The sequence below is a fragment of the Pseudoalteromonas xiamenensis genome, assembly GCF_017638925.1.
GTDB lineage: Bacteria > Pseudomonadota > Gammaproteobacteria > Enterobacterales > Alteromonadaceae > Pseudoalteromonas > Pseudoalteromonas xiamenensis.
This window is the reverse complement of the sequence record NZ_CP072133.1, coordinates 2,462,501-2,577,843: the sequence shown is the minus strand read 5'-3', so window position 1 is coordinate 2,577,843 and position 115,343 is coordinate 2,462,501. Positions and strand designations below refer to the sequence as shown.

The 115,343-nt window shown below is 44.3% G+C and carries 85 protein-coding genes, 2 rRNA genes, 15 pseudogenes and 1 riboswitch (2 of these 103 running past the window's edge); of the genes and pseudogenes, 37 read left to right on the top strand and 65 right to left on the bottom strand.

All coding sequences use genetic code 11. The annotated features are described in order from the left end of the window. Together trmH and recG are read left to right on the top strand one after the other, a co-directional pair. A protein-coding gene (trmH, locus tag J5O05_RS12460; protein WP_208842311.1) for a tRNA (guanosine(18)-2'-O)-methyltransferase TrmH crosses the window boundary here: on the top strand, nt 1-502 show its 3' portion. It extends 206 nt beyond the left edge of the window; only the last 502 of its 708 coding nucleotides appear in the window; its start codon lies off the left edge, out of view; the stop codon is at nt 500-502. Next, a pseudogene (gene recG, locus J5O05_RS12455) lies at nt 502-2,587 on the top strand (ATP-dependent DNA helicase RecG). Before trmH ends, recG begins: the two are co-directional and overlap by 1 nt. A 110-nt stretch (nt 2,588-2,697) precedes the next feature. Here recG and J5O05_RS12450 read toward each other — a convergent pair. Both J5O05_RS12450 and J5O05_RS12445 read right to left on the bottom strand, forming a co-directional pair. Continuing rightward, a complete protein-coding gene (locus tag J5O05_RS12450; RefSeq protein WP_208842310.1) occupies nt 2,698-3,843 on the bottom strand; it encodes an OprO/OprP family phosphate-selective porin in 1,146 nt (381 codons plus the stop codon). A gap of 264 nt (nt 3,844-4,107) precedes the next feature. After that, nucleotides 4,108-4,953 (bottom strand): LysR family transcriptional regulator, encoded by an 846-nt coding sequence (locus J5O05_RS12445; protein WP_208842309.1) that lies wholly within the window; start codon nt 4,951-4,953, stop codon nt 4,108-4,110. A 91-nt stretch (nt 4,954-5,044) separates the two neighbouring features. On the opposite strand from J5O05_RS12445, the gene J5O05_RS12440 reads away from it, so the two are divergent. Both J5O05_RS12440 and J5O05_RS12435 read left to right on the top strand, forming a co-directional pair. Next, nucleotides 5,045-5,413, top strand: coding sequence for a MaoP family protein (locus J5O05_RS12440; protein ID WP_208842308.1), 369 nt, complete (start codon nt 5,045-5,047; stop codon nt 5,411-5,413). A 141-nt stretch (nt 5,414-5,554) separates the two neighbouring features. Then, nucleotides 5,555-6,790 (top strand): GGDEF domain-containing response regulator, encoded by a 1,236-nt coding sequence (locus J5O05_RS12435; protein ID WP_208844526.1) that lies wholly within the window; start codon nt 5,555-5,557, stop codon nt 6,788-6,790. A gap of 29 nt (nt 6,791-6,819) precedes the next feature. Here the strand turns inward: J5O05_RS12435 and J5O05_RS12430 are convergent, their stop codons facing one another. Continuing rightward, the gene (locus tag J5O05_RS12430; protein ID WP_208842307.1) at nt 6,820-9,252 is read right to left on the bottom strand and encodes a zinc-dependent metalloprotease; all 2,433 of its coding nucleotides are present in this window, start codon (nt 9,250-9,252) and stop codon (nt 6,820-6,822) included. Between the two features lie 155 nt (nt 9,253-9,407). On the opposite strand from J5O05_RS12430, the gene J5O05_RS12425 reads away from it, so the two are divergent. Further along, on the top strand, nt 9,408-10,376 hold the full coding sequence (locus J5O05_RS12425; RefSeq protein ID WP_208842306.1) for a class 1 fructose-bisphosphatase: 969 nt from the start codon (nt 9,408-9,410) through the stop codon (nt 10,374-10,376). A gap of 65 nt (nt 10,377-10,441) precedes the next feature. Here the strand turns inward: J5O05_RS12425 and can are convergent. The 10 genes and pseudogenes from can to J5O05_RS12375 all read right to left on the bottom strand — a co-directional run bounded on the left by can (nt 10,442) and on the right by J5O05_RS12375 (nt 20,832). Then, nucleotides 10,442-11,099 (bottom strand): annotated as a pseudogene (gene can / locus J5O05_RS12420) (carbonate dehydratase). A 5-nt stretch (nt 11,100-11,104) separates the two neighbouring features. Then, the gene (locus J5O05_RS12415; RefSeq protein WP_208842305.1) at nt 11,105-12,289 is read right to left on the bottom strand and encodes a methyltransferase; all 1,185 of its coding nucleotides are present in this window, start codon (nt 12,287-12,289) and stop codon (nt 11,105-11,107) included. A 47-nt stretch (nt 12,290-12,336) separates the two neighbouring features. Next, a complete protein-coding gene (locus J5O05_RS12410) occupies nt 12,337-13,089 on the bottom strand; it encodes a hypothetical protein (RefSeq protein ID WP_208842304.1) in 753 nt (250 codons plus the stop codon). Then, on the bottom strand, nt 13,086-14,174 hold the full coding sequence (locus tag J5O05_RS12405) for an ABC transporter substrate-binding protein (RefSeq protein ID WP_208842303.1): 1,089 nt from the start codon (nt 14,172-14,174) through the stop codon (nt 13,086-13,088). The genes J5O05_RS12410 and J5O05_RS12405 overlap by 4 nt, the downstream gene beginning before the upstream one ends. A 58-nt stretch (nt 14,175-14,232) precedes the next feature. Then, nucleotides 14,233-15,774, bottom strand: coding sequence for a threonine ammonia-lyase, biosynthetic (gene ilvA, locus J5O05_RS12400; RefSeq protein WP_208842302.1), 1,542 nt, complete (start codon nt 15,772-15,774; stop codon nt 14,233-14,235). Next, on the bottom strand, nt 15,774-17,630 hold the full coding sequence (ilvD, locus tag J5O05_RS12395) for a dihydroxy-acid dehydratase (protein WP_208842301.1): 1,857 nt from the start codon (nt 17,628-17,630) through the stop codon (nt 15,774-15,776). Before ilvD ends, ilvA begins: the two co-directional genes overlap by 1 nt. 104 nt (nt 17,631-17,734) lie before the next feature. Next, complete coding sequence (locus J5O05_RS12390; protein WP_208842300.1) at nt 17,735-18,658, bottom strand: branched-chain amino acid transaminase; 924 nt, start codon at nt 18,656-18,658, stop codon at nt 17,735-17,737. A 27-nt stretch (nt 18,659-18,685) separates the two neighbouring features. Next, a complete protein-coding gene (gene ilvM / locus J5O05_RS12385) occupies nt 18,686-18,934 on the bottom strand; it encodes an acetolactate synthase 2 small subunit (protein ID WP_208842299.1) in 249 nt (82 codons plus the stop codon). Further along, nucleotides 18,931-20,583 carry an acetolactate synthase 2 catalytic subunit gene (gene ilvG / locus J5O05_RS12380; RefSeq protein ID WP_208842298.1) on the bottom strand — a complete coding sequence of 551 codons (1,653 nt, stop codon included), beginning with the start codon at nt 20,581-20,583 and terminating at the stop codon, nt 18,931-18,933. Before ilvG ends, ilvM begins: the two co-directional genes overlap by 4 nt. A 111-nt stretch (nt 20,584-20,694) precedes the next feature. Then, nucleotides 20,695-20,832: a hypothetical protein gene (locus J5O05_RS12375; protein ID WP_208842297.1), complete on the bottom strand. Its 138-nt coding sequence runs from the start codon at nt 20,830-20,832 to the stop codon at nt 20,695-20,697. Nucleotides 20,833-21,111: 279 nt separating this feature from the next. Here J5O05_RS12375 and J5O05_RS12370 point away from each other — a divergent pair, with 279 nt between their 5' ends. The 7 genes and pseudogenes from J5O05_RS12370 (at nt 21,112) to J5O05_RS12340 (ending at nt 28,492) form a co-directional block, all read left to right on the top strand. Continuing rightward, entirely contained in the window at nt 21,112-21,990 is an 879-nt protein-coding gene (locus J5O05_RS12370) for a TraB/GumN family protein (protein ID WP_208842296.1), read from the top strand. 66 nt (nt 21,991-22,056) lie between these two features. Beyond that, the gene (locus tag J5O05_RS12365) at nt 22,057-22,680 is read left to right on the top strand and encodes a hypothetical protein (RefSeq protein ID WP_208842295.1); all 624 of its coding nucleotides are present in this window, start codon (nt 22,057-22,059) and stop codon (nt 22,678-22,680) included. Nucleotides 22,681-22,930: 250 nt separating this feature from the next. Next, nucleotides 22,931-23,110: riboswitch (Lysine riboswitch) on the top strand. A gap of 113 nt (nt 23,111-23,223) precedes the next feature. Continuing rightward, nucleotides 23,224-24,109: pseudogene (gene dapA / locus J5O05_RS12360) on the top strand (4-hydroxy-tetrahydrodipicolinate synthase). 9 nt (nt 24,110-24,118) lie between these two features. Continuing rightward, nucleotides 24,119-24,859 carry a 2,3,4,5-tetrahydropyridine-2,6-dicarboxylate N-succinyltransferase gene (locus J5O05_RS12355; RefSeq protein ID WP_208842294.1) on the top strand — a complete coding sequence of 247 codons (741 nt, stop codon included), beginning with the start codon at nt 24,119-24,121 and terminating at the stop codon, nt 24,857-24,859. Further along, nucleotides 24,859-26,064: a PLP-dependent decarboxylase gene (locus J5O05_RS12350; protein WP_208842293.1), complete on the top strand. Its 1,206-nt coding sequence runs from the start codon at nt 24,859-24,861 to the stop codon at nt 26,062-26,064. The genes J5O05_RS12355 and J5O05_RS12350 overlap by 1 nt, the downstream gene beginning before the upstream one ends. Nucleotides 26,065-26,071: 7 nt before the next feature. Beyond that, nucleotides 26,072-27,187: a succinylglutamate desuccinylase/aspartoacylase family protein gene (locus tag J5O05_RS12345; protein ID WP_208844525.1), complete on the top strand. Its 1,116-nt coding sequence runs from the start codon at nt 26,072-26,074 to the stop codon at nt 27,185-27,187. Between the two features lie 273 nt (nt 27,188-27,460). Continuing rightward, a complete protein-coding gene (locus J5O05_RS12340; protein WP_208842292.1) occupies nt 27,461-28,492 on the top strand; it encodes a phospholipase A in 1,032 nt (343 codons plus the stop codon). A 17-nt stretch (nt 28,493-28,509) separates the two neighbouring features. Here the strand turns inward: J5O05_RS12340 and J5O05_RS12335 are convergent, their stop codons facing one another. After that, a complete protein-coding gene (locus tag J5O05_RS12335; protein WP_244369596.1) occupies nt 28,510-29,400 on the bottom strand; it encodes a LysR substrate-binding domain-containing protein in 891 nt (296 codons plus the stop codon). Between the two features lie 97 nt (nt 29,401-29,497). Between J5O05_RS12335 and J5O05_RS12330 the strand changes: the two genes are divergently transcribed. Next, nucleotides 29,498-29,806 (top strand): hypothetical protein, encoded by a 309-nt coding sequence (locus J5O05_RS12330; RefSeq protein WP_208842291.1) that lies wholly within the window; start codon nt 29,498-29,500, stop codon nt 29,804-29,806. A gap of 180 nt (nt 29,807-29,986) precedes the next feature. Here J5O05_RS12330 and J5O05_RS12325 read toward each other — a convergent pair whose 3' ends face one another. From J5O05_RS12325 to J5O05_RS12310, 4 genes are all read right to left on the bottom strand, one after another. After that, nucleotides 29,987-30,493 carry a hypothetical protein gene (locus J5O05_RS12325; RefSeq protein WP_208842290.1) on the bottom strand — a complete coding sequence of 169 codons (507 nt, stop codon included), beginning with the start codon at nt 30,491-30,493 and terminating at the stop codon, nt 29,987-29,989. A 68-nt stretch (nt 30,494-30,561) separates the two neighbouring features. Beyond that, nucleotides 30,562-31,029, bottom strand: coding sequence for a hypothetical protein (locus J5O05_RS12320; protein WP_208842289.1), 468 nt, complete (start codon nt 31,027-31,029; stop codon nt 30,562-30,564). A gap of 159 nt (nt 31,030-31,188) precedes the next feature. After that, nucleotides 31,189-31,554, bottom strand: a complete 366-nt coding sequence (locus J5O05_RS12315; protein WP_208842288.1) for a nuclear transport factor 2 family protein — start codon at nt 31,552-31,554, stop codon at nt 31,189-31,191. 69 nt (nt 31,555-31,623) lie between these two features. After that, nucleotides 31,624-32,517: a bifunctional GNAT family N-acetyltransferase/hotdog fold thioesterase gene (locus tag J5O05_RS12310; RefSeq protein ID WP_208842287.1), complete on the bottom strand. Its 894-nt coding sequence runs from the start codon at nt 32,515-32,517 to the stop codon at nt 31,624-31,626. 157 nt (nt 32,518-32,674) lie between these two features. Here J5O05_RS12310 and J5O05_RS12305 point away from each other — a divergent pair, with 157 nt between their 5' ends. Further along, on the top strand, nt 32,675-33,364 hold the full coding sequence (locus tag J5O05_RS12305) for a spermidine synthase (RefSeq protein WP_208842286.1): 690 nt from the start codon (nt 32,675-32,677) through the stop codon (nt 33,362-33,364). A 41-nt stretch (nt 33,365-33,405) separates the two neighbouring features. On the opposite strand, the gene dtd is transcribed toward J5O05_RS12305, so the two are convergent. The 3 genes from dtd to J5O05_RS12290 are packed head-to-tail and all read right to left on the bottom strand — an operon-like array spanning nt 33,406 to nt 35,702. Then, the gene (gene dtd / locus J5O05_RS12300) at nt 33,406-33,843 is read right to left on the bottom strand and encodes a D-aminoacyl-tRNA deacylase (protein WP_208842285.1); all 438 of its coding nucleotides are present in this window, start codon (nt 33,841-33,843) and stop codon (nt 33,406-33,408) included. Nucleotides 33,844-33,857: 14 nt separating this feature from the next. Next, entirely contained in the window at nt 33,858-34,799 is a 942-nt protein-coding gene (locus J5O05_RS12295; protein WP_208842284.1) for an alpha/beta fold hydrolase, read from the bottom strand. Between the two features lie 33 nt (nt 34,800-34,832). After that, on the bottom strand, nt 34,833-35,702 hold the full coding sequence (locus tag J5O05_RS12290) for a virulence factor BrkB family protein (protein ID WP_208844523.1): 870 nt from the start codon (nt 35,700-35,702) through the stop codon (nt 34,833-34,835). An 84-nt stretch (nt 35,703-35,786) separates the two neighbouring features. Between J5O05_RS12290 and J5O05_RS12285 the strand changes: the two genes are divergently transcribed. Beyond that, the gene (locus tag J5O05_RS12285) at nt 35,787-36,428 is read left to right on the top strand and encodes a DUF2959 domain-containing protein (RefSeq protein ID WP_208842283.1); all 642 of its coding nucleotides are present in this window, start codon (nt 35,787-35,789) and stop codon (nt 36,426-36,428) included. 102 nt (nt 36,429-36,530) lie between these two features. Here the strand turns inward: J5O05_RS12285 and typA are convergent, their stop codons facing one another. Then, nucleotides 36,531-38,354, bottom strand: a complete 1,824-nt coding sequence (gene typA / locus J5O05_RS12280) for a translational GTPase TypA (RefSeq protein ID WP_208842282.1) — start codon at nt 38,352-38,354, stop codon at nt 36,531-36,533. 443 nt (nt 38,355-38,797) lie between these two features. Here typA and glnA point away from each other — a divergent pair, with 443 nt between their 5' ends. The 5 genes and pseudogenes from glnA to J5O05_RS12255 all read left to right on the top strand — a co-directional run bounded on the left by glnA (nt 38,798) and on the right by J5O05_RS12255 (nt 43,895). Next, nucleotides 38,798-40,204, top strand: a complete 1,407-nt coding sequence (gene glnA / locus J5O05_RS12275; RefSeq protein ID WP_208842281.1) for a glutamate--ammonia ligase — start codon at nt 38,798-38,800, stop codon at nt 40,202-40,204. 156 nt (nt 40,205-40,360) lie between these two features. Then, nucleotides 40,361-40,882: a DUF4124 domain-containing protein gene (locus J5O05_RS12270; RefSeq protein ID WP_208842280.1), complete on the top strand. Its 522-nt coding sequence runs from the start codon at nt 40,361-40,363 to the stop codon at nt 40,880-40,882. A 35-nt stretch (nt 40,883-40,917) separates the two neighbouring features. After that, entirely contained in the window at nt 40,918-41,991 is a 1,074-nt protein-coding gene (glnL, locus tag J5O05_RS12265) for a nitrogen regulation protein NR(II) (protein WP_208842279.1), read from the top strand. Between the two features lie 14 nt (nt 41,992-42,005). Beyond that, nucleotides 42,006-43,404 (top strand): annotated as a pseudogene (gene glnG / locus J5O05_RS12260) (nitrogen regulation protein NR(I)). Between the two features lie 23 nt (nt 43,405-43,427). Continuing rightward, nucleotides 43,428-43,895 (top strand): cyclic nucleotide-binding domain-containing protein, encoded by a 468-nt coding sequence (locus tag J5O05_RS12255; RefSeq protein WP_208842278.1) that lies wholly within the window; start codon nt 43,428-43,430, stop codon nt 43,893-43,895. A gap of 93 nt (nt 43,896-43,988) precedes the next feature. On the opposite strand, the gene J5O05_RS12250 is transcribed toward J5O05_RS12255, so the two are convergent. The 7 genes and pseudogenes from J5O05_RS12250 to J5O05_RS12220 form a co-directional block, all read right to left on the bottom strand. After that, complete coding sequence (locus J5O05_RS12250) at nt 43,989-45,227, bottom strand: cysteine desulfurase-like protein (protein WP_208842277.1); 1,239 nt, start codon at nt 45,225-45,227, stop codon at nt 43,989-43,991. 9 nt (nt 45,228-45,236) lie between these two features. Then, nucleotides 45,237-45,869, bottom strand: a complete 633-nt coding sequence (locus tag J5O05_RS12245; RefSeq protein ID WP_208842276.1) for a 2OG-Fe dioxygenase family protein — start codon at nt 45,867-45,869, stop codon at nt 45,237-45,239. A gap of 198 nt (nt 45,870-46,067) precedes the next feature. Then, nucleotides 46,068-48,666, bottom strand: a pseudogene (gene acnB / locus J5O05_RS12240) (bifunctional aconitate hydratase 2/2-methylisocitrate dehydratase). A 307-nt stretch (nt 48,667-48,973) separates the two neighbouring features. Beyond that, the gene (locus J5O05_RS12235) at nt 48,974-49,378 is read right to left on the bottom strand and encodes a hypothetical protein (protein ID WP_208842275.1); all 405 of its coding nucleotides are present in this window, start codon (nt 49,376-49,378) and stop codon (nt 48,974-48,976) included. Between the two features lie 377 nt (nt 49,379-49,755). Then, entirely contained in the window at nt 49,756-50,793 is a 1,038-nt protein-coding gene (locus tag J5O05_RS12230) for an OmpA family protein (protein ID WP_208842274.1), read from the bottom strand. Nucleotides 50,794-50,913: 120 nt separating this feature from the next. Beyond that, nucleotides 50,914-52,705, bottom strand: a pseudogene (locus J5O05_RS12225) (ABC transporter ATP-binding protein). A gap of 11 nt (nt 52,706-52,716) precedes the next feature. Next, the gene (locus tag J5O05_RS12220) at nt 52,717-54,141 is read right to left on the bottom strand and encodes a protein adenylyltransferase SelO family protein (protein ID WP_244369594.1); all 1,425 of its coding nucleotides are present in this window, start codon (nt 54,139-54,141) and stop codon (nt 52,717-52,719) included. A 107-nt stretch (nt 54,142-54,248) separates the two neighbouring features. Here J5O05_RS12220 and J5O05_RS12215 point away from each other — a divergent pair, with 107 nt between their 5' ends. After that, nucleotides 54,249-55,025 carry a substrate-binding periplasmic protein gene (locus J5O05_RS12215; protein ID WP_208842272.1) on the top strand — a complete coding sequence of 259 codons (777 nt, stop codon included), beginning with the start codon at nt 54,249-54,251 and terminating at the stop codon, nt 55,023-55,025. Nucleotides 55,026-55,081: 56 nt separating this feature from the next. Here J5O05_RS12215 and J5O05_RS12210 read toward each other — a convergent pair whose 3' ends face one another. The 3 genes from J5O05_RS12210 to J5O05_RS22485 form a co-directional block, all read right to left on the bottom strand. Continuing rightward, complete coding sequence (locus J5O05_RS12210) at nt 55,082-55,708, bottom strand: YiaD family glycine zipper/OmpA-like lipoprotein (protein WP_208842271.1); 627 nt, start codon at nt 55,706-55,708, stop codon at nt 55,082-55,084. Between the two features lie 101 nt (nt 55,709-55,809). Then, entirely contained in the window at nt 55,810-56,304 is a 495-nt protein-coding gene (locus tag J5O05_RS22490) for a hypothetical protein (RefSeq protein ID WP_280117646.1), read from the bottom strand. Next, a complete protein-coding gene (locus tag J5O05_RS22485) occupies nt 56,288-56,584 on the bottom strand; it encodes a transporter substrate-binding domain-containing protein (protein ID WP_280117645.1) in 297 nt (98 codons plus the stop codon). The genes J5O05_RS22490 and J5O05_RS22485 overlap by 17 nt, the downstream gene beginning before the upstream one ends. A gap of 170 nt (nt 56,585-56,754) precedes the next feature. Here J5O05_RS22485 and chrA point away from each other — a divergent pair. Further along, a pseudogene (gene chrA / locus J5O05_RS22870) lies at nt 56,755-57,883 on the top strand (chromate efflux transporter). A gap of 52 nt (nt 57,884-57,935) precedes the next feature. Here the strand turns inward: chrA and J5O05_RS12195 are convergent. From J5O05_RS12195 to J5O05_RS12185, 3 genes and pseudogenes are all read right to left on the bottom strand, one after another. Further along, on the bottom strand, nt 57,936-59,117 hold the full coding sequence (locus tag J5O05_RS12195) for a mechanosensitive ion channel family protein (RefSeq protein ID WP_208842270.1): 1,182 nt from the start codon (nt 59,115-59,117) through the stop codon (nt 57,936-57,938). Beyond that, the gene (locus J5O05_RS12190; RefSeq protein WP_208842269.1) at nt 59,114-60,034 is read right to left on the bottom strand and encodes an acetyltransferase; all 921 of its coding nucleotides are present in this window, start codon (nt 60,032-60,034) and stop codon (nt 59,114-59,116) included. The genes J5O05_RS12195 and J5O05_RS12190 overlap by 4 nt, the downstream gene beginning before the upstream one ends. A 1-nt stretch (nt 60,035) precedes the next feature. Then, nucleotides 60,036-60,930: pseudogene (locus J5O05_RS12185) on the bottom strand (acyltransferase). A 239-nt stretch (nt 60,931-61,169) separates the two neighbouring features. Between J5O05_RS12185 and speE the strand changes: the two are divergent. Beyond that, on the top strand, nt 61,170-62,033 hold the full coding sequence (speE, locus tag J5O05_RS12180; protein ID WP_208842268.1) for a polyamine aminopropyltransferase: 864 nt from the start codon (nt 61,170-61,172) through the stop codon (nt 62,031-62,033). Between the two features lie 142 nt (nt 62,034-62,175). Beyond that, nucleotides 62,176-64,939: pseudogene (locus tag J5O05_RS12175) on the top strand (alpha/beta hydrolase family protein). A gap of 106 nt (nt 64,940-65,045) precedes the next feature. Here J5O05_RS12175 and J5O05_RS12170 read toward each other — a convergent pair. The 6 genes and pseudogenes from J5O05_RS12170 to argC all read right to left on the bottom strand — a co-directional run bounded on the left by J5O05_RS12170 (nt 65,046) and on the right by argC (nt 71,400). After that, nucleotides 65,046-65,741, bottom strand: a complete 696-nt coding sequence (locus tag J5O05_RS12170) for a hypothetical protein (RefSeq protein WP_208842267.1) — start codon at nt 65,739-65,741, stop codon at nt 65,046-65,048. A 290-nt stretch (nt 65,742-66,031) separates the two neighbouring features. Then, a pseudogene (gene argH, locus J5O05_RS12165) lies at nt 66,032-67,396 on the bottom strand (argininosuccinate lyase); the annotation flags it as partial. A 68-nt stretch (nt 67,397-67,464) separates the two neighbouring features. Beyond that, nucleotides 67,465-68,670 (bottom strand): argininosuccinate synthase, encoded by a 1,206-nt coding sequence (locus tag J5O05_RS12160; protein ID WP_208842265.1) that lies wholly within the window; start codon nt 68,668-68,670, stop codon nt 67,465-67,467. Between the two features lie 12 nt (nt 68,671-68,682). Then, nucleotides 68,683-69,591: an ornithine carbamoyltransferase gene (locus J5O05_RS12155; RefSeq protein WP_208844522.1), complete on the bottom strand. Its 909-nt coding sequence runs from the start codon at nt 69,589-69,591 to the stop codon at nt 68,683-68,685. Between the two features lie 21 nt (nt 69,592-69,612). Next, nucleotides 69,613-70,386 carry an acetylglutamate kinase gene (gene argB / locus J5O05_RS12150; protein WP_208842264.1) on the bottom strand — a complete coding sequence of 258 codons (774 nt, stop codon included), beginning with the start codon at nt 70,384-70,386 and terminating at the stop codon, nt 69,613-69,615. A gap of 2 nt (nt 70,387-70,388) precedes the next feature. Further along, nucleotides 70,389-71,400, bottom strand: a pseudogene (gene argC / locus J5O05_RS12145) (N-acetyl-gamma-glutamyl-phosphate reductase). A gap of 196 nt (nt 71,401-71,596) precedes the next feature. On the opposite strand from argC, the gene argE reads away from it, so the two are divergent. Together argE and J5O05_RS12135 are read left to right on the top strand one after the other, a co-directional pair. Then, nucleotides 71,597-72,742 carry an acetylornithine deacetylase gene (gene argE, locus J5O05_RS12140; protein WP_208842263.1) on the top strand — a complete coding sequence of 382 codons (1,146 nt, stop codon included), beginning with the start codon at nt 71,597-71,599 and terminating at the stop codon, nt 72,740-72,742. 148 nt (nt 72,743-72,890) lie between these two features. Continuing rightward, nucleotides 72,891-73,571, top strand: a complete 681-nt coding sequence (locus tag J5O05_RS12135; protein WP_208842262.1) for a site-specific integrase — start codon at nt 72,891-72,893, stop codon at nt 73,569-73,571. Between the two features lie 54 nt (nt 73,572-73,625). Here the strand turns inward: J5O05_RS12135 and J5O05_RS12130 are convergent, their stop codons facing one another. Then, nucleotides 73,626-74,234, bottom strand: a complete 609-nt coding sequence (locus J5O05_RS12130) for a LysE/ArgO family amino acid transporter (RefSeq protein WP_208842261.1) — start codon at nt 74,232-74,234, stop codon at nt 73,626-73,628. Between the two features lie 204 nt (nt 74,235-74,438). Between J5O05_RS12130 and J5O05_RS12125 the strand changes: the two genes are divergently transcribed. The 4 genes from J5O05_RS12125 (at nt 74,439) to J5O05_RS12110 (ending at nt 78,595) form a co-directional block, all read left to right on the top strand. After that, nucleotides 74,439-75,275: a LysR family transcriptional regulator ArgP gene (locus tag J5O05_RS12125; RefSeq protein ID WP_208842260.1), complete on the top strand. Its 837-nt coding sequence runs from the start codon at nt 74,439-74,441 to the stop codon at nt 75,273-75,275. Between the two features lie 127 nt (nt 75,276-75,402). Continuing rightward, nucleotides 75,403-76,440, top strand: a complete 1,038-nt coding sequence (locus J5O05_RS12120; RefSeq protein WP_208842259.1) for a sensor histidine kinase — start codon at nt 75,403-75,405, stop codon at nt 76,438-76,440. Continuing rightward, a complete protein-coding gene (locus J5O05_RS12115) occupies nt 76,437-77,141 on the top strand; it encodes a response regulator (RefSeq protein WP_208842258.1) in 705 nt (234 codons plus the stop codon). The genes J5O05_RS12120 and J5O05_RS12115 overlap by 4 nt, the downstream gene beginning before the upstream one ends. Then, a complete protein-coding gene (locus J5O05_RS12110) occupies nt 77,141-78,595 on the top strand; it encodes a TrkH family potassium uptake protein (protein WP_208842257.1) in 1,455 nt (484 codons plus the stop codon). The genes J5O05_RS12115 and J5O05_RS12110 overlap by 1 nt, the downstream gene beginning before the upstream one ends. 31 nt (nt 78,596-78,626) lie before the next feature. Here J5O05_RS12110 and tmpT read toward each other — a convergent pair whose 3' ends face one another. After that, on the bottom strand, nt 78,627-79,256 hold the full coding sequence (tmpT, locus tag J5O05_RS12105; protein WP_208842256.1) for a thiopurine S-methyltransferase: 630 nt from the start codon (nt 79,254-79,256) through the stop codon (nt 78,627-78,629). Between the two features lie 122 nt (nt 79,257-79,378). Between tmpT and J5O05_RS12100 the strand changes: the two genes are divergently transcribed. Beyond that, the gene (locus J5O05_RS12100; protein WP_208842255.1) at nt 79,379-81,616 is read left to right on the top strand and encodes a S46 family peptidase; all 2,238 of its coding nucleotides are present in this window, start codon (nt 79,379-79,381) and stop codon (nt 81,614-81,616) included. Between the two features lie 63 nt (nt 81,617-81,679). On the opposite strand, the gene J5O05_RS12095 is transcribed toward J5O05_RS12100, so the two are convergent. Then, nucleotides 81,680-82,576, bottom strand: coding sequence for a LysR family transcriptional regulator (locus tag J5O05_RS12095; protein ID WP_208842254.1), 897 nt, complete (start codon nt 82,574-82,576; stop codon nt 81,680-81,682). An 85-nt stretch (nt 82,577-82,661) separates the two neighbouring features. On the opposite strand from J5O05_RS12095, the gene J5O05_RS12090 reads away from it, so the two are divergent. After that, nucleotides 82,662-83,183 carry an NADPH-dependent FMN reductase gene (locus J5O05_RS12090; RefSeq protein ID WP_208842253.1) on the top strand — a complete coding sequence of 174 codons (522 nt, stop codon included), beginning with the start codon at nt 82,662-82,664 and terminating at the stop codon, nt 83,181-83,183. Nucleotides 83,184-83,203: 20 nt separating this feature from the next. On the opposite strand, the gene J5O05_RS12085 is transcribed toward J5O05_RS12090, so the two are convergent. Genes J5O05_RS12085 through J5O05_RS12075 form a run of 3 tightly spaced genes read right to left on the bottom strand, consistent with a single transcriptional unit; the run spans nt 83,204 to nt 85,344 of the window. Continuing rightward, on the bottom strand, nt 83,204-83,623 hold the full coding sequence (locus J5O05_RS12085; RefSeq protein WP_208842252.1) for a GNAT family N-acetyltransferase: 420 nt from the start codon (nt 83,621-83,623) through the stop codon (nt 83,204-83,206). A 53-nt stretch (nt 83,624-83,676) separates the two neighbouring features. After that, nucleotides 83,677-84,927 carry a hypothetical protein gene (locus J5O05_RS12080; RefSeq protein ID WP_208842251.1) on the bottom strand — a complete coding sequence of 417 codons (1,251 nt, stop codon included), beginning with the start codon at nt 84,925-84,927 and terminating at the stop codon, nt 83,677-83,679. A gap of 12 nt (nt 84,928-84,939) precedes the next feature. Continuing rightward, nucleotides 84,940-85,344 (bottom strand): type 2 periplasmic-binding domain-containing protein, encoded by a 405-nt coding sequence (locus tag J5O05_RS12075; RefSeq protein WP_208842250.1) that lies wholly within the window; start codon nt 85,342-85,344, stop codon nt 84,940-84,942. Between the two features lie 344 nt (nt 85,345-85,688). Between J5O05_RS12075 and J5O05_RS12070 the strand changes: the two are divergent. Beyond that, nucleotides 85,689-85,950 (top strand): annotated as a pseudogene (locus J5O05_RS12070) (VF530 family protein). 246 nt (nt 85,951-86,196) lie between these two features. On the opposite strand, the gene J5O05_RS12065 reads toward J5O05_RS12070, so the two are convergent. Next, nucleotides 86,197-87,234, bottom strand: coding sequence for a YeiH family protein (locus tag J5O05_RS12065; protein WP_208842249.1), 1,038 nt, complete (start codon nt 87,232-87,234; stop codon nt 86,197-86,199). A 95-nt stretch (nt 87,235-87,329) separates the two neighbouring features. Here J5O05_RS12065 and J5O05_RS12060 point away from each other — a divergent pair, with 95 nt between their 5' ends. Next, nucleotides 87,330-88,187, top strand: a complete 858-nt coding sequence (locus tag J5O05_RS12060) for a LysR family transcriptional regulator (RefSeq protein ID WP_208842248.1) — start codon at nt 87,330-87,332, stop codon at nt 88,185-88,187. 259 nt (nt 88,188-88,446) lie between these two features. Here the strand turns inward: J5O05_RS12060 and J5O05_RS12055 are convergent, their stop codons facing one another. Then, on the bottom strand, nt 88,447-89,391 hold the full coding sequence (locus J5O05_RS12055; protein WP_208842247.1) for a hypothetical protein: 945 nt from the start codon (nt 89,389-89,391) through the stop codon (nt 88,447-88,449). A gap of 131 nt (nt 89,392-89,522) precedes the next feature. Then, on the bottom strand, nt 89,523-90,704 hold the full coding sequence (locus J5O05_RS12050; protein ID WP_208842246.1) for a BaiN/RdsA family NAD(P)/FAD-dependent oxidoreductase: 1,182 nt from the start codon (nt 90,702-90,704) through the stop codon (nt 89,523-89,525). 365 nt (nt 90,705-91,069) lie between these two features. Here J5O05_RS12050 and J5O05_RS12045 point away from each other — a divergent pair, with 365 nt between their 5' ends. Beyond that, complete coding sequence (locus tag J5O05_RS12045; protein ID WP_208842245.1) at nt 91,070-93,151, top strand: S8 family peptidase; 2,082 nt, start codon at nt 91,070-91,072, stop codon at nt 93,149-93,151. Between the two features lie 147 nt (nt 93,152-93,298). Here J5O05_RS12045 and J5O05_RS12040 read toward each other — a convergent pair. From J5O05_RS12040 to prlC, 4 genes and pseudogenes are all read right to left on the bottom strand, one after another. Beyond that, nucleotides 93,299-95,222, bottom strand: a pseudogene (locus J5O05_RS12040) (methyl-accepting chemotaxis protein). Between the two features lie 331 nt (nt 95,223-95,553). After that, nucleotides 95,554-96,309: a class I SAM-dependent methyltransferase gene (locus J5O05_RS12035; RefSeq protein WP_208842244.1), complete on the bottom strand. Its 756-nt coding sequence runs from the start codon at nt 96,307-96,309 to the stop codon at nt 95,554-95,556. Between the two features lie 57 nt (nt 96,310-96,366). Then, nucleotides 96,367-97,528 (bottom strand): annotated as a pseudogene (locus tag J5O05_RS12030) (response regulator). 119 nt (nt 97,529-97,647) lie between these two features. Then, nucleotides 97,648-99,696 carry an oligopeptidase A gene (gene prlC / locus J5O05_RS12025; RefSeq protein WP_208842243.1) on the bottom strand — a complete coding sequence of 683 codons (2,049 nt, stop codon included), beginning with the start codon at nt 99,694-99,696 and terminating at the stop codon, nt 97,648-97,650. A gap of 182 nt (nt 99,697-99,878) precedes the next feature. Between prlC and gorA the strand changes: the two genes are divergently transcribed. Further along, a complete protein-coding gene (gorA, locus tag J5O05_RS12020) occupies nt 99,879-101,240 on the top strand; it encodes a glutathione-disulfide reductase (protein ID WP_208842242.1) in 1,362 nt (453 codons plus the stop codon). A gap of 190 nt (nt 101,241-101,430) precedes the next feature. Here the strand turns inward: gorA and J5O05_RS12015 are convergent, their stop codons facing one another. The 4 genes and pseudogenes from J5O05_RS12015 to panP all read right to left on the bottom strand — a co-directional run bounded on the left by J5O05_RS12015 (nt 101,431) and on the right by panP (nt 105,691). Then, nucleotides 101,431-101,820, bottom strand: coding sequence for a hypothetical protein (locus tag J5O05_RS12015; protein ID WP_208842241.1), 390 nt, complete (start codon nt 101,818-101,820; stop codon nt 101,431-101,433). 368 nt (nt 101,821-102,188) lie between these two features. Next, nucleotides 102,189-102,857 carry a YoaK family protein gene (locus J5O05_RS12010; protein ID WP_208842240.1) on the bottom strand — a complete coding sequence of 223 codons (669 nt, stop codon included), beginning with the start codon at nt 102,855-102,857 and terminating at the stop codon, nt 102,189-102,191. A gap of 6 nt (nt 102,858-102,863) precedes the next feature. After that, nucleotides 102,864-103,940 carry a sensor domain-containing diguanylate cyclase gene (locus J5O05_RS12005; protein ID WP_208842239.1) on the bottom strand — a complete coding sequence of 359 codons (1,077 nt, stop codon included), beginning with the start codon at nt 103,938-103,940 and terminating at the stop codon, nt 102,864-102,866. A 123-nt stretch (nt 103,941-104,063) separates the two neighbouring features. Then, nucleotides 104,064-105,691, bottom strand: a pseudogene (gene panP, locus J5O05_RS12000) (pyridoxal-dependent aspartate 1-decarboxylase PanP). 298 nt (nt 105,692-105,989) lie between these two features. Between panP and J5O05_RS11995 the strand changes: the two are divergent. Further along, entirely contained in the window at nt 105,990-107,912 is a 1,923-nt protein-coding gene (locus tag J5O05_RS11995; protein WP_208842238.1) for an EAL domain-containing protein, read from the top strand. Here the strand turns inward: J5O05_RS11995 and trmB are convergent. The 7 genes from trmB to J5O05_RS11960 form a co-directional block, all read right to left on the bottom strand. Continuing rightward, nucleotides 107,845-108,510 carry a tRNA (guanine(46)-N(7))-methyltransferase TrmB gene (trmB, locus tag J5O05_RS11990; RefSeq protein WP_208842237.1) on the bottom strand — a complete coding sequence of 222 codons (666 nt, stop codon included), beginning with the start codon at nt 108,508-108,510 and terminating at the stop codon, nt 107,845-107,847. The genes J5O05_RS11995 and trmB overlap by 68 nt on opposite strands. Next, nucleotides 108,510-109,283 (bottom strand): ABC transporter permease, encoded by a 774-nt coding sequence (locus tag J5O05_RS11985; RefSeq protein WP_208842236.1) that lies wholly within the window; start codon nt 109,281-109,283, stop codon nt 108,510-108,512. Before J5O05_RS11985 ends, trmB begins: the two co-directional genes overlap by 1 nt. Beyond that, nucleotides 109,283-110,197, bottom strand: a complete 915-nt coding sequence (locus J5O05_RS11980) for an ABC transporter ATP-binding protein (RefSeq protein WP_208842235.1) — start codon at nt 110,195-110,197, stop codon at nt 109,283-109,285. The genes J5O05_RS11985 and J5O05_RS11980 overlap by 1 nt, the downstream gene beginning before the upstream one ends. After that, nucleotides 110,197-110,823, bottom strand: coding sequence for a flavin prenyltransferase UbiX (locus J5O05_RS11975; RefSeq protein WP_208842234.1), 627 nt, complete (start codon nt 110,821-110,823; stop codon nt 110,197-110,199). The genes J5O05_RS11980 and J5O05_RS11975 overlap by 1 nt, the downstream gene beginning before the upstream one ends. Continuing rightward, nucleotides 110,823-112,175, bottom strand: coding sequence for a UDP-N-acetylmuramate:L-alanyl-gamma-D-glutamyl-meso-diaminopimelate ligase (gene mpl, locus J5O05_RS11970; RefSeq protein WP_208842233.1), 1,353 nt, complete (start codon nt 112,173-112,175; stop codon nt 110,823-110,825). Before mpl ends, J5O05_RS11975 begins: the two co-directional genes overlap by 1 nt. Nucleotides 112,176-112,739: 564 nt before the next feature. Beyond that, nucleotides 112,740-112,854 (bottom strand): 5S ribosomal RNA (gene rrf / locus J5O05_RS11965). A gap of 131 nt (nt 112,855-112,985) precedes the next feature. Next, a 23S ribosomal RNA gene (locus J5O05_RS11960) occupies nt 112,986-115,343 on the bottom strand; it runs 528 nt beyond the window's last position.

The following is a 115,343-nucleotide window of genomic DNA, read 5'->3' as shown; positions in this document are numbered from 1 at the left end:
CTGGGTCGAGACCCACATGTACTTTACAATTGATGAAGCAGTTACCGCAATGCGCGAGCGCACGCCTGGGTTGCAAATTTTGGCAACCAACCTCAGTGAACATGCGGTCGATTTTCGTGAAATCGATTACACAAAACCGACCGCCATTATTGTCGGCCAAGAAAAATTGGGGATCACTGAACGTGCGCTCGAATTGGCGGATAAGCACATCGTCGTTCCAATGGAAGGGATGGTGCAATCGCTTAACGTGTCAGTAGCAAGTGCCCTAATACTCTACGAAGCACAGCGCCAGCGTGCTGCTGCCGGCTTGTATGAACGGACGGGTATGCTCGACCAAGAAACGCAGCACAGGTTGCTGTTTGAAGGGTGCCATCCAATAATTGCAAATCGTTGTAAAGCCAAAGGATTGCCTTATCCTCCGCTTGATGACGAGGGAGAGATTGTCGCAGACGAACAATTTTGGCATATTCTAAAGTTCACTCAGCCAAAATCAAAAGCGTAATGAAAACTCTCTCACTGGCCAAATACCCTGTATCCGATTTAAAAGGCGTCGGCCCTAAAGTGGCCGAGCGTCTATCGAAACTGGGCATTGCCAGTGTTCAGGACATGCTGTTCCACTTGCCTCTGCGTTATGAAGACCGCGCACAAACTTATGCTATTGCCTCGTTGATGCCACATACTCATGTTGCCGTCGAGGGGGAGATTGAGCACGCTGAAATTACCTTTGGTAAACGTCGTATGCTTGTTTGTCGAATAAACGATGGCACAGGGCGCCTCACTTTGCGGTTTTTTAACTTTTCCGTCGCGCAAAAAAATGCCATGCAAGTGGGCAAAATAATGCATTGTTTTGGAGAGGTACGACGCGGCAAATTTGGCTTTGAAATTGCGCATCCTGAATATCGTATTCAAGATGAATATCAACAAACCAATGAGAATGATCAAACACTCACGCCAGTTTACCCCACTACAGAAGGGTTAAAGCAACTCAGCATTCGTGCAATTGCGGATCAAGCGATTACACTGTTAGAAAAATACGAGCTAGAAGAGCTCCTGCCAGAACGCTACCGCCCATCCGGTGTAACACTCACCGATGCCGTTCGTACGTTGCATCACCCTCCTCGCGATGTTTCATTGAGTGATTTAGAGACTCGGGCAACACCCTGCACAGCTGCGATTAGCGTTTGAAGAGCTGCTGGCGCAAAACCTCAGCTTGCTGAAACTACGTTCACAAAGCCAGAATGTTCAAGCTGTCACCCTGCCCCAGACCTCGTCGCTTGAGCAGCAGTTCCTCGAGTCATTGCCATTTTCACCTACCAACGCCCAATCACGAGTTGTTGATGAGATTAAACACGATCTGGCTCAGCCTTACCCGATGATGAGACTCGTGCAAGGTGACGTTGGTTCTGGTAAAACATTAGTCGCGGCGTTATCCGCACTGAGTGCCATCAGCGCTGGATTTCAAGTTGCTCTAATGGCGCCCACTGAAATACTGTCTGAACAGCATTCCGCCAATTTTGCTCAATGGTTTACGCCGCTAGGAATAAGCGTCGCATGGCTTGGTGGAAAAACGAAAGGCAAAGAGCGCAATGCCACACTAGAACGGTTAGCGTCAGGCGAAGCACAAATGGTTATTGGCACTCATGCTCTGTTTCAAGACCAAGTGACATTTAAAAACCTAGCACTCATCATTATTGATGAACAACACCGCTTTGGTGTACACCAACGTTTGTCGCTGCGCGAGAAAGGCCGTTTTGGCGACTGCTACCCACACCAGCTTGTGATGACGGCGACGCCAATCCCAAGAACGCTCGCGATGACCGCTTACGCCGATCTCGAAACCTCTATAATTGATGAACTACCGCCTGGTCGTACGCCAATCACCACTGTCGCCGTCCCCGATACTCGACGCCAAGAAGTGATCGAACGAGTCCGAATCGCCTGTACTGAGCAACAACGACAAGTCTATTGGGTCTGCACACTGATTGAAGAATCCGAGGCATTGCAATGCCAAGCCGCGGAAGACGCACAAATTGCACTAAGTGAAGCACTGCCTGAACTACGCGTATCGCTTGTCCATGGAAGAATGAAAGCAGCAGAAAAACAAACCATTATGGCTGAGTTTAAACAAGGTCAAAGCGATGTGTTGGTTGCCACCACCGTGATTGAAGTCGGTGTAGATGTTCCAAATGCGAGTTTAATCATTATTGAAAATCCGGAGAGATTGGGGCTTGCTCAACTCCACCAGTTACGTGGCCGCGTTGGACGAGGAGCGATTGCTTCACACTGCTTACTGCTCTATCACGCACCTTTGTCAGGCACGGCTCAAAAGCGTTTAGGCGTTTTACGCGACAGTAATGATGGGTTTGTTATCGCGGAACGCGACCTTGAGATCCGAGGACCAGGGGAAGTCTTGGGCACAAAACAAACGGGTCTCGCCGAATTCAAAATTGCCGACCTCGCGCGCGATAAACAACTTATCCCGCAAGTACGTGAAGTCGCCAAACGGCTCATGCAGGAACACCCGGAAATTATTGAACCGATTGAGAAACGTTGGATGGGCAATCGGGCGCATTTTGCGATGGCTTAAAATCGTCTTTTACCTACTCAATATACGGGTTCATTCATGACGAATCCATGACCATCAAAAAAAGGAGACCTAAGTCTCCTTTTCCAAAGCTCAGAACGTCAAGTCCTTGCTTACCAAACTACTTGTAAACGCGCACCCACTGACGTTGAATCGTACTTAGCAAACTCGTCGCCATTTGCTGAAACAACGTTGAATTTAGCTAACATGTTTGAATTGATGTAGTAGTTCGCACCAAGCGTGATTGAATCTACTTTGCCACCAAATACGTTTGCATCAGCATCGTTTAGGTCAAGGCTTGAAATACGCGCTGTTAGCTCCCACGCGCCGTTTGCACCAGGCTTATAGCCTTTGAATTTACCGCCTTTTGTCGTGTAATTACGCATTCCACCATCAAGTAGGTAAGACGCTGAAACAAAGTAACCATCAAAACTTGGGTCGCTACCATCCACGCTGTCTACGTCTTCTTTGATGTATTCGCCAAGTAACGTTAGTGAGCCAAATTGCATCACTGACTCTAAACCAAACATGGTATAGCTGTCTGCAGCGATTGAACTGCTATCCACGATACGCGTGTTTGCTTGGTGTGATTCAGGGCGCGCTCGTAAACGAACAGAACCGCCGTCTTCTAACTCAGTTTGCAATGCCGAGAAGCCGAAAGACACCATACGATCTTTTTCTTTGATTGGTGCATATGCAAAACGACCATTGAAGCTAAGTTCTTCGTCTTTGCCATTTGCTGCATTCACGTCTTGACCGTATACACCATAGTTCAGTGACCAGTTATCACCCCACTGCTTTGCCGCGATACCAAAGCCACGACCTTGGTCAAATGGGTCTGTGATCAATGAACGCTCAATGAAAGACACGTCGTTTGAGCTGGTGTTCGCTTCCATACCAAACGCTTGGCGTTGGTTACCAATCTGGATAATGGTATTTTTGAAACCATTGTATGCGATAAATGCGTCTTTTACCGATTCACTCGAAATGTAGTCGTAGTCGAGTTTGTATTCCCACTCTTCGATGTTTGCTTTTAGGGTAATACGTGCGCGACGCATTTCAGTTCCGTTATTTAAATCAATGTCATCACTGTTGAACGCAGTCCCATCCATTTGGATACGGCCACCAACGGCAAAAGTATAACGTCCGTCATCTGACTTAACTTTAAAGCCGCCCTTCGTCGAGATTTCAGCCGCTTGAGTTGAAAACGCAGCCGAGAGAGCCAGTGTTAACGCAGCAAGTTTAAAAGATGTCTTCATTTTTACTGTCCTAAATAACGTAATTATCAGCAGTTTTCACTGCCTCACTTTTAATTCGGGCACAGTTTAGGAAAGGAATATGAACTTTATATTACAGTTGAAATGTTTTTTTCATAAAAAATACATTTTATGGAAATTAAAATGTAATCGAAATGAAATATTCCTATGAAAGGTAAAACTTTAAATTTTATGTTATTGCAGGAGGAAGAGGCATTAACGCATCGCATACCTCTACCTATTTTTGTTTACGCGTAATATTGAGGGTTAGTCATACCGAATAAGCAATTCGACAATTTTTTCAATTTGCTCTTTCTGATCATTGTCGCGGTGATACGCCACGAACACTTCTCGAGAAGTCGGAGGTACTTGTTCAATTCGATGCAGTTGCCCGCTTTCAATGTGCTCTTTAGCTAAAATTTCGGGCACAAAGGCGTTTCCACCACATTGTAAAATAAGATCAAGTGCAATACGGCCAGTACTCGTTCTAAAAAATGGCGGCGTATTACCAGTAAATTGTTTGGCATGCCAAAGTGAAAACGCGGTTCCCCAATCAACATACACATATTGTCTCTCGAAAAATTCGTCTCGAGTAAGACCCGCAAATGTACTCACGGGAATAATCGCCAAATCACTGATGGGTTGAACAAGCAATTCATCTACTTTTGGTGGATCAAACAACACCGCCATGTCGAGCGTTCTTTCGAGCAGCAAACGCGTACTCTCTTGTTGCGCTTTGACCTCGGCAACCAAAGAAACATCCGGCATCGCGGATACAATGTTATTAATGCCAAACTGTAAGAAGGCATCCCATATATTGGGTGTTCCCGCAAGTGACAACTGCTTATGCATATTGTTTGCAAGTGCAACATCCACTTTAGCCCGTTGCATCCCTGTTAGTATCATCTTCGCATGCGGCAATAAACGCTCACCAGGCGCAGTAAGCTGAATATTATTGCGTTGACGAATAAATAGATTTACCCCCAGACTTTGCTCTAATTGACGGATCCTGAAACTCACCGCCGATTGGGTAATGTACAAGTTTTCAGCGGCTCGACCAAAATGACGGGTTCGAACAACCTCAACAAATGTCTTCAATAAATCTATATCCACAAATTTATCCTTTCGATAAAAATATCTTGTTTAAAAAATTCATCGTCGTGGTCCATACTCCAGCCCAGATGGAAGATCAAAGGAATCAGTCATGAACACTAATTTACCTGAATTACGTAACGCTTTTGCAAGCCCAAAACAATTCTATGACGATGCAAATTTTCCTCGTGGTTTTGCACGAAGCGGCCACTTCACAATACTTGAAGCTGAAATCTTAGAAAACCACGGTGTAGTACTAAAAGGGTTATACAATAAAACCTTAGCGCCACAAAATAGTTTTCAAACTCAGTTCACTCAAGTGATGGAAAATACCAGCGAGCCAACGAATGCATTCGAGCGCGCGTGGATTAAATACTTGAAACTGACGACAAGCAAAGCGAAATTCCATACTTTATTTGGTCGTTCTCGCCTTGTCGCGGACAATGCGCCTGCTGCAGTCACCTCTGACGACGACTATTAAACGCAGTATTGCCTAACAGGAAACCAACTCAGTTTGGTTTCCTTGAGTCTCTGTCTCTTCCTTTCCCTGCTTGATTTTCGTTGCTTTTTCGCGGTTTCACTATTAATAATTAATACATCCAATTGAAACACAGTAGTTTGTATTGTGCTAAGAGCCTTAATAATTGAAGATACGCCAACAATAGCAAAAGTACAGAAACATATTGCTATCTCCGTTGGTTATGCCGTAGACATTGCGGCGACACTGGAAGAAGCCAAAGCACTCATCAAACAACATAGTTATTATTGTGCTGTGGTCGATTTTATTCTACCTGACGCGCCCAACGGTGAAGCGATCCCTGTTACCATCAAGGCGGATATTCCCACCATAGTCATGACGGGTAACATTGATGAGTCAACTCGTACGACCGTGGAACGATACCCAATCATCGACTACATCACAAAAGAACATAAACAAGCGTATCACTATTTAAAGAAACAGCTGCAGCGATTGCCCAAGAACAAGCAGATTTCGATTTTAATCGTTGAGGACTCAATTTCTGCCCGCCACTACATCAAAACGTTGTTGGTAAGACAAAAATACCGTGTGTATGAGGCTAACGACGGCGAGCATGCGCTTCAAGTTCTTGCCGAAAACCCTGAAATCAGTGTGATCATCACAGACTTTGAAATGCCAAAGCTTAACGGTGCTGAATTGTGTGTTGAGGTACGGCGAAAACACAATGATGAAGATATTGCTATCATTGGTATTTCGAGTTCTGAGCAAGCGCAGCTCTCGGCACGTTTTATCAAAAGTGGCGCAAATGACTATCTACGCAAGCCCTTCAACAACGAGGAGTTTTATTGCCGTTTGAGTCAAAACGTTGATATGTTAGAAAATATCGCAACGATTCGCCGCCAAGCGAACACCGATTACCGGACTGATTTACCAAATCGTCGTTATTTCTTTGAAGAAGCTAAAAAGCAACTGCGTGTCGATGAAAAAGCACAAAATACGGTTTGTCTCGCCATGCTCGACATAGATCACTTTAAATCCATTAACGACAACCATGGACACGATGCGGGGGACGCGGTGCTTAAAGGCTTTTCTGCTGCGTTAACCAAGTTTTTTCCAAACGACCTCATTGCGCGAATGGGCGGGGAAGAATTTGCAATCAAGTTCACAAAGAATGATAAAGCGGAAGCACAAAAACAGCTTACGTTGTTTATACAATATATTGAGAAAAACAGTCGCTCATTTTCCGAGTACGCAATCCCATTTACGGTTTCAGCGGGATTAACTGATGAAATCAACCATAACCTCGATACGTTACTCAAACATGCCGATGTTCATTTGTATCAAGCGAAAGAAAGCGGACGAAATCGCTTGGTCTCATAGACCAAGCGACAACAGAGAAGATTAGCCGATTAGATAGGCGATCCTGGCGGTAATGGCAATGCTTTGAATCCATCCGCCCATTTACCATGCTCTTGGAACCAACGGATCTGTTCCGCGAGATACACCTTAAAGGTCGCTTTGCCTATTTTGTTACTATCAAATAACGACGCATCCTGTGGTAATTCCGCCAGCTTATGTACAAACCGTTTGAACATAGCTTGTGCTTCTGGTGACACTTTGTCACTCACACTCATTTCCGCAAACTGCTTAGCTGCCAATATTTGAGTACGCTGAGAAAGCAATAACGCCATGCCTGTTTTTTCTTCTGTCTCAAACACTTGCTGATATGTTCTAAATAAAACAGTATCTAAACCTAGGTTTTTCGAGTCTCTCGCTTTTTGCTGAATCAAACGGTTCACGCGCTCAGGATTCAAAAGCAACGTTAATGATTGCGCGGCAGCCACTTCGGGTAATGCCATTGCATCAAATGAAAGTCCTGTGCGTCCGACGACACTCTCCCTTGTTTTGTATTCGCCGTAAGCTTTAGGTGGAACAAGCGCAAGTACAGACTCTGGGATCATCAGCTCTTTCGGTGTCAGCGTTTTTAAAATCGCTTTTAGTGCTGCAAGCTGACGTTCACGTGCAACCACTTGAATACCATGTGGAGTTTGACCTTCCTCACGAACTTCATAACTGTAATCTTCACCACCTATCAACTTCACTGCGGCTTCAACTTGATAGCGGTGGAATAAATACAAAGGAACGAGTCTTTCTTCAAGTTGAGAAAGCGCTTCACCATTTTTTAGATTCTCAATCCCGAATCGACTCAGCGCTTTTTGACGTATTTCGAGTACACGGTTCAGTTCATCGGCAGGGTCGTTACCATTATCCCAAAGGTGCGCCGTTGGGTGACTTCCACCTTGTGCTCTTGCATCGTCATCGGAAATAAACTCTAAACCAAGCGTCTTGTTTTCAGCCAACACCGCTTTTAAAGCATTGTTTTGCGTTGATTGAGTGAAATCACCATAACCGTACTTGATGACTTGCTTATCCCAAATACCAATGCCTTTGTCATAACCTTGCGTGACATCCAGCTCCCCTTTATCACTAATGCTCAAAAGTGGGTGTGGATAATCCATCACTGACGCTCTGTCTTTTACCGACGCTGAAAAGTTATGAGCAATCCCCAACGTGTGCCCGACTTCATGCGCACTGAGTTGGCGAATGCGGTCAAGCGCCATGGCCTGTAAAGTCTCATTTGTTTCATTGCCTGTTTTGAATGGTGCGGCTAATGATTCTGCAATGAGAATATCTTGGCGCACGCGTAACGATCCGAGTGTTACATGCCCTTTCAGAATTTCACCAGTGCGCGGGTCAATAACCGATGAACCATAAGACCAACCTCGTGTTGCGCGGTGTACCCATTGAATGACGTTGTAACGTACATCCATAGGATCCGCACTTTCAGGAAGCATTTTTACTTGGAAAGCATTCTTGTAACCTGCCGCTTCAAACGCGCCATTCCACCAGCTTGCGCCTTCGAGTAGGGCACTTCGAACCGGCTCAGGAACACCTGGATCTAGGTAATAGATAATTGGTTCAACTGCCTCACTGACTGCAGCGGATGGATCTTTTTTCTCAAGACGGTGTCGTGGGATATAGCGTACATACATCGATTGACCAAGAGGCGCAGAATAATCTTTGTGTTCGATGCTCCAGTATCCCGATTGAGGATGGAATTGACGGGGCTGATATTTATCATCCGGTAATTCGATGAGTGAATGATGTTGATGCACAGTAACCGCATACGGGTCGGCACTAACTTGTTTGATGTACTCACCTGGATTACTGCCACCAAACGTCAGTGTTGCTTCGAGCTCCGTATTTTTAACAAAGGCCTTGGTTCTTGGCAAAAAGACGGCGCTGCGTGCGTTGTCTAATGAAAAGTTGCCTTGTTTCGTATCTGCTAGGCGACGAGATACCCCGTGTACGTCAGACATTAGGTATGGCGTGTAATCAATAAGTACACTGTCACTGTCTTCTGCCACGACTTTAAAACCTTGCAATACGCTCGACGCGAACGCTTCTTGCACGCTCTGTTTTTCCGCTGCATTTTCGGCACTTGCACGGTAATAGGTGTTCAGTGCCTTCAACAGTACTTTGTCACCAATTCGCTCAAATTGAGCAACGTAGGTGCCGCCTAGCTGACCTCTGTCAAGGCCAATGTCATTGGAGCCAACACCGTATGGCAGACTGTGTTGCAGTAAAAAAGGTTTATCTAATTTATCCACATCGAGGTAAACATTTGCTGTTTGTGGGTCGACATAGACACTATAAAAACCAGGAAAATGATTAAAAGTCTCAGTAAACGAGTCTATAGACTTAATTGCTGCGTGCGCTTGAGTTATCATAGTCAATAACAAAGCAGAAGTAGCGTGCTTTATAAATTTAGTTTTTGGCATAAGCTTATCTTTGTTAAGTCGGGTTTAAGTAATTGTTTGTACCAGTATATGAAGATGGTATACAAAATACAGCTACTTTAGACGAAAATTCAGCGCAGTCTGTCGACTCTCTCACAATTAATACTCGATAGACGAAACGTTATCAGGATCTGAAAATGCGAAGACTCCCACCGGTGTTGGTAGAAGACGGTTGTTCACGTGAATTGGTTTCTCTTATTCGTACTATTTTGGCGGCATGTAAAGAAATTTCTTTCCGCGTTGGTCAAGGTGCGCTTTCCGGCGTACTCGGCTCTACCTTAGATGAAAACATTCAAGGTGAAACCCAGAAAAAGTTAGATGTACTCTCGAACCAGTTGCTCAAAGATATTCTTTTGGAAAGCGGCTATGTGAAAGCCATTGCATCCGAAGAAGAAGACACAACGGTTGCAGGCAACCCGGATGCAAAATACATCGTAGCATTTGATCCACTCGATGGTTCATCAAACATCGACATCAACTCGCTTGTTGGTACTATCTTCTCAATTATGGAAGTCGATAAAGAATCGGATCCTGCCGATCCGACAATCTTCTTGCAATCGGGTCGCAAGCAAGTTGCTGCGGGTTATGTCCTTTATGGTCCATCAACCATGCTTGCACTTTCTACTGGTAAAGGCACGCGCATTTTTACCCTAGATAAAACGCACGGGAGTTTCCTCCTTACCCACGATTACGCAAAAATCCCAGCCGATACGAATGAGTTTGCGATTAACGCATCAAATCAACGTTTCTGGACAGCCCCCATGCAGCAATATATTGAAGACTTACTTGCGGGCAAAACGGGTCCTCGTGGCAAAAACTTTAACATGCGTTGGATTGCGGCGATGGTGGGTGATGTACATCGTGTATTGTGCCGTGGTGGTTTATTCACATACCCTGAAGACACTAAAGATCCAAACAAACCATACAAACTTCGCTTACTCTATGAAGCAAATCCAATGGCAATGTTGATTGAACAAGCCGGCGGCCTTGCGCATACGGGGCAAGAAAATATTCTCGACATTCAACCGACCGAAATTCATCAACGTGTCGCCGTGATCCTAGGATCGAAAAATGAAGTTGAAGCGTGTTTAGGTTATCACCAATAAACACCACAATAAAAAACGCGACTTAGGTCGCGTTTTTCAATTTAGTTTGTCAACCTAATCAAGGTTTACTGCAGTTGTCTGTCGGCAACCGCAAAAATCGCATCCTGATAACCTGATTGGAGCGTTTCTGGGTCGCTCACCGCGGTGTAGATCTCTTTTAAAAGACCATCTTTTAAGCCATACACGAGTCCCGTGAATAGTCAGATCTTGTCCTCGCTGCCACGCATCTTGAACAAGATTGGTTAAACAGACATTACGTACCTGTTCAATCACGTTTAGCTCACATAATGCGTCGCTTTGCGCTTTAGGGGTCAAATCGGTTAGGACATTTTGATGCTTTTCTTTGACGTCCGCGACATGGCGCAGCCAGTTATCAATTAAACCGAAGCGTGCTTCATCTAATACCGCTTGCACACCACCACAACCATAGTGGCCCACAACAAGAATATGCTTCACTTTGAGTACATCAATTGCAAACTGCATCACCGAAAGACAGTTATGATCGGTATGTACCACAACGTTAGCGACGTTGCGATGTACGAACATTTCACCCGGCATTAGATCGACAATTTCGTTCGCTGGCACACGTGAATCCGAACACCCTATCCATAGATATTCCGGTTTTTGTTGTTTTGATAACTTATCAAAAAATTGTGGATCTTTGCCAAGCGTACGCTCCGCCCACTGTTTATTCTTAGCCAATAAATGGTCTAATTCACACATTGTGCTCACCCTTCTTTTTTTAGCACCCCATTGATGAACACATTCCTCGGTGTAAGTGCTTTATCACAAAACTCAAATACCTCGACATCATACCCAGCTGATTGCAAATATAAAACCCTATCGAGGACCAACCAGATCTCAATCGCTCGCCGAAAGGCATGGCGTACTAGCTCGATTCGCGCCGTTATTTGCTGTTTTTTTACACCTAATGCTAGAAATGCGTCGAAATCGATGTGATCTGGCAAAGCAATATTTTTTTGATTTGCAGCCCAATAACAGAAATCAGAAAACGCACCAGAGAAAATTTGTTTACCTACGGATGGGACGCCCACGTATTCAAGGTGACCCGTAACTTGCTTTCTTAATGCATCAAACCCTAAACGCCATGCAACTTCGCGGTGTCTGACCGCAGTCAACCGACTTGGCGCGGTGACGGTCTCTTGCAGTGCAAGTTTCATATCGTGGTGCGTGAGTTGCGTGCGCGCAGATCTGCCCTCGACACTCATCGGCTCATATTCATTGGGCGTAAACAGGTGATAACAACAAGGTGAAACAATGAGGTTTGTGCAGCGTGCTTGTACTCCTTTGACCAAAAACTCTTGATGTAAACGGCCGCATGCATGAAGCGCAACGGCATGGTCAACTTGTTCAAAACAATCATCAACGGCATCCTTCAGTACGTCCCTACAGATAAATGCCATAGGTAACCCTTGTTTCTTTGCACTAGCACTACCGTCATCACACAGCGCTTGCTGCAACTCGACAGAAATGACCTGTTGCGCGCCTTTAAACGCGAGCATTCGGCCTAAATGCCCTTTGCCTGCGCACCATTCTAGCCATCGACCTTCAATCGGACTTAACGTTTCAACAAACGATTTTAGTTGTTCTAACTTTCGACCTTTGATGCCATTTTCCAGCCAAAAAGGAAACGTCAACGAGGTATGATGTGGTTGTGACAACGCACTTAAACGATGTATTTCAGAAAGATGCGGAATGTAGGGAGCTAACCATTCGAGCAAAGTATCGGGGTCGCTATCGAGTAAATGTACTTGCTCATCCGACAATTGCAAAAGCGCAGGCTTTAACTCTGGCCAAGGAATGTCATCACAGGCGAACGCAACTTGCTGCCAATACGCTTGTGTTTCATGGAGTAATTCATCTAATCGGGAAAAACGCGCGGAAAATGGCATTGTCTTGGCCTACACAAAAGCCGATAGTTTACTAAGCATCCTCAAAACTACAAAGCACTTGAAGGCAAAGTAATAATTTTTGCATCGCAACTATTTTGGCTATTCATGCCATTTTGAATAAAGTCTTTAATCACCCCCTCATGATTCAATGTCACCATTGCTGCATCAAGTTGAGGTAACAAGGATTGATGTTTTCGGTGGACGTAATGATAAACCTCGGTTGCCAACGTCGGCTCAGGTCGATAATAAAAAGTGCGATAATGAGAATTACACATTACGGTACGCGCAATCCAATCTGCGGACAACAACACATCTCCAACCCCAGAGCCAATCGTTTTAAATGCTGATTCATCATTATTGACAGGTAAACACGTCAATCGGTGGGTATCGCAAAACTCCGTTAGTAACTTACTGCCTTTTGGCACAATAAACACCGTATCTTCATCAAAGTTTTGGCACGCTTGCTCTTTTAAGCAGTAGTAACCAACGGTGAGTTCAAGCAAGGGTGTTTGTACTTGAACTAAGTTGGGATAACTTGCCGCCACCGTATCAACCCGTGCCGCTTCAGCATCCAGCTCACCGCTGTTAACCATTAGCATGCCTCGTGAAGAAGGGAGCATGACAAAACGAGGCGTTATGTCGATTCGCGCGTAGAGCGCTTCAAGTAGCTTAATAATAACGTCTTTGGCTTCAGGGGATGCGACGCTTTCAGAAATATTAATGGTATAAGGTGGTTCATCTGCCGCGAACACATGACCGCCAATCACCCCAAGCAGCACACAAATTGCAAACTTTGTCATTGCCGCCTCATTAATTTGTATTTTCGCTGCTTAAAGAAAATCAAGTAGATATACATCGGAATTGAAACAATGGTCAGAACTACGGCGGCAATCAGCATCCATGACCAAACTGGCTTGTCTAACGGTCGAGAGTACAACAAAAATCCAGATAAAGAATGCCCCGAGGTATCACGGTCAAAACCATACAAATCCGCTATCCATTCCCACTTATTTAAGGTCATATTGCCGATTGGCACGCCCGGTACAGAGATATAACTCGAGAGTTTTTCCGCTTCATAAGCAAGTTGTTCCATGGTTTTATCTTTTGCATAACGCGACTGTGTGATAGTCAACGCCTCTTGTAAATTGAGTAATGCATATCGCCACCCTCTCAAACTTGCTTGCAGGAAACGCTCCGCAAGTTCTGGGTTGTTTTTCAGAAGTTGCTCACTGGTAAAGAGAATATCCCCATAAACGTTTAGCCCATAACGTTTAGGGCAAATAAGTCGCACGTCGATACCAAGTTGTGCCATCTGAAAAGGCTCATTGGTTACATAGACCTGCAAGGCATCAACGATGCCACGTTGAAAATCACGAATGGGATGTAAGCCCGCATATAACGCGAGATCTTTAGCCTCTACCCCCGCTCTTTCTAGCATAACCAGAAGCTCCGCGTTTTCGCTACGGCTGATGTGGCTCACTCGCTTATTCACGAAATCTTTCGGGCCATTAATGCCACTTTGTGCTTTGACCATCCAGCAATACGGAGATGACTGTAAAATCGCAGCCATTGCAACAAGCGGCTTACCTTCTAAACGCTGCTGTAAAATACCTGAATGTGTAAGACCAAATTGCGCTCGACCCGACAAAACGCTAAAAAACGTATCTGGATTACTTGGATCCGCAGGAACGATATTGACGTGTAGACCAGCTTCTTTGTAAAAGCCTTTTTCTTTTGCAACGTAATACCCCGCAAATTGGAACTGGTGAGTCCATTTTAACTGTAAGGTAACGTTTTCAATGGCGGAACTTTGAAATGAAAACAGCAGCATTACCCAAATCAGGCCTAATTGGCGAACGAGTGAGGCGCTGCGCGCTGCTATCATGAGTAAGCTCCGTGCTTTTCTATGTGCTAACTATAGAAAAGCACGTTAAATTTTCAAGCTATCCCGCCTTTCGAGCAAGACTTTGTGGTGTTTGTAAATATTGGCGAAAACACGGATTGTCCGTTTCATCTTGATATTGATAACCAAGTCGCGCTAAATGCGCATCAAACTCTTCATACTGCTGAGGCGCGATGTCAAATCCAGCCAAAACATTCCCTTGTGCGGCACCATGATTTCGGTAGTGGAATAACGTGATATTCCAATTACTTCCCAACATTTCTAAAAAGCGCGCTAACGCACCTGGGTATTCAGGAAACTCGAAACGCAACAAACGCTCTTGTAATGCCACAGGCGGTTTGCCGCCGACCATATAACGAATGTGTAGTTTCGCCAGTTCGTTATCGGAAAGATCTTCAAAATGGTATCCGTCTTGAACCAGCCCAGATTTCAACTGCTCAAGCTCGATTTGCCCATTGCGTAAGCCGACACCAACGAATATCTGCGCATCGCCTTCGCCTGCATAACGGTAGTTGAACTCTGTAATGGAACGACCCCCTAATGCCTGACAAAACCGTTTAAAACTTCCTTTCTCTTCTTTGATCGTCACGCCTAACAGTGCTTCGTTTTTCGCCCCTAAAGCTGTTCGCTCCGCAATGTAGCGTAATCGGTCAAAATTCAAGTTTGCACCCGATAACACCGCGGCAAGGTTTAAGCCCCTCACCTGATTCTCTCTACACCATTTTTTTAACCCCGCAGTCGATAATGCGCCTGATGGCTCAGCAATGGCTCGAGTCGCAACAAAAATGTCTTGAACAGCAGCACAAATTTCATCCGCGGTGACGGTGACTACCTCATCGCAAAATTTTTGCGCCAATCGAAATGTCTCTTTTCCGATAAGCTTTACCGCAACCCCATCAGCAAAACTGCCGACGCTGCTGAGTTCAACAGGATGCCCCGCATCTAGCGCGGCTTTTAAACACGCACTGTCTTGCGCTTCTACGCCGATAATTTGAATATCCGGACGAAGCGACTTGATGTACACCGCCATGCCTGCGAGCAGTCCACCGCCGCCAACCGGAATAAAGACGGCATCAAGTTCATCCAACTGCTGCATTAATTCTCGGGCGATAGTGCCTTGTCCAATAATCACGTCTTTGTCATCGAAAGGTGGCACAAACACAGCGCCAGTCTCTTCCGCCAAAGACAGTGCATGGGCATTTGCAGCATCAAAATGATGTCCAAATAACACGACTTCACCACCCAATTTACGCACCGCGTTGACCTTAATTTCAGGCGTTGTGACGGGCATAACAATCGTCGCTTGATGCCCTAAATGTGCAGCAGATAGCGCAACACCTTGTGCATGGTTACCGGCTGACGCAGTGATCACTTTACTGCCCTGCGGAAGCTGTCTAAGTTTATTAAATGCACCTCGCAGTTTAAAAGAATACACTGGTTGCTGATCTTCACGCTTAAGCCAAACCTGATTGCCTAATTGCTCTGATAACGCAGCCATTGCGCTGACTTCGGTGACCTTGGCTAACGGCTCCATATTGGCTTGGATGATAGCCCGAAAATAATCGAGTTCTTGAGCAACCATTAGCTGAGTTCCTCGAGTTTACTTAAATCACGAACAGCCCCTTTGTCTGCACTCGTGGCAAGCAGTGCATAGGCCTTCAAGGCAGGACTTACAGATCGAACGCGATCTAGCGGTTTATACGCCAATTTACCACGCGCTAATTGCTTTTCATGTCGCGCAGCAAGTTCACTGTCCTCTACCAATAAGTGGATACCACGATTTGGAATATCGATTTGAATGCGGTCTCCATTTTCGACCAACGCTATCACACCACCACTTGCGGCCTCCGGTGACGCATGGCCTATCGACAAGCCAGAAGTCCCGCCAGAGAAACGACCATCGGTTAACAGTGCGCAGTATTTATCTAAGCCCATCGACTTGAGGTAACTTGTTGGGTAAAGCATTTCTTGCATGCCAGGACCCCCTTTTGGTCCTTCGTAGCGAATGACTACCACATCCCCTTTTTGGACCTGTCCACCTAAGATGCCCTCAACGGCGTCATCTTGCGATTCAAACACTACAGCCGTTCCGGTGAAGTTCAACATTTCATCCACCACACCTGCACTTTTTACAATACAGCCATCATCCGCTAAATTGCCCTTTAACACGGCCAATCCACCATCTTGGCGGAACGCATGTTCTACACTGCGTATACAACCTTCTTGACGGTCAAGGTCTAGAGATTCCCAGCGATAAGATTGACTCATTGCTTGTGTCGTACGGATCCCAGCAGGTCCCGCACGGTAAAACGTTTGTGCTTTTTCGTTCGATTCATCTGCGGCATCCCAACGGGTTAGCACCTCGCCTAAAGTGCCTCCGGCAACGTGTCCTACTGACAAATCAAGTTTATCTGCGCGAGCTAATTCATTGAGGATTGCCATGATCCCACCAGCGCGATGCACATCTTCAATATGGTATTGCTGCGTAGCTGGTGCTACTTTGCATAAGAAAGGCGTAGCGCGAGATAGACGGTCGATGTCATTCATATCAAATGCGACTTCACCTTCTTGTGCGGCAGCTAGAAGATGTAACACGGTATTTGATGAACCGCCCATCGCAATGTCGAGCGTCATCGCATTCATAAAGGCCGCTTGATTTGCAATGTTACGTGGTAACACCGCCTCATTGTCTTTGCCATAATATTCATCGCAAAGTGCCAAAATACGCTGGCCAGCCGCTACATACAATTGCTTGCGATCCGAGTGCGTTGCCAACGTTGTTCCGTTACCAGGCAAAGCAAGGCCAAGTGCTTCCAATAAGCAGTTCATTGAGTTAGCCGTGAACATTCCTGAACACGAACCACATGTTGGACAGGCTGAACGCTCTACTTGCTCTGAGTCGGCGTCAGATACCGATGGGTCGGCCCCTTTCACCATTGCATCCACTAAATCCAACTTGATATCAATGTCGGCCAAACGCGTTTTACCCGCTTCCATCGGACCACCCGATACGAAAATAACAGGGATATTTAATCTCAGTGCCGCTAACAACATACCTGGGGTAATTTTGTCGCAGTTTGAAATACACACCATTGCATCGGCACAGTGCGCATTGACCATGTATTCGACTGAATCGGCAATTAGGTCGCGCGATGGTAACGAATACAACATACCGCCGTGTCCCATTGCGATACCATCATCAATCGCAATCGTATTAAATTCTCTAGGCACACCACCCGCATCTCGAATGGTTTCTGCCATTAATTCACTCAGCTGATTAAGGTGAACATGGCCCGGTACGAATTGCGTGTATGAATTCACAACGGCGATAATCGGCTTTTGGAAATCCGCATCAGTCATACCTGTTGCACGCCATAGCGCACGAGCGCCTGCACGTTGTCTGCCTTCCGTTGTTGTTTTGCTGCGTAATTTAGCCATGTTCTACCCTTATTTAATTTGCGTGGTTGTCACCACGACTTTCCTCATTCCCAAACTTTCTCAGGCTGACGAGTCGTCAGCCTTACATAAATAGCGCAATGCGCTTATTCGTTAACGTAATCTAACCAACCGTGTTGATCTTCAGAATTACCTTTAACCAAATCGAAGTACGCCTGTTGTAATTCAGCCGTGATAGGACCACGTTTGCCATCGGCAACCGGTAAACCATCTACACTTCTAACTGGAACGACTTCAGCGGCAGTCCCCGTCATGAAGAATTCATCCGCAAGGTAAAGTGCTTCACGCGCAATCGCTTCTTCACGCACTTGGTAACCACGTGATTTCGCTAATTCAATAATAGTGTCACGTGTTAAGCCCGGTAAAATACACGCTGAAGTAGGTGGTGTGTAAAGCACGCCTTTCTTAATAACGAAGAGGTTTTCGCCCGCACCTTCACTCAAACAACCATTCACATCGAGTGCAATACCTTCCTCGTATCCATGACGACGCGCTTCACCTGTGATCAGTTGCGAAGACAGGTAGTTGCCACCTGCTTTTGCGCCTGTTGGCATGGTATTTGGTGCAAGACGATTCCATGAAGACACACAGACATCAACCCCATCTTCAAGACTTCCATCACCTAAATATGCTCCCCATTGCATTGCTGCTACGGTGACATCCGCGTGATGTGAACGTGGGTTAACTCCTAAACCAACGTTGCCTAGAAACGCAAACGGACGAAGGTAGGCATCTTTGAAGCCATTCTTTTTCACTACATCTTTACATGCTTGAATGATGTCTTCTTTTGTGAATGGCAGTTCCATGCGGTAAATTTTGGCTGAATCAAACAGTCGTTGAATGTGATCTTCCAATCTGAAAATCGCAGGTCCTTTTGGCGTATCATACGCACGGATCCCTTCAAAAACCGAGCTGCCGTAGTGAATTGCGTGGCTCAATACGTGAGTCGTCGCTTGCTCATATGGGATCATTTCGCCGTTGTGCCAAATAAAATCTGATGTTTTTGTCATCTGGTAATACCTTGTTTGTAATCTCTGTTATATAGCCTGTTGTTTTAAGGTATGTAGTTGTACATCCTTTACTTCAACCAGTTTACTAAGTTGTGTTGTCAGTAAGTAGATAGGTCTATCACTATCTACTGTCATCTTTACATGGAAAAGATCGTCGTTCGTTGCGCCTTCAAGTTCTAGGTTCGTCAATGCAAAACCACGATGACGCGCCACGCGTAAAAAACGCTCTATTGCGATACTGTGCTTTTTTACTGCAAGGGTCAATTGGTGTTTCATTTCGCGTTCTCCGTCATCATTTCATCGTTTGCAGCCCCAGGTGGTACTAGTGGCCATACGTTCGCTTTATCGTCTATACACACATGAAGTAGATAAGGTCCTTGCGAAGACACCAATGCGTCAATCGCTTGAGCCACCTCATCACCGCGCGTGATGGTTTGCCCAGGGATCCCAAATACAGCCGCTAGTTGAACGAAATCAGGATTGTCCGATAAATTTGTTTCGCTATAGCGACCTTCAAAAAACAGTTGCTGCCACTGTCTAACCATACCCAGTCTTTGGTTATCTAAAATTAAAATCTTTACAGGCAGGTTGTTGCGGCGGATCGTCGCCAATTCCTGAATGTTCATCATGATAGAACCATCACCAGACACGGTAAGGACCAAATTGTCTGGACGAGCGATTTGTGCACCAATTGCAGCCGGTAGCCCAAATCCCATGGTGCCAGCACCACCACTACTTAAATGATTTGATGGATGAGTGAATTTCATGTGTTGGGCAACCCACATTTGATGTTGACCAACATCACAGCACACGACTGCATTGTCTGGAAGTTGCTGACTTAACTGGCTCAACAACTTCGGTGCATAAACCTCTTCGCCAGGAAAGTCATAGCGCCACGCGTGTGTCTTCATCATATCTTGCACATGCTGTTGCCACGCCTCAGATGAGAGCACAGGCTTAAGCGCTGGCAAAGACGCTTTCAAGTCAGCATGCAACATCGCTGCAACGGGTTTACGTTTGCCTATTTCAGCGCGGTCGATATCAAGGTGGATGACCTTGGCCTTCGCAGCAAACTTTGCCAAATTGCCCGTTACACGGTCGTCAAATCGCGCACCGATACACACCAAAAGGTCGCATTGTTGAACCGCTAGATTAGCAGCTTGTCCACCATGCATACCAAGCATTCCCAAATCGTATTCGTAACTTGGCAGTACGCTGCCAAGCGCTTTCAACGTAGACACTGCAGGCATTTTGGAGGCGTTAAGAAATGCCATTAATTCGCTTTGTGCATCTGCGCTTTGTACGCCACCACCCACATAAGCCACTGGACGCTGTGCTTGTGCTAAAAGTTCGTTGGCACGAGTCAATTGCGTCTCACACACTATCGGTTGCTCATCAAACTCTTCTGCTAGCCATGGATGAAAGGGTACTTGTGCCATCTGAATGTCTTTCGGAATATCAACTAAAACGGGACCTGGACGACCACTTTGTGCAACGTGCATTGCTTCTTGTAATACTTGAGCGAGCTCGTCCACATGCTCAACCATGTAACTGTGTTTTGTGCAAGAAAGCGACATACCTAACACGTCTACTTCCTGAAATGCGTCAGAGCCGATAGCAGCCGTGGGCACTTGTCCTGTAATCGCAAGAAGCGGCACCGAATCCATCATAGCATCGGCAAGTGCCGTGATTAGATTTGTCGCGCCAGGACCTGAAGTCGCTAGGCATACACCAAGTTTTCCTGTGCTACGTGCGTATCCAACCGCTGCAAACCCCGCGCCTTGCTCATGACGCGTTAGGTAGTGTTTAACTGGCGCACCGTAGAGAGCGTCGTAAATTGGCATAATTGCACCACCAGGATACCCAAATACCTCTTTAACCCCTTGCCTCGAAAGCAACTCTACTACCAACTGTGCGCCTGTCATTCCTCATCCCCATTCGTAACGTAAAATTAAATTTTGACCCTAAAACGAAGAAGCCCCCCGAACTTTTCAGTGCGGGGGCTTCTCTAAATGCTTTTCAACTTTCTTTAAGCATTAGCCAGCCCCCGCGGTAATAATAATCACCACGTTGATAATCACGACTAGGACTAGCTTTGCTGTTAACATTTTCGTTTCTCTTAAACCGAATTCTTTTAGTCTGGTAGCCACGGCGAATTTACGCTGGCTATCCATCAATCTACCTTTTCTATTAGTACATACGGGGACAGGCTTCGTCAAGCATAAAAACAATGCAAGTTACAAATAAAAACCCGCAGAAAATAAAATTAAAATTCAATAAGCACACATATATTAGATTATAAATTCACCTCGTCTATAAAGCATAACTTCGACACCTCAAAAACACGCTTTCATCGAACGATTAAAACTTTGTTTGAGTAAACATTAAATTTTTGTGATTTACACTGGGAATTGGATATGATCTGGTAACAACTACCTCTCGGACTGACCAATATGTCATTTTTGCGTTTACTACGCCCCATTTTTCTCCTCTGCATTTTTTGCTTTTCGGCTGTCTCTTTTGCTGAACCTGGCCTTTGGCAAATTAAAAAAAACAACCATACATCGTATCTTTTCGGTACGATCCATGTGGGCGATAGTAGTATGTCAGCTTTGCCGGATTCGGTTATTGAGGCATTGGAAAAATCAAACGCCGTGGTAGTTGAACTGGATACAACCACCCTCACCCCCGAATACCTGCAAACTCATATTTACCCGTTAATGACGCTGCCAAATTCCACATCGCTCAGTCAACGCTTAAAACCAGAGCTTTACCAAAAACTTGCAAAAGCATTACTGGAAAATGGTCTGTCGATAACCCAGTTCAAACACATTAAACCTTGGGCCATTTCGATTAACTTAACGGCCATGAGCTATCAACGAGCTGGATACCTTTCAAGTTTTGGAGCAGATATGCAGGTACTTGGTTTTGCAAAGAAAAAGCAGCTTGAGATCATCGAGCTTGAATCGGCTAAAGAGCAATTTGGCTTCTTTGACCAAATAGACCACGATAGCAACTACCTCCTTAGCGAAACACTTAAATCAATGGAAGACGCGGCCACTTACATACACCCTCTTGTCAGTGCGTGGAAAGCGGGCGACATAAACAAACTAACTGACTACTACCACTTGTCTTTTGATGGCTCACCACTCAGTCAAGCTGCGGAGAAAGTGATTCTTAAGGACCGAAATGCTCGTTGGACTACCACGCTTGTTCCGCTACTAGAAGAACGTTCCTTGTTCATCGCCGTTGGTGCGTTGCATCTGCCTACAGAACATGGACTTATCGCACTATTCAAAAAAAATGGCTTCGAAGTAAAAAAAATTAACTAAAGCTTTAAACCTTTTCATTCGTTAGAAACGTCAAATAAGAAAATACAGAACAACAGGACATTGATAATGAAACACACACTCCTTGCTTTAGCATCCGCTTTGGTTATCAGCCAAAGTGTTTTTGCAGATGAACAACGCTCTATTAGTAAAACATTTTCTCAGGGTGCTTCACACGAACTCGCGATTGAATTTCCGGTTGGTCAACTGGATATACAAACAACTGAGGGAGACAACATCGAGATCAACGTAGTACTTAAACCGAAAACAGACGACAGCTGGTTCAGTAAAAACGTTGAGCTAGATAAAATAGAGATTGAATCGAAGCAACGCGGCAGTGAGTTGTATCTCACTATCGATAATGATGAGATTCAACAGGAATGGTCAGTGAAAGTACCAAAATCGATGGCACTTGATATTGAGCTTGGCGTTGGCAATGTCGAAGTAGAATCCCTCGCGAATTCTGCTGACATCGAAGTTGGCGTAGGGAAAGTTCGCATTAATAGCCACGAGAACGATTTTCGTTCAATCGCACTTGAATCCGGAGTGGGTAAATCGCATATCAAGGGCTTCGAAAACAACATTGAGTACACCAAAAATATGGTAAGTTCGGATATGAAGTATCGAGGTCAAGGCCAATACACGATTAAAGTTGAGGTTGGCGTAGGCGACGCAAAGTTTGAAAAAATTTAGAATTTTAACGACTTTTAACCTCATTTAGATTCACTTTATCGAAAAAAACAGCATATCAACGTGCTGTTTTTTGCGTCCCACTCAACCATCACCAAATTACGCCATTCTTGCTATTAAGTTAAAAATATACGCTTGACACCTAGACGGCTAAAATGTTTCAATGCCGCCTCACCCGATTTTTGCTAGGTGTGAACGTTGATTCACAATCTAGACATGTCGAACCATTTTTCCTAAAAAATGGTCGATATTATGGGCTGGAAGAGGAGCGTTATTCAGGTAGTTGACCGGAGGGGAGCAAACCCCATTGAACGTCAACGAGGGGAAATAACGCCGAGAAGTATGTGTGTTTTGCTACCACATATTTCGGACGCTTGGGCTGAATCCCAACGTCTGTCACCAATTTTGGTTTTGGTGGAGAGCTTCTGGTCTTGAAATTATTAGGCCAGATGTGTCTATTTTTTTAAGTCCATTGCTCTTCGAATTTTAATCTGTTCGGAGTCTTGGATCCTGCCAATACACCGAACACTTTTAAGTTCGGTAGAGATGAAAACATCATTCAACTTATCAGACTTTCCGTTATGGACGGCTCTAGTTACGCCTTTTGACACGCAAAATAACGTTGATTTCGATACGTTAGCACGCCTGGTCGAAGAACAAGTCGCGGCCAATAACGGCATTTTACTCCTTGGTTCCACCGGCGAAGGTACTCGCGCTTACGCTTGATGAACAAAAACGTATCGTAGAATTTGTGTGTGATTTATCACCCACAGTGCCTCTTATGGTTGCCGTTGGCGGAATAAATTTACAAGCTCAATTGGATTGGGTTTCGTATTGCAATGATTTGCCAATTCACGCGTTTTTACTTGGTACCCCACTCTACGCAAAGCCGGGGGTGGTGGGTCAAACTCATTGGTTTGATGCACTGTTAAGTGCCACATCCCTGCCTTGTATGTTATACAACGTGCCTGGCCGAAGTGCGGTTGCCATTGCGCCTCAAGTACTTTCTAACCTCCAACACCACGATAATCTGTGGGCATTGAAAGAAGCCTCTGGTGATATCAGTAAATTTGAAGCCTTTCGAAAAGCGGCGCCAAACGTGGCTGTGTACAGTGGCGACGATGGACTGATCCCTTATTTCGCCCAAGCTGGGGCTGCTGGATTAGTGAGCGTGGCTTCTAATGCATGGCCGCAACAAACCGCCGAGTTTGTGCGTCGCTCACTTGCTGGAACATTCCCGAACTTATTCACCACATGGACAGATGCGGTACATAGCCTTTTTGAAGTTGCAAGCCCTGTGCCCGTAAAAGTGCTTATGCACCAACAAGGGCGTTTAGTTACCCCGAATTTGCGTCCACCGTTAACTCATTTAGAACTGAATAACACCGTAGCCCTCAGTGCTGCAAACGATACGATTTTAGCTTGGAATTAAGGTAGTAACATGAGCTGGTTAGATTTATTAAACGATTTAGAACAAGGCAAAGTACGTGCAGCAACTCAAGATGCAAACGGTCAATGGCACGCGAACGTCGAAGTCAAACAAGGCATTCTTGAAGCATTTCGTCATGGCGTAAACACAGAATATCCGGGTGGTTTTGTTGATAAAGATAATTTAGCACCGCGTGGCTTCGCTAGTGAGCAAGGCGTACGTATGGTTCCAGGTGGGAGCAGTGTACGTCGTGGCGCATACGTCGCATCGGGCACCATCATCATGTCACCAGCCTACATCAACATCGGTGCTTATGTGGATTCTGGCACTATGGTTGATAGCCATGCCTTGGTGGGATCATGTGCTCAAATTGGTAAGAATGTCCATCTTAGCGTCGCGGTGCAAGTCGGTGGCGTCTTGGAGCCAGTGGGGGCAAGCCCAGTGGTGGTGGAAGATGGCGCTTTCATCGGTGCAGGCTGTGTATTAGTCGAAGGGGTGGTCGTGAAGAAAAATGCGGTACTCGCGCCTGGCGTACGTTTATCAGCATCAATTCCCGTTTTCGACTGTGTAAATGAACGCATGCTAGATAAAGGCGAAGCGATCCCTGAAAACGCGATAGTGATCCCTGGATCACGTCCAGTATCAAGCGAATGGGGTCAAGCACAGGGGCTTAGCATGTCGTGCGCACTGATTGTTAAATACCGCGATGAACAATCTGATGCATCGTTGTTACTTGAAGAGGTGCTGCGTTAATGACGTTCTTGAGTGCGCCTGTTCGCGAAACGTTAGTCTCTCTGTGCCATGAACAAGAAACACCCTTTTTTGTTTATGATCTGGATAGGCTGAGCCAGCATCTTCAATTGCTGACGAAACAAGACATCGTTAAGTTATGGTATGCCGTTAAAGCGAATCCACTGTCTGAAATCATCAAATGTCTGGATCAAGCGGGGTTTGATTTTGATGTTGCAAGCAGCGGTGAGCTAGAGCAGGTCATTGCACAGGGTGTCGACGCGACTCGCGTACTCAACACGGGACCGGCTAAATCAAAACGCCAAATCCAACACTTTCTTAAACGTGGTGTGACCACGTTTGTTGCTGAAAGTATCAATCAAGTGCGCTGGTTACAAGAAGCAGCTGTTGATCACCATGTGAACTTACGTGTTTTACTGCGTGTTCAGTTACGCTGGCCTGAAGGCGAAAAAAATCCTCTTGGCGGGGATACACTCACCCCTTTTGGTTTGGGTGTTGAAGAATGGCAACATTTGAACCTTAAAGACTACTCTCACTTGAATTTTGTTGGTCTCCATATTTTTCAATGGGGCAACATGCTCTCGACGGATAAACTCGCTTCACTTTGGCAAGCAATGGTGGGGCCATTGCAACAATTGTCACACCGTTTAGGCATGCAACTCGACGTGCTTGATTTGGGCGGCGGATTGGGGATCCCCTATACTTCTGACGCTGAACACCTTGATTGGCAAGTACTCTTAACTGCTCTTGATAACATAAAAGACGCTATTGGTGTTAAAGAGTTATGGATGGAATTGGGTCGCTATGCTGTCGGTGAATGTGGATATTACGCTAACCCTGTGGTTGAGCAAAAAACCAATTACGGCGTAAAACAACTCATCGTCTCTGGCGGTGTAAATCATTTACTGCGCCCAGCAGTGACGGGACAGGCATTTCCGTGCGAACGCCTTCGTCAAGACGATACATCATTCGCCCAATTCGCCATTCATGGACCACTTTGTACTGCACTGGATAGCCTTGGAAGCCATTCGCTTCCTGACAACACTGACGAAACCGATTGGCTTGTTTTCAGCCAATGTGGTGCCTATGGCTTTACCGAAAGCATGCCCTACTTTCTGTGCCATGAGTTGCCCGCTGAATATGTGATTCAGCAAGGAAAGGTGCAGTGTGTTCGTCAGGCTGAGTCAGCCCAATACTATTTGAGATAACGTGCGTATGTTGAATTCGATTACTCAAGAAAACATCAAAGTCGGTGAAATAGCCAATGGTCTTCCTCTGACTATTCCCGTGTATCGACTCAAAGGCTCTGGGGCTGGTCCATCGGTCTATATTCAAGCCAACATGCACGGTGCCGAAGTACAGGGTAATGCGGTGATTTACCAGTTGCTTGAACTGCTAAAGCACACTCCATTGAATGGTGATATTACGCTGGTCCCTTATGCCAACCCTATTGGCTGTAATCAAAAATCCGGGGAGTTTACGCTTGGTCGCTTCGATCCGATCACTGGCACTAATTGGAATCGAATGTACCATGATCACACCGATTTAATTCCAGAATTTGTTGAAGCTCATCAGAATCTTGATGACAGTGCGTTAAAAGCGGCATTTAAATCAACGTTGTTAGAGCAAACCCATGCTTTACTTGATGGCGATGCTTATCGTCTCACAACGGGCAAGCGGATCGCACTCAATCTGCAGGCACTGGCTCACCAAGCTGACTTAGTGTTGGACCTTCATACTGGTCCCATTTCGGCAAAACACCTTTATTGTCCGATGTACGCCAGAGAAAGTGCCCGTTATTTTGATATTCAAAATGTTCTCCTTATCCCTGAAGGATTCGGCGGCGCGATGGATGAAGCCAGCTTCTGTCCGTGGTGGCAATTATCTCAAACGCTCGCTCAACGAAATCGTGAATTCCCAATCATGGTCGAAGCATTTACGGTTGAACTTGGCTCACAAGAGAAGATTGATCTCGAAGAAGCCAAACAAGACGCCAAAAGCATCTTAAACTATTTGAATCACAAGAAGGTGATCGATTCGAATGAGTATCAGCCAAATCAAATGACTCGTTACGCATGTTATTTAAAGGACTACTTGGCTTACTACGCGCCAATGGGTGGCATGGTGGAATACACCGCCCCGCTCGGCGAGCCAATCTCAGCAGGGACCACTATCGCTAAGATCCTGCGTATGGAGCAGTACCTGAGTGAACAGCCGCTTCATGAGATTACCTTACCGGTTGATGCAATTCCGATTCTTCATTTTGCTTCTGCAAGCGTCAATCAGGGTACCGAACTTTATAAATTTTTTACTCATTATTTTGAGCTGTAAACGATTATTGCGTGAGAGTAAGTATCCACTTTCATTAAAAATATTGAAAATGGACTACTTACAAGGTGAGGCGGCATATGCCGCCAGCCTTTTTACCTAGACCTCACCGTTCGGCTACCACTTTCATATTCCTTCGTTCTTCGCACTTGTTGTGCTACTCCACCACATAAAATCGACGTCTTTTTTGTTGTAAACTGCTCAGGATGAGAAATTCAGGAAAACTTCATACGTTATGCGTATACTTTCCCTATAATAATTAAAGGGATCACTTTCATGCGTATCACAACGTGGGTATTTTCGTCATTAGCCACACTGTTCGCTTCAAGCTACACATTCGCCGCCACGGAAACACAACAAGAACCAGATGAAATCGACCTTATTAAACAGTGCGTGTTAAATGAGGTGCTTGCTGGTGATAAAAACCGCACGGTTGGTGAACTGCGAGAGTTTTGTTCACAAATGGATGCCGCGAAGAATGTCAGCCAACTTGATAAACGTGTTGCTCGTGAAAGTGTTGGCGCAAAGAACCGCAATGTTTTAACGCCACATCAACGTAACTATATTTTACCTGTTTCTTATGTTTCTCATCCGAATAGTCGACCGTTTGATGGCTTTTCAGAATTGGCTGAGGAAGGAGAACCGCTCGACCATTTAGAAGTAAAGTATCAATTGTCACTAAAAGTCCCTATTTACACTGGATTCTCAGACAAAGACCAAGCCATTTTTATGGGCTTTACCTTGCAGTCCTTTTGGCAATTCTATAACAAAGAAATTTCCTCACCATTTCGAGAAACCAATTACGAACCCGAACTTTTTTGGATCAACTTCTTAGATGATGAGCATGTTTTGTGGGGTGATGAAATGGCCGTTGCACTGGGTATTTCTCATCAATCAAACGGCCGCAGCCAGCCTAACTCACGTTCTTGGAATCGGGTTTACGCCAACTTCATTTGGGAAAACCGTGGTTTTGTATTCAGCCTAAAACCTTGGTACCGCATTCCGGAAGACAGGAAGGAAGACTCGCTTGAAGCAAAAGGCGATGACAATCCGGATATTCACAAGTACATGGGGTATTTCGAGTTTTCCGGTGCGTATCGCTACGAAGAACATGAATTCAGCTTTATGTTGAGAAACAACTTAAACAACGACAACCGAGGCGCAATCCAACTCGATTGGTCATTTCCAGCTTGGGGGAAATTACGTGGCTACGTTCAATATTTCAACGGCTATGGTGAAAGCATGATTGACTATAACGCGGACATTGAACGCATTGGCGTTGGCATACTACTTACCGATTTACTCTAATCTTTACCCAGTGGGCGCTATGCGCCCATTTGTGCTTTAATCCAACGACAAAAATGGATGACTTTTTGCCATCGGAAATGATTTTCAGGTGCGGCGATAAAGTATTTAAACAAACAGTCCATTTCAAAATCCGTAACAGCTTCAAGTTGACCGAGTTCCAACTGCGGTTCGATTAGTCGTCTTCTGACCATCGCAATCCCTTGTCCAGCTTGCGCCGCTTGAACAACAATAGCCGCATTATCGATGGACAAGAACTCTGGTGCCTCATGCTTTTTAATGTCATGTAAATCGAAGAAACACTGCCAAGCGCGTTCAGCATCTGGACAAATGTCCATAATCAGCTTTTGCTCCAGAATTTGTGCTCGAATGGGTTTGCTTTTATCAACTAGCCCCGGTTTACAAGCCAGTAAAATACTATCCGCAGCAAGCAGTTCAGTGTGTAAATTTGGGTAATTGCCTTCACCAAATCGGATCCCAATATCAGTTTCACCTTCGTCAAAATTAGTGAGCTTGTCACTGGGTTCTAAGCGGATTTTGATATCGGGGTGCTGTTTTTGAAAATCACTTAAACGAGGTAACAACCAGCAGTGAGCAAACGAGCCAAGCACCGACAAATTTAATGTATCAGGTCTAGGGTCTTGTCTGAGTGCTTGTACGCCTTTTGCCAGACTATTCATACCAGTTAGGACATAGGGCAAAAGTTGCTGACCAGAGGGCGTAAGAACCACTTGACGAACCTTACGTTCAAACAACAAGCAATCTAAGTGCTCTTCAAGCAATTTGATCTGCTGACTAACCGCAGCCTGCGTCACATAGAGCTGCTCAGCAGCCGCTTTCAAGCTACCGAGTTCGGCAACATATTTAAAATAAAGCAGACTTTTTAGTGGAGGAAGCTTCATATAACACATTAGTTTTTCTTAACTATGTGTAAATATTACTCGTTTGTCAGCAAAGCGCAACCGAACAATACTAACTCTCGAAAGTTCACTACTCTGGAGAGATAACATGAAAAACATTCTATTAATTAGTTTACTTAGCTTCGCTTTGCCTTCATTAGCAGCATCAAAGATAGCACAAGAGCACATTGATACAGACGAAGGGTTTCCATACAAAAACTTAATTATGAAAGCAGACCGTGTGGAGTTAAGTTACAAAGAGCATGGGGATGAGGTGGAGTGTCGAGTAGCTATCATCACAGCAAACAACACACATCAAGGAACTCCTAAGACAACCAAAGCAAAAAATCTGCGACATAAACCAATGGCAGCCTGCCTGTCACGTGACGAAGCAAAGCAATTTTTAGCTCAACTTTGAAAAGAATTTGGGGGCAACGTTTTTGCGCGCCCCCAATGACTTTGAGACTAGGACACCCGTTCACGTGCGCAATTAGGTCGATTCAAGGATGTGGTCAGATGCGAGGACTGACATGAAGGAATAACCGAGCGCTTCAAATTTATACTGCAACTTTAAGGCATGTTGAGTTAAGTAATTACGCTAAAGCCATGAAACATCTCTTATCCATTTTTGCATATGTGGATACCCCTTCTCTGGATGAGTCATGTCCCATGCACCGAGCAAAGGAAAACCAAAACCTTTTCCGTCGGAAAAGGCGTCGATTAGGTTCTTGCTACCACCTCGATAACCCTCCTCATGAAAGACTAAGTCAAGCGGCAACCCTAAATGCGTCACCGCTGCAACGGCCCACGCTGTTGCCGCCATTTCCTCGCCATGCATTTCTTGTGCTTTACGGCCATTTAGCAAACCATTTTTAAAGATATCCCCTTGTAAAAAGGGACGCGCTTTCGGTTCACATATCGCGATGTGACCTGCTTCATGCAAGATGTCGCCTAGAAACTCTAATTTTTCTAGATCTATCTGAAGCACGCCAAAATGCAAATGCAGCCCTGGTAAAAATGTGTTTTGCTCAATCGTTGTCAGTTCGAATGGCACACCAATCTCAGTCAAAAAATCCATGATCTTTCCAGCAACCGCCTGATCCATTTCATTATTCCTTTCTTACTAACCCTAACATCACGTCATACCTTCTCGCATTGTGTGACATTTTTCAATTAAACAATCGGGTTATCATCGGGTTTCGATGGATCGCGCTCAGATTCTTCTCTACGTTCTTGTGCAATTCGATATTCTTCAGCCAGTGACTCTTGCAATTGAGACATTTTCTCTTGGAATTCCTCTTGAGTCACGGCTCCCTGAGCATAGAGATCCAACAGTTCATCCATTTTCTCGCGAATTTCATTGATCTTTTCTTTGTTGACGCCCAATCGGCCAAACATGACCGCTTCACGCGCTTTTTCCAAAAACGTTTGCGCCGAGGTATAGGGACTTACCTCTTTCATCTGCATTTGTTGACTAAAGTCGGATTGAGCCGATTTCATTTCAGTTGCGGCAATGGCCTGCCCCAATTGAGAACCAAAGTCCGCAAGTGGCATTTCTTTGTCGCCTTTCGGTTGAGTGAGTGTCGGCGTTTTCTCCATTGTAGCGGGTGTTCGCTCGAGCATTCCTTTAAAAAACATCATACAAAACTCCATGTACTTCGTTTAAACAAAATGAACATTTAACTAAGCAGTTTGTATGCCAAAAAGGTAATTATGTAGATTCTATTTGATTGAGGATTCACTTGGGAGATGGGAAAGATGAATTAAAAATAAAGGACTTTTCGCAAGTCCTTTAAAGTATTAGTTAAGTTCCAATTGTTTATTAAACACTTTAAAAATTCCGTGCGTTATAAACGGACCTTCAACAGTGTAAATACATAACATTTCAACACTGCCTTTGCCTTCAGGGAAGTTTCGAACAATATGCTCATGGTCAATAACGACATTCCCATATGTTTCACGGCTTAGCACCGTTGCTTTTAAATCTGGTTCGAGAAAACGTGCGGCTATGTTTGCTTGGATTGCTTCTCGCCCCGTTGCAAGCACCACACCTTCAGTGGACAGTTGCACCGCGTCTTCTGCATAGGTTGCCGCCCATGCCTGTGCGTCTTTTTCGTTATACGCACGTAACTGACGCTCAACAACCTCTATGATTGAATCACTCATGTTGCCCTTCGAGTTGAACAAGAAAATAAAGGGCGAGCGGCACACTCGAGCCACTCCCCCACATACTGACTATCGGACGACAACAAACGTGCCCTCAAATTTAGCAACAAGCACATCACCATCGTAAACGTTTACCGGAACAAGGTATTTTGCTTTTCCTTCGCTTTCAAGTTCCATAAGCTCTCCACGACAATCTGCAATTACTACGGTTGCCGAAGGCGCTGTTGTCAGCGGTTTAAGGTATTTCATATTGGCATCAGCTAGCACAATACTCCCTTCCAGATTTTGCTCACGAAGTGCTAAATAGGTCGCACCCCATCCGGTCAGCGTAGCCATCGAATAAATCGAGCCTGCAAACATCGAATTGTGAAGATTTAGGTTTGCTTTGAGGTCGGCGCGCGTTGAAAACTGCCAATCGGTGTAGCTCTCGACCTTAATCCCCATTGCATCACTGATCGGGATAGATTCGCGCCACGTGTCTTGCAACACTTGAGTCCAGTCAGGGCGACGGAACCAACCTGGTTCACTTGGTTTACGCTTGACCATCTTCCAATGTTGAATTTCATCATAAGCAAGGTGTGCTTTTTCGACGACTTCATAGCCATGACGCTCGTAAAAGTTGAGCGCGCGCTCACGCGCATACAACACTAATTCTTCCGCATTTTGTGACCAGGCGATTTTTTCCATTTCATGTAATAAGCGACTGCCTAAATGTTTGCCTCGATTGCCCTCGGCAACAGCCATATATCGCACTTGCGCCTGTTGCTGGTTATTGAAATGCAAACGCGCAACGCCGAGCACTTCACCTTGGTTATTTTTGATAAAACGATGTTCTGCTTCTTGTTCTAAATCGTCTTGCTCTGAACCACGAGGCTGCGACCATGGCGCTCTAAGTACTTGCCAACGAAGATGATAATAGGCTTGCCAATCCTCACTACTTTGAGGGGTTGTGACTTGAAACATGTCGACTCCTGTTGAATGCCGCAAATTGGATTTCTTTTCAGCCACTCTACAAGAAATTTCGATGTTAAGAAATAAGACCAAAGCGCAATTCGAGCAAACCGCATAAATATCGGTTGAATTTGGCTAAAATCAATTTGTTAGCTATTCTGATGACACTATGCAAGAGTTTTTAACCCCAGATGGGATGATTGCCAATGATTTTGTACGCCAAAGCCATCAGCTTGGGCACCTCCTCTATTGGCATAAACAAGGTAAGATTAGCGTGCAGGTCAGGCAAGACAAAATGCTGCGCTGGCTACTAATTAATGATACGTTACAATCCGTTATTGAAATAAATCATCCAGAACATCTGTTGTTCCCTCACCTGAACATTCTCGCTAACTTATTTGAAAACAGTCCATCCCCTTCGTCCGTGTTGGAGCTGGGCCTTGGCGCCGGAGCCATCCGAGATTATCTAAAATCGCGATACCCCGATGCCTACGTCACCTCTGTTGATAACAATCCAGATATTATCCATTGCTATAAACGTTATTTTGGCGGCGACCCTATGTGTGCACTGAAGTGTGATGATGTAATGCACATTCTTGAACAGCCCAAGAAATACGATTGGATAATTTTGGACTTGTTTAGCGATTTAGATGCACCGCTGTTTTTATTCCAACACAAGTTTTATCACTTACTTCGCGCAGCACTTAACGATGGCGGCACGCTGTACATTAATTTTCTCGCCGAGCATGATTCTCAACTCAAGCAGCTGACACATTTGCTTATCGCGAACTTTGGCAAAAAACCCATCATGCACGCAGTTCCGGACTATGCAAACCACATTATTGCCGTCAGCAAATAGCAGCCAAACGATAAATTAAATCAGTTCAGCCTTTATCCTTTCTAAACCTGGAAATGGAACGTCACCGGTCCATCATTACACAATGAAACTTGCATATCCGCTGCAAACTGCCCGGTTTGAGTGACGAGGCCACTGCTTCGAGCTTTATCAATAAACTCAAGATACAAATCATTCGCTTGTTGAGGTGTACCCGCGCTGGAGAAACTTGGTCTCATACCTTTTTTAGTGTCTGCTGCTAAGGTAAATTGTGACACCACCAGCAACTCACCACCGATATCTTTGAGACTTAAGTTCATTTTTCCTTGTTCGTCTGTAAAAATACGGTAATTGCTTATTTTATGGAGCATTTTATCGACATGTTCACTCATGTCGCTTTTTTCCACACCGAGGAGCAACAAAATTCCTTGGTTTATTTCACCAACAACCTGACCTTCTACTTCTACTTTTGCATGTTTTACACGTTGAATGAGTCCAATCACAGCGCTTTATTCTCTTAATGATCTAGTTTTATTTGCAGCAAATCTGCCGCCCTTAAAATGGCCTCCGAATATACGCTATTTTGAATACTATGCCCAACGCCATCGATGATAAGCATTCTCGCTTTCATACGCTCCGATAATGATAAAACGGGTGAAAACCGACATATTAGGTCATGACGCCCATGAATAAACCACGTGGGAATTGCACGTAAACTTTCCGCCCTGTCGGCAATTTCAGACTCAGCGATGAAGCACCGATGCGTAAAATAATGCAACATGATTTGGGCATAACTGAGTTCTTGGTGTCGTTCGACCAAAGACAGTGTGAATGTTGTCCCTGCATTTAATAACAAGGATTCCCAACTTAACCATTGTTTGGCGGCATGGTATGCAGCGATATCGTCTTTCCCCTGAAGCACAGTATGATACTCCGATAGAAGATGTTCCCACTTTAGTTGGTCAGGATTAAATTGGGAATATGCTTCTGGATAAAACTGCGCACCGGCACCATCTGCACCATAAAGCCATTCATAGTCCGATTCGGTTGCAAGGAAAGTTGCCCAGAGCAACAGGCCTTTGACAGCGTTAGGGTGCGTTATCGCATAAAGTAGGGCAAGCGTTGCACCCCATGAACCACCCGCTAGGAGGATCTTTTCAAGCCCGAGGTGCTGACGTAACATCTCAATATCGTGTACAAGATGTTGAGTCGTATTGTGTTCAATACTGTGAGGTGTTGAGCCTTTGCAGCCTCGTTGGCTGAAGAAAATGACGCGATAGCGGTCTGGATTAAAGAATTGCACCATTGAGGTGCAGCTTCCAAAGCCAGGACCTCCATGGCAAACAAAAACAGGCAAACCGGTTGGATTTCCCCATTCTTCTACAGACATTTGGTGACCATCTCCAACGGCTAGATGGTACTGGCGAAAAGCTTCGGTGTGCTGATAAAATCGTGACATACCTACTCCATCAAGGCATGCCACTCGACAAATTTATTGTTCGACCAATGGGGTTGGACGACGACTACCTTGAAGACATACGGTGAACTCAGCACCGAGTAATACCACAATCCAAGATACATACACCCATACAAACAAAATAGGAACCGTTGCTAAGGCGCCGTAAATCACTTCATAAGAAGGGAAATGGCTGATGTACATCGCAAATCCTTTCTTACACAGTTCGAATAAACAGGCTGCAAACAAGGCTCCCGGCAACGCTGCTTTGAGTGGCACGCGCGTGTTCGGTACTAAAGTATAGAGCATGATGAAGCCAACCATGGAAATTCCGTATGGTAATAACTTTAATAAAAAGCCGCTAAACCCCGGGATCCCCTCATCAGCGAATGACACTAACGAAACAATATACGACGTAACCCCGATACTTGCGCCGAGAAATATGGGGCCAAGCGTCAGCACCATCCAATAGATTGCGAATGAAATAGTCAGTGGCCGCTTGTTCTCTACCCGCCAAATTTTGTTAAGCGTCATGTCCACATTGCGGATCAACAACAGCGCAACACCCGCTAAAAAACTGATCCCAAGTGCAGTCATACGATTGGCATTACCCGTAAAGGCGCTGATGTGTTCTTTGATCACGTCCGTTGACGTTGGGACAAAATTGGTAAAAATAAAATTTTCTATTGCTATTCGAATCGATTCAAATCCCGGAAACGCAGAAAAAATCGCAACACCCACCGCAATGAGAGGTACGAGCGACAACAACGTGACGTACGCCAAATAGCCTGCGTTAACTGTGATTTGATCTTCCATACAACGTTTAAAATAACGTCGCCACCAAGCTGGTTGATGACTCAGAAATACTTTGGCATTAGAAATAAAATCAGCTTGCTCAGAGTGCATAGGCATCATAAATTGAAATTGCTTTTGCACATCATAACAATCAATTACATAATTAACAGCAATTGCGAATTTAAAGGACGCCTGATGAAACGTATATTTATCCCCTTGGCACTCGCTTTCTCTCTGTCGGCTTGCCAAACCGCCTATTACTCCGCCATGGAAAAGGTAGGCGTGCACAAACGCGACATTCTCATAGACCGAGTTGAAAACACCAAAGAATCTCAAGAGGCTTCACAGGAGCAATTTCAATCTGCATTGGAACGGTTAACGCAACTAATCCAATTTGATGGTAAAGAGTTGCAAGCAGTCTATGAACAACTCAACGATGACTATGAGTCCAGTCTAAAGGCCGCTGAAGCCGTCAGCAGTAACATCAATAAGGTGGAAGATGTGGCAACGGCTTTGTTTGAAGAGTGGGAAGACGAGCTACAGCAATACAGTAACCCAAGTTTGAAACGAGAAAGTGAGAAAAAACTCAGCCAAACAAAACGTCAGTTTGAAAAGCTGCTGCGTTCCATGCGCACGAGCGAAAGTAAAATGGATCCCGTTTTGGCCTCTTTAAAAGACAATGTGCTTTATTTAAAACACAATCTGAATGCGCAAGCGGTAGCCGCGATCCGCGGGGAATTTACAAATTTAAAACGCGATATTCAGACCTTGATCACCGACATGAATCGCTCTATTGCTGACTCAAATCGCTTTATCGAACAAATGAATAAAGGATAATGTCAGTATATTAAAGGCACTGATGTAAGCATGCCCTTATAAATGCCGACGAACAGACGTAAAAAAACCCGCCAAAAGCGGGTTTTTTTATTCAGCAATCGATTAGTCTTTCGATTGACGTGAAGCGCGCTTACGCTCGTTTTCTGTCAGTAACTTCTTACGAATACGGATATTCAAAGGTGTTACTTCAACTAGTTCGTCGTCGTCGATGAACTCAAGTGCTTGCTCAAGAGACATGATGATTGGTGGCACAAGGTTTTGTGCTTCATCAGTACCCGCAGCACGAACGTTCGTTAACTGCTTCGCTTTCAACGCGTTAACTGTAAGGTCGTTGTCACGGCTGTGAATACCAATCACCATACCTTCGTATACTTCAACACCGTGACCGATAAATAGACGACCACGCTCTTGAAGGTTGAATAGTGCGTTAGTTAGCGCTTTACCTGCAGCGTTCGCAATTAGAACACCGTTCTTACGTTGACCGATGTTACCGCCTTTGTGCGGGCCGTAATGCGAGAACGTGTGGTAAAGAAGACCAGAACCAGATGTCAACGTCATGAATTCAGTTTGGAAACCGATAAGACCACGGCTAGGCATCATAAAGTCTAAACGTACACGACCTTTACCATCTGGACACATGTCCGTCATTTCAGCTTTACGCAGACCAAGCTGCTCCATTACTGAACCTTGGTGCTCTTCTTCAAGGTCAACCGTTACTGTTTCATATGGCTCTTCAAGCACGCCATCAACAGTGCGTAGAATTACTTCTGGGCGAGAAACGGCAATCTCATAACCTTCACGACGCATGTTTTCAATTAGGATACCTAAGTGAAGTTCACCACGGCCTGAAACACGGAAGCTATCTGGGTTTTCTGTGTCTTCAACGCGAAGTGCAACGTTGTGTACCAGTTCTGCTGTTAAACGCTCACGGATGTTACGTGACGTTACGAACTTACCATCACGGCCAGAGAACGGAGACGTGTTTACTGAGAACGTCATTGTTACTGTTGGCTCGTCAACTGACAGTGGAGGAAGCGCTTCAACGTTGTTTGGACAACAAATCGTATCAGAGATCTTTAATTCACCAAGACCTGTGATTGCAACGATGTCACCCGCTGTTGCAACTTCAACTTCGTGACGGTCAAGACCCATGTAACCTAATACTTGGCCTACTTTACCGTTACGTTTCGTGCCATCAGCACCAATCACAGTCACTTGTTGGTTCACTTTTACAGAACCACGTTTGATACGACCAACACCGATTACACCAACATAAGAGTTGTAATCTAGTTGTGAGATCTGCATTTGGAATGCACCCTCTGGATCTGCATCTGGTGGAGACACACAGTCAACGATTGTTTGGAACATTGGTTCCATGTTGTCTGACGGCTCATCTAGATCAAGCGTAGCCCAACCGTTGATTGCTGATGCGTAGATTACTTTGAAATCTAACTGTTCATCAGTTGCACCTAAGTTATCGAATAGATCGAATACTTGATCCATAACCCAATCAGGGCGAGCACCAGGCTTGTCAACTTTGTTGATAACAACGATTGGTTTCAAACCTTGAGCAAACGCTTTTTGCGTAACGAAACGCGTTTGCGGCATTGGACCTTCCTGAGCATCAACAAGAAGTAGCACAGAGTCAGCCATCGACAGTACGCGCTCTACTTCACCACCGAAGTCGGCGTGTCCCGGTGTGTCTACGATGTTGATACGGTAGTCATTCCACTTGATAGCAGTGTTTTTTGCCAGGATTGTGATCCCACGCTCTTTTTCAAGATCGTTAGAGTCCATGACACGTTCTTCATTGCCGCCACGTTTTTGTAGCGTGCCTGATTGCTCAAGTAGCTTGTCAACCAATGTTGTTTTACCGTGGTCAACGTGCGCGATAATCGCGATATTTCTTAACTTTTCGATGCTCATATTCTTACTCAGAGAAGTTTTAATCTCAGTGATCCTAGTCGATCCGCGCAAAATTGCGCGCCTGAGATGCCCAATATGGTTATAAAAGGTCGCGTATTATCCCCTATAACGCGAATGGATGAAAGTTTATGCAAGATTATTTTTATATGACACGCCAATTCCTTCGGAAATAGTGTGCCAAAAATGCGCTTTTTCATTGCTGAATTTGAAAAGTTAACTACGCTTGTGAAGCACCTTTTATAGGTCAGAAAACGCATCCATTGTTGCACCAAAAAATCGCACAATCGCACCATATTGGTGCGTTTTGTCTTTATTGTATTCTTAAATTTAAAATAAATACTTATTAATCATAGCATTACAACCTTGGCATAAAAAAAGCTTACTAGTTGGCAAATGCAGTACAAAATGCAGCAAAAATTAACCCCATTCCAATCGGAGGACACATGTCACAATCGGTTTTAGATTTTATGAAAGAGCATGACGTTAAGTTTGTTGACTTACGTTTCACTGATACAAAAGGTAAAGAACAACACGTATCTATCCCACATCATCAAGCCGACGAAGCATTTTTCGAAGATGGCAAGATGTTTGATGGCTCTTCAATCGCTGGTTGGAAACACATTAACGAATCAGACATGGTTCTTATGCCTGATCAAGCTTCAGTAAAACTAGACCCGTTCTCTGAAGAAACAACAATGATCGTACGTTGTGACGTTTTAGAGCCTGCAACAATGCAAGGTTATGAGCGTGACCCACGTTCAGTTGCTAAACGCGCAGAAGAATTTATGCGTTCGACAGGCATTGCTGACACGGTTCTTTTTGGTCCAGAGCCAGAGTTCTTCCTGTTTGACGACGTAAAATACAAAACTGACATGTCTGGTTCAATGTACAAAATTGATGCAAAAGAAGCAGCGTGGAACTCTGACCGTGATTACGAAGAAGGCAACACAGGTCACCGTCCAGGTGTTAAAGGTGGTTACTTCCCAGTTTCACCTGTTGACTCATCACAAGATTGGCGTTCAGCAACGTGTCTTGTTCTTGAAGAAATGGGTCACGTAGTTGAAGCGCACCACCACGAAGTAGCAACAGCGGGTCAAAACGAAATCGCTTGTCGTTTCAATACTATGGTATTGAAAGCGGACGAAATTCAAGAAATGAAATACGTTATTCACAACATGGCTCACTTATATGGCAAAACAGCGACGTTCATGCCTAAACCAATCGTTGGTGATAACGGTTCAGGTATGCACTGTCACCAATCACTAGCAAAAGATGGCAAAAACCTATTTGCTGGCGACAAGTACGGTGGTCTTTCTGAAACTGCACTTTACTACATCGGCGGTATCATCAAGCATGCTAAAGCAATCAACGCATTCACAAACCCTGCGACTAACTCATACAAGCGTTTAGTACCTGGTTTCGAAGCGCCTGTAATGCTTGCTTACTCTGCACGTAACCGCTCCGCATCTATCCGTATTCCAGTTGTTCCATCTGAGAAAGGTCGTCGTATCGAAGTACGTTTCCCAGATCCAGCGGCTAACCCATACCTAGCATTCGCAGCTCAGCTAATGGCTGGTCTTGACGGTATCCGCAACAAGATTCACCCTGGCGATGCAATGGACAAAGATTTGTATGATCTACCTGCAGAAGAAGCAGCTGAGATCCCAACTGTTGCAGCATCACTACAAGAAGCACTTTCTTGCCTAGACGCAGACCGTGAATTCTTAACTCAAGGTGGTGTATTCACTGACGACCTAATCGACGCGTACATCGGTCTTAAGTCGAAAGAAGTGGAAAAACTGAACATGACGACTCACCCTGTTGAGTTCGAAATGTACTACAGCGTATAACCTCCATCATACGTTGTAGTGTTGTGCCGCTCATTATTTGAGTGCACTCACTCTTAAATCATATGTGTTCTCAAGCCCGCTTTTTGCGGGCTTTTTTATGGTAATTTGAGTCGTTCTAGACTACAGTTAACGATGCAATGTTAATCTAGGGATATTATGGACTTACGATGGTTTTTAGTGCTGTTATTGTGTGCTTCAAGCGCAGCACTGGCAGCAACTTCGAAAAAAATTTATCGCTGGAAAGATGAGAATGGGAATTGGGTGTTTTCTGATGTGCCACGAAAAGGCGCTGAAGAAATTCGCCTTCAGCATAATTCGCTGAACATGCCGCAAGAAGACATCAGTGTTCTTGACGTTGTCGAACCTCCAAAAGCGATAAATTACAGTGTTGCTATTACCTCACCCACGAACGAACAGACGATCCGTGAAAACACCGGTTCGTTGTACGTCACAGGAAGGATTGAACCTCGTTTTATGCCAAACATGCAGGTACAACTGTTTCTAAATGGGCAAGCCGCATCCGAAAAACAAAACAGCGCCGCGTTTGCCTTGCGTGACATTCCTCGTGGTGAGCATTCTTTGCAAATCAAACTTTACGACGAAACAGGCAAGATGATAGCAGTCAGCAAGCCATCAGTGTTCTTTTTACATCGTGCAACCAGCATTAAAAAATCCTAAAATAATACTGCACCACATTGGTGCATGGATGACCCATGATTGATCACACCTCTCCTTCTAAGCTCCAATCGATATGGCAAAATCTCTCTACCGCGGTGTTATTACTTGATAAAGAGATGCAAATCGTCGAAGCAAATAACAGTGCGAGCGAGCTATTTGGCCTAGGCCTAAAACGCCTTATCAACCAGCCCATCCCTTCGCTTTTTCATCACCACAATTTAGATTTGGAACGTATAGCTCATTATGCCCTTGATGATGGGGTAGATTGTCAGCAGCATAGAGTTGACGTGGTGTTCGTCGATTCTCGACACGCAACTTTGGCGGTTTACGCAAGCCGAGTTGCGCTCGACTCACAACGGTATATTTTATTGGAATGCCGCCGAACTGATGATGAAATTCGCTACGATCAGGCCTCCCAACAACATCATCAATATCAAGCTGCTCGTAATCTGATCAGAGGTCTCGCGCATGAAATTAAAAATCCTTTAGGTGGGATCCGCGGAGCGGCGCAATTATTGCAGTACGAGGTTGATCAGCAAGAACGAGAAGAATGCGCTGCACTTATCATTGAACAAGCCGACCGTTTAAGTGAATTGGTAGATAGATTACTTGGGCCAAATCAACGCCCAAAAACTGCACCGTGCAACATTCACCAAACTTTGGAGTCGGTTATTAAATTAAGTGCTTTTGATAATGCGACCCCTATCAAAGTGGTAAAAGATTATGATCCGAGCATTCCTGATATCGTGATTGATGCAGCTAAGATTCAGCAAGTGTTACTCAACATCATGAGAAACGCGCAACAGGCACTCCACGACACAGAAGACGCGACGATTACAATCAAAACGCGTATCAAACATCGCTTGAGACGAGGCGATCGGATGATGAAAAAAGCGCTTCTGATCCGAATTACTGATAATGGTCCAGGGATAGCGCAAGAATTAAAAGAAACGCTATTTTATCCCATGATCACCAACAAAGATGGGGGATCCGGACTTGGCTTATCGATTGCTCAAACACTCATTGAACAACACAATGGCATGATTGATTGCGATAGTTGGCCTGGATACACCGAATTTAATATTTATTTGCCATTTGACAACCAGTAAGGCAGGAGCAAACGATGAAATCAGTGTGGCTTGTAGACGATGATGCCTCCATTCGCTTTGTCCTTGATAAGGCGCTAACGCGCGCAGGATTTGAAACCGAAACCTTTGCCAACGCGCAGGACGTCTTAACGGCGCTAACCTATGGTCAGCCAGCCGTTCTCGTTTCTGATGTACGTATGCCTGGTATCGATGGGATGGCGCTCCTTGAAAGCATTCACTCTGATTATCCTCAACTACCCGTGATCATTATTACGGCTCACTCGGACCTTGATTCCGCCGTCAATGCCTTTCAAAAAGGGGCCTTTGAATACTTAGCAAAACCCTTTGATCTAGAGGAGGCAGTAAGCCTTGTCGAGCGAGCCTATCGTGCGTCAAATGAAAGTAAAAAAACGAAACGCAAAGTAGAACCGCAGTCACGCTCAGAAATCATTGGCGAAGCACCTGCGATGCAAGAGGTTTTCCGTGCAATAGGTAAACTGTCGGCTTCGAGCATGAGCGTACTTATAAATGGCGAATCAGGTACTGGTAAAGAGTTAGTGGCCAGTGCCCTTCATAACCACAGTCCGCGAAAAGAAAATCCATTTATCGCGCTCAATATGGCTGCTATTCCAAAGGATCTTGTGGAGTCTGAGCTTTTCGGTCATGAAAAAGGCGCCTTTACTGGTGCGGATACGATGCGTCGAGGCCGTTTTGAGCAAGCCGATGGTGGCACGCTGTTCCTCGACGAAATCGGCGATATGCCACTTGATGTTCAAACTCGTTTACTTCGCGTACTCGCTGATGGTGAATTTTATCGTGTAGGTGGTCACAACAGTGTTCGCGTCAACGTTCGAATTATCGCGGCGACGCACCAAAATCTTGAAGACCGCGTTAAAAAAGGTCAGTTTCGTGAAGATTTATTTCACCGTCTCAATGTCGTGCGTTTGCGTTTACCACCATTACGTGAACGCACCGAGGATATTCCAAAATTAGCGGCGCACTTTCTAGCCACCAGTGCCAAAGAGCTGCAAGTTGAAACGAAAGTACTGAACAAAGAGGCGCTTAAAGTACTGCAAGCGTATCATTGGCCTGGTAACGTCAGACAGCTCGAAAATACCTGCCGTTGGCTTACTGTGATGGCGCCTGGCGAATTAGTGAAGCCCACCAGACTTACCAGAAGAATTACTGTCGAGTGAAATTGAAGAAAGCGAAATTCAAGGAGATTGGCTCGATGGATTCCAACATTGGTTAACCGCTGAATTAAAGCAAGGCAAAGATCATATTTGGCCAGCCATTCAAGATGAACTTGAAACTCGCCTTATCAAAACGGCACTTCAAGCCTGCGGGGGGCATAAGCAAGAAGCCGCCTTAAAAATCGGCTGGGGTCGCAATACGTTGACCCGAAAGCTGAAAGAGCGCAATATTCACGATTAATTGCAGTTTAGCTTTTTGGTGATATGCGCTTACTTGAACACATTCCACTCATTAAACAGCTCGAGATTGTAAATCGGCTCGAGTTTTTTAAAGAGTTTACGGTGGCCGAACGACAGGTTTTACTAGAATCGTTTGGCTGCCTGTACCTCATCAATGCTCACCGTCACGCTTTTAAGCGTTTTGAACGAGACGACAAACTTTACATCGTATTGAGTGGTGAGCTGAGTATTTACAGCAAATCTGAACATGATGAATTAGGTCGCATAAAACCGGGTGAATTTGTTGGCGAAGGTGCGTTTATTAGTCATAGAGAGCGTTCAACCAATGCTATTGCCCTCGTCGATACTATCGTCCTTGCGATTACAGCAGAAGCATTAACTCGCCTACCCAACGTCGTACGTGAAAAAATCAAAGACCAATTAATTATTGGTATGAGTTTGCGAATAGCCAAACTCAATGCTCATATAGAACAAGAAGATAAATCGCATTGAATTGAGGAAGGTGATTAAATAACGTAATAGAGACTATGTTACATTCACCATCATTGAAAAAAGCGACTAACAGAGAGTTAGTCGCCTAGCAAATTATTTGAGGAGCCATGCTTCTAGCTTAGCGAAGAGTAACTCTAACTCTTCAATCGTGTTGTAGTGCATACAACCAATACGCACCACACCACCTTTGTCCATCACGCCAAGTTGTTCACATAAACCTTGCGCATAGAAGTTACCATCCCAAACGCAGATGTGGTGTTCACCCAAAAACTCCGAGACTTTTCGCGGTTCAATTCCATCGAACGTTAACGCAAATGTTGGTGTACGCTCTGCGAGTCGAGTTAGGTCATTAATACCGTACAACGTGATCATCGGAAAATCAGCAAGACGCCTAATGACATAATCACTCAATGCCATTTCATGCGCTTTGGTTTTAGCAAATGCATTCGCCAAGCGCTCACGGCGAGTCGCAGTCTTAGGCAGTTCACTTAGGCTTGCAATATAGTCAATCGCGGCAATCACACCAGCTAGGCCTTCAAAGCTCTGCGTACCGGTTTCCCAACGGCCAGGAATAACGTCTTTCGCTGGTTCCACTTTATATGGTGTGAACCCTTCTAAATGTTCACGCTTACCGTACACAATACCAACATGCGGGCCAAAGAACTTATACGCTGAGCACGCTAAGAAATCGCAGTTGAGCGCCTGCACGTCAATCAGCTCATGCGGCGCGTAGTGAACGGCATCCACGTATACCAACGCACCAACTTGGTGCGCCATCTCTACGATGCGTTTAATGTCGTTGATTGAGTCCGTCGTGTTTGACGCATATGTCACCGCAACCAGCTTGGTATTCGTGCTTAGCAGGCTCGCGTAATGCTCTAGATCTAAGGTGCAATCAGCTTCGTTAATACGCACAGCGTGTACTTTTGCACCTTTGTCTTCAGCGGCTTGACGCCAAGAAGACACGTTCGAATAGTGATCTGCATTGGTGACAATCACTTCGTCACCTGCTTGCCACTCACGCGAAATCGCACGGCTAAAGCTAAACGTGAGGCTCGTCATGTTCGCCCCAAACACGATTTGCGATTTGCTCGGTGCATTGAGTAAATCTGCAACCGCTTGACGCGCGTCATCCATCAACGACACGGTTTTGTGACTTGAGAAAAACGCCCCTCCGAGGTTTGAATTAAAGTAACCAAGGTAAGCGGACATAGCGCTTAATACCGACTGAGGGACTTGCGAGCCGCCTGGGCCATCCAAGAAAATCGGTGCAGTGCCATTAATTGATTGCATTAACGCAGGAAATTGACGACGAATTGATTGTAGTTCCATGATGCTCACTTATGCCGTAAACACAAAACAGTCTAGGTATCCGATTTCATCGGCCTTGATTTTATTCATTGGTGTTGCGTTGTGCCAAACTTGGCGGTCGTTGACGAGTGCAAACAAACCATCTTTGATCTCCATCTTGAAACATGGATCTGCATCTTTCGTTTCATAGACAAGTAATTCGCCGCCTTGAATATTTTCATGAGACACGCCACACACACAAACATGGTCAAATCCATCTTGGTGGATCCCTTCAGGCGCGGGAGGCGTATCACTTTCGATCGCTAGCATTCTAAATTGGTGTACTTCAATGTCCGACTCTTTATCTATGCCGGTCATTTCTTGGAACTGAGAAATGAGGTGTTTAAAGCCTTCTGTTTCAAGCAAACTTTGTTCTAAGTTCTCATACACTCGTTCAACATTACCTTGGAAGGTATTAATTGAATCATCTTGAACAAACGCTTTAGTAGGTTGAAGTTTAATCGCCCCATCAATCAATTTGATAACGGAATAACGGCGTTTACGAAACGCGCCATCGGCATAAGGATTATCAGGCAAGGCATTGAATGAAGGTTTCACTTCATCAACGTGTGATTGTCCGATAAAACGCAATTGCAATAAATTCTGGTTGTTGTTGGTAGTCATCAGCTACTTCGCCTATTGATGATAAACTGATGCGGATCATATGCTATTAAGATGGAAATTTTTGGTTTGTTTTAACTTTAAAATAGGAAAGTTAGGAATGAATAAATCAATAAATAAAAATAAAATGCATTTTCTATTTGATTTTTTAGAATAAAAAAAGGCCAGCTTAAGACTGGCCTTTTTCAACTATTGGTACATTTAAACCGCTTGTTGGATGATCACAGTATCCGCTTTTTTCGTGTACTGTGGCATCTTATGGAAGTTCAAGTAACGGTATGTATCAGATGCCGTTGCATTGATCTTCTCTGCGTACTCTTGGTACTCAGCAGGTGTAGGTAGTTTACCAATGATAGCTGCTACCGCTGCAAGTTCAGCAGACGCTAGGAACACGTTCGCACCTGTACCTAAACGGTTCGGGAAGTTACGTGTTGATGTAGAAACCACTGTCGCTTTGTCTGCTACGCGTGCTTGGTTACCCATACACAGTGAACATCCTGGTGTTTCGATACGTGCACCAACGCGGCCGTAAATACCGTAGTAACCTTCGTCCGTTAACTGGTCGCGGTCCATCTTCGTTGGAGGTGCAATCCACATACGCGTAGGAAGCTGACCTTTGAAGTTGTTTAACAACTTACCAGCTGCACGGAAGTGACCGATGTTCGTCATACAAGAACCGATAAATACTTCATCGATTTTCTCGCCTTGAACGTCAGAAAGAAGACGTGCGTCGTCTGGATCGTTTGGTGCACAAAGTACTGGCTCTGTGATTTCTGCAAGATCGATGTCGATGATGTGCGCGTATTCTGCATCCGCATCCGCTTCCATCAACTCAGGATTTGCTAACCACTCTTGCATCTTACCGATACGACGCTCGATAGTACGTACATCACCGTAACCTTCAGAGATCATCCACTTAAGCATAACGATGTTAGAGTTTAAGTATTCTGCGATTGACTCACGAGAAAGCTTAACTGTACAGCCTGCTGCTGAACGCTCTGCTGAAGCGTCAGATAGTTCGAACGCTTGCTCAACCGTTAGGTGCTCAACACCTTCGATTTCAAGGATACGACCAGAGAATTCGTTTACTTTACCTTTCTTCTCAACCGTCAATAGACCTTGTTTGATTGCGTAGTAAGGGATAGCGTGTACTAGGTCACGTAGTGTGATACCTGGTTGCATTTCACCTTTGAAGCGAACAAGAATTGACTCAGGCATATCTAGTGGCATAACACCCGTTGCTGCTGCGAATGCTACTGCACCAGAACCCGCTGGGAATGAAATACCAAGTGGGAAACGGGTATGCGAGTCACCACCAGTACCTACTGTATCTGGAAGCAACATACGGTTTAGCCATGAGTGGATAACACCGTCACCTGGACGAAGTGATACACCGCCACGGTTCATGATGAAATCAGGCAGAGTGTGGTGCGTTTCAACGTCGATTGGTTTTGGATACGCTGACGTGTGGCAGAAAGACTGCATTGTTAGGTCTGCGGAGAAACCTAAACACGCTAGATCTTTAAGCTCGTCACGCGTCATAGGACCCGTCGTATCTTGTGAACCTACCGTCGTCATTTTTGGTTCGCAGTATTGGCCTGGGCGAACACCCGCTACGTTACATGCACGGCCAACCATCTTCTGTGCAAGCGTAAAGCCTTTGCCAGAATCAACCGGAGCTGATGGCTTACGGAAAATCGTTTCAGCAGGTAGACCTAGTGATGCACGCGCTTTGTCAGTTAAACCACGACCGATGATCAGTGGAATACGACCACCAGCACGTACTTCATCAAGAATTACGTCTGATTTTAATGAGAACGTCGTAATAACTTCGTCAGTACCGTGACGCTTAACCACACCTTCAAATGGGTAGATGTCGATTTGGTCGCCCATGTTTAGGTCGTCAACTGGTAACTCGATTGGTAGTGCGCCTGAGTCTTCCATTGTGTTGAAGAAAATCGGAGCAATTTTGCCACCAAGACACACACCACCAACGCGCTTGTTTGGTACGAATGGGATGTCATCACCCATGAACCAAAGTACCGAGTTAGTTGCTGATTTACGAGAAGAACCCGTACCAACAACGTCACCTACGTACGCAAGTGGTAAACCTTTCGCTTTTAATTCTTCTAGTTGAGAAATAGGACCGATTTCGCCTGCTTTCTCTGGCACGATACCATCACGCTCGTTTTTAAGCATAGCAAGTGCGTGTAGTGGAATATCAGGACGTGACCATGCATCTGGTGCTGGTGAAAGGTCGTCTGTGTTTGTCTCGCCAGTTACTTTGAATACAGTAACCGAGATTTTTTCAGCAACGTTTGGTCTTTCTAAGAACCAATCTGCGTTTGCCCACGATTCAACCACTTTTTGCGCATTTGCATTACCCGCTTTTGCTTTTTCTTCTACGTCGTAGAACGCATCAAACATAAGTAATGTATGTGACAGACCTTTTGCAACAACAGGCGCAAGCGCTTCGTCGTCAAGTAAGTCGATCATAGGCGCAATGTTGTAACCGCCAAGCATAGTGCCTAGCAATTCTGCTGCGTACTCTTTAGAGATAAGTGGAGAGACTCGCTTCGCCTTTTGCCACTGCAGCTAAGAAACCTGCTTTGATGTAAGCAGCGTCATCTACACCTGGTGGTACGCGATTTACAAGAAGATCAAGGATGAACTCTTCTTCACCTGTTGGTGGATTTTTTAATAATTCAACTAAATCTGCTGTTTGTTGAGCGTCTAGAGGCTTAGGCACGATGCCTTGAGCTGCACGCTCTTCAACGTGTTTACGGTATTCTTGAAGCACAATATTGCCCTCTTGGTGACGTGAAGTGCAGGAAAGCGCGATGTGTAACTCGGTATCCCTACACCTAGAATATATCGCTATAGATTATAAGGCCTTTAAGTATAGATGAAAATGACACAACGGCGAGTAAACCTTATAGTGACTATAAATTTGATGAATAGTTAAATAATTTTCCACCGTTAATGTGAATAATACCTATTTCCTTTATGTTTAGCGTGCGTTGAGTGCTGCTGTCGATGGCATTTTGTAATTCCATGGGACGTCTGGACAAAGATAGACACGCTACAAATACCCTTCTTAAATTCCTTTATTTCGTGACAGCCCCCGACTGAGTGTAAGGACAATTTAAAGCCAGCGAAGTAGCTTGCTCTCTCAGCACGGTATCGTTTAACAGCGTTATGGTAGCGAGCGTCTTTTCAATTTGTGTTTTCAAGGTGTACTTGAATAGCAAACTGTCTTTGTTTGCACTTAAATAGCAATAGTCAGCAACAAGTCCTGTATATAAAGCTATTAGTATTCCTGGATGCCTTACTTCTGCAGAGTCTAACATTTTGACAAACCCAACGCGCTGCTCAGCAAAACCCAACTGCGCACGCTCCACTAAATTGATGAGTATCGCGAATAAAGCACCCAATAAAATGACCAGAAATGTTGAAACTAACAGCCCTTTTTTCATTCGTAAAACTCGTGGTACAGGTTGGATACGATTCACTCTTATGCTCCTTGCGCGGCGATGAAACGGGTTTTTATTTAAGAACTACAAGTCAACATCAGCAGTGCAAAAATTTAACTGATTTGTGCTTTAAAAACCACCATCTCCAAATTATAGGGTCTGGGGTAGAACAAAACTTCATGACAAGAATTAGCTAAAAACGTGTGTAACTGAGAAGGAAAAATTTGAGGGGTCGTAAGCACAATCAATTTGCGGAACATAAACATCAGCAGAGTTAAAGTGTATATCTGCGGATAATGTGAAAAAGCTTCCTATCAAGACCTCCGCCCACAGAAATAGAAAAGGCTTCCAAAACCGCGACTAATGGCATTTCTGGAAACCTTTTTTGTACACTAAACGTTAATTGATACTAACGCTTATTTACGTTGTACTTTCACTTTTTCTGTTGATGTAACTTGCGCTTCTACACGGCGGTTTTCAGCATGCGCTGCACGCGTATTCGCTGTGTTTTTCAAACGCTCTTCACCGTAACCTACTGTACTGATACGAGACTCAGCAACACCTAGTTTAACAAGTTGTTTTGCTACGGCATCTGCACGCTTTTTAGACAACCACTGGTTGTACTGAGCAGCACCGACCGCTGAAGCGTGACCTTCAAGCACAACAGTCGCATCGCTGTGTTCTGCCATAAATTCTGCTACAGCTTTAATGTCAGAAAAATACTGTTCCGTTACTTTTGACGCATCGTGAGGGAAACGTACCAATAAATTCACAGAAACTTGCTCGTCACGGTATAACGTACAGCCCTTGCTATCAACCGCGTCCGTCATCGGAGTATTTGCGCATTGGTCGTCGGCATCCATTACACCGTCTTGATCCGCATCTGCTGGCGCTGCAACTGGTGCTGCAGGCGCTGGCGCTGCTTCAACTTTCTCTGCGCTTGACGATGAACCAAATAGGTAGCTCACACCAAGTTTTGCATTGTAATCTGAATAACCACGGTCGATACCTTGGTAAGCAAGCGCTTCAAGGTTTACAGACCAGTTGTCTTTATTCAGTAGCTGATAACCCGCACCTAAGTTCGCAAATGTCATGCTTTCAAATGCATCGATCGATTTAATACCGAAGATACCGTAAAGTGGGCCACCGTTGATGTGGTATAAACCGTCAATACCAAAACGGCTACCAGATAGACTGTCTGTACGCGCGCCAGATAGGTCAAAATCCATATCCGCGTATTCTAAACGTGCAGCCCAGTACTTATCGAATTTATAACCTAATTCAACACCCCAAGATGTTGATTTGTCGACATTTACACTAGCTGCATCGCGAATGTTTTGCCATTCTGATTTGTAGTAATCACCGAAAACGCCTAAAAATACGCCTTCGTCGTCCTGTGCGTGTGCCGCTCCTGCAGCAACTAGTAGCGCGATGCTCAATGCTTTTAATTTCATGTTTCTTCCCGTCTTTACGCTTGGCGAACGTATTCGCACCTATTGATGACCACAATCATAGTAGTCAATTTATTAATTAATACTTAACGTGCTCAAAAATTATTAAGTAAATTTAGATCATTATAGCTGATGTCCAAACAAAGTTTGATATAAACCCTTCTCTTCTAATAAAGAAATATGATCTCCAGCCTGACTTACCAGACCATCATCTAGTACATAAATGACATCCGCTTGACGAATCGCACTTAAACGATGCGCAATGATTAAGGTTGTACGACCTTGCAGAAAATGAGCTAAGTTGCGATGAATTTTGGCTTCCGTTTCAACATCAAGTGCGGACGTAGCCTCATCGAGTATCACCACTTTGGGATCAGCCAACACCATTCGCGCTATGGCGAGCCGCTGCCGCTGACCACCAGATAAGCGCACACCATTGCGCCCAACCAAAACGTCTAATTGGCCTTCTATCGATTCAACCGTCGTTTTTAACTCAGCAATTTCCAATGCTTGCCAAAATTGTTCTTCGGTAAACGCTTTACCCATCGACAAATTGTCACGAATAGATGCGTTGAATAAGATAGGTTGTTGCAGCACAGTAGCAACATGCTCACGGATTAAGTCATACCCGACCGATTCAACGGCCGTATCATTGATAAAAATAGCTCCAGATTGTTTCTCATAGAGACCGAGTAACAACTGCACGAGTGTCGATTTACCACCACCTGAAACAGCAACTACAGCCGCTTTTTTTCCTCGAGGAATAGTTAAAGACACATCTTGTAAAATGGGTTGCTCCGGCTTATAAGCAAAATTGACATGCTCAAATCGGATCTCAATATTTTGAGCTGATTTAAACGGATCGACGCTTGATTCGAATTGTGATTCGGTCTCATAGGCAAAAACATCGTTCAGTCTTTTAAGTGCTGCACTTGCGCTATAATAGGCGTACTGAATACCGAGTAACTCTTGGACTGGCCCCATCATAAACCACAAGTAACCAAAAACGGCAAACATCTGTCCGATTGAAAGGTCTGAAAACACCACCATTAGCATGGCAACCGCTCGAAACACTTCAAACCCAAGTAAAAACACTGTAAAACTCAATCGGTTTACAGCGTCTGTTTTCCATTGAGCGTTGACCGACTGGGTTTTCAAATGCACCGGCTGCGTCTCTGACTTGGGAGAAGTAGTTTTGTTCTCTGCGACAGGCTTTTAATTGCGTAATAGCATCCAGCGTTTCAACTAAAGCAGTCTGAAATGCTTCGAAGGCAGCATTCTCATCTCGTTTGAGAGTTTTTACGTGTTTACCAAAACGACGAGAAAAGAAAATTACCGCAGGGTTTAAAAACAGAATAATGGCACCAAGTACAGGATGTATCCAAAGCAACACCGCCGCCGTGCCAACGACCGTTAAAATACCTAACAGAAATCGCGACAGCGTTTGACTAATAAACTTATCAATTGTTTCGACATCCGTGATACAGCGAGAACTGATAGCCGCACCACCTTCGGTCTCAAACGTTTTTAGATTCACCAATGGCAAGTGCTTGAGCAATCTCACACGAATAGACAAACTAATGTCTTTACCAATGATGGTGAACTGTCTCGATTGCCAAACACCTAAACCCAAGGCACACAGCCGCATGAACATCACGGAGAATAAAATACATAGCACATATCCGATTGGTCCATGCCATTGCTCAGGAAGAAGCTTATTTAACCAATCAATTGCTGTGCCTGGCTTGTTTAACAACACCTCATCAACCAACAGCGGCATCATCATTGGAATTGGCACACTCACAAGCGTCGCGAAAATAGCAATAACGTGCGCCAAGATGAGTGTTTTTTTATGTTCTAATACTTGTTTAAACAAGGCCTTAAAAGAAAGAGAAGGCACATTAGTGGGTTTCATATCAAGCTCGCCTAAGTGCCACAGAAAGTACGATAGCCAACACCACCGTCTGGCGCTGGTTGAACATATTGCTCGGGAACATTGTCGTAATCATAAGGAGTGGAAAGCGCGACCATCCAATCCGTGACAAACGTTTTATCACCTTGTTTGGTTGTTGAAATTGCATGCTCCACCAAGTGATTGCGAGGGATCAACGCAGGATTCATTTGCAGCATCAATGGCAACGCATACGCTTTATCTACACAACGTGCCCATTTCGCCTGCCAGTCACTCAAAAGTTCGGGCAATTCATAAGGCGTAAACGTCCCCTTCGTCAAACTCATTGTTAGCGCTGCAAAGGTGTTGGTGTAATCGGCTTTCGTTTTTGTTAGTAGCGCTTTAAATTCTTCCACCAACGTTTGATGTTCAACCTTCGTGTTATTCAAACCCAGTTTGTCGAACCAAAGTTGATCGTAGCCCTCATTAAAGACAACAGCAAATGCAGAAAGCGCCTCCGATAGCTTGCTCACCGCAACTTGCTCATCCGCAAAAAGCGGTATTAACGATTCAGCGAGTCGAGCACAATTCCAATTGGCAATGTTTGCTTGCTGACCAAAGGCGTAACGCCCTTGCTTATCAATTGAGCTAAATACGGTATCTAGGCTGTAATTTTCCATCATGGCACATGGGCCATAATCGATTGTTTGACCACTCACGAGTGCATTATCCGTATTCATCACACCATGCACGAAACCGATACGCAACCATTGCAGGATTAACCGAGCTTGCTGTTGACAAACCGCAACTAAAAATTCAATCACACGGGCTTCACCGGTTGATTTGATGTCGCCATAATGCCTCGAAATTGCCAACTCCATTAAGGTGTTTAGTTTTTCAATATCGTGCTGCATTGCGACATATTGAAAACTCCCTATTCGAATGTGGCTATCCGCAATCCGCACACTAAGGCCGCCGGCTTCTCGCTGTTGGCGATACACCTCATGATGAGTGTCTAAAACGCCCAAGCAATGTGTGGTTGGCACACCTAAATGCCACATCGCATCACTCATGATAAATTCTCGAATGGCGGGACCCATCGCACTTAATCCATCACCTCCACGAGAAAATCGGCTTGGCCCACTTCCCTTGGTTTGCACATCCACTCCACCATCAACAGTCGCTAATTGAGCAACTAAATGGGCACGACCATCACCAAGTGACGGGTTAAAGTGGCCAAATTGATGCCCACAATAAGCGAGGGAGACAGAAGGCCCGCTCGATGACTGGTTTTGTCCTGAGAATAACGCCAATGAAGACGGCAAATCTAACGGCCATCGATAATGATTTGCTACGCGGTCATTCCAAAGCAACATAGTACTTTGTGTGAATGCGTAACGCGACGTTGGCACGGCGAACTCATCGCCTAAAACAGTATATCTGAAGGGTTGGAAATCCACGCTAAGCCTCATCGTTGGGCGAAATTGAGTCGACCGATTAAATTTTCACAAAAAGGGACGATATTGCACTATATTCAAAAGCATGCCTTTTAAATTGATGCGATAACATGGTCCGTTCATTTTTTGCTTTGCTGTGTTCTTTATTTAGTATCGCAAGCTTTGCCCAACATGTGAACATCGCAACGGGTCATTGGCCGCCATTTATGGATGAAAACGACCCAGATAAAGGCTGTGTCGCCAAACTACTACGTGATGCGTTGAAATTGGAAAACATTGATGTACGTTTTGAATTCATGCCATGGCAACGCGCTTATATCGAAGGTCAAAAGCCACGTTATGCGGGAACTGCCTACTGGTATTTCAGCGAAGAGCGAGCGAACACGTACCTCTATTCAAAGTACCCCATTACGTATGAAGTCAATTTGTTTTACCACCTTAAAGACAACCCGATGACGGCAAAAAACTTCAGTGATTTGGAAGGGAAAATCTTGGTGTTAACGAAGGGGTTAACGTATCCAAAAAATCTTCTAGAAATCATAGCTCAAAAGAAAATTAGCGTGATTGAAACAACCTATACAACACAAAACTTACCTCTCGTGCTTGCCAAACGCGGCGACGTGGCTATTTTGAATACCCACACAGCGGACGCCTACTTACAAACACTATCGGATGAAGAGCGCAACCAAGTCGTCGCCCACACAACACCAGCCTTCACGATGTCTGGATACATGTTGTTTAACCATAAAAATAAAGACATTGCTGAAAAATTCGATAGAGCAATGGAGCTGTTGTTTGAAAACACGGCGTATTTGGAAGAGTATCAAAAACGCTGCCCTCCCCTCCCATCATCACCGCCACAAAAACAAGAAGCGAGCGTGTTGTAAGATAAACGCGTTTAAAGTGTTAGACGGCGACGAATGCGCCGCCTAACTGTTCGGAATTATTTTTGATTTGGGATGATTTGGATTTCCACGCGACGGTTCATCGCTTTACCCTGCTCCGTTTGATTGCTCGCAACAGGTTGTGACTCGCCCATACCTTGAGTTTGTAAACGTACCGCAGCTACTTGATTAGCGACGAGATAATTGCGCACGCTCATCGCTCGTTGCTCAGAAAGACGTTGATTGTAATCACTCGCACCGGTTGAATCAGTGTGTCCAATAATCGTGAGCCACGTTTTGTCGTATTTATTCATCACCTTCGCGACACCATTTAATGTGTTGTAAAATTCAGGCGATATTGACGCTTGGTTTGATGCAAACGTAATATTGGATGGCATGACCAACGTCATATTGTTCCCTTCACGGACGACGTCAACCCCCGTACCTTCCAGCTCTCGACGAAATTCGGCTTCCTGTTTATCCATATAGTCACCGATAGCCGCACCCGCAATCGCTCCAATGGCCGCGCCAATGAAAATGCGTTTATCTTTATGATTGCCTGTCGCTTTACCAAGTACAGCACCAGTTGCGGCACCAATTGCCGCGCCTTGCCCCGTATTTGTCATTTGACAACCTGACAGAGCAATTGCCGCAGCAAGGGAAATAATGAGTGGTTTCATTTTCATAACCAATCCTTTATGAAGGTTTCTATCGCTCTATTTTGGCAAACAAAACTGAATAAAACATGAAAGCAATCTTAGGAAATGAACGAACTGCCCTAATTTCGCTAAATCTTAGGAATGATCTCAAGCGGGATCGCGGGTAACTGATAAGTTGCAACAAGCTGTGAGAGTTGATTTGAAAGCGCCAGAGACATCATACCATCTCGAACATGCTGTCCAGCATATGAATGAGCAAACTTGAGGCTCATCGCCATATTGCCATAAATATTCTGCGTATAACGAAAGTTCACTTTTTTCAGTTGATGGCTCGGTTGATTCAAAATACTCATGGAATGGTCGGCGGTTTCCTCAACTGCAATGACCAAATCGACCCTGTTCTTTAATAGCAGATCGATGGCGACTTTCTCGGTATTGACCGAGACTTTATTCAGCTCCCTGTCCTCATCAAATCGAGGGAAGAAGACCCCCCCGCGCATAACCGCGATACGTTTGTTATACAAATCGTCGTATTTTTCGACGACAAGTTCTGAATCAGCACGCTTGTAGAAAACATAAGAGGACTGTAAAACCATGTAAGGAGGTTCAACGAATGACATCATTTTTTGTCTTTCTTTGGTGTTGATGAGTTCCACCCATAATGTCAATCTCACCTTGAGACAACATTCTTACACAACGAGAAAAAGGACAGGCGATCGGTTGAATGTCGTATTCTGCCGATTGGGGTAATGCATAGAGAATATCAAGAATTAGGCCCTGAATATTACCATCATCATCGATACGACTGTACGGTGGCGCGTGATCAACCCCGACCAAAATCGTTGATTTGGCAAAACTTGGCGCGATGAAGAGCAATAAACTTAGCAACACAATTCTTGGCATAGAACCACAGTACTCACTTTAAGGTGGTTAGCATAAGTGTAGTTGTATGACAGTAGAAAACGCGAATTTTCGTGCCTCGTGACGGCTCTTACTTTATTGGCGATTACCAGTCATAATTTGGACATTCTATTGCCATAAACTTAACGGTCAACCAAAAGTTTGAGTCAAAAATGTTAGTACATATTTTTTATCAGTTTTTTTTATTAGGTTGCACAAGTTTCGGTGGGCCAATCGCGCACATCGGCTATTTTCGACGTCATTTTGTCGAGCATTTAGGCTGGATTAAACCAGAACGATTTGCAAATATGATCACCTTGTCGCAAGTGCTTCCAGGTCCAGGGTCCAGTCAAGTTGGGTTTGCGATTGGGCTTGAGAAAGCTGGTTGGTTAGGCGGGCTTGCCGCATTTGTCGGTTTCACTCTGCCATCTTTTTTGATTATGTTAATGCTGGCGTTCGGTGCTTCAACCCTGCAATCCAGTCTAGATGGCGCGATAAGTGGGCTGAAACTCTTTGCGGTGGTCATTGTTGCTGATGCTGTTTTCAGTATGGCAAGGAGCTTTTGTAAAACAACGCCGTTAAAAGTAATCGCCACCTTGGTTGCCGTTTTCCTTTATTATCTCCCAACCCTCAACACCCAATTACTCGTACTCGGTTTTGCTTTTTTAATTGGTTGTGTTGCTCCGCTGAGTCCCCATCCCAGAAGCGCCAAGTAAATCATTAAACCGCTTTGCTTGGCTGCCATTTTCTGTGGTCATCATTGGATTTGTACTGTGTCTGAGCGTATTCAATGACTCGCTTTTTGCGCCATTCTATCAAGCTGGAAGCTTAGTATTTGGCGGCGGGCACGTCGTACTGCCGCTGTTACAAGCTAACCTACCAAACATTAGCGATGAAACATTCCTAACGGCTTATGCAGCCGCACAAGCCGTGCCGGGTCCTATGTTTACAATCGCAAGCTATCTAGGTGCATTTTGGGATGGTTCTCCAGATATTCTAAATGCGCTAATCGCCACCTTGGCGATATTCTTACCTGGCTTACTATTAATCGGGGCATTTTTGAATCATTGGCAAACAGTGCAAAACTTACCGCGTTTCGCACACATCATTGCAGCATTGAACGCTGCCGTTGTTGGTATTTTATTCGCGGCATGGTTAAACCCCATCATTCCAAGCGCCGTCCATGAGGTATGGCAGTGGCCCGTCATCGTGTTAGGGTATTTCACTCTTTCAAAGTTTAAGCCGCCTATCTGGGTTTTGTTAATCGCGTTTGCAGGCATTGGCCTGATAGCGGCGCAATAAAAATGTGGCCTCGGCCACATTTTATCAAAAACACAATTCAACATCCTAGCGTTTAAGGCTGCATAATCCCTGTGATGCTTTGGTAAGGACGTAAACCAAATCGAGGGAGTTGTGCTAGTAGGTAATCATAAAGATCGGCCTGCAGATGCTCGTAAAAAACCCAAGATGTGTTACGGCTAAAACAGTAAATCTCGATAGGCAAACCATGATTTAACGTTTGCAGCTCACGCACCATAGCTAGGCAGTCTTTGCTTACGTCTGGATGCTGATTGATATAGGCTTCGGCATAACGACGGAAGATGGCAACGTTGGTACCATCTTGCCACAATGACGCTTCCATTTCTTTAAGCAGTGGCTCTTGTTTTAGATCCGTCGTTTGCTCCCCTGTTAACTGAGTCACAGAGTGAAGATCTAAATAGAGTGCTCGCGTAATTCGCCGCCCAGCCGATTCTTGCATGGCTCGCCAATTTTTGAATGACCCAGCAATTAAAGCGTACGTTGGAATTGTCGTAACCGTGTTGTCCCAGTTGCGCACTCGCACGGTATTTAGGCCCAAATCAATCACTTCACCATTTGCACCGTACGTGTCCATTTGGATCCAATCACCCATAGTGACGAGTCGATTGGCCGCAATTTGAATACTCGCCACAAACCCTAAAATGGTGTCTTTGAAGACAAGTAATGTAACCGCCGCAATAGCGCCAAATCCAGACAGAATATACGTTGGTGATTTGTCTAAGATAATACTGACAACCAATATCAAACAAACGATAAACGTAACGAGTTTTGCAACTTGCACTATCCCTTGGATTGGCACTTCTTTGGCGAAACTAAACTGGTTGTATATCCCATGAGCCAGCCCGATGATACTGCTCATTAAAAAACCAGACATGATGACCAAAAAAACCTGACCACCAGTACGGCATAGTTCCATACCCCAATCCGGCAACACGAGAATTTGCTCGAAACTGGCCAAAAACGCCACGATGGTAATTAGCATGGCAAGACGACGATTTGCTTTGTTGAGCTGGCCGCTTAAATGCCCAATTCGAGAGGGAGACAACCGCGTCATCAATGATTGGATACTTGGCAGCATCAAGCGTCGAGTAAACCCATACAGCACCATTAACAGTACAACACCAACACCATTTGAAATTAAGGCGCTGATCAATTCTCCTTGAGGGAAACTATCAAACCAAGGTTGAAGCGCGGCTTGCAACGAAGTAGACATCATAAAGAATTGATTTCCTCATGGAGCGTAATCGATTTGAATTGTAATGTTGGTTCATAGCTGCCGATCCGATCGTCCTTTCCCTGCCAAAGACGATTCACGTATTGCTGGAATTCTACGCGATACGTCTTGTCTTCTTGATAATTCCCCAAAGGCACAGTACTCATCGCATTCACTTCAATATCCACATATATCCCTTTTAAACGACCCTGCATAAAGCTTCGGCAAATATGAATATCAGGTGTGTCATAAACCAACGTGGTGTTTAGAACCGCATCCAATTGCTCAGCAAGCACCTCTAGAGCAAATGCAGTACCGCCGGCCTTCGGCTTCAATAAATGACGAAACGGGCTCTGTTGTTTTGCTTGCTTTTGCTTGGTAAAACGTGTGCCTTCGACAAAATTAATAATCGTCGTGGGGTAATCTCGAAAAGCTCGACAACTCGCTTTCGTGCGCGCCACGTCCATCCCTTTTAACTTGGGATTTTTGGCAATTTGTGCTTTGGTCGCTCGTTTCATAAAAGGCATACCTAAAGCCCACGCACCCGAGCCAATAATTGGCACATATTTTAACTCATCTTTTAAGAAAAACTTTGGTGCAGGTAATCGGTTAAGCGCACTTAATACAACAATATCCAGCCAACTTAAATGGTTTGAAATAAGTAAGTACCAACCTTCATCCGAGATTTCTCCCGACACATTGAGCTGAACTTGCTCACACCCTATCTGCAAGGAAATGGCGTTACCACGACACCAATTACGGTAACTCCAGTTAAGCAAAAGCGTGATTAGTTGCGCTGGGAAGATAAGTTTAATAACGCCCAAACATAAAATCAGCAGACCCCACAAAAGCGTGTTGGCCAATAAAAAGGTCGTAGCTATCAGACCAACAAACCAATTAGGTAAGACTCGTTTTAACATTCTACACCCTCTCAACATGTTCAGAACGGCTGTGAAGCTCAACCAATTGTTGGTCTTTTTGTTGCCAAACTCGGTTGAGTTCCGCCTGAAACTTTACCCTAAATTCATTGTCGCTTGAATAATCACCGCACCAATTATCCCCAGCAGGCATGACCTCTAACTGAACATCGATTTGAGGTACGTGCCCTGACACAAAATCAATAAATGTAGGACGGCCTTTAGGATAGTGTATAGTCACATTCACCACCTTCTTAATTTGTTCACCCATCGCTTCCATCACAAAGGCAACCCCACCTGCTTTGGGTTTTAGTAAATGCTGAAATGGGCTGTTCTGTCTCGCATGTTTTTGTTCCGTATAGCGAGTCCCTTCAACAAAATTAACGATGCTGACCGGCATAGTTTTAAATTTCTCGCATGCCTTTTTCGTGGTCTCTAAATCTTTGCCTTTTAGTTTTGGGTTTTTCTTTATTTGGCTTTTGGAGCTTCGAGCCATAAATGGAAAATCCAGAGCTCCACCAAGCAAGACCCAACAACGGCACATAAATAAGCTCTTTTTTCAAAAAGAAATTAAGAAATGGAATACGACGATGCAAAACTCGCTGCAACACGAGAATATCAACCCAACTTTGGTGATTGGCAATAACGAGATACCAATCTTTGTATTTGAGTTCTGGCACCGTACTTACGTTAAATTGAGTCGGGATAAGAAGCGATTGATTAAGGTTGTTACACGCAACCCAAAAGCTGGCGCAAGACTTGGCTATCGCACTCACCATGGTTTGCCATGGTTTGATAGGAATGAGCTTTAAGAAGCCACATAGGAAAATGGGAATACACCAAACTACGGTATTCACAAAATACAACACCAATCCCAACACTGCGCGAATAAACGACATTGATTCTCCTTTTTTTACCAAGCGGATGCGACCAATCACATTTCGTTCACTATATTATCATTAAACTCAATAAGAAAACGTCACCTATCTGTGGATATAACCTAAAATCCGAGGTCTAAGCACTTTGCGCTTTGGCGTCCACCGAGACAAATTGCCCTTGCTTGGCTAAAATTGATTGAGTCTCATCGCCTCTGGCTGGCACAATTTCCCATTATTCTTTATTTAGTGTGATTGACGACATGGCAAACTTAGAAGCAAACCGTTGGTTTACTGAAATCAGTGACAGAGATGGCAGTGCATTTTCACTGCGTGTTAAACGTAAATTAGACGAGAAACAATCTCCATTTCAACTTGTTGAAATGTTTGAAACAACTGACTTTGGCAACTTAATGATTATCGATGGTTGCACGATGGTCAGTACCCGCGAAAACTTTTTCTATCACGAAATGATGAGTCACCCTGCGCTTTTCTCGCACCCAGCGCCTAAAAATGTCGTGATCATTGGCGGCGGTGACTGTGGCACATTACGTGAAGTTCTGAAGCACCCTGGTGTCGAAACGGTAACGCAAATTGACATCGATGAAGTTGTTACTGAGATGTCACTCAAGTACTTTCCTGAGTTGTGTGAGTCGAACAACGATCCGCGCGCAACAGTGATGTTTGATGATGGCATCAAGTACATGAAAGAAGCTGCGCCTGAATCAATCGATGTGGTGATTGTCGATGGTACCGATCCGGTAGGACCAGGTGAAGGTTTGTTTAACCACGCGTTTTACAAAAGCTGTTTAGCTGCGCTTCGCCCTGGTGGCATCATGATCCAGCAAAGTGAATCGCCATTGATGCACATGCCTCTTCTATGTGAAATGCGTGATGCAATGCTTGAGGTTGGTTTTGCTGATCTTATCACGATGCCTTTCCCACAACCTATTTATCCAAGTGGCCTGTGGTCTGCAACAATGGCTCGCAAAGGCGAAGCCTTTAATGGCTTCCGTGAAGCAGAAGTCAACGCTGCAACGTTCCAAACCGAATACTATAATTCGGGTATTCACAAAGGTGCACTTGCAACACCAAACTTTATGAAACGTGCATTTGAGAAGAAATAAGCACGCTTAAACAACTCATTCGGCCGCCATTGCGGCCGTTTTTATTTATCAGCCCGAATAATCGGAGACTTATCGCAAGGAAATTTGCGCTCAGATTGGTTCATGCTAAAAATAATGTTCAAATAAATAAAAGAATCACGCAATGAAAGTTACCCACTCACTTCTGTTTGCGACATTGCTCAGCACACCAACACTTAGCTTTGCCAGCAAGCCTTTGTCTTTCAAAGACGTTTTTGATTTCAAACAAACCAATAATACCCTGCTTTCAGATGATGGTCAGTTGCTCGTAACCAGTGCAAAGCCCTATCGCGGCGACCCGACAGGTTTGGTTTATCAATTAGATACCAATGCGTTACTTGCTTCTGTACCACTAGGTTCTAAACCTGTTATCAATAAGTCTGCAACTTGGGTCGCATTTACACAAGAAGCCGACTTACTCAAAACAGAAACAACGAAAAAAGCCGATCGAAAAAAACTTAAAAAGAATTTAGTGCTAGTGAACGCAAAAACGGGTGAACAAAGCGAGTTCACTGACGTGAAAGATTACCAATTGTCTGATGATGGGCTTCTGGTTGGCATATCGTAAAGACGTTGAAAAGAAGAAAGAAACTGCTAAAGAAGCGTCTCAAGAACGCGACAAAGACGACAATGCAATCAAAGCCGATAAAAAAGACACGTTGCTGCCGTTAATACTGGTTAGCCTCAGTGACCTAAAAGAAGTCACTTTTGATTCAGTGAACAGTTATGCGGTTTCGAACTTTGGCTTAATTTGGCAAGTCGGTTCTGATGATGGCAAAGACAACCGAATTAGCTTTCGCAATTTCCAAGAAAATGAGGCGGTGAATCTACTGAGCGAACCGGGTATTACCGTATCAACCTTTAGTTGGCATCCAACTAAGGCGCTGGTTGCATTTAGTGAGGGTAACTATGTAAACGAGGACAGCCGCCGTCGCGACTACCACATTCGATTATGGGACGCGGATAAAACGCAATTAAGTACAATACCAAACCAAGATGGCTGGTTCAGCGCCAAAACGGCAAAACTTCAGTGGTCTGAAAAAGGCGAGCGTTTATATTTTGGTAATAGCCCGTTTTTAGCCGCTAAAGCACCCGAACTAAAATATAAGGACACAAACTCCCTTACCGACTTTGACACGATTCGTGCCCAAAAAGGGCTTAAAGTGTGGCATCCAAACGATGCTGAAATAAAGCCGCGTGAAATCAATCAATGGAATAAAGAAAACAAGCATAAGCAATATCAAGCGGTTTATCATCTTGCGAGTGACAAAGTCGTTCAGCTCACCACGCCGAGTTTGCCAAATCTTACGCTAAACACGGAAGCAACGACCCTACTAGCCAATGATGACTCTGCATACCTTAGTCAAATTACCTACAATGGTTTTTACAGCGACTACTACAGCCTCGATATTTCAACAGGCAAAAGTCAGATGGTCGTCAAGAAAAGCCGTTTTGTGCCCAGCGTTTCCCCTGCCGGTCACTTTGCCGTTTATTTTAATGAAGGTGAATATTGGTTCAAAGATTTACCTTCGCAACAAGTAAAACCACTCACTCGGGCCGTTCAAAATGCACTTTTTGCAGATGATGAACACGACTATCCGAGCGAGCAGCCTGGCCAAGGTATTGCGGGTTGGAATCTCGATGAAAGCCAAGTTTTGGTGTACAGCAAATATGATATTTGGTCATTTGACACTAAAACGCTCCTTGCGACACCACTGACGCAAGGTAAACCAACTGACACCATGTACCGAGTGGTGAAGTTGGATAAACAGTGGCAAGGCTATTCTTCAACCGATACATTACTCTTACAAACCTACAATCTAAAAACGAAAGAAAGCGGCATTGCAACGCTCAATCTTGAAACCAAAAAAGTGACGCAAGTCCTTGATGGAGAAGCTCGATTTGATTTGATTGCCAAAGCAAAGCAATACGATAAGCTCATCTTCACCAAACAAAGCTACCAAGAATTTCCCGATCTTTGGCAAACCACATCGACATTTAAAAAGTCACAGAAAGTAACGGCGCTCAATCCACAACTGAATGATTTCGCTTGGGGTGAAAAGCCTGAATTAGTTCAATATAAAGGATATGATGGTGAAGACTTACAAGGCGTATTAATTAAACCAGCAGGGTATCAAGCAGGCCAGAAAGTCCCAGTCGTCATTTACTTCTACCGTTATATGACGCAGCGTCGTTATGACTTTCCTAAAATGGAGCTGAATCATCGACCTAATTTGCCCATGTTCACCTCTAATGGCTACGCGGTATTCCTACCGGATATTCGTTTTGAAATTGGTCACCCGGGCAAATCTGCAACAAAAACGATGATGAATGCGGCACAAAAACTGATCGATATTGGTGTTGCTGATCCGAACAATATCGGCTTGCAAGGTCACTCTTGGGCCGGTTATCAAAGTGCTTTCATGATCACCCAGACAAATATGTTTAAAGCCGTAGTTTCTGGTGCGCCTGTATCTAATATGACTTCGGCCTACAGCGGCATTCGTTTAGGCTCGGGTCTTGCGCGTCAATTCCAGTATGAAACAGGCCAAAGCCGCATAGGTAAAGCGCTTTATGAAGCACCAGAACTATACATTGAAAACTCCCCTGTCTTTTTCGCTGACAAAGTAGAAACGCCTATTTTGATCATGTTTGGCAATAAAGATGACGCAGTGCCATACAATGAGGGCGTACAGTACTATCTAGCGCTTCGAAGAGCTGGTAAAGACGCTATCTTCTTAGAATACGAAGATGAACCACATCATTTGAAAAAGTTTCCAAATCAGGTCGATTTCTCGATTCGAATGATGGAATATTTTGATCATCACCTAAAAGGCAAACCAGCACCTGAATGGATGCAAAAAGGGATCCCTTTTATTGAAGAGTAATTTCGACTTTTGGTGCTCGCATCTTTTTCTAAAGTCAGGCATCTACTTAAACAGAAATGAAAAAGGAGCTTAATGCTCCTTTTTCTCGAATAGCTCTTACTACGATTTATTTGGCACTTAGCTCTATTGGGCTTGGCTTTGAACCACGATAAAAAAGTCGCCCTATTTGCAAAATATCACGATTCAAGATTAGAACAGTAATCATCATCAAATCGACTAGAGTTCCTCCATAACCAAATATATCCCACAATATCCAAGGTGACCTATTGTTATATATATCAACATCAATATGCATGCTTAAATAAAGCAAGGTGCTAATACTCAATCCACCAAAAACATAATATGATGCTGTATTAAAAGGTAATTTGGCTACTTTTAATGAAATGAAGATGAGCATAATGGTAACCAGATCGAAAATAGCCCAGTTGAGATAAGCATTTGGTTGAACCGTAAGTGAAGCTAAATCATCAGAAATAAAATAGGAAAGGAAAACATAAAATGAGGTAACTATTGTTGGCATCAATTTATGCTTGGTAGTGAAGTGCATCAATACATTTATTAGGAAAGCCATGAGAAATCCCCAAACGATCAATGCACCTAATGTAAGTCCAAATATATCTCGTAGTAACACTCTTATACTTTTTCTTTTTGTTCGAGACTCAGGAGTGATGCGTGGGCCAGCACCAGAAACCATTGCCAACATTTCACTTGTAAAATCCACCTTACCAGACAAAACAGGTGATTGACCAGCGAATTTAGTCGAACGATTTTTTAGTGCCATCTTTTTGATCATATTTAACATTTTGTTTTCCCTCAGAGAGTAAAGTTCTTCTTATTCGTCACAATCCCCTAAAAAATTGGGGTATTGCAAAAATGTGAGGGATCAATATCAAGTACTATGCCAGATCTTCGATACATAGATTTTTTTGTTAAAATTTGATTAACAAACAAGCTAAAAGCAAGAAAAAACCACCGCTTGGGTGGTTTATTATACTGATTACTCAAAAATTGTACTGGTACTTACGGCGTACAGGTAAGTCATCGTTTAGACCACCGAGTCAATTTTTTGGCAAATAGGTAAATGTTTGATTACTTTGTATTCTCTGCGGCAATTGCAGCTTTTACTTGCGGCAATGAGGTGCCTCCGAGTGCCTTACGGGCGGCAATACATGCATCAATTTCAAGCACTGGATAGACATCGTCGGTAATAACATCACAAACCGCTTGGAACTGAGACAAACTGAGTTCTTCCAAGTTTTTACCTTCACTAATCGCCAACTGCACCAACTGCCCCACAATATGGTGACCTTGTCGGAACGGGATCCCTTTAGCGACCAAATAATCAGCCAACTCAGTCGCATTTGCATGCCCACCTTTTGCTGCGGCTAAGGTTCTTTCGCTATTTACTTTTACACCGTTGATACACGCTTGCGCCATATGAAGACACGCAAGCCAAGTCGCTAACGCGTCAAAGAGCCCTTCTTTATCTTCTTGCATATCTTTGTTATATGCCAACGGCAGTGCTTTCACCGTCATACACATGGCGCTTAGTGCACCAAACACCCGTCCCGTTTTGCCACGGATGAGTTCAAGTGCATCGGGATTCTTTTTCTGTGGCATCAACGACGAACCAGACGTCACGGAATCCGACAATTCAATAAATCCAGCTTCACCACTGTTATAAAAAATCATGTCTTCGGCTAATCGCGATAAATGCAGCATCGAAATTGACGCGGTGCTGAGTAGTTCTAGCACAAAGTCTCTATCTGATACTGCATCAAGACTGTTTCTCGTTGCACTATCAAAACCGAGTTCTTTTGCAAGCGCGGTACGGTCAATCGCATACGCAGTCCCAGCCAGCGCACCACTACCAAGAGGACACTGATTGAGACGGGCTAAAGCATCACTTAAACGCCCAGAGTCACGGTTCAGCATTTCAACATAGGCCATACACCAATGACTAAATAAGACAGGCTGAGCACGTTGCAAATGTGTGTAACCCGGAAGTATTGTTCCAAGTTCTTTCTCTGCCAAAATCAAAAAAGCCTGCTTGAGATCCGCTAAGGCCTCTAAAATAATCTGCGCCGTTTTGCGGCTCCAAAGACGAAAATCCGTCGCAACTTGGTCATTGCGGCTGCGACCTGTGTGCAGTTTTTTACCCAAGTCACCTACTTTTTCAATTAACTTACTTTCAACGTACGAATGAATGTCTTCATCACCGGCCGTAGCAATCGACTCAGGATCCGCTTGAACCTCAACTAATAACTCATCCAATGCCGTCGTTAACGTTTGCAATTCCGCAGTTGTTAGTACGCCAACACTGGCTATCGCTTTTGCCCAAGCTTTAGAACCAATAATGTCTTGTTCTGCTAATTGGTAATCGAAAGGTAATGAATCATTGAACTGTTTGAATGCCGAATCTGGCCCCTCAGAAAAACGGCCGCCCCACAATGCCATAGTTATCTCCTAGAATACGAATGGGAAGGCAAGGTAGATAACCTTGCCTTCGAGAACTGCACGTTGATTTATTTTGCTTTGTTAAGTGCGGCAATACGGCTTGATAAAGAGTAAAGACGAATAAACCCTTCTGCATGAGCTTGGTTATAAACGTCATCTTCACCAAAAGTGGCGAAATCTTCACTGTACAGGCTATTTGGTGAACGTTTCTGAACAGGCATCACTTGACCTTTATACAGTTTTAGCACCACTTCACCAGTTGCGTATTCTGAAAGCGCTTCCGCCCCACCTAAAACCGACGCTTTTAGTGGGGTAAACCAACGACCATCGTAAACGAGATGTGCAAACTCATTACCAAGTAACTCTTTCCACTTACGACTCGTTTTATCCAACACCAATTCATCAATGGCCTGCAATGCAGCAACCATAACGGTGCCGCCAGGTGTTTCATAACAGCCACGAGATTTCATACCAACAAGTCGGTTTTCAACGATATCGATACGACCTACGCCATGAGGTGCCGCTATCTCATTTAATTTCACCAGACACTCGTAAGGTGAGTAACGCTCACCATTTACCGCCACGATTTGACCTTTTTCTACTTGCACTGAGACGTATTCGGCTTTATCTGGTGCTTGTTCCGGTGATGCTGTAATAGTCCACACTTGCTCACTTGGCTCATTCCAAGGGTTTTCAAGCTCTCCGCCTTCCGTTGAAATGTGCCATGCGTTTGCATCTCGGCTGTAAATTTTCTTGAGGGATGCAGAACACGGAATATTTCGTTCATCTAAGTAATTAAGCAGTGACTCACGACTGGTTAGGTCCCATTCGCGCCATGGTGCAATGACTTTTAAATCCGGCGCAAGTGCGGCGAAACACGATTCAAAACGAACTTGGTCATTCCCTTTACCTGTACAGCCATGCGCTAAGGCATCTGCGCCCACTTTACGTGCTATTTCAACCTGCGCTTTGGCAATAATAGGGCGTGCCATTGATGTACCTAGTAAATAGGTACCTTCGTAAATACAACCGGTTTTTAATGTTGGGTAAATGTAATCCGCTACAAACTCTTCTTTCAAATCAACAATGTGACATTCAGATGCCCCTGACGCAATCGCTTTAGCTTCTACGCCCTCAAGTTCCGCGTCACCTTGGCCTACATCAGCCACAAAACACACGACTTCACAGCCGTAGTTTTCTTTTAACCATGGCACAATCGCCGAAGTATCCAGACCGCCAGAATAAGCCAATACTACTTTCTTAATTTCGCTCATTGTTCATAATCCTTAGAGATAACTTGGGTTCAACAAACTGACGAGAAGCGCATTTTGCGCGTGCATGCGGTTTTCAGCTTGCTGCATAATTCTTGATTTCGGACCATCCATCACTTCAGAAGTAATTTCATACTCTCGATGTGCAGGTTGGCAATGTAAAACAGTTGATGCCCCAGTTTTTTCAACAAGCTCTTGGTTGATTTGATAAGGCATGTAAGTATCAACAACTTCTTTAAGTGGCGTTTTATCACCCATTGACACCCACGTATCAGCATAGAGCACATTTGCGCCAACTGCCGCTTCAATACGATCACTAATTGACACGGAAGCGCCATTCGCCGCGGCGAGTTGCTCAGCTTGTTTGAGAATTTGCGCGTCCGGTGAATGCCCTTTTGGACACACCGCAACGAAATCTGTACCGAGGGTAGCTGCCAGCAACATCAATGAGTGTGCGACATTATTTCCCTCTCCTAAGTAAGCGAGTTTCAGCTCTTTCACGTCACCATACACTTCTTGCAGCGTCATGAAATCAGCCAATGCCTGACATGGGTGATATAAATCACACAAACTATTTACGACTGGCACACTGGCATTCTCAGCCATGCAAGTTAATGTGTCGTGACGCATCACGCGTGCAACAATCGCGTCTGCCCAAGTGGAAATATTTAGGGCGAAATCTTTGACTGATTCACGGCTACCCATTGCGCCATTTTGTTGGTCTAAGTAGACAGCATGACCACCTAACTTATTGATACCAATATCAAATGAAACGCGTGTGCGTAAGCTTGGCTTTTCAAAAAGGGTAACGATTGATTTCCCTGCCAACGCTTGAGCGTAATCAGCAGGGTTTTGTTTCATTTTGATCGCAAGATCGAGTAGTTGCTTGAGTCTCTGCTTTTTTAAACTCAAGGCCGTGAATATAGTGCTGCATTATGGATTCCTCTAAGGCGTAATTTTGGTACCTACGTGTTCGCCGGCTAAAAGCGCGGTAAGGTTTTCTGGCTTTTGCCAGCTAGAGATATACACGCCTCGTCGTAATTGTTCGGCGGCAGTTAGGCTCGTTTTCACTTTCACCTCCATTCCACCCACAATTACCTCTTCTTCGATTAGTTTCGCGATTTGATCGGCATTTAATTCATGAAGTGGTTGCTTATTTGCATCAAGCACAGCTTCCACATCGGTCATAAAGATAATTTCCGCTTTAAGGTGCGCAGCAATCGCGGCGGCCGCTTCGTCAGCATTAACGTTATACAGGGACCCGTCTTCACCTAGACCAATTGAACTCACGATCGGTGTAAAACCTGCGTTCAACATAGCTGGGATAACCCCATCGTGAGTGCCATCACACTCGCCAACCTGGGCTAACACTTTCAATTTTTGTTTGACCAAAATGCCGGCTTCGAACAACGACAAACCGATCGGTTTCATGCCACTGACTAATGCCGCCCCCATTAATTGTTTGTTCGCCGTACCGGCGAGCGCACCGACGATATAAGGCATTTGTTCGCGAGGCGAAATACGAAGACCTTGATGTTTTGCCGTGGCAAAACCTGCATCTTTAAGCCAACTGTCCACTAACGCTCCGCCACCATGTACGACCACAAAATGAAAGGCCGTTTGCGCTTTCATTACATCGAACAATGCGTTGGATGCTTCTTCAGAATTTAATACTGCGCCACCGAGTTTAATTACCCAAATTGGTTTTGACGTACTCATGACTAAGCTCCCTTTAAACCCAATTCTGACGGCCAGTGACTCGCAATATTCATACACTGCAGCGCTTGCCCTGCAGCACCTTTTAGTAAATTATCAATCGCAGCAACGACGATCAGCTGTTGGCCTTGTTGTTGCCAGCCAATATCGACAAATGGTTGATTCGCAACACCTTTAATCGAAGGCATCACTTTGCCTTTCAAACGAATTAAAGGCTCATCGGCAAGCACTTGATAAGCCGCTTCGACTTGCGCAGCCGTCACGTCAGGCTTCAGCGTCACGTAAATCGTTTCAAGAATGCCACGCGCAAAATTACCTAAATGAGGTGTAAAAAGGACATCGTGCCCCAGATATTGGCTAATTTCTGGTGTATGGCGATGATTAAAGAGCCCCATAGGGTGCTAAGGACACCTCACAAAAATGCGTATTAATTGCCGCTTTGCGACCTGCGCCTGTTACGCCAGAAACCGCATTAATGATGATCGGCAGGTCAGCAACCAATCCAGCTTCTTTCAAAGGCTTTAACGCATTTAACGCTGCCGTTGGATAGCAACCTGCAACTGCAACCAATTCCGCATCAGCAATAGCGTCTGTGTACCACTCAGCAAGACCGTATTGAGCTTTCTCTAACCATTCAGGATAAGGATGGGCAAAACCATAATAACGGTCGTAGTCACTTGTTTCATGGAGTCGATAACCGCCTGACAAATCGAATACTTTTTTGCCTAGCGCAAGAAATTGAGGAGCAAGCTCAACACTTACATGATGATCTGTGCAAAGACATACGTAATCGGCGTGTGCACCTATCGCCTTGAAGGCAGCGTCAGTCAGTGGCTCCAGCGAAATATCCAACAGTCCAACATGCTCAGGATAAAGATCACTTAATTGCTTGCCTTTATCTTGGCTGCCTTCTGATACATAAACACCCACAATATTAAGGTGCGGATGCTTTGCAACCAAACTCGCCAATTCAACACCGCTATACCCACTCGCGCCAACAATAGCCACGTTTTTCATCTTCTGCTTTACTCGCCTTATGAACTTGCTACAGTAATCAAACCACCTAGTACCCTATCAAATGATAGACGATGATAGTGCACTTGGAATATTTACACTCATTTAGACTATTTATGCTAAAAAAGTGAATTGATATTCATGCTAAACACATTTACAGTGTGATGCAATACGCCAGTCAAAATATTTTGAGATTTTTATGTCCACACCAAACTTTTTATCGATGTATCAACAGCTCATTGCCAGCCCGTCGGTGAGTGCGCTTGACCCTCAACTTAACCTGACAAACAAACCGGTCATCGACTTATTAGCAAGTTGGTGTGAGACGCTCGGGTTTACGGTTGAGATCACCGAGCTTGAAAGTGCACCGGGTAAATTCAATCTCGTTGCAAAACGAGGAGAAGGCCAAGGTGGTTTGATGTTAGCGGGTCACACTGACACCGTGCCATTCGACGATAGTCGCTGGAGCAAAGATCCATTCAAACTGACGGAACAAGACAACAAGTTATACGGACTTGGTTCTATCGATATGAAAGGTTTCTTTGCGTTTGTACTAGAAGCTCTTAAAGAATTGGACGAACTGCCACAACAACAACCTATTCTTATTCTTGCTACCGCTGATGAAGAAACAACGATGGCTGGTGCAATTGAAATTGCGAAGAAAAGTACCATTAAACCGGCTCGCTGTGTGATAGGTGAACCAACTGATATGGTGCCGGTGTTTACGCATAAAGGTCATATGTCTACCGCGATTCGTGTTATTGGTCGCTCAGGGCATAGTTCCGATCCAGCACGTGGATTGAATGCTATTGAGGTAATGAATTTAGTTATTTCAAAACTATTGCATTTGCGTGACGAATTAAAGAATAAATATTCAACACCACACTTTGCGATCCCCTACCCTACACTCAATTTGGGGCATATTCATGGTGGCGACAACGCAAACCGTATTTGTGGTTGCTGTGAGTTGCATATTGATATGCGACCCCTTCCAGGCTTCAGCATAAAAGAGTTACAGGCATTACTTATCGATGCAATAACACCGATAAATACTCAGTATCCAAACGCAGTGGAAGTTATCGACTTACATGACCCCATTCCAGCATTTAGCGGTAATACCGACAGCGCTCTGGTCAAACTCGCAGAGAAAATATCTGGCGAAGCGGCTGTAGCCGTAAATTACTGTACTGAAGCGCCATTTATTCAACAACTTGGATGCGAAACCATCGTAATGGATTCCGGTTCAATTAATCAGGCGCATCAACCCGATGAATACCTAGCAATGGATAAAATCAAACCATCTCAGGCAATTATTACGCAACTGATTAAAGCTAGCTGCTATTAACATCAAAAGAGCTGCATATTGGCTTCGTACCAATATGCAGCTCTCCCCATTCATAAACTCTTCTTTCACTGGCTATTTTTTGCTTTCGTGGGCTTCGGGAAAGCCGCTAAACTAGCGGCGTATTTTCAGTGTTCTAGGTTTTCATTGCATGAATTCTCATTTAGGTCGCCGAGCGTTTTCCCCGATGGAACTGCATGCACTGTTTCATGGCTACATATACAGCGACGAAAAACAAAAAAGAGAACAGCCTAAGCACTGGCATTTTTGGCTCCCTCTGTTTGCCTATTATACGGGGGCATACAGTGACGAAATTGGTCACCTCACGTTAGACAATTTGGTCACAAAAGATGGGGTAGAAGGTTTCGAGTTTGGAACAAATGAGAAAATCTTGCCGCGATTTATTCCCATCCACAGTGCGCTATGGCAAGCCGGACTGGAAGAATACCTCGAATTTTTGAGCACCCACCATCACGAACGCATCATGTTTGATTTGCCAAGCAAAGTGAATCGTTACAGCGAGAAAGTTCGCATTTGGTTTTCTGGTGAAGGCGAGCGCCTTGGTTATCTACAAAAATGTGGTTTGCCCAATGTTGATCAAAATGGGCTAAAAACCGCCATCAGCAGTCTGCGTTTGAATTTCGAACAGCAACTACGCATCCACGCTGTCCAAGCAAATCAAAAACCATCGTTTTTTTACCTACTTGGGTTAAAAAATGACGAACAGGAAATGGAGCCACAACCACTTGCTTTACAACAAGTTATTGAACCTTTGCGAAACATTAACTCGAAAGCACACTGGCAACGTTTTTTACAACGGCACTCAACCTAACAAAAAGTAAAGCGATGTCTTAAACACCGCTCCACGCTATAAGTGAATGCCTACTTAGTTTGCTTGCGTAAAGTGCAGCAATGAAAGCGCAATACTCCACATCATAATACATACTAATACGTCTAAGACTTTCCACGCTTTTGGATTTCTAAATACCGGCGCTAATTGTTTTGCACCAAATCCAAGTAACATAAACCAAGCAATCGAGGCGCTAATACAGCCCAGAACAAACCATAGTTTTTGCTGATCAGCAAATTTACCAGCCACTCCACCTAAAATAACCACGGTGTCCAAATACGCATGAGGATTAAGCAAACTTACGGCCATCGCCGTTAAAATAGCGCGTTTTCGCGTCGCAACTGAACGAGCCTCACTCTCCAATTGCTTACTGGACAACGCAGATTTGAGTGACATCGCCCCATACACACTCAAAAAGGCAATCCCCGCCCAAGTCGTGATTTGCAATAGCCATTCGCTTTGTTGAATAAGCGCTCCTACGCCTAAAACGCCCAATGACACCAAAAACATATCGCACAGCGACACGGTCAAAATAACGGGTAGAGTGAACTTTCCACTCAAGCTCTGCGATATGACAAAGGCGTTTTGCGCACCGATTGCCGCTATTAAACCTAAACTCAGAAAGAACCCTTCAAACCACACCATTACATCCCCCAAACCTATCCACAACCCTCAATTTGCTCTCACTTCACGAGGCAATTGAAAGTAAACCCGACATTGTGAAGCAGTGTAACAATGCGCATTTTTTAAATATAATTAAACAAATTTAAATATCATTAGATATATTAATAACCATGCTGGCAAACAAACAATTACAAGCTTTCTCTGCTGTTGCGAAACTACAAAATTTTGAACTTCGTCGCGCGTCATTTACACATTACCCAGTCAGCCGTGTCACAACGGATCCGTCATTTAGAAGAGTATGTTGGGCAAACGCTCATCGTGCGTACAACGCCTCTTCGCTTGACTGAAGCTGGCTTCAAAGTGTTGCAACACGTGCAAAAGTTGGAGCTTCTTGAGAACCAACTTGAGCGAGATTTAAACTTTGAACATAAAAGTGGACCAATCAACTTTACGATTGGCGTCAATGCGGATTCGTTGTCAACGTGGTTTTGGCAAGCACTTGAGCCGCTGCTAAAAACGTATCATTACACCTTCGATTTGGTTAAAGCAGATCAAGACCAAACCATCAATTTGATGAAACAAGGGTTAACTCAGGCCGTTGTTACGACACACCCTACACCGCTGCAAGGTGCAAAGTCTGTATATTTAGGCAAGATGATTTATTTGTTAGTTGCCAGCCCCGCGTTTATTGAACAGTTTTTCCAAAAAGGGGTGACCAAGCAAACGCTCAAAGTAGCTCCGACTGCAATTTATGACCGAGATGACGATCTAACCTTTGATTTTATGGAGAAATATTTCGACATTAGCCAAGAACACGTGCCCTATCATACGTTTCCTTCCGTTGAATCGTTTGAACGTCTGGTGTTGGCTGATGCAGGCTATGCGTTGATCCCGGAATTGCAAGCTGCACGTTATTTAGCGTCTGGTGAACTCATTTCCCTTGCCCCAGAGAAAACCATGCCCGTGCCTTTTTATCTGCACCATTGGCAATTAAATAATGATGAACTGAATCATGTGATCGAAACGATCACGCATGCGGGGCGGCGACTACTGATTTCCTAACCCAACTAACAGCGAGCATTGACGCCATTTGCCAATTTTATCGAAAATTTAGCAGCGTCTAGACTCGGTTGATTTTAACATTGTCGCTATAGTGTAGTTAGATAAGAAAAAAATCAGCGATTTATTTATGTTCGAAACGCTACTTGCGCCTCGCAGTACTAAGCAAAGTTACGCCATGTCAGCAGGCATTGTGCTGATTTTTTCTGTTGTGGCCATTTCCCTTGAAGCCCTATTTTTACCTAAAACGGGTGTCTTGCTTATTCTGCAAATGGCGGTGATTATTGTCTCAATCACTGCAAACCGCGTTTCTGCGGTGATTGCGAGTATTATTTGCGCGTTAGTATTTAACTACTTCGCGACAGAGCCTTTATATTCTCTGCACATGGCGGATATTGAGGACATCTTAAACACATTGATTTTCTTAACGATTGCATTAACCACCAGTGCATTTGCCGACCATTATCGCGAACAAAGTGAAGCGCTCAAACAAGCGGAAATCCGCTCCGGTATCTTACTGAGCGTGTCACACGATTTGCGCACACCACTGGCGACCATTATTGGTTCCTTATCAACCTTTAAAGAATACCAAAATAAGATTGATAAACAGCAACAGGCCGAATTAATAGACGATGCGTTAGATGAAAGCCATCGACTGCACCACTACGTAGAAAACCTTTTACAAGCGACAAAATTGAGCCATAAGGCCATTTCCTTAACGGTCAGCCCTCAATCCGTTTGGCCAATACTAGAGCGAGTTGCCCAACGACTCAATACACCCCGGATTGCACTATCTAAACTCGGTGCACTTAAGCCGGTAGAGATCCAAGACAGCTTACTTGAGCAAGCCGTCTATAACTTGGTCGATAATGCCTTAAAGTATTCACCGAAAGACAGTAAAGTAACGATTGAAGCACAAAGCACAGATAAATCGACAGAAATTAATATCATCGATTTGGGCGCTGGGATAGCTAAAGACAAACAGCAAAAAGTTTTTGAGCTGTTTTACACCACCCGTTCTGGTGATTCAGGGGAAGGTGGCTCTGGGATTGGTCTTAACGTTGCGAAAGGCATAGTAGAAGCACATGGTGGTACCTTGCAGGTAGTAGAAAGTCAACGCGGCTGTACGATGCAAATCGTGCTGCCTACAATGGAGCGTAACGCATGAACAAGAAAATATTAGTCATTGATGACGAACCAAAAATTAGAAGCTTTATCCGAATTTCTTTGCACGCGGAAGGCTTCACTTGCGTTGAAGCAACTACCGCCAAAGAGGGCCTGCAAATGTTCAATGATGAGAAGCCGCACCTCATCATTCTCGATTTGGGCCTGCCGGATCAAGATGGTTATCAAGTGCTTCGTGAACTTCGACAAAGCAGCCGTGTTCCAGTTCTAGTCTTAACAGCACGCGATGAAGAGGCTCAGAAAATTAAGCTATTGGAAGGTGGCGCGAACGATTACTTGAGCAAACCTTTTGGTGTAAAAGAGCTTGTCGCTCGCATTAAAGTACTGCTTCGAGATATTAACTACCAACCGACTCCGTCTATGCTGCATTTTGAAGGGATCAGCATTGATACACAGGATCAAAAAGTAACAATTGATGGCGTAACAACCAGTTTGACGAAAAAAGAATTCGCCTTGTTGATCCGCTTAGCACAAGCACCGAATCAATTATTAACTCAAAATCAGTTACTAAGCGAAATTTGGGGTCAAAGCCACACTGAAGACTCTCATTATTTGCGTGTGCTCATTACGCAATTGCGTAAAAAGTTAGATGACGATGCAGATGCACCTCGATTTATTAAAACCGAACCGGGAATTGGCTATCGGTTTGTTTGCCAAGCGTTGACGCCACAAAGCGAGGCTTAATGCTTCACACCAAAATCACGCTACGATTATTGGCGATGCCCATTTTATGGATGGGAGTCGTCCAATTTATCTTCGCGATGCTTTCAATGATGGTTTTCGTCGATGACGTGATTGGGGCATTTTTAATGCCATCGTTATCTATGCTGATTATAGGTGGCTTAATTTTCTATAACTATCGAGGGCTTGATTTATCCAAAGCGAACTTTCGTGATGCGTTAATTTACGCTTGTGTAACTTGGTTGGTCGCGGGCATTTTGGGTGCCTTTCCTATCATGTTAGTCACCGAAATCAGTTTTACCGACGCGGTTTTTGAATCCATTAGCGCCTTGACTACGACGGGTGCCACGGTACTGTCCGGCCTTGATGAAATGCCTCAAACGTTTTTATTGTATAGGCAATTTCTTCAGTGGATGGGCGGTTTAGGTATTGTTATTTTCGTTGTCGCGATTTTGCCGATGCTTAACGTCGGGGGAATGAAGCTTTTAAAAGCAGAAACCCCAGGCCCGATGAAAGACGACAAACTTTCACCGCGTGTCGCACACACTGCACACTATTTATGGAGTGTGTATATCGTTATCACCATTGCCTGCGCAATAGCGTATTACCTTGGTGGTATGACCGCCTTCGATGCAATCGCCCATAGTTTAACTACGGTTTCTACGGGCGGTTTTTCAACTCACGATGCCAGCATGTGGCACTACGAAAGCCATTTACTGCTTTGGATTTCTAATGTTTTTATGCTCATTGGTGCTATCAATTTTGGTCTGCATTTTCGTGTGGTATATCAACGAAATTTGCGTGGCTATATTCGCGATGAAGAAACCAAAATATTTTTATTGATTGTCTTATTTTTATCCATTGTACTCGCTATCTTTTTGGTGAAAAAAGACGTTTACAGTTCCTCACTTGAATCCTTTAGCTTTTCAGCGTTCCACGTTATTTCGTTTATTACCAGTACAGGCTTTGGTGCGGCAGGTTTTACTGATTGGCCGGTTGCCGCGGGATTTTTCCTCATTTTCGCGGGTTACTTGGGCGGCTGTGCGGGGTCAACGGCGGGCGGCAATAAAATCATTCGCAATATTATTACCGCGAAGGTGATCAATAAGAACCTCAAGCAATTGGTCCACCCTCGGGCGATTATTACCATTAAATATCAAGGCAATGCGGTCACAGAAGATGTTCGCTACGCCGTCATGGCGTTCATGTCTTTCGCTGCAGCTTCCAGTTTAATTTTGACGATGATGTTGATGGCAACTGGCTTGGATTTTTGGAGTGCATTTTCCGCTGTCGCCGCATGCGTTAACGTGTTGGGTCCGGGTTTTGGTCAAGTGGGTGCCAATTTCGAGCCGGTGTCGGACTTAGGCACTTGGTTCTTATCTGGGGCTATGTTGCTCGGCCGCTTGGAGTATTTTACCGTCTTTGTGCTTTTCTCTCGTACGTTCTGGCGCAGCTAGCTGACGTAGAACTGCGCAAGTTACAGGTCGCCTAACGAAGTGACCATGCTGTTTCTAACGCGTCGAATCCTCGGATCCCCCCCTTAACCGGTTTACTCTCCAAGCGGTGTATCGCAAACGCGTTCGCATAATAACGCTCCACAAGCTGCGCAGAAATGGAAAACGGCGGTCCTGCAAAACGCGATTGTTCGTATTCGAACGTGATAAGGAGTTGCTTTGCTTGTTGTGTTACGTGCAGCAGATGTTCACAGTAAATCGTTCGCATGGAATCAGGTAATGCCACCAGCGCGGCGCGATCATAGACCACATCAATGTGTCCCACGTGTTCTCGGGTCAACTTGAAGAAATCCCCGACGTACACCACTACATGTGGCGCACTAAATCGAATGAGTTCACCAACCGCAGTCACTTCGGGTGTTTCACCCAGCTCGTCGAACAATTGGCGAACTGCCTCTTCGTTTAATTCAACACCCACAACATTCTGTTGTTTTTTCAATAACCAAGCAATGTCACGTGTTTTTCCGCACAACGGAACAAACACCGTTTGAGAGGGCTGCAGATTTAGTACATTAAAATGTTTTTCAAGCAATTGATTTACTTCGCCTTCGTGAAAACCAATTTCGCCTTTTGCCCACTTTTGATGCCAAAAATTCGCTTCCATCACGTCCTCCAACCATTTCTGTCCAAACCATACACCGATTTTGGGGATTGATCGAATCTAGTTGTACCGACGACTGAGGTATGGATAATCAACGAAAAGAATAAATTCAAACAAGGTAATGTATGAAATATACACTGATAGGCTTAGCGGTCGCGGCTATTTTTAGTCAACACGTTCTCGCCGATGAAGGGCAATGGCAACCACATCAACTTCCTCAACTCCAAAAACAACTAACAGAAAAAGGCATTGAGATTTCGGGTGAACAGTTGGCGGATTTAAATCAGTATCCAATGAATGCCATCGTCAGCCTAGGCTATTGCTCTGCCTCATTCGTGTCGCCGAAAGGGCTTGTTGTGACCAACCACCACTGTGCGTATGGCATGATCCAAAACAATTCAACCAAAGACAATAATCTGATTGAGAAAGGCTTCTTAGCAAAAAGTTTAGACAAAGAACTGCCAGCAGGTCCTCAAGAGCGTCTTTATATTACTGAATCGGTTACCGATGTGACTGCACAGGTATCAGGCAATTTGGCCGCCGAACTCACGGGAGCAGCGCGTTTTGACGCGATTGAAGCAAACCGTAAAGCGCTTATCAAAGAATGTGAAACCGATGAAAACTACCGCTGCTCAGTTGTCAGCTTCCACCATGGTATGGAATATTTTTTAATTAAGCAGTTGATGATCCAAGACGTCCGCTTAGTGTACGCGCCACCAGAATCCGTAGGCAACTACGGTGGTGATATCGACAATTTTGAATATCCACGCCACACAGGTGATTACTCGTTTATTCGCGCCTATGTCGGAAAAGACGGTAAGCCTGCACCTTATTCCGAAGACAACGTACCTTACGAACCAAAAAGCTTCTTAAAAATTAATGCGGATGGTATAAAAAAGGGTGACGGCATTTTACTCGCGGGCTATCCAGGTCGCACAAGCCGTTACCGCCTAGCAAATGAGATCCAGTTTGCAGCAGACTGGCAGTACCCAGCGATGGTAAAAACGTACACACAAATCATCAATACCATTGATGCGTTGAGTGCTGAAAACCCAGACATCAAGGTAAAATACGCTTCTCGGGTTAAGAGCTATAACAACCGCATGAAGAAACTCCAAGGCCTGTTAGATGGCTTTAAAGTCACCGATATTCATGCCATTAAACAAGCTCAAGAAGACGCGCTATTAGCTTGGATTGCGGCGAACCCTGAACACCAACACTTCAAAACTGCCATCGATGGGTTACGCGTTCAGCTAGAAAAAGAACATGCCTTTACGCGCCAAAATTACTATTTTGCTTTTGCAAGAAGCAGCGATCTCCTTACAACGGCAATGCGTTTATATCGTCTGTCTGTTGAAAACCAAAAACCAGATAGCGAACGCAAAATTGGCTATCAAGAACGTGATTTAAAGATGTTCGCGGCGCGTTTAACGCGTATGGATAAAAGTTTCCATCCAACCATGGACGTAACGATGTGGGCGGAACAGTTAGCTGAATATCTAGCTCAACCAGAACAGACGCGTGTCGCCGCGCTTGATAATGCGCTCGAGCTCGAAGCCAATCAATCAAAAGAGGCACTGATTACAAAACTGTCTCCAATGTACGGTAAAACCTCGTTGACGACGAATGAAGGTCGTTTAGCGTGGATGGAAAAAACACCGGAAGAATTCCAGAGCAGTGACGATCCGTTTATCAAAGTCGCCGTCGCTCTTTTTGACACTTCCATGCAATTGGAAAAACAGGAAAAAGATTTGGAAGGCGCCATGTCTGTTGTTCGTCCAGCATACATGAACGCCATCATTGCGTATAACAAATCGCAAGGTAAGCCAGTGTACCCTGACGCCAACAGCACATTACGTATCACGTACGGTTCGGTAGATGGCTATGAAGCAAAAGATGGCGTGTACAAAACCCCATTTACTTCCGTTCGCGGATTAATTGCGAAAAAAGGTCCATTCCCTTTCAATGCGCCTGAGGACATTGTTAGTGCGTATCAAGAAGGTAAAACAGCGGGTTACTTCTACAATACATTAGAGCGTCCAGCAGCACAGTCGTTTGCTTGTAAGATTTTCGGATGCGAAGTGGCGAAGCCTACACAGTTCAATTCCGTTCCAGTAAACTTTTTATCAAGTGCGGATACAACAGGCGGTAATTCCGGCTCTGCGGTTATGAATGGTAAAGGTGAGTTAGTGGGTCTTAACTTCGACTCTACTTACGAATCAATCACGAAGGATTGGTACTTCAATCCAGAGATCACGCGTGCTATTCACGTAGACATCCGTTATGTCTTGTGGCTAATGGAACACGTTCATGGCGCACAAAATTTATTGAGTGAAATGGACATCGTTCACGACGCGAAATAACTCCTGATAAAAACCAACCCTTTTTTAAAGGGTTGGTTTTTATGTATGTGTTATAAATAGCGCTTAAGTGAGTTCTTCACTTAACATATCAATGAAGCGTCTTACTTTGGCCGACAGATGTTTACGGCTAGGATACAACGCATAAACTGAGACTTCTGGTCGTTCAAAGTCCTCAAACAGAATTTCAAGTTCGCCTTTTTCTAACGCCTCTTTGAGATAAAATTTGGGGAGCCGAGAGATACCAAGCCCCGAACGCACCATTTGTGTTTCCATCTGACCGTTGTTACAGCGAATTTTTTGTTTCACAGTTACATCAAACATCTCACCGTTTTTATGCGTAAACAACCATCGCCCAGGCGTCTTTAAATTGCTGTAACAAATGCAGTGATGCTGAGGCAATTCTCGCGGGTGGTACGGCCGTCCAAATCGTTCTATATAGCCTTTTGAAGCTACGGTAATAATTTCCGTGGCATATATCTTTTTACAAATTAAGCTCGATTCCGGCAGTTGTGCGGTCGCTCGAATGGCCAAATCATAACCTTCTGCAATCAAGTCGATGTGTTTATCACTTAAATCTAACTCTAAGCTGACATTCGGGTACTTATGTAAATAGTTGGCGAGAATAGGTTCAAGGTGTGAATGTGCCAAACCAATTGGACAACTTATTTTCAACTCACCTTTAGGCATTTGATCTTCTTGATTGACTAGATTCAATGCGTTTTCTGCATCTTGCATTAACAACAGGCATTGCTGATAAAACGCTTCACCTTCCGGCGTCAATGCCAAAGTACGGGTGGTTCTGTTCATCAATCTGACGCCCAAACGCCCTTCCAGCTTATTGATGGTTTTACTTACGTGTGAACTAGAATGGCCCAACACTTCGGCAGCAGCACCAAAACCTCGGCTTTTAACAACTTGAACAAAAACCGGAATACCTTCAAACAGATTATTAATAGTCATATGGAAATAGTGAGTTAACTTTTACCCTATTAATAACTATTAAACACCAATGTAGACTGTATTCCAACAACTTGAGGAGAACACCATGAACGTATTAACTTTTGCCGCATCCAGTAGTCGTCAATCTATCAACAAACAACTTGCAACGTACGTTGCGTCGCTGATCCCGAATGCCAATGTGAATGTCGTGGATCTAAACGATTTTGAAATGCCAATTTACAGTTCAGACCGCGAAACTGAATCAGGGATCCCTGAACAAGCCCAGCGCTTTTTCAATATAATTGGCGAAGCAGATGTCATTGTGGTGTCGTTCGCTGAACACAACGGCTCGTATACCGCAGCGTACAAAAACATTTTTGATTGGGCATCACGCATCAACCAAAAAGTATATCAAAACAAGAAAATGGTTTTGTTATCGACATCACCAGGCCCAGGTGGCGCAAAAAGCGTTTTAGCCCAAGCCGTTGGTTCTGCACCTTTCTTTGCCGCTGACGTCAAAGCGTCTTACTCACTGCCAAGTTTCTACGACAACTTTGATGTCGAAAAAGGCGTAGTAAGAAATGAGACCATTAAAGAAGAGCTTAGCGCGCTGGTTAGTAGCCTTTAACGCCACGCAAAGAGGCTCGTTTAGGGGACTAACGTTTTCGTCATGAAATATTTTTGTCCATTGAGTGGGTATCGCGTTTGAACCCACTCAACATGATAACCATGTCGCTCATAAAACGGTTTTGCCTGAAACTCGAGCGTATCCAGTAGTGCAAACCGACATCCTCGTGCAATAGCTTCATTTTCAACAACTTGGAGTAATTCCGAGCCAATTCCCTGTCCACGTAAACGATCACTCACCCAGAGTCGTTCAATGTGCAACCAGTTACCAAAAGTCATTCCTGACAATCCGGCAATAATTTGCTCCTGTTCATCGCGTAACGTAGCTGAGATGGCTTCTTTGACGGTTACGTCCCAATGAGCACGATTAAAGGCAATAAGTTGCTGACTTAGAAAGGAGGCAACCTCATCGCTGTGATGTTCTAAAGTAACTTTTTTCATAGGATAAAACTGAGAAAAGGGAGTACCTGAATTGTACTCCCTGAACAAGCAAGTTAGAAAACAAAGTCTACGCCCACACTCAACAACTTTGCGTCGTTGTGGTAACTAAAGTCATACCATGGAGAGCGGTCGCCTTGATCTTTGAAATCATCCAATTGCAGTTTCAGTGAAGCATTTGGGTGGAAGTTGTACCGAATACCAACGGTTATCATACGATGTTCTTCCGCGTCTCCTGTCCCAAAACCATCAAAATCCTTTTTAATCTTACCTGCCGCCTTTGTGTAGCCAATATAAGGCTGCCATGTGTCATGGTTATAGATTGCTGTGATTAGATAAGTAGGAAATTCAAAGGAATACGCGTCGTCGTATTTTACCAAGTTGTAATCAAAGAGAAGCGTGGCGAAATCGAAATTAAAACTACCACTCAACCCTAAGAATTCGAGATCAAACTTCGTCACGTCCCACGAGCCTGAACGAATGGGCGTACCATCTTCGTTTCGCGAACGCTCAATCACTTTATCTGGAATGCCGTCACCATCGGTGTCAATTTCGTCGCGGAAGAAAACATCCGCGAACGTTTCATATTGTGTCGTGAAATAGGAAAAACGAAGATCAATCCAATCATTAGATGCATTTAGATTTACCCCCAAAATATCACTCCACGTGACGTCTGCCGTGCCTGAGATATAAGTACCTTCTGGAGGGAAATAGTACCCACCGCGATTTCGCCAGTAGTCATGTGAACGAATGTCCTCACGTTCTTCACGTCCTGCGAACATACTAACGGTTGCCGTCCAATCACTCCAATTCATTTGGTGCGCAACGGTCAGACCGTTAAATTGAGTGATCTCCCACCAGTATAAGTTTGCTGGCGGTCGGATCCATGGATACGCGTAGCCCACTTCCATGTACTCAGAAAAGTAATACATCGGTAAGTTTCGTCGCCCAGCCATGACATACCAATCGTCATTAATATTGTAAGTGAGGTACAGCCAATCAATATCAGGTTTAAAATCATCGGCACCCTTGGCTACAAGCTGCCCAGTAAATACCAAACCATCCGTTACATCCATACGGGCCTGCAGCGCTATCATGGTTTCGGGTTTTAATTTAAAGTCTTCGGTGTAAAAAGCGTAATCGTAAAAGTCGACAGGGAATTCGATTTCGCCACTGGGGTCCTCTTCTCCACTAATAACCTTACCGCCGACAATTGAACCATAACCACTAAACTGTATTTCGGCCTTTGCCGCGACAGTGAAAAAGCCAAGTAATACGCAGAAAAATAAACTCAACTTCGTTTTCATTGGTTGTTTCTCCTAATACTTCTTGATGACTTTAACCGCATCGCTTACCGCAGATGCGTCAACATAGCCAATTGTGCTCGGATTTGAAGACACCAACTTCATCATTTCATCTTGTGTGACTTCTTTTGGTGGCGTTCCTTTACCCGTAAAAACCAATTTAGACCAATACGCTTTTAACTGCGCATCGCTTTTTTCAAGTGCAGTTTGATTGAAGTACGTTCTACCATCGCCCCCTTCTTCTAAATTAAGTGGAATGGCCTCAGAGCCGTCAGGAAAGGTTTTTTTCTTGCCAAGATAGAGATTTTTTAAGTCAGAATCGCTGAAGGTATTGCTATTGGATGGATGAACTATAATTGCCACTTCTGCAATCGTAGTTGCAGAAAATAAAATTGTAGCGGCAAAGAGTAAGCGTTTCATGGAATTACTCCTTATGTTGATTACCTTTATAAGCGTAGTTCAATCGAAGGAAAAACCACCAATTTAAAATAAATTTAATAAACTCATCCCAAACTATTCAAAATCGGAACAAATTATCTCTTTCAAAAGTAGTGACTTAAATGTTTCAAAAAAGAGTAATACAAGCGAAACATGGTATTGAGATAGTACTCGCGTTGACATACTCCCCATTTGTTTACATAGTAACTTAACAATTTGTAGAGCTCTTCTTGAGGCTCTTTTTTTTATGTCGTGATCCCACCCCATTTGCTAACATAGCACTTTATTTACAACGCCCTTTTTTGTGGTCAAACAGGTGTACACAAGTGGATAAACAACCGAACAACCCATTGCATGGTCTTACACTCGAAAAAATTCTGACATCCTTGGTCGAACATTATCAATGGTCTGGGTTGTACGAGCGCATCAACCTCAACTGCTTTTACAACGATCCATCCATTAAATCATCACTGAAATTTTTGCGTAAAACACAATGGAACTCGTGACAAAGTTGAAGCTCTCTACATTGAAACATTCGCTAATAAACCAAGCTCTATTTGGGATAATGTGACGCTTAAAAAAGGGTGATTAAGCACTCGTAGAACAGGGATAGTATTGCTCAACTAGGTTAAAGGGAATTTATGATATTAAGTGAAGCGCAGTGAATATTGTTACGAACCGAACGCGACGTCATGCGCAATTATGTTGGAGTAAACAAACTGAGGTGAGCTTCGGTCGGCGCGACGCTGGCTCATAGTGGTTTACAATTGCAAATAGAACCGTCGATTTTGGTCAGTCATAACTGATCATAGACACGGACTCAATGTATGTGCCTTATCTATGGGCAAACTGTACAAGTACGAGTCCTCCACACAGTAAAACGCCATATAACACGGCGGCAAGTAAAAAAGGTTTTTTACCGACTTGGCAGACAGCGCGAAGGTTGGTTCTCAGCCCCAAAGCCACCATCGCCATCGTCAGCAATATTTGATCAACCATTAACAACCACGAACGAAGCAAATCGGACAAAAAATCCAGAGAATTGACCGCGCATACCGCAATGAACACAAAAGCAAACCAAGGAATGACCACTTTTTTCGTTTCATCCCCAGTGCTACGTCCTACGATACTTGAAAGCACCATTAGTACGGGCGCCAGCAACATAACACGTACCATTTTTTCGACTACCGCCATATCTGCAACATGTTCGTTAATTGAAGAACCAATAGCCACCACCTGTGCAACTTCGTGTACGGTTGCACCGACAAATAGTGAGAATTGAGCGTCCGTTAACGGCAGTGCATGATAGATTGCGGGGTAAGCAAACAAACTAAGTGTTCCAAATGTTACCACCGTCGCTATTGCTACCGACACTTTATGTGGCGCACCTTTAACAACGGGTTCCGTTGCCAAAATAGCAGCTGCACCGCAAATGGCACTGCCCGCACCTATCAACAACGACGTTTGCACATCGAGTCCCAGCGCTTTTCGCCCAATGAGCATCGCAAGACAAAGAATACTGACGACCACCACAACATCGATGACCACGCCAACGACCCCGACATCCGCAATATCCGAAAACGTAAGGCGCAATCCAAAGAGCACCACGCCCAAACGCAGTAGCGGGCCTTTGGCAAAATCCACACCGTCCAAAACAGGGGGGGATAGCGTGTGAAGGAGTGTATTACCAATCATTGCACCAAGCCCAATACCTAACGTAAGAGAACCAAGTCCCAACGACGTAAAGGGTTTAGTGCTCCCCAGCCACTGTGAGATAAGTGCCAACACCAACACGATCACGACTCCTTTAAGCTTGTACAGGGCCAATTCATTACGGGTGGGTTGAGCTAGTTTGTCGAGGAGCCTGGGCATGGGAAACTCAGCGGTAATTAAAACTTGCAATCACTTTAAAAAATGACGCAACATAACTCCAATACATTAATTTCATCATTCCATTACTATTAGTTATGCAATTAAACCTACATCTACTGCGCCTGTATTTTGAGGTAGTTCAAAACAATAGTTTCACTAAAGCTGCCACCCTATTGTGCATAAGCCAGCCTGCAGTTTCAAAAGCGGTCAAAGAACTGGAACATTTGCTCGGGACAACACTCATTGACCGAACGAATCGAAGTGGCACTATCGTGCTAACCGAAAGTGGTGAATTACTTTATCAACATGCCAGGGGCATATTCGCAATTGAGAAGTCCGCACTAAAAGACATGGATGCCCTTAAGCAATTAGGTAAAGGGACGCTAACACTCGGGGCAAGCACTACCGTTGCTGGGTATTGGTTGATCCCCTATCTCGCCAAATTTAAACAACAATATCCAAATATCCACATCAATATGGTGGTGCATAATACACATGACATTGAAGAGGCTATGCTAGATGGCCAATTCGATTTGGCGCTGGTTGAAGGAAAACCGGAGCGTGACACGCTGACGGTCACAACGTGGCAGGAAGAGAGCATGGGACTGTGGATTAAAAGCAACACGACGTTTTCTCCCACACAATGTACGTGGTTACTTCGCGAACAGGGTTCGGGTACGCGCGACGTCACAGAACAGTTTATTCAATCTCAGCAATGGCAAATTCAGTCTACCATTGAGCTTGGCAGTAATGAGGCTATTGCTCAAGCGGTTTCATTTGGTTTGGGGGCGGCGTATTTACCTAATGTTGTTTGTAAAGAACTTGCAGAACTCGGTCGTATTCAACCAGTCACGACATTGAATGCAAGCACGCGTTCGTTATACCTACTAGAGCTTCCTCTGCGCCCACTATCGGCTGCCGCAACCGCATTCAAAATGATCTTATTTAGTTAAACTGGAGCGAATGGCGCTGCCATCAGCATCTAACGTACTTTTTGACTAAATACACTTTACTTCGCCCTTCAGCATGTAAGCTGAAGGGCGAAGTAATAAAACAACAAGAGCGGATGTTATCGCGATTTTGTTCGTTATGACCAGAGATAATTCTCGCGAACAGAATTTTTGGCTGTATGCTGCTATACAGCGCTCTGGCTACATACCATATATTAAATTGCAGCGAACAAAGCTTCTTCGTAATTCACCGTTGATAGTGTTATTTTTCTAGTGTTTTAAATTCAAACGCAGTTCTAAAATCTTTAGTAATATGCTCAACCCATTTTTTATAGCTTGCCATTTCTCTACTGCCAAACCTTTCCTTTTTGAAGCGAGATTCAATCATTAGATTGACCGACATATAGGATGTATTGCTAAAGTTACCATCCATTATATTAAATGTGTTTTCAGGTGGAAAATGGCTTACGTTATGATCGATATCAATAGAAAACTGCAATTCAACGAAAGGGTTATCGATAAATAAAATATTCTCTTTTACTTTCACTTTAGTATCTGGAGGTAGAGTTAACCCTTCTGTCATTGAATGATTTTCATCAAATTTAAATGAAGTAAGATCCAATATTTTGTCAAATTCGTTTTTTGCTATGAAAGTATTTTTACCTGCATATTCAGCAGAGGTATTAAAGGAATACTTCTCACTTCCTCTGAAAGTTTTCTTATTTTTAAAAATTTCCCAATCAGGGTTTTTAGATAACATTTCACCAATGATACCTATGTGTAAAAACTTAGATATATCTTTAATTGCTGAATTAAGCTCTTCTCTAGACTCAATACTAAATGAGAAAAAGTTTTCATCTTTCATGTTCTTTTCATTTAAGGAACCTAATTTAAAATATTTATCTAGGTTCACTTCTTTTGATATTTCTTCTCTATGAAAAACAAAAAATGAAGATTTTTTATGACTCAATGAATGAATATCAGCAATCATATTATAAATAGATAGCTCTACTGTCATAGATTCTGTTTTAACTTCATCTTTCAATGCAAGAATAGTATTCAAGAAAAACATTAAAAATGCGGCACATAGAGCTGTAAATGAGAACACAATATCTTTTGCGTTTAAGTTATTTCCAACAATCGTGAAACCCAATAGCACCAACGCTATTAAGGTGAACATTAAAACAAAAATAAACGATGTACTCATGGGCTTTCTCTTATTTTATATTGCACTTCCAATATGCAGAATGAAGTTAATTTCTAATACTAGTAAAATTTATAAGTCCCAATACTGTTCGCACAATTCCAAATTTATTCGTTGTAATTTTATCTAGTCAGTTAACAATACTGCCCGCAGCACCAACCACTGCTCCATGCATATTGGAAATTATACCCACCTAACCAACCAGTTACGTCGGTGACTTCACCAATAAAATAGAGTCCTGAGGCTTTTTTTGCTTCAAAGGTTTTGCTCGAAAGCTCATCGACATCGACGCCACCAAGCGTCACTTCTGCAGTGCGATAGCCTTCTGTACCATTTGGTTTAATTTGCCACTGATGAATTGTTTGGGCAATTTGCGCCAACTCAGCATGATTGAGTTGATTTAGCGCTTTGTCGGGGATTTCCTGTTGCTCTGTCAGAATTTCCACGAATCGCTTTGGTAGTAACGTCGCAAGTGCATTTTTGAGTGATTTTTGCGGGCTTTGCTCTCGCCACGTCGCTATCAACGCTTCAATGGAATTATCGGGCAGTAGATTGATGGTGACCGCCTGTCCCGCTTGCCAAAAACTGGAAATTTGCAAAATGGCCGGACCCGATAAGCCTCTGTGCGTGAATAAAATATTTTCACGGAAAGACACGCCCGATTCACTGCTGACGAGACTGTCGATACTCACCCCTGACAATCCTTCAAACCGTTGTTTATCATGGTCATGAAGTGTGAGAGGGACCAAAGCAGCTGTTGTGGGGTGTACTTTTAAACCAAACTGTTGGGCGATTTGATAGCCAATGGGTGTTGCCCCAAGCTTTGGCATCGTTAGACCACCAGCCGCAACCACAAGAGAAGCACAACTGATTTCCCCTTCAGACGTTTTAAGCGTGTAACCTTCGTCAGTTTTACTTACTGACAGCACTTCTCGTCTCAAAAGCAATTCAACGCCCGCCCACTCACATTCAGTCAGCAAAATATCCACGATGTCTTGCGCGCTGTTGTCACAAAACAATTGACCCAACGTTTTATGGTGGTAGGCAAGTCCATGTCGGTCAACCAATTCAATAAAATCATGCTGGGTATAACGACTTAGGCAACTTTTAACGAAGTGGGGATTTTGGCACAAGTAGTTAGCAGGACTAGCGTTTTCGTTAGTGAAATTACAACGACCACCACCACTGATGAGTATTTTACGCCCTGCTTTCTTCCCCATATCCACTACCGCTACACGTCTTCCACGATAGCCAGCTTGTGCTGCACACATTAATCCTGCGGCGCCTGCGCCAAGAACCACAACATCAAAATTCAATTTATTGACCTACATCTAGTTACTTTTAATACCAGCGTAGTATAACAGAGTCTAAAGTATTTCTTTATCGACTGTTTTGTTTACATCCATTCACAAACTGAGCAAAACATAACCTATCGAATTTTATATTCCAACATAGATTAATTTAACATTATTTTAATAATTATAAGATAAGCTAACCCTCCCTTTTTCATTAAACCCAAAAAAACCTGAAAATTTAGACATTTAGAAGTCTTCTTATACTCATTTATATATGACTAATAACTAATCTTTCCTTGGTTAAATTTAACACTGAATTTACTTTGTTTACCTTCTTGCAGGGTTTGACCCTGATAGAAGTACAAAACAACAATCTAGGGAAAATTATGATAACAGCAAAACAACTTAAGCTTGGCGCACTCAGCCTTGCTATTGCAGCAACATTCCAAGCGCCAGCGATTGCGGCAACAATGACAGTGAACGACATTGCAGCAAAAGTGGCCGCTCAACCAACTCGCGGTACTCAATTCATCATTAAGTACAAATCAGCAAAAGCGGGTGATTTCTCAACGCAAAATGCGGCTGACATGAATGCACGTGCAAAGCAATTCATCGACGGTTTCGCAAGCTCAAAAGCACACGCTAAAGCGAAATATGTGCGCTCAATGGCGTTACAAAATCACCACGTGGTACAAGCGGGTAAAAAATTAAGTCCAGAAGAAGCGCAAGCATTTATGGATGAAATGGTTGCTACAGGTAACGTTGAGTACATTGAAATTGACCAAATGCTTAAGCCTTTCGCTACGCCAAACGATCCACGTTACAGCGACCAATGGCATTACCATGAAGCAACGGGTGGTTTGAATCTGCCTTCTGCATGGGATAAATCAACTGGTGCGGGCGTCGTTGTTGCGGTTCTCGATACAGGTTACCGTCCTCATGCGGACTTAAACGCAAACATTCTGCCGGGTTACGACATGATCTCGGACACCTTCGTTGCAAACGATGGCGGCGGCCGTGATAGCGATGCAAAAGATCCGGGCGATGCTATAGCTAAAAACGAATGTGGTGATGTTCACGATGCACAAGATTCAAGCTGGCACGGAACACACGTAGCAGGCACTATTGCAGCCGTTACAAACAACAACGAAGGTGTTGCGGGTGTTGCTTATGACGCGAAAGTAGTCCCAGTACGTGTACTTGGTAAATGTGGTGGTTTAACGTCAGATATCGCGGACGGTATTGTTTGGGCTTCAGGTGGTTCAGTGTCAGGCGTACCTGCTAACGCAAACCCAGCAAGCGTAATCAACATGAGTCTTGGTGGTAGCGGTGCATGTAGTTCTGCAACTCAATCTGCAATTAACACAGCACGTGCAAACGGTACTGTTATTGTTATTGCTGCGGGTAACGACAACGACAACGCGAACAATTACAACCCAGGTAACTGTAGTGGCGTTGTGAACGTTGCGTCAGTTGGCCGCAACGGTGGTCGTGCGTACTATTCGAACTACGGCACATCTATTGACGTAGCAGCTCCAGGTGGCGCACAAAGCTTTGCAAATGATCCACAAGGTATCCTATCTACACACAATGGCGGTTCATCAAGCCCGTCAACGGATACATACCATTACATGCAAGGTACTTCTATGGCGGCACCGCACGTTGCGGGAGTAGCTGCGCTTATCAAACAAGCTAAACCATCTGCAACGCCAGATGAAATTGAAAGCATCTTGAAAACAACAACGCGCTCTTTCCCTGCAACATGCAACAACTGTGGTACGGGTATTGTTGATGCAAATGCTGCGGTACTTAAAGCCATTGGTGGCCCAATCACGAATGAACTGCAAGATGGTGTGGCGGCGACTAACCTATCTGGTTCTAAAGGCAGCCAAACTAAATATACTTACAACGTAGTTTCTGGTGCGTCAAAAGTAACGTTTACGATGAGCGGTGGTACAGGTGATGCGGATATGTACGTGCGTGCAGGTACTGAGCCTACTACGTCAGTCTTTGACTGCCGTCCATACGAAACAGGCAACAACGAAGTATGTACAATCAATAACCCAACATCTGGTACTTACCATGTTATGTTGAACGGTTATGCGGCATACAATGGTGTAAGTTTACTTGCTCAAACAACAGGTGGCACAACAACGACACCAACAGGTAGCGAAAGCACAGTAACTGACATTTCAGCTTCATCTGGTACATGGAAATACTACACAGTAGATGTTCCTGCGGGCATGAGTTCACTGACGGTAACGACTTCTGGTGGTTCTGGTGACGCGGATATGTACGTAAAATTTGGCGCACAACCAACAACCTCTAGCTTCGATTGTCGTCCATATGAAAACGGCAATGCTGAAACCTGTAATATCACAAGCCCAAGCGCTGGTACTTATTACATTGGTTTAAATGCTTATAAGACTTTCTCTGGTGTAACACTTAACGTGAAATATGTCCCTTAAGTGACGTTCAATCTATTTGACTAAACTCACGGTTTGACGGTGCCTAGCATTCACAAACAGAGTCTTAGTTAGCGTAGATGAACACTACACCCCCAGTGAAACAAAGGTCAGCATGTGCTGACCTTTTTTCTTTATACTTGCCGAGCTTTAAAGTCCCAAGCTAACTCGTATTTTTTCCATCTGTTGATGAAGTCGTGCTTGGATATCCGTCACTTGAGCATTCGAGCTATCAACCTGACGTTTCATATTTAGCATCGATTCGCTGAATGAACTGAGTAAGCTATTTTGTTGATCCGCTAAGCCTTTGGCACTGTCGGCAACTCTATTCGCTTGTTGTGCTCGCTCCGCGACCGCTGAGGAATTCGCCCTAAGCTCTTTTGCATGAGCGGTTTGCATTTCGGCGTCTGACGCCAAAGCGGAAATTTCATTCGAGACTTTACTGGAGTTCTCACTGAGGATTTGCAATTGCTGGTTAATATCCGCCAGTGAATTCTGTGTTTGTTGCGCCAATTTTCTCACTTCGTCCGCAACGACCGCAAAACCACGCCCATGCTCACCTGCTCTCGCCGATTCGATTGCGGCATTCAGTGCCAGTAGATTTGTTTGCTCCGCAATGGTTCGGATCATCTCAATGACTTTACCAACATCGGAAACGCCCACCAGCAACTCATTCAAACTGCTAAGGCCTGATTCGACTCGACCTTGCGTATTCGAGTCTCGCTTTAAGCATATCTTCAGCAAATCCAACACTTTGACTCATCGTTTGCAGCGTTGAACGCGCATTTTCAAACACTTCATTGTTGATGTCATCAACTTGTCCACCCAGTTCTTTGATGTCTTCCAACATGCCTTGGGTTTGCTCAACTTGCATTGACGTATGCTCAGATTGCTTGCTGATGTCGGTCAAATTAACGCTCATCTCTTGCATGAAATCATTCACGACAGACAGCATTTCTTGTCGAGCTTCATTTTCTGCTTGCTGGCGCTCTAGTAGGCGATTGAAGTAATTCGCAATTTCACCCACTTCCGTTTTTGCATTGAGGTTTTCAATACGCTTCAACTCATTGCTTTCAAGTAAGTAAGCAAACCCGCTCCTTAATTGACGAAGCGGATTCAGCACTTGATTACGTTGAACAAAATAAACACCTGCTGCCAACATAACCAACAACCCAATCGCCGCGCTAAAGAACCAAAGTACATTTAGTTTTAAATCATTTTGTTCTTGTTTTAACGCCTGCTCGGCATTGAGAATAGTATTGGAAATTCGTTTTATATCGGCTCTTAATGATTCGATACCAATACGGCGTTGCTCCGTTTGCTCAAGCGTATTGGCCAAGTCTCGTTCAAATCGCTTCGGCCAACTCACCAACTCCGATTTAATATTCAGCGCCTTATCTTCAGCTTCTGCACCAAAAAAAGCCTCATCTTCATCTAGTGCTTCCATCACACCCAGATTATCCAATTGCTCTATTTTGGCCGCGATTGACAACAACTCTTCAACGCTATGATGTAAATTTTGTTTCGCCGTTTCACTGGCGTTCATCACTTGGGTATACGTGTAAATTGACAGGTTGGTTACTTCGATAAAGTAATCTTTGCTCGCCTTAAGGTACGTGGGTGCAAGCGGATGGTCTTTTGCTTCTAATGCGTAATTGACCATGGATGACGCTGAACCCGTCATCTGTCTGAGCGCATTATCAAGCAACGCAAGTTCATTGCCCGAAAGCTTCCCAATTGCTCGATATTTACCTTGAATATCGGCGCCAAGCGCTGTCAATTGGGTGCCCAATTTGCTTGATAAATCGCTAGGTAAATTTGGCAGTGATTCTTTTTGAATTTGTTGAATAATTTCAGAGGCTTTAGACAAATACTGGCTGTCTCCAGCACTTAAATAATCTTCAATCGTACCCGACAAATCAACTAATACTTTATTCTTCAATGCAGAATAAGTGGTATTTTGTTTGTCGAGTGTACTGAGTACTTGGCTCGCCCAGAACAACGTAGCTGCTAGCACGATACTTGCTGCTGTGAGTAATATTGCCAGTAATCTAGTAAAAGAAGACACTCGCATACGTCAAAACCCCCCTTGGTCATTTGCAGGTGGTAGACTATTAAACTTTTATGACAGTTTAATGTATTTGTACGTCTAGACGTAAAAGCAGACTTTTTTCTTAGTCCCTTCAACCTGAACAGTATAGGCAATCACACACAGCTTGCATCAAAGGGACATTAAAAAAGTAAAAGCTGAATCGAAATTTAAAAATAAAAACAATAAAATCAAAAAATTAAATATAACCTTGATTTGAACAGCCAAACAATAAATCGTACTTTTTACTTATTACTTTTTTTCTCGCCCACTACAAACGTATGAATGAAAAGTATGAGTACACCACGCTGACGAATTAACGCATTGCAGCTTTAACATAAACGTCAAATCTATTTTTCTTTGTTTCAATCTGCATACTGGGCTTTTGTTCATTCAGGAAGGGTGCATAATCTGGGCGTTTTACCACGACACGTTTTGACGCAAGTGACATTGCAAAGGGCAGTAACGCATCTGCATCATCATCTCCGCCAACGAGCGTTTGAAATACACGCATCTCTTTTTTCACTAATGCGGATTTTTCTCTATGTGGGAACATCGGATCAAGATAAACGACATCCGGTTGAAAAGCGCTATCGATTAATAACTGATGACTCGTACCAAACGCCATTTTCATGTGTGTTTGCATCCACTGACCAATTTCCGCATCCGAGTAAGCGCGCTGTAATCCGTCGAACAGTAACGCGGCAACAACCGGATGACGCTCATGGAGCATCACCTCACAACCAAGCGCCGCCAATACAAACGCATCGCGACCAAGTCCTGCGGTTGCATCTAATACTTTTGGCGTTGCACCTTTATTTAACCCAACCGCTTTCGCAATAGCCTGCCCCTTTCCACCGCCGTATTTACGCCGATGAGCGGCGGCTCCTGTGACAAAATCAACGTAGACAGCACCGAGCTTGGGTTCATCACTTTTAAATAATTGTAACCCTTTTTCATCATAAACAAGACGATATCCTTCATTGCTATCAGACCAAGCTTGCAATTCGAATGCAGATTCAAGTTCATCTAAGTACGGTCTATTTTCTGAAAAAGGGGTGTGGATAACCAAGGCGCTCTCCTATATCTCGCTTAGCGTGATTATACCGAGGCCTTGGCTATTACCAAATTAAAATAACTCGATGTCCGTTTGGGCCGGAACGTCTTCCTCACCCCAAGGTTTTGCAATGCGGTTTAAACTTTCGATCAATTCGTGACGAGCTTCTGTGATTTCAGTGAGTTTATATTTAATAATCGACAATTCGTCATTTAAAAACGAGAAGTGTTGGAACAGCTTTTCAAATTCATCAATCTGCTCTTTGGTAAGTGGTTGCTCCACAAATTCCCGCGCTTTGGCAATTTCCGCTTCAAAGGCGACTAACTTATTGGTTTGGTGGTCACTAATGCCAATCAATTGATCGGAAAGCTCTTCAAACACAATGCCGATTTGCTCCACTTTACTCAATGCTTCCTCACTGACTTCCATATCCTTGATCTTGGCGTTGGTTGCTTCAAGAATATGCGGTAGCAAATCCTTATAGCGGCCATACATCGCTTCATCATCTACAGGCATGTTTTTAATGAGTAACGAAACTTTTGGATAATTGATGATGGTTCGACGACCAAAGTCGACAAATCGGCTGCCTTCCCTATTTTGTTCAAGTAACTCTTGCTCAATAGGTTGAATTGCGCCTTCGCCAGCAAAAAATACCGCACTATTGTGATACCAAAATGCAACCGCGACATCGAGTTTTAACGGTAAGAAAAACTCAAAAAAGTAATCTCCCAGTGTGCGCAGATCATGAGCGTGGTAAGACTGACCCACATAGCGCATGATCCGACCCATATCGCCCGAGTCTGTCATCGCAATTTCCGCGGTCATTTGTGCACGCTTAATATCTTGGCTCAAGCGTTTGGAGTGCTGCATGTAATTGTACAACACTTTAATACGAGCCTTGAGACTCATCCGCTTCAAACGGTTTTACAATGTAATCTGACGCACCACTGTTGTAACCCCGCATTCTTTCATCTAACTCTTTTCGCGACGACAAGAACATGACAGGAATATCCGCAGTCTGCTTACATTTTTTGAGTTTTTCACACACCTCATAGCCCGACATGCCGGGCATTTCGACATCAAGTAGAATAATATCAGGATGATACTTTAAAGCTTGGCGGATCCCTTCATCGCCATTTTTCGCATGGATCAACGTACAAAATTGCGAAAGCGATTCATCTATTATGTGATGCACTAAACGATCATCGTCGATAGCCAGGACCAGTTTGGACATACAGCTTTCCCTATTTATTCATTACTTTAGAAAGCATAGTCAGTGTAGAAATTTTTGCTAACGAAAAAGCACCACAAGTGGTGCTTTTATAATCAACTTAACTCATAACTTGCGCTAAATCATGCAGCTTGAGTTTCTATTCCACTGTGACGCAGTAGCGCATCGACTGTTGGCGCTCGGCCACGGAAACGTTCAAACAAGACCATCGGGGATTCAGAACCACCTTTTTCGAGAATGTGCTGCATAAAATCACGACCCGTATTCGCGTTAAAGACACCTTCTTCCTCGAAACGCGAAAACGCATCTGCAGAAAGTACTTCAGCCCATTTGTACGAGTAATACCCCGCACTATAACCACCAGCAAAAATATGGCTAAAACTGTGTTGGAAACGATTAAACTCAGGCGCTTTTACAACAGCGGTTTTCTCGCGCACTGTGTTTAAAATTGTTTGGATATTACAGCTTTCAGAAGGCTGATAGTCCGCGTGAATATGGAAATCAAACAGTGCAAATTCAATCTGGCGCAACATCATCATGGCTGATTGATAATTCTTCGCGGCTAATAATTTATCAAGTAGCTCTTTAGGCAACGGTTCACCCGTTTCATAATGCCCAGAGATCAGACTTAACGCTTCTTCGTCATAACACCAGTTTTCTAAAAACTGACTTGGTAATTCTACTGCATCCCATGCAACGCCATTGATGCCAGCGACCGAGCCTGCATCAACTTGCGTTAACATATGATGTAAACCGTGGCCAAACTCGTGGAATAACGTTGTAACTTCATTATGTGTAAACAGAGCCGGCTTACCGCCAACTGCCTTATTAAAATTACATACAAGATACGCCACGGGTGTTTGTAAACGTCCATCTGAAAGATGACGACGACCAATGCAATCATCCATCCACGCACCGCCACGCTTTTTCTCGCGAGCAAATAAATCTAAATAAAATTGCCCGCGTAGGACGTCTTGGTTGTCATAGATAGAGAAGAAACGTACGTCTGGGTGATAGACATCTACACCTGACTCTTCGACAACGCGAATGCCAAATAAACGATTTACGGTTTCGAACAAACCATTAAGCACTTTGTCGGCTGGGAAATAAGGGCGTAGTACTTCATCTGAAATGGCGTATTTAGCCTGCTTTAACTTCTCACCAAAATAGCCATAATCCCAAGCTTCCAGTGACTCAACACCATATTGTGCTTTCGCAAATGCTCGAAGTTCATCAACTTCAAGTTGTGCTTGGCCGCGCGATTTGTCGGCTAAGTCATTTAAAAATGCAAATACTTGTGCCGGCGATTCCGCCATCTTGGTTGCTAATGATTTGTCCGCATAGCTGTCAAAACCCAGCAATTGAGCTAATTCATGTCGCAGTGCAAGCTCTTCTTTCATGATGTCTGAGTTATCAAATTCACCAGCATTAGGCCCTTGATCGGACGCACGTGTCACGAATGCACGATAGGCCTGTTCACGTAAGTCTCGATTATCCGCATACGTCATCAATGGCAAATAGGAAGGAATATCAAGCGTAAACACCCAGCCTTCTAACTCTTTACTTTCGGCGGTATGAGCCGCTAAAGCTAATGCCGACTCAGGCAACCCAGCAAGGTCGGATTCATCCGTTACATGTAATTGCCATGCTTGCGTTGCATCAAGTACATTATTGGAAAACTTCATTGCCAATTCTGATAGGCGTACGGCTATTTCCCCATAACGCTTTTGCTGGTCTGGCGCTAAAGCAATACCAGACAACCTGAAATCTCGTAACGCATTATCAATACTGGTTTGTTCCGCCACCGTCAAAAAAGCAAATTCTGCACTGTCTTTAATCGCTTTGTACGCTTTATACAATCCTTGATGCTGGCCTACAAAGGTCGAATACTCGGAAATAATAGGCAAACACGTTTCGTATGCTTCTCGAAGCGCGTCATTGTTCATCGTCGAGTTTAGGTGGCTAACAGGTGACCACATACGCGAAAGTTGGTCGTCCGCTTCTTCCAGTGGTAAAACGAAATTTTCCCACGTAAAGTGTTCTTGTTTTAATACGTTATCGATCGTTTCACGACAGTGGGCAATCGCCGATTCAAGCGCAGGCACCACGTGTGCAGGCTCAATTTTTGAAAATGGCGGTAAACCCGAAAGTCCAATTAGTGGATTACTCATATCAACTCGCTTATATGCTTTTACTTATAAAGGTTGAAATTGGGGCAAATGCCACAATTACAAGGTAATCTGAGATTTTTTAAAATGGTAGCGGGTCATAGTTAACTCGCCAAGGATTGTCTCAAATTAGATAAAAACCGCATTGAGACAGCATTTATGCATCCATTTATTTAGGAGTAAACATGACTCAACATTTTGATTATATCGCCATTGGTGGTGGTAGTGGCGGTATCGCATCAGCCAACCGAGCAGCACTGAGAGGCGCAAAAGTTGCGCTAATCGAAGCCAAGCACATGGGTGGAACTTGTGTAAATGTGGGCTGCGTACCAAAAAAGGTAATGTGGCACGGCGCACAAGTCGCTGAAGCAATTAAACTTTATGCACCAGATTATGGTTTTGATGTTGAACTCAAAAACTTCGATTGGGCAAAACTAGTTGAAAGCCGAGAAGCATACATCGGTCGAATTCACCAAGGATACAATGGTTATTTAGCGAAAAATGGCGTGACCGTTATCAACGGCTTTGCACGCTTTGTAGATAACCACACCGTGGAAGTAAATGGCGAACGCTATACGGCGGATCATATTTGTATTGCCGTCGGTGGCAGACCGTCTATTCCTGCGATTCCTGGCGCAGAGTATGGCATCGATTCAAATGGATTTTTCGAACTCAACGAACAACCTCGTCGAGTTGCAGTCGTCGGTGCAGGCTACATTGCAGTTGAGCTTGCTGGCGTATTACATAGCCTAGGAACAGAAACTCATTTGTTTGTTAGACAACATGCCCCTCTTCGAAATTTCGATCCGATTATTGTCGATACTCTTACTGAAATCATGGACAAAGAAGGTGCCAAAATTCACCCTCATTCCACACCAGAGAAAATCACGAAAGAAGCTGATGGCTCTGTGACACTGCACCTAACTAATGGTCAGTCACATAACGTTGATCAAGTGATTTGGGCCATTGGACGTGAACCCGTCACCGATCTCATCAATTTACACGCGACTGGCGTTGAGACAACTGAACGCGGTTACATCAAAGTTGATGAATTCCAAAATACCTCTGTTAAAGGGATTTATGCGCTGGGTGACATCATGGAAGGCGGCATTGAATTAACACCAGTTGCGGTTAAAGCTGGCCGTAAGCTTGCTGAACGCCTGTTCAACCCTGAAATGCCAGATGCCAAAATGGATTATGAACTCGTTCCAACAGTCGTATTTAGTCACCCTCCCATTGGTACAATTGGCCTGACAGAGCCACAAGCAAAAGAAAAATACGGTGAAGACCAAATTAAAGTGTACACCTCAACATTTGCAGCTATGTACACTGCGGTTACCCAACATCGCCAGCCTGTACGCATGAAATTAGTGTGCGCAGGTCCAAATGAAAAAGTCGTCGGATTGCATGGCATCGGCTTTGCTGTTGATGAAATGATCCAAGGGTTTGGAGTCGCAATGAAAATGGGCGCAACCAAAGCCGACTTTGATTCCGTCGTTGCAATCCATCCAACAGGCTCAGAAGAGTTTGTCACCATGACAGGTTAGTGTAGAAATTTTACTGATACACATTTGAAAATCGGAAAATACATTTTAGGCTGATTAACTATAAGTTAAGTTGATCAGCTCTTTTTTGTGTGGCTAAACTAACTTACTCTGGGGATGTATTTTCAGAAGACACTCTTTTCTATTTTGAAAATCACACGCTTGGTTTGCAATCATACAATGACACTATGAGCTAGTACATTTTATTGCCAAAGCTACTCAACAATAGCTTGTTTGAATTTAAAAAGTATTTCTTGCCAGTTTTTACATCTCTCGTTGCAAAAGAGTAGATGATAAAACAATTAGAGGCTCCTTCTTCAATAAAGATGTCATCTTTAAACTTTAAATCGAATTCAATTTTTTCACCTTGTCGCACTTCAATGCCTGTATTCTTGTCAAGCCCATAGTCAGTAATAGGCCCTAGATATTGTGCATTCCCTATTTCACAATCGAGTATTAGTCCATTTGAGGGCTGCATAGATTCATACCCGATAACTCGTTTGTCGAAATTCAAGGTTTGATCCGACTTATTCTTTATGGCGACTTTTAAAAATACATCGTCCGATGAAAACTTGATGTTCACTTTGATCTGATCGTCACATAAATCCACGAATTTACAAAAAGAAACATAGTTATCACTTACGACCTCATCCGCAAAACAACCCTGAGTAGGCAAAAAAAGTAAAATTAATAATACTATTGCTCTAATCATCATAATTTTTAATATCTAGTCGCTTTAACATCGGTTGCTCAATACTCTATTCCCCATGGATGTTGACCGCCAATTATTGTACTGATGGCGCTCCTTATATTCACGTGGATATTATCCCCCCGCCTTGCTTGTTTCGCTAGTTGCCCTGCTTCTCGAAAACTATCGAAATTATGGTGACTTCATCTTGGAACGCTTTACCACCATGAGGTAAATAATAACTTTACAGAAGAGGCTATTGTTTATGCCGGTTCTGATTTTGCTAAAAAGAGGCGATAAGTCAGCGCGAGAATCGCACTCAGTACACCAGCGACCGCGAGTACCCAATAGCTAAAAAGGGAGAACAAACCTGCACCGAGCGTGCCTCCAACGATGAATCCAACAATTAGAGCAATGAATAATCGCGCTTTTCGAGTATCAATGGTCTCACCTCGAAAGCGAGCTCCGATCATGAGTCCCATATCCGTCAAGACGCCTGTGAGGTGAGTGGTTCGTACAATCGCCCCACTGTAGTTTGTCACCATCGCATTTTGTAAACCACATGCCGCCGAAGCGAATAAATACCCTCCACCAAGCTCTAGATACAGTAAACCACCCGCTATTAAAAGAAAGATAGCTTCTACTAACAATAAAGTGTCGTAATGGCGACCGAGTTTTGCTTGCGTCCCTTTGAGCAAAGTCCCCGATATGGCTGCCCCAATTAAGAAGGCTAAAAGTACTGTCGTTAAATTCCATACGAGTGCTAGGTCACTGTGAAAAGGATTTAATGCAATGCCGAGTTGTGTTGCATTACCCGAGACATGAGAAACCGCTTGGTGAGTAAATCCTAAAAAGCCAACCGAGTTCACCATTCCAGCATTGAGAGCCAATACGAATGCGCCCGACACTATCCATCGAGGTAATGTGTGCATCGTTACTTAAACAACCACAACGCAGTTACGACCAGCACGCTTTGCTTGGTAAACGGCATTATCCGCTAATTTCAATGACTGGCTAAATGGTTGCTGTAGCTCAACTTCACACACACCAAAACTGGCCGTTATCTGCAAGCGCAGTGCGCCATGTTTGATAACCAAAGCTTCAACTGCCGCCCTCAAACGTTCAGCTACTGTTGCCGCATCGTCTAATTTTGTTGCGGGAAGCACCGCGAGGAATTCTTCCCCACCTAATCGGCAAAGGCAATCTTCTGTACGCAGAATTTGCAGGCAACATTCTGAAAACTGACGTAACACCACGTCACCTACATCATGACCATATTTATCATTGATGCGTTTAAAGTGGTCCAAATCGACCATCACCGCCGACAACGTAGAACCATTGCGTAAATGACGACTAATTTCCCTGCGCGTGAAATCCATTAGATAGCGCCGATTTTTTAAACCGGTTAACGCATCTTGGAATGCAAGCAAACGTAACTTTTGTTGCAGTTGCCAGAGTTCTTTGACTAATAATCGTCGGCTACAACAATCGGCAATCATCTCGGCATAGGCAACTTCCGTTTCACTCCATTCACGAACGCCACCCCGTCCTTCGCAGCAGACAACGCCAAGTGGGATACCGTTTTTAAAAATGACGGTATCCAACATGGTGGTTATGCCATTCGGTTGCAAGTAAATCCCGTTGAACTCTAAGGTACTTTCATCCTGCTCGGCATCATTCGCCGCAATACTCACACCAGAGGAAATGGCTGAAAAATAGATTGGGAAATCGGTGTATTTTAAAGACGGGTAAAAGGCAAGTGGATCCTCTTCATCTTCAGTCTGGAAATGACTCGGTACTTGCCCTGCGGGCCAATCGGTATTGGCGACATTGATCAATTTAACGGGGTGGTTAATATCGTCAAATAACCAAACGGAAATGCGATCAATACCTAAGGATAGCTGTCCTTCATGGATGATGTCAGACAAAAAACTAGGATACTCCCCAGACACATCCACTTCTTCTGAACTGATGCGACGCAGACGCTGGGTCAATTCTGACAATCGGTTTTGCATGGTTCTCTTTGATAGTTACAACGAAAAGGCAACAGCCTCCATATCATACATTAAGAAAACCACGAAATAGGTAAGTCGTCAAGAAAATGTAAACAGCTACTTCATTGACGACAACCGTATAGGCTACATGTATTTTGATAAATACTTTTTGAAGACAGGATCCGTGTTCATCAGCTGTTTTTGCTCAGCTAATATTTCATGCAAAATCGTTTCAGAAGTAAGAGGATTTGCTAAGACAACACGGAACACAACCGTCGGTTGATTCTGATATTGGACAGGTGTTAAACGCGTACGGGAAACAAAAGAACGACCCGCTTCACGTTGGCGCTTTTGCATGCTGGCAGTGAATCGATTTAATGCCGCATAAATCTCAATTTTCTCTTCGTCGCTTGCTTTAGCAATAGCGTTTTTAATAGCTTTTGGCACTAAACGGTAGGTCAGTAAGCACAATTCAGGTTCTGAAATCAGTTCAAAATCTTCATCTGCTTTAATCAAATCAGCAAAATATTTGGCTTTCGAAATACTTTTATCAATCAGCATTTCATAGCCTTTTCGACCGATCACTCTTAAGCACGCATGTACTAACATGGCCATCCCAGGGCGACTGCCTTCTAAGGTATGGCTGCCTAAATCTTTCGACCCTTTACGTAAAATATACTCGGCATGATGCTCAATAGCGTCTGTAGCCGCTGGATCTTTGAAGAGCACTAACCCAGCTCCCATCGGCACATACATTTGTTTATGCGCATCGATTGTGATCGAATCAGCTCGCTCCACACCTTTAAGTAAATGACGATGTGTTTGAGACAGTAATGTCGCCCCACCCCACGCGGCATCCACATGGAAATGACATCCTAACTCTACCGCAAGGTCTGCCATGTCCTCTAAAGGATCGATATTGCCCGTTTCCGTTGTTCCTGCAACACCAACCAGTGCCATCACTTTGATGCCTTTAGCTTCAAGTTCTAGCGCTTTTTGGCGCATTAAATCTACACGAACACGGTTGTTGTGGTCGGTTGGAATGGCTACAAAGTTGTCTCGGCCAATGCCCAGCACGTCCGCAGCCTTGCCCAGCGAGTAGTGGCCTCGTTCAGACACGAGAACCGCCAGTCCTCGATAACCATAGTGCAATAGACCAGCCACCATCCCTTGCGCTGAAATGCCAGTAAATTCACCATCAGGCTTTAAGAGTCGATTTCGGGCAATCCAAAGCGCAGAAATGTTTGCGACAGTGCCACCAGAGCAAAATGCACCAAGTGCGGTATTCGCGCTGTGCATGCATTTACTGTAGAACCCTTTACTTTCGCCGAAGGCTAAGTGATGCATCATTCCAAGCACCTGACGTTCTAATGGCGTAAATGCTTTGGACGTCTCGATTTTTACCAAGTTTTGGTTAAGACCCACCATCAGCTTCGATAATGGCAGCACAAAGTGTGGTAATGCAGAAGTCATATGACCAATAAAGCTAGGTGCGGCAGTATGCACTGAATGGGCGACTAACTGGTCCATAATTTCTTGCGCATAGTCGGAAACGAACATGGAGCTTCTTCGGGTATCGCAGCTGACTGAAAATCTTTCTCGATTTCGTGCAGCGGCTTTTCCACAGCAGCAATATTCTCTTTTAAAAATCCAGCCAAATTACTCGAAATTTCTAGCTCGATTCTGCTTAAAGTCGACCCTGGCGCTTCAGGAACAGTAAATATACGCATAAGAGTATCTTCAGAAGCGACAGCACAACGCTTTTGGTCCATAACCTACCCGTTATCTAACCTTATAACTGCAAATAGCGGCATAATCACACCAATCTAGTTACATACTTGATAAAAAGAAACGGCTCACTTTACTGGAAACGACGAGAAAAGTCTTCTATCTCCTTTAGAAAAGTGTCGCAACCATGACTTTTTAATGAAATATCCAAGACATTTATACCTTGGCGTTCTACACTTGAGAAGCTTTTGTCTTATCCTTTCGCTCGTTCATCCGAGTTAGGTTGAGCTAAACGACTGTAAACGGATAAAATAAAGGAACACTAGCAAAAGGATACTGCTAATGAAAACCCTTAAGCTCAAGAATATCCCCAATTTGTGGCTCATCGTCGGCGCCATACTTTTTATCTCAAGCCTCGTCGCGTATGTCTATATCTCCTATCAGACCACGCGTGAAGAAATCATGTCTGAAGTTGACGCTAGGCTTTTACATGCGGCGCGTACTGTCCCACTAATTTTAGGGAGAGATTACCACGACAAGCTGAATCAATTGACCGACGAAGATTACCAAGCTGCCAGCAATAAGCTCTCAGAGTTGGCAAAAGCCCTTGATATGACATACGTCTACACAATGATTTACGATCCACCTTCGGTGCGATTTACTGCGTCAAGTTTCACGGAGTACGACCATAAAATAGGCCGAATTAGTCGATTTAAAGAAACCTATGCCGAAGCAACCGCGGTAAATGTCCAAGCATTTTCCTCGACAACACCGCTTTTTGAGGTAGCCCACGACCGTTGGGGCAGTTTTAAATCTGTTTTTGTGCCTTATATCGCCCCTTCCGGTCAGGCTTATATTGCAGGGGCAGACATTGCGCTCGCCGATTTAGAAGCACAGTTACAACAAAGCGCGCGACAAGCAATTCTAACCGCAAGCTTCTTTTTCTTTATCGCCGCGCTTGTCGGCTTTTTGTACTTTGTTACTTATCGAAGAACCTTAGAATATGACCCTTCGACAGGCTTTCCAGCTCGCGTTGCGCTTATGACGAAATTACGCCGTAAACAACATTTACATTGGAGTTTAGCTGTCATTTGGGTGAAAGACCTTGAAGACATTATTGGATTTTATGGAATAAAAGTTGCTGAAGACGTGATGCAAAAACTGATGGACTTTTTCGCCTCTCGCACCGCGCCTCACTCCGTTTTTCGCCTCGCAACGGGAAAATGTGCGATTTTGTTTGAAGAAGGCGATGAATCGCAACTGGTTGATTTGATCCGTAGTTTTCCGGTATACAGCCCAATTATTAGCAATCCTCACGTCTGTATTCATCTTCACGCAGGCATCGCAACAGGCAATGCACAAATGGTGCTTGAAAACGCCTACGTAGCCTGCCGACAAGCAAAACAACAAGGCGAGCTGTTACGTGTTTACAGTTATGAGAATCTTTCAGGGCACCTTGATCATAAAAACCATCTTTTACTTACTAACAGCATCCATCGTGCTATTCAAAGTCAGCACATTCAGCCATTTTATGAGCCGCGTTGTGAACCTCATTCTAATTTAATCAATCAAATTGCTTGTACTGCACGGATCTTTAACGAGTTTGGGCAACTACTCGTTGCACAGCGACTCGATCCCATTTTGTTTAATTCCGGCTTATCAAGCCAGCTATGCCAAATACTACTTAAACGCTGTATCGAACGGTTTCGTAAAGAGTCGGTCCATTGGAGTATTGTGGTGCCATTTTCTGCGATGTGCGATCCCCATTTTCTTGATTTACTCAAAGGAGAACTACGCCGTTATCCGACACCTCACCGAATTACCTTTGAAGTCGATGAACAAGATTTATTAAGTAATTATTCTGTCGTTGCGGCGTTCATCACGCAAGTCAAAGCTAAAGGCGTCAAGGTGCTCATAAACCATGTTAGCAGCGGTTTAATTACTGTTACACGGGTGATCCGGCTAGACATTGACGCCATTATGCTTGCTCCTCACATCACGGAACATGTTTGCGATGACTGCCATGTCGCAGAATATGTCCATCATATGGCGGTACAATGTGATGTCGCGAAAGTTAAGCTTTGCGCAATGGATGTCGAGAGTGCTGAACAATATGACAAGCTCGTTGAGACTCGGCGTGCATTCTTTACAAGGGCGGTTTGTCGGCGCTTCGAGTCCGCAAGTACCTCAACAATTATTAAAGCATCCTCGTCAAGCGAGTGCTTGACTGACCGGATCCCCAATACTTACGCTCAAAGGGCGTGATAGGTTCGTTGCTTTCATATGGCTCTGCACTTGTTGGGAATCCGGCAAGCGTAAGAGCATAGGCAAATTCTTCAACATACGTGGACCAATTACTTCTAACTTCCAGTTGCCCACCCAATTTTAAAATATACGGAAATACAGACCCGCCGTGCCAACGCCTTTTTATGTGTTTCGCCTTCGGCCATGGATTTGGATAAAGCAAATAGTGATGGGATAATTGCCAACCAGCTTCTACCGCTAAGCGCCAAAAGTCATTTAAATCGGCACGTACAAGCAGGTATTGCCCAAATTCGGATTGCCGATATTCGACATTATGCTTATTTAAACGATGCGATGATTTATCAATGCCAATAACTAACGCTTGAGGATGTTGTTTGGCAATATTCGCCGTACTTTCACCGACGCCGCAACACGAATCAAAAACAAGTGGACCAGTAAACGCATCCACATGTTTTTTTACGGCCTCAAAAGCGACTTTTGTATGCGACGCAATTGGCTTTAAAAAGGGCGCTCGTAAGTGCGTCGTTACGATATCTTCAAGCTTTTCATGAATGCCATCTTGATTACTTGTCACACTTCTTGAGTTTGCCACATCCATTAATGTCTTAGCCCTGTTCCTCGCTTAATCAATGTAAGAGCTAACGTGAACATAGCAACAATCAAAGCACTTAACACACCAAATGCTACACCGATATCAATGTCCGAAACGCCAAGAAAACCGTAACGGAAGGCATTCACCATGTACACGATAGGGTTCGCCTTAGAGACCATTTGCCAGACATCAGGTAAAAGGCTAATAGAATAAAATACGCCTCCCAGATAAGTGAGCGGAGTTAACACAAAAGTCGGAATAATGCTGATGTCGTCAAAACTATTTGCGTACACGGCATTAATAAGACCCCCGAGCGAAAAAACCGCAGATGTCAGGACAACGGTGGCAACGATAATGCCGATGTGATGGATTTGAATATCAACGAACAATAAACTGATACACGTCACTATCGCACCGACTAACACACCGCGGGCCATTCCTCCTCCCATGTAACCCAGCACAATGATGTAATTCGGTACTGGGGCAACGAGCAGTTCTTCAATACTCTTTTGAAATTTGGTGGAATAGAAGCTCGACGCGACATTCGCATAGGAATTAGTGATAACCGACATCATGATGAGACCAGGTACGATAAACTCCATGTAACTGAACCCTCCCATCTGACCAATGCGCGAGCCAATTAGGCTGCCAAAAATAAGAAAATACAGAGTCATGGTAATAGCCGGTGGAACAAGTGTCTGAACCCAGATCCGCAAAAAACGAATACACTCTTTTATCCAAATACTTTGCAGTGCAACCCGATACTTTAGTAACCCCATTAGCCTCGCCCTTGTTCTAATAGACCAACAAACAACTCTTCTAAACGATTGGCCTTATTGCGCATACTTAACACTTGAATACCCTGCTCATTTAATTGCACAAAAACATTATTAAGCCCTTGGGATTTCGCCACTTCAACTTCAAGAGTGTGGTCATCCAATTGACTAAAGCCATATCCATCTAATGTTATCGTTTTTGTCGTAGGACTCAGGTCTAAGATGAAAGTCTCTTTGTCCAATTTTGCGAGCAAAGCTTTGATGGTCGTGTTTTCAACGATGATGCCTTTATCAATAATTGCGATATTTCGGCAAAGTAATTCAGCTTCTTCTAAATAATGCGTTGTTAAAATGATTGTGACACCTTGCTGATTTATTTTGCGTAAGAATTCCCACATCGAGCGGCGAAGTTCGATGTCTACACCAGCCGTAGGTTCATCCAAAATAAGTAATTTAGGGTCATGCATTAGTGCACGAGCGATCATCAGACGTCGTTTCATGCCCCCAGACAGCGTTCTAGCCTGTTTATCTTTTTTCTCGTAAAGGCCAAGCTGAGTGAGTAACTTATCAGAACGCTCTATTGCAACCGCGCGTGGTACGCCATAATAACCCGCTTGCGTTACCAGAATTTGTTCTAAGGTTTCAAATTGACTGAAATTGAATTCTTGCGGCACAAGCCCAAGGTCAGCTTTTGCAGCCTCTAACGCGGTATCTATTGAATGGCCAAACACCTTGACGTCGCCAGAGGTCTTATTTACCAAAGAGGAAATAACGCCAATCGTCGTTGACTTCCCCGCTCCATTTGGACCAAGCAAAGCAAAAAAATCCCCTTGCCTGACGGTCAAATCAATGTTTTTTACAGCCTCTACGCCATTGCTATAAACTTTGCGAAGCCCCTTAATTTCGAGCGCATTCATTACGATTTTTTCTCTCCGTATCCCCATCGCTCAGTAAGCGTATGTGTTATCCCCAAATGATCTAAAATACGTGAAACCATGAAATCGACGAGATCATCAATCGACTTTGGTTGATGGTAAAACCCTGGTGCAGCGGGCATCACCGTGACGCCTAATCGACTCAGTTTGAGCATATTCTCAAGATGGATTTCGCTAAAAGGCGTTTCTCTAGGCACGACAATCAACTGGCCTCGCTCTTTAATTACGACGTCGGCCGCACGTTCGAGGAGGTTATCAGATGCACCTTGTGCGATTGCTGAAACGGTACCGACACTGCAGGGGCAAATAACCATTTTCTTTGGTGCAGCTGACCCTGATGCGACAGGACTAAACCAGTTTTCTTTTCCGAATACTTTGATTTGACCTTCGTTCGCGTCGACGAGTGCTGACAATTGCTCCGCCGCTTTTTCTTCATTTGCCGATAGCTTTACGTTTGACTCGGTATCCAATACAACACGAGCCGCACTTGAAATCAGCACAAACACTTCGTAATTGAGCGCTACCAGAATTTCTAGGAGTCGTAAACCATAGGGTGCGCCTGACGCTCCACTAAAGCCAAGCGTAATCGCTTGTTTATAGTCAGCCATTATTGTTTTCCGTTTTTTGAAAGTGCATCCAATAGTTTGGTATGAATACCATCAAATCCACCATTACTCATCACAAGGATATGCTGATTCGGTGACGACTTTTCAACCACTGTACTGACAATTTCATCTATTTGTTTGCTGCAAAAAGCGCCATACTGGTTGGCAATATCGTTTACGGACCAATTCAATCCATCTGGCTCATACAAATAAACAGCGTCTGCGCTATCTAATGATTCGAGTAGTGTATTTTGATGTACACCCATTTTCATGGTATTTGAGCGCGGTTCTAATATCGCAATAATTGGTTCGCTGCCCACTTTGGCTCTTAGCCCTTCAAGCGTAGTTTTAATTGCCGTTGGATGATGTGCAAAGTCATCGTATACGGTGACGCCATTAACGCTCCCTCTGATTTCCATACGACGTTTTGGACTAATAAACTCGGCTAGTGCGTCAATCCCCTGTTCGATTGGTACACCCACATGCCTCGCAGCTGCAAGTGCAACTAACGCATTGTGCACATTGTGTAGACCAATGGCGCTCCACGTTACCTTTCCTTTAACATGGCCTTCGAAAATCACATCGAACTCGCTGCCGTCAGCCTTAATAAGGTTATACGTCCATTCCTTCCCGATGGATTCACGTTCACTCCAACATCCTCGCTCAAGTACCCGCCCAATAGCTTCATCACCTGATGGGTAAACTACTTTACCGGTTGACGGAAGGGTGCGCATCAGATGATGGAACTGGGTTTCAATGGCGTCTAAATCTTTGAATATATCCGCATGGTCAAACTCTAGATTATTTAGAATGAGTGTTTTTGGCAGGTAATGGACAAATTTACTGCGTTTGTCGAAAAACGCCGTATCGTATTCATCAGCTTCAATAACAAAGAATGGCGTTTCAGTAACGCGAGCCGACAGACCGAAATTTTGTACGATTCCACCTATTAAAAAACCAGGATTCAATCCTGCGTACTCTAATATCCAAGCAAGCATACTTGAGGTAGTTGTTTTTCCGTGAGTTCCAGCGACAGCTAAGACCCACGCATTTTGTAATACGTGATGTTTAAGCCACTCTGGCCCTGAAGTATAGGGAATATGATTATTCAGTACATATTCCACACAGGGATTACCACGACTCATTGCATTCCCAATGACAACAATATCTGGCCGAGGGTTCAATTGAGAAACATCATAACCTTGGATCAATTCAATGCCTAAAGCCTCGAGTTGAGTACTCATTGGCGGATAAACGTTAAGATCAGACCCTGTTACTTTGTGGCCTAACGCTTTTGCTATAGCCGCAATACCACCCATGAAAGTGCCACAAATACCAAGAATATGTACGTGCATTCCTTAATTACCCCAAGGATCTACGAAGAGAGAAAGCGTAACTATGCCAAATTTAGGCTGTCGTTACCATGAATAATCATTGAAGAAGTTACAGTTATGGCGGTTGCGATTTTAGACTAAACTGAACGAGAGAAGTCGTCTGTATTAAATTTCAAGTTTCTATTTTTCAGGTTATCAATAAATTTTAAAGCTGAATTGAATGACGAATAGGATTTCGTCTCTTGAATTGGTTTTTGGATATATTTTTGAGCACGTAACGCAAAAAAGCCCGACTCTTTCGGATCGGGCTTTCTTTAATTAAGAGCCTGGCGATGGTCCGGCTGCGCTTCGCTTGCGTTCCTCGGACTGCGAAGATTATCAATCTTCGGTTCCTCGTCACCCTACTTTCACATGATTGCTGCCACACTATCATCGGCCGGGGCTGGCCTTCCAGCTGTTGCATTTCACTTCTGAGTTCGGCATTGGGATAGAGCTGACTACCCAGTCTGGTATAACAGTAATGCAATTTAACGCCAAAATGCAAAAAAGCCCGACTCTTTCGAATCGGGCTTTCTTTTAATTAGAGCCTGGCGATGTCCTACTTTCACATGGCAGCTGCCACACTATCATCGGCGCTGTTGCGTTTCACTTCTGAGTTCGGCATGGGGTCAGGTGGGTCCACAACGCTATTGTCACCAAGCATAAGCTGGTCGTCTACTCGCTACCGCAAGTAAACTAAATCTGGAATTCTGATATTAATGTCTTTTACTTCGTCGTTGTCTACTTTAGTCAATACTTAACTTCTAACAACTTAAACCACTTTGGCGTTGTATGGTTAAGCCTCACGGGTAATTAGTACAGGTTAGCTTCACGCCTCACAGCGCTTCCACACCCTGCCTATCAACGTTGTAGTCTCCAACGGCCCTTTAGTGGAGTTAAACTCCAAGTGAGAACTCATCTCGAGGCTCGCTTCCCGCTTAGATGCTTTCAGCGGTTATCGATTCCGAACGTAGCTACCGGGCAATGCCATTGGCATGACAACCCGAACACCAGCGGTTCGTCCACTCCGGTCCTCTCGTACTAGGAGCAGCCCCTCTCAATTCTCAAACGCCCACGGCAGATAGGGACCGAACTGTCTCACGACGTTCTAAACCCAGCTCGCGTACCACTTTAAATGGCGAACAGCCATACCCTTGGGACCGACTTCAGCCCCAGGATGTGATGAGCCGACATCGAGGTGCCAAACACCGCCGTCGATATGAACTCTTGGGCGGTATCAGCCTGTTATCCCCGGAGTACCTTTTATCCGTTGAGCGATGGCCCTTCCATTCAGAACCACCGGATCACTATGACCTACTTTCGTACCTGCTCGACGTGTCTGTCTCGCAGTTAAGCTTGCTTCTACCATTACACTAACCGAGCGATGTCCGACCGCTCTTAGCAAACCTTCGTGCTCCTCCGTTACTCTTTGGGAGGAGACCGCCCCAGTCAAACTACCCACCAGGCACTGTCCGTAACCCCGATTAGGGGCCAACGTTAGAACATCAAACATACAAGGGTGGTATTTCAAGGACGGCTCCACAAGAACTAGCGTTCTTGCTTCAAAGCCTCCCACCTATCCTACACATGTAGGTTCAATGTTCAGTGCCAAGCTATAGTAAAGGTTCACGGGGTCTTTCCGTCTAGCCGCGGGTACACAGCATCTTCACTGCGATTTCAATTTCACTGAGTCTCGGGTGGAGACAGCGTAGCCATGATTACGCCATTCGTGCAGGTCGGAACTTACCCGACAAGGAATTTCGCTACCTTAGGACCGTTATAGTTACGGCCGCCGTTTACCGGGGCTTCGATCAAGAGCTTCGTCCGAAGACTAACCCCATCAATTAACCTTCCGGCACCGGGCAGGCGTCACACCGTATACGTCATCTTACGATTTTGCACAGTGCTGTGTTTTTAATAAACAGTTCCAGCTACCTATTCTCTGCGACTCCCGTCTGCTTACACCGCAAGGGCTTAACAGACAAGAGCGTACCTTCTCCCGAAGTTACGGTACCATTTTGCCTAGTTCCTTCACCCGAGTTCTCTCAAGCGCCTTAGTATTCTCTACCTGACCACCTGTGTCGGTTTCGGGTACGATTCGATATGAACTGAAGCTTAGAGGCTTTTCCTGGAAGTAGGGCATCAACAACTTCACACCCGTAGGTGCTCGTCTCGTATCTCAGCCTTAAGGAAACCCGGATTTACCTAAGTCTCCAGCCTACATACTTTCACATGGACAACCAACGCCATGCTTGCCTAGCCTGCTCCGTCCCCCCATCGCATTCATATCAAGTACGGGAATATTAACCCGTTTCCCATCGACTACGCTCTTCAGCCTCGCCTTAGGGGTCGACTCACCCTACCCTGATTAACATGGGATAGGAACCCTTGGTCTTCCGGCGTGCGGGTTTTTCACCCGCATTATCGTTACTTATGTCAGCATTCGCACTTCTGATACCTCCAGCATACCTCCCGGTACACCTTCAACGGCTTACAGAACGCTCCCCTACCCCGCAGATAAAATCTGCAGCCGCAGCTTCGGTGGTATGTTTAGCCCCGTTACATCTTCCGCGCAGGCCGACTCGACTAGTGAGCTATTACGCTTTCTTTAAAGGGTGGCTGCTTCTAAGCCAACCTCCTAGCTGTTTTAGCCTTCCCACATCGTTTCCCACTTAACATACACTTTGGGACCTTAGCTGGCGGTCTGGGTTGTTTCCCTCTTCACGACGGACGTTAGCACCCGCCGTGTGTCTCCCGGATATTACTTACTGGTATTCGGAGTTTGCAAAGGGTTGGTAAGTCGGGATGACCCCCTAGCCTTAACAGTGCTCTACCCCCAGTAGTATTCGTCCGAGGCTCTACCTAAATAGATTTCGGGGAGAACCAGCTATCTCCCGGTTTGATTAGCCTTTCACTCCAATCCACAAGTCATCCCCTACCTTTTCAACGGGAGTGGGTTCGGTCCTCCAGTCAGTGTTACCTGACCTTCAACCTGCTCATGGATAGATCACCGGGTTTCGGGTCTATACCCTGCAACTAAGCGCCCAGTTAAGACTCGCTTTCGCTACGGCTACCCTATTCGGTTAACCTCGCTACAGAATATAAGTCGCTGACCCATTATACAAAAGGTACGCAGTCACACCACGAAGG

What these genes read in the sequence shown, in the direction of transcription:
- J5O05_RS12110 (WP_208842257.1), top strand. Translation starts at nt 77,141, where the DNA reads ATGCTTCACACCAAAATCACGCTACGATTATTGGCGATGCCCATTTTA.
- J5O05_RS12245 (WP_208842276.1), bottom strand. Translation starts at nt 45,869, where the DNA reads ATGACTACCAACAACAACCAGAATTTATTGCAATTGCGTTTTATCGGA.
- J5O05_RS12335 (WP_244369596.1), bottom strand. Translation starts at nt 29,400, where the DNA reads ATGTGTTATATGAAGCTTCCTCCACTAAAAAGTCTGCTTTATTTTAAA.
- J5O05_RS12115 (WP_208842258.1), top strand. Translation starts at nt 76,437, where the DNA reads ATGAACAAGAAAATATTAGTCATTGATGACGAACCAAAAATTAGAAGC.
- J5O05_RS12160 (WP_208842265.1), bottom strand. Translation starts at nt 68,670, where the DNA reads ATGAGCGAAATTAAGAAAGTAGTATTGGCTTATTCTGGCGGTCTGGAT.
- argB (WP_208842264.1), bottom strand. Translation starts at nt 70,386, where the DNA reads ATGAGTACGTCAAAACCAATTTGGGTAATTAAACTCGGTGGCGCAGTA.
- J5O05_RS12305 (WP_208842286.1), top strand. Translation starts at nt 32,675, where the DNA reads ATGCAAGAGTTTTTAACCCCAGATGGGATGATTGCCAATGATTTTGTA.
- J5O05_RS12345 (WP_208844525.1), top strand. Translation starts at nt 26,072, where the DNA reads ATGTTGAATTCGATTACTCAAGAAAACATCAAAGTCGGTGAAATAGCC.
- J5O05_RS12215 (WP_208842272.1), top strand. Translation starts at nt 54,249, where the DNA reads ATGGTCCGTTCATTTTTTGCTTTGCTGTGTTCTTTATTTAGTATCGCA.
- J5O05_RS11995 (WP_208842238.1), top strand. Translation starts at nt 105,990, where the DNA reads ATGAAAACCCTTAAGCTCAAGAATATCCCCAATTTGTGGCTCATCGTC.
- J5O05_RS12080 (WP_208842251.1), bottom strand. Translation starts at nt 84,927, where the DNA reads ATGAAAACGAAGTTGAGTTTATTTTTCTGCGTATTACTTGGCTTTTTC.
- J5O05_RS12255 (WP_208842278.1), top strand. Translation starts at nt 43,428, where the DNA reads ATGCGCTTACTTGAACACATTCCACTCATTAAACAGCTCGAGATTGTA.
- J5O05_RS12010 (WP_208842240.1), bottom strand. Translation starts at nt 102,857, where the DNA reads ATGCACACATTACCTCGATGGATAGTGTCGGGCGCATTCGTATTGGCT.
- J5O05_RS12425 (WP_208842306.1), top strand. Translation starts at nt 9,408, where the DNA reads ATGCGAAGACTCCCACCGGTGTTGGTAGAAGACGGTTGTTCACGTGAA.
- glnL (WP_208842279.1), top strand. Translation starts at nt 40,918, where the DNA reads ATGATTGATCACACCTCTCCTTCTAAGCTCCAATCGATATGGCAAAAT.
- gorA (WP_208842242.1), top strand. Translation starts at nt 99,879, where the DNA reads ATGACTCAACATTTTGATTATATCGCCATTGGTGGTGGTAGTGGCGGT.
- J5O05_RS12285 (WP_208842283.1), top strand. Translation starts at nt 35,787, where the DNA reads ATGAAACGTATATTTATCCCCTTGGCACTCGCTTTCTCTCTGTCGGCT.
- ilvA (WP_208842302.1), bottom strand. Translation starts at nt 15,774, where the DNA reads ATGGTTGCTCAAGAACTCGATTATTTTCGGGCTATCATCCAAGCCAAT.
- J5O05_RS12450 (WP_208842310.1), bottom strand. Translation starts at nt 3,843, where the DNA reads ATGAAGACATCTTTTAAACTTGCTGCGTTAACACTGGCTCTCTCGGCT.
- J5O05_RS12055 (WP_208842247.1), bottom strand. Translation starts at nt 89,391, where the DNA reads ATGAGTACATCGTTTATTTTTGTTTTAATGTTCACCTTAATAGCGTTG.
- J5O05_RS12330 (WP_208842291.1), top strand. Translation starts at nt 29,498, where the DNA reads ATGAAAAACATTCTATTAATTAGTTTACTTAGCTTCGCTTTGCCTTCA.
- J5O05_RS11975 (WP_208842234.1), bottom strand. Translation starts at nt 110,823, where the DNA reads ATGGCTGACTATAAACAAGCGATTACGCTTGGCTTTAGTGGAGCGTCA.
- J5O05_RS12295 (WP_208842284.1), bottom strand. Translation starts at nt 34,799, where the DNA reads ATGTCACGATTTTATCAGCACACCGAAGCTTTTCGCCAGTACCATCTA.
- typA (WP_208842282.1), bottom strand. Translation starts at nt 38,354, where the DNA reads ATGAGCATCGAAAAGTTAAGAAATATCGCGATTATCGCGCACGTTGAC.
- trmB (WP_208842237.1), bottom strand. Translation starts at nt 108,510, where the DNA reads ATGGATGTGGCAAACTCAAGAAGTGTGACAAGTAATCAAGATGGCATT.
- ilvG (WP_208842298.1), bottom strand. Translation starts at nt 20,583, where the DNA reads ATGACAGGCGCACAGTTGGTAGTAGAGTTGCTTTCGAGGCAAGGGGTT.
- J5O05_RS12065 (WP_208842249.1), bottom strand. Translation starts at nt 87,234, where the DNA reads ATGCCCAGGCTCCTCGACAAACTAGCTCAACCCACCCGTAATGAATTG.
- J5O05_RS12095 (WP_208842254.1), bottom strand. Translation starts at nt 82,576, where the DNA reads ATGACTATTAATAATCTGTTTGAAGGTATTCCGGTTTTTGTTCAAGTT.
- J5O05_RS22490 (WP_280117646.1), bottom strand. Translation starts at nt 56,304, where the DNA reads ATGATGTCATTCGTTGAACCTCCTTACATGGTTTTACAGTCCTCTTAT.
- J5O05_RS12210 (WP_208842271.1), bottom strand. Translation starts at nt 55,708, where the DNA reads ATGAAAATGAAACCACTCATTATTTCCCTTGCTGCGGCAATTGCTCTG.
- speE (WP_208842268.1), top strand. Translation starts at nt 61,170, where the DNA reads ATGGCAAACTTAGAAGCAAACCGTTGGTTTACTGAAATCAGTGACAGA.
- J5O05_RS12270 (WP_208842280.1), top strand. Translation starts at nt 40,361, where the DNA reads ATGGACTTACGATGGTTTTTAGTGCTGTTATTGTGTGCTTCAAGCGCA.
- J5O05_RS11985 (WP_208842236.1), bottom strand. Translation starts at nt 109,283, where the DNA reads ATGGGGTTACTAAAGTATCGGGTTGCACTGCAAAGTATTTGGATAAAA.
- J5O05_RS12005 (WP_208842239.1), bottom strand. Translation starts at nt 103,940, where the DNA reads ATGCAAAACCGATTGTCAGAATTGACCCAGCGTCTGCGTCGCATCAGT.
- J5O05_RS12390 (WP_208842300.1), bottom strand. Translation starts at nt 18,658, where the DNA reads ATGACAAAAACATCAGATTTTATTTGGCACAACGGCGAAATGATCCCA.
- J5O05_RS12250 (WP_208842277.1), bottom strand. Translation starts at nt 45,227, where the DNA reads ATGGAACTACAATCAATTCGTCGTCAATTTCCTGCGTTAATGCAATCA.
- J5O05_RS12075 (WP_208842250.1), bottom strand. Translation starts at nt 85,344, where the DNA reads ATGAAACGCTTACTCTTTGCCGCTACAATTTTATTTTCTGCAACTACG.
- J5O05_RS12370 (WP_208842296.1), top strand. Translation starts at nt 21,112, where the DNA reads ATGTCATTTTTGCGTTTACTACGCCCCATTTTTCTCCTCTGCATTTTT.
- prlC (WP_208842243.1), bottom strand. Translation starts at nt 99,696, where the DNA reads ATGAGTAATCCACTAATTGGACTTTCGGGTTTACCGCCATTTTCAAAA.
- J5O05_RS12290 (WP_208844523.1), bottom strand. Translation starts at nt 35,702, where the DNA reads ATGCACTCTGAGCAAGCTGATTTTATTTCTAATGCCAAAGTATTTCTG.
- J5O05_RS12315 (WP_208842288.1), bottom strand. Translation starts at nt 31,554, where the DNA reads ATGAGTGATTCAATCATAGAGGTTGTTGAGCGTCAGTTACGTGCGTAT.
- J5O05_RS12120 (WP_208842259.1), top strand. Translation starts at nt 75,403, where the DNA reads ATGTTCGAAACGCTACTTGCGCCTCGCAGTACTAAGCAAAGTTACGCC.
- J5O05_RS11980 (WP_208842235.1), bottom strand. Translation starts at nt 110,197, where the DNA reads ATGAATGCGCTCGAAATTAAGGGGCTTCGCAAAGTTTATAGCAATGGC.
- J5O05_RS12365 (WP_208842295.1), top strand. Translation starts at nt 22,057, where the DNA reads ATGAAACACACACTCCTTGCTTTAGCATCCGCTTTGGTTATCAGCCAA.
- J5O05_RS12310 (WP_208842287.1), bottom strand. Translation starts at nt 32,517, where the DNA reads ATGTTTCAAGTCACAACCCCTCAAAGTAGTGAGGATTGGCAAGCCTAT.
- J5O05_RS12410 (WP_208842304.1), bottom strand. Translation starts at nt 13,089, where the DNA reads ATGACAAAGTTTGCAATTTGTGTGCTGCTTGGGGTGATTGGCGGTCAT.
- glnA (WP_208842281.1), top strand. Translation starts at nt 38,798, where the DNA reads ATGTCACAATCGGTTTTAGATTTTATGAAAGAGCATGACGTTAAGTTT.
- J5O05_RS12190 (WP_208842269.1), bottom strand. Translation starts at nt 60,034, where the DNA reads ATGTTAAAACGAGTCTTACCTAATTGGTTTGTTGGTCTGATAGCTACG.
- J5O05_RS12090 (WP_208842253.1), top strand. Translation starts at nt 82,662, where the DNA reads ATGAACGTATTAACTTTTGCCGCATCCAGTAGTCGTCAATCTATCAAC.
- J5O05_RS12355 (WP_208842294.1), top strand. Translation starts at nt 24,119, where the DNA reads ATGAGCTGGTTAGATTTATTAAACGATTTAGAACAAGGCAAAGTACGT.
- J5O05_RS22485 (WP_280117645.1), bottom strand. Translation starts at nt 56,584, where the DNA reads ATGCCAAGAATTGTGTTGCTAAGTTTATTGCTCTTCATCGCGCCAAGT.
- J5O05_RS12135 (WP_208842262.1), top strand. Translation starts at nt 72,891, where the DNA reads ATGAATTCTCATTTAGGTCGCCGAGCGTTTTCCCCGATGGAACTGCAT.
- J5O05_RS12375 (WP_208842297.1), bottom strand. Translation starts at nt 20,832, where the DNA reads ATGGATAGCCAGCGTAAATTCGCCGTGGCTACCAGACTAAAAGAATTC.
- J5O05_RS12230 (WP_208842274.1), bottom strand. Translation starts at nt 50,793, where the DNA reads ATGAAATTAAAAGCATTGAGCATCGCGCTACTAGTTGCTGCAGGAGCG.
- J5O05_RS12060 (WP_208842248.1), top strand. Translation starts at nt 87,330, where the DNA reads ATGCAATTAAACCTACATCTACTGCGCCTGTATTTTGAGGTAGTTCAA.
- J5O05_RS12085 (WP_208842252.1), bottom strand. Translation starts at nt 83,623, where the DNA reads ATGAAAAAAGTTACTTTAGAACATCACAGCGATGAGGTTGCCTCCTTT.
- J5O05_RS12195 (WP_208842270.1), bottom strand. Translation starts at nt 59,117, where the DNA reads ATGATGTCTACTTCGTTGCAAGCCGCGCTTCAACCTTGGTTTGATAGT.
- J5O05_RS12320 (WP_208842289.1), bottom strand. Translation starts at nt 31,029, where the DNA reads ATGATGTTTTTTAAAGGAATGCTCGAGCGAACACCCGCTACAATGGAG.
- J5O05_RS12340 (WP_208842292.1), top strand. Translation starts at nt 27,461, where the DNA reads ATGCGTATCACAACGTGGGTATTTTCGTCATTAGCCACACTGTTCGCT.
- argE (WP_208842263.1), top strand. Translation starts at nt 71,597, where the DNA reads ATGTCCACACCAAACTTTTTATCGATGTATCAACAGCTCATTGCCAGC.
- J5O05_RS12440 (WP_208842308.1), top strand. Translation starts at nt 5,045, where the DNA reads ATGAACACTAATTTACCTGAATTACGTAACGCTTTTGCAAGCCCAAAA.
- tmpT (WP_208842256.1), bottom strand. Translation starts at nt 79,256, where the DNA reads ATGGAAGCGAATTTTTGGCATCAAAAGTGGGCAAAAGGCGAAATTGGT.
- J5O05_RS12350 (WP_208842293.1), top strand. Translation starts at nt 24,859, where the DNA reads ATGACGTTCTTGAGTGCGCCTGTTCGCGAAACGTTAGTCTCTCTGTGC.
- J5O05_RS12415 (WP_208842305.1), bottom strand. Translation starts at nt 12,289, where the DNA reads ATGCCATTTTCCGCGCGTTTTTCCCGATTAGATGAATTACTCCATGAA.
- ilvD (WP_208842301.1), bottom strand. Translation starts at nt 17,630, where the DNA reads ATGGCTAAATTACGCAGCAAAACAACAACGGAAGGCAGACAACGTGCA.
- mpl (WP_208842233.1), bottom strand. Translation starts at nt 112,175, where the DNA reads ATGCACGTACATATTCTTGGTATTTGTGGCACTTTCATGGGTGGTATT.
- J5O05_RS12325 (WP_208842290.1), bottom strand. Translation starts at nt 30,493, where the DNA reads ATGGATCAGGCGGTTGCTGGAAAGATCATGGATTTTTTGACTGAGATT.
- ilvM (WP_208842299.1), bottom strand. Translation starts at nt 18,934, where the DNA reads ATGAAACACCAATTGACCCTTGCAGTAAAAAAGCACAGTATCGCAATA.
- J5O05_RS12100 (WP_208842255.1), top strand. Translation starts at nt 79,379, where the DNA reads ATGAAATATACACTGATAGGCTTAGCGGTCGCGGCTATTTTTAGTCAA.
- J5O05_RS12130 (WP_208842261.1), bottom strand. Translation starts at nt 74,234, where the DNA reads ATGGTGTGGTTTGAAGGGTTCTTTCTGAGTTTAGGTTTAATAGCGGCA.
- J5O05_RS12045 (WP_208842245.1), top strand. Translation starts at nt 91,070, where the DNA reads ATGATAACAGCAAAACAACTTAAGCTTGGCGCACTCAGCCTTGCTATT.
- J5O05_RS12405 (WP_208842303.1), bottom strand. Translation starts at nt 14,174, where the DNA reads ATGATAGCAGCGCGCAGCGCCTCACTCGTTCGCCAATTAGGCCTGATT.
- J5O05_RS12430 (WP_208842307.1), bottom strand. Translation starts at nt 9,252, where the DNA reads ATGCCAAAAACTAAATTTATAAAGCACGCTACTTCTGCTTTGTTATTG.
- J5O05_RS12170 (WP_208842267.1), bottom strand. Translation starts at nt 65,741, where the DNA reads ATGTTAAATATGATCAAAAAGATGGCACTAAAAAATCGTTCGACTAAA.